The sequence below is a fragment of the Pseudomonas citrullilanati genome (assembly GCF_030580855.1).
GTDB lineage: Bacteria > Pseudomonadota > Gammaproteobacteria > Pseudomonadales > Pseudomonadaceae > Aquipseudomonas > Aquipseudomonas citrulli.
This window is the reverse complement of the sequence record NZ_JAUQOP010000003.1, coordinates 226,983-315,199: the sequence shown is the minus strand read 5'-3', so window position 1 is coordinate 315,199 and position 88,217 is coordinate 226,983. Positions and strand designations below refer to the sequence as shown.

At 63.7% G+C, this 88,217-nt stretch carries 84 protein-coding genes and 1 pseudogene (1 of these 85 only partly in view); 31 read left to right on the top strand and 54 right to left on the bottom strand.

Annotated features, from left to right (window positions below):
* Positions 1-348 precede the first annotated feature (348 nt).
* Both Q6A48_RS25960 and Q6A48_RS25955 read right to left on the bottom strand, forming a co-directional pair.
* Positions 349-1,116 (bottom strand): methyl-accepting chemotaxis protein, encoded by a 768-nt coding sequence (locus Q6A48_RS25960; protein WP_369811659.1) that lies wholly within the window; start codon positions 1,114-1,116, stop codon positions 349-351.
* A 93-nt stretch (positions 1,117-1,209) separates the two neighbouring features.
* Positions 1,210-2,292: pseudogene (locus Q6A48_RS25955) on the bottom strand (cache domain-containing protein); the annotation flags it as partial.
* A 276-nt stretch (positions 2,293-2,568) separates the two neighbouring features.
* On the opposite strand from Q6A48_RS25955, the gene Q6A48_RS04455 reads away from it, so the two are divergent.
* Positions 2,569-3,597, top strand: coding sequence for a GlxA family transcriptional regulator (locus tag Q6A48_RS04455; RefSeq protein WP_304552309.1), 1,029 nt, complete (start codon positions 2,569-2,571; stop codon positions 3,595-3,597).
* 74 nt (positions 3,598-3,671) lie between these two features.
* Here the strand turns inward: Q6A48_RS04455 and Q6A48_RS04450 are convergent, their stop codons facing one another.
* Together Q6A48_RS04450 and Q6A48_RS04445 are read right to left on the bottom strand one after the other, a co-directional pair.
* A complete protein-coding gene (locus Q6A48_RS04450) occupies positions 3,672-4,073 on the bottom strand; it encodes a hypothetical protein (RefSeq protein WP_304552308.1) in 402 nt (133 codons plus the stop codon).
* 328 nt (positions 4,074-4,401) lie between these two features.
* The gene (locus Q6A48_RS04445; protein ID WP_304552306.1) at positions 4,402-5,124 is read right to left on the bottom strand and encodes a pirin family protein; all 723 of its coding nucleotides are present in this window, start codon (positions 5,122-5,124) and stop codon (positions 4,402-4,404) included.
* Positions 5,125-5,367: 243 nt separating this feature from the next.
* Here Q6A48_RS04445 and Q6A48_RS04440 point away from each other — a divergent pair, with 243 nt between their 5' ends.
* Both Q6A48_RS04440 and Q6A48_RS04435 read left to right on the top strand, forming a co-directional pair.
* On the top strand, positions 5,368-6,318 hold the full coding sequence (locus tag Q6A48_RS04440) for a GlxA family transcriptional regulator (protein WP_304552304.1): 951 nt from the start codon (positions 5,368-5,370) through the stop codon (positions 6,316-6,318).
* Between the two features lie 183 nt (positions 6,319-6,501).
* Positions 6,502-7,968 (top strand): ATP-binding protein, encoded by a 1,467-nt coding sequence (locus Q6A48_RS04435; protein WP_304552301.1) that lies wholly within the window; start codon positions 6,502-6,504, stop codon positions 7,966-7,968.
* Here Q6A48_RS04435 and Q6A48_RS04430 read toward each other — a convergent pair.
* The gene (locus Q6A48_RS04430) at positions 7,915-10,716 is read right to left on the bottom strand and encodes an ATP-binding protein (protein ID WP_304552300.1); all 2,802 of its coding nucleotides are present in this window, start codon (positions 10,714-10,716) and stop codon (positions 7,915-7,917) included. The two genes, Q6A48_RS04435 and Q6A48_RS04430, sit on opposite strands and share 54 nt — an antisense overlap.
* A gap of 192 nt (positions 10,717-10,908) precedes the next feature.
* Here Q6A48_RS04430 and Q6A48_RS04425 point away from each other — a divergent pair, with 192 nt between their 5' ends.
* From Q6A48_RS04425 to Q6A48_RS04395, 7 genes are all read left to right on the top strand, one after another.
* Complete coding sequence (locus tag Q6A48_RS04425; protein WP_304552298.1) at positions 10,909-11,730, top strand: alpha/beta fold hydrolase; 822 nt, start codon at positions 10,909-10,911, stop codon at positions 11,728-11,730.
* Between the two features lie 124 nt (positions 11,731-11,854).
* The gene (locus tag Q6A48_RS04420) at positions 11,855-12,802 is read left to right on the top strand and encodes a LysR family transcriptional regulator (protein ID WP_304552297.1); all 948 of its coding nucleotides are present in this window, start codon (positions 11,855-11,857) and stop codon (positions 12,800-12,802) included.
* Positions 12,799-13,212, top strand: coding sequence for a DoxX family protein (locus Q6A48_RS04415; protein WP_304552296.1), 414 nt, complete (start codon positions 12,799-12,801; stop codon positions 13,210-13,212). The genes Q6A48_RS04420 and Q6A48_RS04415 overlap by 4 nt, the downstream gene beginning before the upstream one ends.
* Complete coding sequence (locus tag Q6A48_RS04410; protein WP_304552295.1) at positions 13,205-13,822, top strand: antibiotic biosynthesis monooxygenase; 618 nt, start codon at positions 13,205-13,207, stop codon at positions 13,820-13,822. The genes Q6A48_RS04415 and Q6A48_RS04410 overlap by 8 nt, the downstream gene beginning before the upstream one ends.
* Before the next feature lie 166 nt (positions 13,823-13,988).
* Positions 13,989-15,827, top strand: coding sequence for an amidohydrolase (locus Q6A48_RS04405; protein WP_304552294.1), 1,839 nt, complete (start codon positions 13,989-13,991; stop codon positions 15,825-15,827).
* Positions 15,828-15,973: 146 nt separating this feature from the next.
* The gene (gene ycaC, locus Q6A48_RS04400; protein WP_014337664.1) at positions 15,974-16,603 is read left to right on the top strand and encodes an isochorismate family cysteine hydrolase YcaC; all 630 of its coding nucleotides are present in this window, start codon (positions 15,974-15,976) and stop codon (positions 16,601-16,603) included.
* Positions 16,604-16,850: 247 nt separating this feature from the next.
* Positions 16,851-17,732, top strand: coding sequence for a LysR family transcriptional regulator (locus Q6A48_RS04395; RefSeq protein WP_304552292.1), 882 nt, complete (start codon positions 16,851-16,853; stop codon positions 17,730-17,732).
* Between the two features lie 47 nt (positions 17,733-17,779).
* Here the strand turns inward: Q6A48_RS04395 and Q6A48_RS04390 are convergent, their stop codons facing one another.
* The 23 genes from Q6A48_RS04390 to Q6A48_RS04280 all read right to left on the bottom strand — a co-directional run bounded on the left by Q6A48_RS04390 (position 17,780) and on the right by Q6A48_RS04280 (position 44,765).
* Positions 17,780-18,256 carry a PA2171 family ribosome-binding persister protein gene (locus tag Q6A48_RS04390; protein ID WP_304552291.1) on the bottom strand — a complete coding sequence of 159 codons (477 nt, stop codon included), beginning with the start codon at positions 18,254-18,256 and terminating at the stop codon, positions 17,780-17,782.
* Between the two features lie 272 nt (positions 18,257-18,528).
* Entirely contained in the window at positions 18,529-19,992 is a 1,464-nt protein-coding gene (gene nuoN / locus Q6A48_RS04385; protein WP_304552290.1) for an NADH-quinone oxidoreductase subunit NuoN, read from the bottom strand.
* Positions 19,993-19,999: 7 nt separating this feature from the next.
* Positions 20,000-21,532: an NADH-quinone oxidoreductase subunit M gene (gene nuoM / locus Q6A48_RS04380; RefSeq protein ID WP_304552289.1), complete on the bottom strand. Its 1,533-nt coding sequence runs from the start codon at positions 21,530-21,532 to the stop codon at positions 20,000-20,002.
* Between the two features lie 39 nt (positions 21,533-21,571).
* Positions 21,572-23,425, bottom strand: a complete 1,854-nt coding sequence (nuoL, locus tag Q6A48_RS04375) for an NADH-quinone oxidoreductase subunit L (protein ID WP_304552287.1) — start codon at positions 23,423-23,425, stop codon at positions 21,572-21,574.
* On the bottom strand, positions 23,422-23,730 hold the full coding sequence (nuoK, locus tag Q6A48_RS04370) for an NADH-quinone oxidoreductase subunit NuoK (protein WP_304552285.1): 309 nt from the start codon (positions 23,728-23,730) through the stop codon (positions 23,422-23,424). Before nuoK ends, nuoL begins: the two co-directional genes overlap by 4 nt.
* A 4-nt stretch (positions 23,731-23,734) precedes the next feature.
* A complete protein-coding gene (nuoJ, locus tag Q6A48_RS04365; RefSeq protein WP_304552284.1) occupies positions 23,735-24,235 on the bottom strand; it encodes an NADH-quinone oxidoreductase subunit J in 501 nt (166 codons plus the stop codon).
* A 9-nt stretch (positions 24,236-24,244) separates the two neighbouring features.
* On the bottom strand, positions 24,245-24,793 hold the full coding sequence (gene nuoI / locus Q6A48_RS04360; protein ID WP_003180051.1) for an NADH-quinone oxidoreductase subunit NuoI: 549 nt from the start codon (positions 24,791-24,793) through the stop codon (positions 24,245-24,247).
* An 11-nt stretch (positions 24,794-24,804) separates the two neighbouring features.
* Positions 24,805-25,812 (bottom strand): NADH-quinone oxidoreductase subunit NuoH, encoded by a 1,008-nt coding sequence (nuoH, locus tag Q6A48_RS04355; RefSeq protein ID WP_304552280.1) that lies wholly within the window; start codon positions 25,810-25,812, stop codon positions 24,805-24,807.
* Positions 25,809-28,523: an NADH-quinone oxidoreductase subunit NuoG gene (nuoG, locus tag Q6A48_RS04350; RefSeq protein ID WP_304552279.1), complete on the bottom strand. Its 2,715-nt coding sequence runs from the start codon at positions 28,521-28,523 to the stop codon at positions 25,809-25,811. The genes nuoH and nuoG overlap by 4 nt, the downstream gene beginning before the upstream one ends.
* 142 nt (positions 28,524-28,665) lie before the next feature.
* Positions 28,666-30,024 (bottom strand): NADH-quinone oxidoreductase subunit NuoF, encoded by a 1,359-nt coding sequence (gene nuoF, locus Q6A48_RS04345; RefSeq protein ID WP_304552277.1) that lies wholly within the window; start codon positions 30,022-30,024, stop codon positions 28,666-28,668.
* Complete coding sequence (gene nuoE / locus Q6A48_RS04340) at positions 30,021-30,518, bottom strand: NADH-quinone oxidoreductase subunit NuoE (protein WP_003180060.1); 498 nt, start codon at positions 30,516-30,518, stop codon at positions 30,021-30,023. The genes nuoF and nuoE overlap by 4 nt, the downstream gene beginning before the upstream one ends.
* Before the next feature lie 2 nt (positions 30,519-30,520).
* Positions 30,521-32,305, bottom strand: a complete 1,785-nt coding sequence (gene nuoC, locus Q6A48_RS04335; RefSeq protein ID WP_304552274.1) for an NADH-quinone oxidoreductase subunit C/D — start codon at positions 32,303-32,305, stop codon at positions 30,521-30,523.
* 74 nt (positions 32,306-32,379) lie between these two features.
* Positions 32,380-33,054, bottom strand: coding sequence for a NuoB/complex I 20 kDa subunit family protein (locus Q6A48_RS04330; RefSeq protein WP_030141322.1), 675 nt, complete (start codon positions 33,052-33,054; stop codon positions 32,380-32,382).
* A gap of 10 nt (positions 33,055-33,064) precedes the next feature.
* Positions 33,065-33,478: an NADH-quinone oxidoreductase subunit A gene (locus Q6A48_RS04325; protein WP_030141323.1), complete on the bottom strand. Its 414-nt coding sequence runs from the start codon at positions 33,476-33,478 to the stop codon at positions 33,065-33,067.
* A gap of 568 nt (positions 33,479-34,046) precedes the next feature.
* Positions 34,047-35,372 carry an isocitrate lyase gene (gene aceA, locus Q6A48_RS04320; RefSeq protein ID WP_041021072.1) on the bottom strand — a complete coding sequence of 442 codons (1,326 nt, stop codon included), beginning with the start codon at positions 35,370-35,372 and terminating at the stop codon, positions 34,047-34,049.
* Between the two features lie 506 nt (positions 35,373-35,878).
* Complete coding sequence (locus Q6A48_RS04315; RefSeq protein ID WP_304552266.1) at positions 35,879-36,640, bottom strand: secretin N-terminal domain-containing protein; 762 nt, start codon at positions 36,638-36,640, stop codon at positions 35,879-35,881.
* Between the two features lie 145 nt (positions 36,641-36,785).
* Entirely contained in the window at positions 36,786-37,211 is a 426-nt protein-coding gene (locus Q6A48_RS04310) for a GNAT family N-acetyltransferase (protein ID WP_304552264.1), read from the bottom strand.
* Entirely contained in the window at positions 37,204-38,370 is a 1,167-nt protein-coding gene (locus Q6A48_RS04305; protein ID WP_304552262.1) for a ribosomal protein uL16 3-hydroxylase, read from the bottom strand. The genes Q6A48_RS04310 and Q6A48_RS04305 overlap by 8 nt, the downstream gene beginning before the upstream one ends.
* An 83-nt stretch (positions 38,371-38,453) precedes the next feature.
* Positions 38,454-39,824 (bottom strand): adenylosuccinate lyase, encoded by a 1,371-nt coding sequence (purB, locus tag Q6A48_RS04300; RefSeq protein WP_304552260.1) that lies wholly within the window; start codon positions 39,822-39,824, stop codon positions 38,454-38,456.
* A gap of 268 nt (positions 39,825-40,092) precedes the next feature.
* Positions 40,093-40,716: a high frequency lysogenization protein HflD gene (gene hflD / locus Q6A48_RS04295; protein ID WP_304552259.1), complete on the bottom strand. Its 624-nt coding sequence runs from the start codon at positions 40,714-40,716 to the stop codon at positions 40,093-40,095.
* Complete coding sequence (gene mnmA, locus Q6A48_RS04290; protein ID WP_304552258.1) at positions 40,713-41,837, bottom strand: tRNA 2-thiouridine(34) synthase MnmA; 1,125 nt, start codon at positions 41,835-41,837, stop codon at positions 40,713-40,715. The genes hflD and mnmA overlap by 4 nt, the downstream gene beginning before the upstream one ends.
* Before the next feature lie 59 nt (positions 41,838-41,896).
* Positions 41,897-42,343, bottom strand: a complete 447-nt coding sequence (locus tag Q6A48_RS04285; protein ID WP_304552256.1) for an NUDIX hydrolase — start codon at positions 42,341-42,343, stop codon at positions 41,897-41,899.
* Between the two features lie 196 nt (positions 42,344-42,539).
* Positions 42,540-44,765: an NADP-dependent isocitrate dehydrogenase gene (locus Q6A48_RS04280; protein ID WP_304552255.1), complete on the bottom strand. Its 2,226-nt coding sequence runs from the start codon at positions 44,763-44,765 to the stop codon at positions 42,540-42,542.
* Between the two features lie 496 nt (positions 44,766-45,261).
* On the opposite strand from Q6A48_RS04280, the gene icd reads away from it, so the two are divergent.
* The gene (gene icd / locus Q6A48_RS04275) at positions 45,262-46,518 is read left to right on the top strand and encodes an NADP-dependent isocitrate dehydrogenase (protein ID WP_304552254.1); all 1,257 of its coding nucleotides are present in this window, start codon (positions 45,262-45,264) and stop codon (positions 46,516-46,518) included.
* Between the two features lie 77 nt (positions 46,519-46,595).
* Here the strand turns inward: icd and cspD are convergent, their stop codons facing one another.
* Positions 46,596-46,862, bottom strand: a complete 267-nt coding sequence (gene cspD / locus Q6A48_RS04270) for a cold shock domain-containing protein CspD (protein ID WP_369811654.1) — start codon at positions 46,860-46,862, stop codon at positions 46,596-46,598.
* A 226-nt stretch (positions 46,863-47,088) separates the two neighbouring features.
* Here cspD and clpS point away from each other — a divergent pair, with 226 nt between their 5' ends.
* Together clpS and clpA are read left to right on the top strand one after the other, a co-directional pair.
* Positions 47,089-47,451 carry an ATP-dependent Clp protease adapter ClpS gene (clpS, locus tag Q6A48_RS04265; protein WP_003180089.1) on the top strand — a complete coding sequence of 121 codons (363 nt, stop codon included), beginning with the start codon at positions 47,089-47,091 and terminating at the stop codon, positions 47,449-47,451.
* A 29-nt stretch (positions 47,452-47,480) separates the two neighbouring features.
* Entirely contained in the window at positions 47,481-49,751 is a 2,271-nt protein-coding gene (gene clpA / locus Q6A48_RS04260) for an ATP-dependent Clp protease ATP-binding subunit ClpA (RefSeq protein WP_304552253.1), read from the top strand.
* A 248-nt stretch (positions 49,752-49,999) separates the two neighbouring features.
* On the opposite strand, the gene infA is transcribed toward clpA, so the two are convergent.
* The 4 genes from infA to trxB form a co-directional block, all read right to left on the bottom strand.
* On the bottom strand, positions 50,000-50,218 hold the full coding sequence (gene infA, locus Q6A48_RS04255; protein ID WP_002553999.1) for a translation initiation factor IF-1: 219 nt from the start codon (positions 50,216-50,218) through the stop codon (positions 50,000-50,002).
* Positions 50,219-50,318: 100 nt separating this feature from the next.
* Positions 50,319-51,026, bottom strand: a complete 708-nt coding sequence (locus tag Q6A48_RS04250; protein WP_304552251.1) for an arginyltransferase — start codon at positions 51,024-51,026, stop codon at positions 50,319-50,321.
* A gap of 57 nt (positions 51,027-51,083) precedes the next feature.
* Positions 51,084-51,764: a leucyl/phenylalanyl-tRNA--protein transferase gene (gene aat, locus Q6A48_RS04245; RefSeq protein WP_304552249.1), complete on the bottom strand. Its 681-nt coding sequence runs from the start codon at positions 51,762-51,764 to the stop codon at positions 51,084-51,086.
* A gap of 92 nt (positions 51,765-51,856) precedes the next feature.
* The gene (trxB, locus tag Q6A48_RS04240) at positions 51,857-52,816 is read right to left on the bottom strand and encodes a thioredoxin-disulfide reductase (RefSeq protein WP_304552247.1); all 960 of its coding nucleotides are present in this window, start codon (positions 52,814-52,816) and stop codon (positions 51,857-51,859) included.
* Positions 52,817-53,135: 319 nt separating this feature from the next.
* Here trxB and ftsK point away from each other — a divergent pair, with 319 nt between their 5' ends.
* The 6 genes from ftsK to cysG all read left to right on the top strand — a co-directional run bounded on the left by ftsK (position 53,136) and on the right by cysG (position 60,824).
* The gene (gene ftsK, locus Q6A48_RS04235) at positions 53,136-55,541 is read left to right on the top strand and encodes a DNA translocase FtsK (protein ID WP_304552246.1); all 2,406 of its coding nucleotides are present in this window, start codon (positions 53,136-53,138) and stop codon (positions 55,539-55,541) included.
* A 57-nt stretch (positions 55,542-55,598) separates the two neighbouring features.
* Complete coding sequence (gene lolA / locus Q6A48_RS04230; protein WP_304552244.1) at positions 55,599-56,222, top strand: outer membrane lipoprotein periplasmic chaperone LolA; 624 nt, start codon at positions 55,599-55,601, stop codon at positions 56,220-56,222.
* Between the two features lie 214 nt (positions 56,223-56,436).
* Positions 56,437-57,762, top strand: a complete 1,326-nt coding sequence (locus Q6A48_RS04225) for a replication-associated recombination protein A (protein ID WP_304552242.1) — start codon at positions 56,437-56,439, stop codon at positions 57,760-57,762.
* Positions 57,759-58,133: a fluoride efflux transporter CrcB gene (gene crcB / locus Q6A48_RS04220; RefSeq protein ID WP_304552240.1), complete on the top strand. Its 375-nt coding sequence runs from the start codon at positions 57,759-57,761 to the stop codon at positions 58,131-58,133. The genes Q6A48_RS04225 and crcB overlap by 4 nt, the downstream gene beginning before the upstream one ends.
* A gap of 15 nt (positions 58,134-58,148) precedes the next feature.
* Positions 58,149-59,429, top strand: coding sequence for a serine--tRNA ligase (gene serS, locus Q6A48_RS04215; RefSeq protein WP_304552238.1), 1,281 nt, complete (start codon positions 58,149-58,151; stop codon positions 59,427-59,429).
* Positions 59,430-60,824 (top strand): siroheme synthase CysG, encoded by a 1,395-nt coding sequence (gene cysG / locus Q6A48_RS04210; RefSeq protein WP_304552237.1) that lies wholly within the window; start codon positions 59,430-59,432, stop codon positions 60,822-60,824.
* 234 nt (positions 60,825-61,058) lie between these two features.
* Here the strand turns inward: cysG and Q6A48_RS04205 are convergent, their stop codons facing one another.
* The 7 genes from Q6A48_RS04205 to Q6A48_RS04175 all read right to left on the bottom strand — a co-directional run bounded on the left by Q6A48_RS04205 (position 61,059) and on the right by Q6A48_RS04175 (position 64,988).
* Positions 61,059-62,063, bottom strand: coding sequence for a glutathione S-transferase family protein (locus Q6A48_RS04205; protein WP_304552236.1), 1,005 nt, complete (start codon positions 62,061-62,063; stop codon positions 61,059-61,061).
* Between the two features lie 88 nt (positions 62,064-62,151).
* Positions 62,152-63,153, bottom strand: a complete 1,002-nt coding sequence (locus Q6A48_RS04200) for a glycosyl transferase family protein (protein WP_304552234.1) — start codon at positions 63,151-63,153, stop codon at positions 62,152-62,154.
* On the bottom strand, positions 63,150-63,485 hold the full coding sequence (locus Q6A48_RS04195) for a TusE/DsrC/DsvC family sulfur relay protein (protein WP_304552233.1): 336 nt from the start codon (positions 63,483-63,485) through the stop codon (positions 63,150-63,152). Before Q6A48_RS04195 ends, Q6A48_RS04200 begins: the two co-directional genes overlap by 4 nt.
* Positions 63,482-63,775, bottom strand: coding sequence for a sulfurtransferase complex subunit TusB (tusB, locus tag Q6A48_RS04190; RefSeq protein ID WP_304552231.1), 294 nt, complete (start codon positions 63,773-63,775; stop codon positions 63,482-63,484). Before tusB ends, Q6A48_RS04195 begins: the two co-directional genes overlap by 4 nt.
* On the bottom strand, positions 63,775-64,137 hold the full coding sequence (tusC, locus tag Q6A48_RS04185) for a sulfurtransferase complex subunit TusC (protein ID WP_304552229.1): 363 nt from the start codon (positions 64,135-64,137) through the stop codon (positions 63,775-63,777). Before tusC ends, tusB begins: the two co-directional genes overlap by 1 nt.
* Positions 64,137-64,529 carry a sulfurtransferase complex subunit TusD gene (tusD, locus tag Q6A48_RS04180; RefSeq protein ID WP_304552228.1) on the bottom strand — a complete coding sequence of 131 codons (393 nt, stop codon included), beginning with the start codon at positions 64,527-64,529 and terminating at the stop codon, positions 64,137-64,139. The genes tusC and tusD overlap by 1 nt, the downstream gene beginning before the upstream one ends.
* 123 nt (positions 64,530-64,652) lie before the next feature.
* The gene (locus tag Q6A48_RS04175) at positions 64,653-64,988 is read right to left on the bottom strand and encodes a DUF6388 family protein (RefSeq protein ID WP_304552225.1); all 336 of its coding nucleotides are present in this window, start codon (positions 64,986-64,988) and stop codon (positions 64,653-64,655) included.
* Positions 64,989-65,119: 131 nt separating this feature from the next.
* On the opposite strand from Q6A48_RS04175, the gene Q6A48_RS04170 reads away from it, so the two are divergent.
* Positions 65,120-65,470 carry a hypothetical protein gene (locus tag Q6A48_RS04170; protein WP_304552223.1) on the top strand — a complete coding sequence of 117 codons (351 nt, stop codon included), beginning with the start codon at positions 65,120-65,122 and terminating at the stop codon, positions 65,468-65,470.
* Between the two features lie 17 nt (positions 65,471-65,487).
* Here Q6A48_RS04170 and Q6A48_RS04165 read toward each other — a convergent pair whose 3' ends face one another.
* Positions 65,488-65,922: a GNAT family N-acetyltransferase gene (locus Q6A48_RS04165; protein ID WP_304552222.1), complete on the bottom strand. Its 435-nt coding sequence runs from the start codon at positions 65,920-65,922 to the stop codon at positions 65,488-65,490.
* A 108-nt stretch (positions 65,923-66,030) separates the two neighbouring features.
* Between Q6A48_RS04165 and ggt the strand changes: the two genes are divergently transcribed.
* The gene (ggt, locus tag Q6A48_RS04160; protein ID WP_304552220.1) at positions 66,031-67,758 is read left to right on the top strand and encodes a gamma-glutamyltransferase; all 1,728 of its coding nucleotides are present in this window, start codon (positions 66,031-66,033) and stop codon (positions 67,756-67,758) included.
* A gap of 27 nt (positions 67,759-67,785) precedes the next feature.
* Positions 67,786-68,319 (top strand): cysteine hydrolase family protein, encoded by a 534-nt coding sequence (locus Q6A48_RS04155; RefSeq protein WP_304552218.1) that lies wholly within the window; start codon positions 67,786-67,788, stop codon positions 68,317-68,319.
* 113 nt (positions 68,320-68,432) lie between these two features.
* On the opposite strand, the gene Q6A48_RS04150 is transcribed toward Q6A48_RS04155, so the two are convergent.
* On the bottom strand, positions 68,433-69,407 hold the full coding sequence (locus tag Q6A48_RS04150; RefSeq protein WP_304552217.1) for an EamA family transporter: 975 nt from the start codon (positions 69,405-69,407) through the stop codon (positions 68,433-68,435).
* A 252-nt stretch (positions 69,408-69,659) separates the two neighbouring features.
* Here Q6A48_RS04150 and Q6A48_RS04145 point away from each other — a divergent pair, with 252 nt between their 5' ends.
* Positions 69,660-70,751 carry an SMP-30/gluconolactonase/LRE family protein gene (locus Q6A48_RS04145; protein WP_304552215.1) on the top strand — a complete coding sequence of 364 codons (1,092 nt, stop codon included), beginning with the start codon at positions 69,660-69,662 and terminating at the stop codon, positions 70,749-70,751.
* 36 nt (positions 70,752-70,787) lie between these two features.
* On the opposite strand, the gene Q6A48_RS04140 is transcribed toward Q6A48_RS04145, so the two are convergent.
* Complete coding sequence (locus Q6A48_RS04140; protein WP_304552214.1) at positions 70,788-71,444, bottom strand: polysaccharide lyase family 7 protein; 657 nt, start codon at positions 71,442-71,444, stop codon at positions 70,788-70,790.
* A gap of 244 nt (positions 71,445-71,688) precedes the next feature.
* Between Q6A48_RS04140 and Q6A48_RS04135 the strand changes: the two genes are divergently transcribed.
* Complete coding sequence (locus Q6A48_RS04135) at positions 71,689-72,024, top strand: hypothetical protein (RefSeq protein ID WP_304552212.1); 336 nt, start codon at positions 71,689-71,691, stop codon at positions 72,022-72,024.
* 66 nt (positions 72,025-72,090) lie between these two features.
* On the opposite strand, the gene Q6A48_RS04130 is transcribed toward Q6A48_RS04135, so the two are convergent.
* The 5 genes from Q6A48_RS04130 to Q6A48_RS04110 form a co-directional block, all read right to left on the bottom strand.
* Positions 72,091-73,851, bottom strand: coding sequence for an L-lactate permease (locus tag Q6A48_RS04130; RefSeq protein ID WP_304552211.1), 1,761 nt, complete (start codon positions 73,849-73,851; stop codon positions 72,091-72,093).
* 88 nt (positions 73,852-73,939) lie between these two features.
* Positions 73,940-74,479, bottom strand: coding sequence for a thioesterase family protein (locus Q6A48_RS04125; RefSeq protein WP_304552210.1), 540 nt, complete (start codon positions 74,477-74,479; stop codon positions 73,940-73,942).
* A 151-nt stretch (positions 74,480-74,630) separates the two neighbouring features.
* Complete coding sequence (locus Q6A48_RS04120; RefSeq protein WP_304552208.1) at positions 74,631-75,011, bottom strand: RidA family protein; 381 nt, start codon at positions 75,009-75,011, stop codon at positions 74,631-74,633.
* Between the two features lie 100 nt (positions 75,012-75,111).
* Positions 75,112-75,795 carry an SOS response-associated peptidase family protein gene (locus Q6A48_RS04115; RefSeq protein WP_304552206.1) on the bottom strand — a complete coding sequence of 228 codons (684 nt, stop codon included), beginning with the start codon at positions 75,793-75,795 and terminating at the stop codon, positions 75,112-75,114.
* A gap of 187 nt (positions 75,796-75,982) precedes the next feature.
* Complete coding sequence (locus Q6A48_RS04110) at positions 75,983-76,882, bottom strand: LysR family transcriptional regulator (RefSeq protein WP_304552204.1); 900 nt, start codon at positions 76,880-76,882, stop codon at positions 75,983-75,985.
* A gap of 101 nt (positions 76,883-76,983) precedes the next feature.
* On the opposite strand from Q6A48_RS04110, the gene Q6A48_RS04105 reads away from it, so the two are divergent.
* Positions 76,984-77,856 carry an aldo/keto reductase family oxidoreductase gene (locus tag Q6A48_RS04105; protein WP_304552202.1) on the top strand — a complete coding sequence of 291 codons (873 nt, stop codon included), beginning with the start codon at positions 76,984-76,986 and terminating at the stop codon, positions 77,854-77,856.
* Between the two features lie 12 nt (positions 77,857-77,868).
* On the opposite strand, the gene kefC is transcribed toward Q6A48_RS04105, so the two are convergent.
* The 4 genes from kefC to Q6A48_RS04085 all read right to left on the bottom strand — a co-directional run bounded on the left by kefC (position 77,869) and on the right by Q6A48_RS04085 (position 82,474).
* Entirely contained in the window at positions 77,869-79,683 is a 1,815-nt protein-coding gene (gene kefC / locus Q6A48_RS04100) for a glutathione-regulated potassium-efflux system protein KefC (protein ID WP_304552200.1), read from the bottom strand.
* 1 nt (position 79,684) lies between these two features.
* The gene (gene kefF / locus Q6A48_RS04095) at positions 79,685-80,206 is read right to left on the bottom strand and encodes a glutathione-regulated potassium-efflux system oxidoreductase KefF (protein ID WP_304552198.1); all 522 of its coding nucleotides are present in this window, start codon (positions 80,204-80,206) and stop codon (positions 79,685-79,687) included.
* A gap of 211 nt (positions 80,207-80,417) precedes the next feature.
* Positions 80,418-81,767, bottom strand: coding sequence for a sensor histidine kinase (locus Q6A48_RS04090; RefSeq protein WP_304552197.1), 1,350 nt, complete (start codon positions 81,765-81,767; stop codon positions 80,418-80,420).
* A complete protein-coding gene (locus Q6A48_RS04085; RefSeq protein WP_304552196.1) occupies positions 81,764-82,474 on the bottom strand; it encodes a response regulator in 711 nt (236 codons plus the stop codon). Before Q6A48_RS04085 ends, Q6A48_RS04090 begins: the two co-directional genes overlap by 4 nt.
* A gap of 244 nt (positions 82,475-82,718) precedes the next feature.
* Between Q6A48_RS04085 and Q6A48_RS04080 the strand changes: the two genes are divergently transcribed.
* The 4 genes from Q6A48_RS04080 (at position 82,719) to Q6A48_RS04065 (ending at position 85,724) form a co-directional block, all read left to right on the top strand.
* Positions 82,719-83,507, top strand: a complete 789-nt coding sequence (locus tag Q6A48_RS04080; protein ID WP_304552195.1) for an MlaA family lipoprotein — start codon at positions 82,719-82,721, stop codon at positions 83,505-83,507.
* Positions 83,500-83,727, top strand: coding sequence for a hypothetical protein (locus tag Q6A48_RS04075; RefSeq protein WP_304552194.1), 228 nt, complete (start codon positions 83,500-83,502; stop codon positions 83,725-83,727). The genes Q6A48_RS04080 and Q6A48_RS04075 overlap by 8 nt, the downstream gene beginning before the upstream one ends.
* Before the next feature lie 151 nt (positions 83,728-83,878).
* Positions 83,879-85,180, top strand: coding sequence for an Nramp family divalent metal transporter (locus Q6A48_RS04070; protein WP_304552193.1), 1,302 nt, complete (start codon positions 83,879-83,881; stop codon positions 85,178-85,180).
* Positions 85,181-85,235: 55 nt separating this feature from the next.
* On the top strand, positions 85,236-85,724 hold the full coding sequence (locus Q6A48_RS04065; RefSeq protein WP_304552192.1) for a VOC family protein: 489 nt from the start codon (positions 85,236-85,238) through the stop codon (positions 85,722-85,724).
* A 108-nt stretch (positions 85,725-85,832) separates the two neighbouring features.
* Here the strand turns inward: Q6A48_RS04065 and Q6A48_RS04060 are convergent, their stop codons facing one another.
* The gene (locus Q6A48_RS04060) at positions 85,833-86,237 is read right to left on the bottom strand and encodes a RidA family protein (protein WP_304552190.1); all 405 of its coding nucleotides are present in this window, start codon (positions 86,235-86,237) and stop codon (positions 85,833-85,835) included.
* A gap of 141 nt (positions 86,238-86,378) precedes the next feature.
* On the opposite strand from Q6A48_RS04060, the gene Q6A48_RS04055 reads away from it, so the two are divergent.
* Both Q6A48_RS04055 and Q6A48_RS04050 read left to right on the top strand, forming a co-directional pair.
* Positions 86,379-87,305, top strand: coding sequence for a LysR family transcriptional regulator (locus Q6A48_RS04055; protein ID WP_304552189.1), 927 nt, complete (start codon positions 86,379-86,381; stop codon positions 87,303-87,305).
* 115 nt (positions 87,306-87,420) lie between these two features.
* Positions 87,421-87,813, top strand: a complete 393-nt coding sequence (locus tag Q6A48_RS04050) for a GFA family protein (protein ID WP_304552187.1) — start codon at positions 87,421-87,423, stop codon at positions 87,811-87,813.
* An 82-nt stretch (positions 87,814-87,895) separates the two neighbouring features.
* On the opposite strand, the gene Q6A48_RS04045 is transcribed toward Q6A48_RS04050, so the two are convergent.
* A protein-coding gene (locus Q6A48_RS04045; protein ID WP_304552185.1) for an ATP-binding protein crosses the window boundary here: on the bottom strand, positions 87,896-88,217 show its 3' end. The gene runs 1,844 nt beyond the window's last position; 322 of the gene's 2,166 nt are visible here — the last part of the coding sequence; its start codon lies off the right edge, out of view; its stop codon occupies positions 87,896-87,898.

Here is an 88,217-nt window from a genome sequence, read left to right as displayed (position 1 = left end):
CGCGCCGGCGGGGAGGGTGTGTGGCCGCCGGCGCGCCCCCCGCGGCCCCCCCCCCCCCCCCCCCCCCCACGGGACTGTGCATATTGACCTGTCACGCCACCCCCCAACTCTGTGGCGAGGGGATTTATCCCCGTTGGGCTGCGCAGCAGCCCCATCCAAGCTGACCGAATTCCAACGGCCAAATCGCGTGCCTGGTTTCAGGGCCGCTGCGCGCCCCAGCGGGGATGAATCCCCTCGCCACAATGGGTGTAGCGATCCATAGGACTCACGCCGTGGCGAGGGAGCTTGCTCCCGCTGGGCTGCGCAGCAGCCCCCTCCCAGTCTGACCGCGTTCCAGCCGCCAGCCCATTAGAACTTGAAGCGCCCCACCAGTCCCTTGAGTTGCCCGGAGATGTCCGTCAGGCGGCCCGAGCCGGTTTGGGCGGAGTGGGCGAATTCCTCGACCAGTTGGGCATCGGCGTGGATCTGGGCGATGTGCCGGTTGATGTCTTCCGCCACCTGGTGCTGTTCCTCGGCGGCCGTGGCGATCTGGGTGTTCTGGTCGCGAATCGAGTCCACCGAGTTGCGGATCTTGTCGAAGCTGTCGCGGGCTTGCTGGATGCGCTCGACGCTGGTTTGCGACACCTGCAGGCTGCTCTGCATCTGCTGGGTCACTTCCTGGGTCCGGCGGGCGAGGTTGCCCAGCAGGCTGTCGATCTCGCCGGTGGAGTCGGCGGTGCGCCGTGCCAGCGCGCGCACCTCGTCGGCCACCACGGCGAACCCACGGCCCTGGTCGCCGGCGCGCGCGGCTTCGATGGCCGCGTTGAGGGCCAGCAGGTTGGTCTGTTCGGCAATCGAGCGGATGGTGTCGAGGATGGTGTTGATGTTCTTGCTGTCCTGCTCCAGGGCCTGCATGGTCTGGGTCGACTTTTGCAGGTCCTCGCTCAGTTTCATCACGCTGCCGGTGGCCTCGCCGATGTGATGCTGGCCGTCGTGTACGTCACGGTAGCCGGTGTCGGCGCTGGAGGCGGCTTCGCTGCACGAGCGGGCCACTTCGTTGGCGGTGGCAACCATTTCGTTGAAGGCGGTGCTCACCAGTTCCACGGCCTGGCGCTGGCGCCCGGCGGCTTCGTTCATGTTCTGGGCGACGTCGCTGGTGTCGGCGGCGGCGCTCTGCAGGTCGGACGAAGCGATGCCGATGCGTTGCACCAACTGGGCGATCATCCCCAGGAACTGGTTGAACCAGCTCGCCAGGGTGGCGGTTTCGTCCTTGCCCTGCACGCTGAGCTGGCGGGTCAGGTCGCCTTCACCTTCGGCGATTTCCTGCAGGCCGTTGGCGACGCCGCGGATCGGCCGCACGATCACGCTGGCAAAGCTCGCCCCGACGACCGCGAACACCCCAGCCAACACGGCGGCAATCACCGCGATCAACCAGGTCAGGCTCGACGCCTCGGCCATCACTTCGTCGCGCTTGATCAGGCCGATGAAGCGCCAGCCCAAGCCTTTGGAACTGACCACGTTGGCCATGTACGGCACACCGTCGATCTCGATCTGGGTCACGCCGTCGCCGCTCTTGGCCAGTTCGGCATAGTTGGGGCCCAGGTCGGCGAGGGGCTTGAAGTTGTGCTTGGCGTCGCTGGCGTCCACCAGCACGTTGCCGTTGCCTTCGATCAGCATCAGGTAGCCGCTGTCGCCCAGCTTGATGGCCTTGACCAGTTCGGTCAGTTGCTTGAGGGACACGTCCAGGCCGACGACGCCGACCAGTTTGCCGGCCGCGTCGGAAATGGTGTGGACGATACCGATCAGGGAGATGTCATCCGGCGCCCAGTAGTAGGCATCGGTGCGTACGGTGTTCCCGGGGGAGGCGATGGCCGCCTTGTACCATGGCCGCACGCGAGGGTCGTAGTTGGAGATCTTGGGGTCATCGGGCCAACTGGCATACCCGCCGTCGGCCAACCCCACGGAAAGGTAAGCGGTGGTCGGATGGGACTTGGCGAACCTGTCGAAAATCGCCAGCAGTTCCTTGTTGGTCTCGGGGAGCGGGGTCTGGGCTGCGTCGGCGGCCGCGTAGTTCTTCAGGTCCTTGGCGGCAATGATGCGCGGATCCTTGGCGAAGAACTCGACGTTCTGGCTGATGCCGTCGAAAAAGGTCTTCATCCCGTTGTCGATCTGGCGGATCTCACGACCACTGCTGTCCAGGAAATTGGTTTTCGCCGCCTCGCGCAGGTTCAATACGACGAGCACCGCCACCAGGATCACCGGGAGGCAGGCAATGGTCGCGAACGCCCATGTCAGCTTTTGCTTGATATTCATGACTTCTCCCGCGGAATATTTTTGATGTTGGAACGGCGGAAACACTGGCGGTTGGCGTTGCGAGTTCCTGGAAAGGGAAAAGCGCCCATGCCTACTCCCGGTGTATCGACCAAAGTCGTAGGCACTTGAGACGGTCCAGCGTTAATTTGAACCACCTGGTCCGGGTGATTGCAGCCGACGCGGCCAGGCTGGAAATTAGCGCGGATTGCCCTGCAGCCTTTGCGCGAACGCAAAATCGAAGCAAGTCCTGATCGTCTTCTGTATTCACGAGGCCCTATGCCAAGCGCATTCGAGAGCGTACTTAAAAACAAGAACATGGCTTACCGACCGCTCGGGTCGACACCGGCCAGCCAGGCGCCCATTCGTGTCGCGTTTGTATTGATGGACAATTTCTCGATGATGTCCTTCACCGGGGCGGTGGACGCGCTGGTGACCGCCAACCTGATGAGCGACATGCCCCTCTACGAGGTGCTGACGGTGGGCGTCTCGGGCGGGCAGGTGACGAGCGACCTGGGGATTGTCATCTCCACCGACATCGAGCTGGCGAAGATGCCGGAAAACCAGGACGTGATGATCGTCGCCGGTGGTTTTCGCGTGAAGTTGCAAGGTCACCCGTTGCTGCGCCGCAAGCTGCGCGCCAATGCCACGGCCGGGGCGATCATGGGTGGGTTGTGGAACGGCGTGTTCTTCGTCGCCGACGCCGGTCTGCTGGACGGTTTCGAGTGCGCCGTCCACCCGGAAAGCCGGGCGATGATGGCGGAGATGTTTCCCAGCGTGAAGGTGTCCAGCCGTGCCTATGTGCTGGACCGGGGACGCGTCAGTTGCGCCGGTGCCAACAGTTCGCTGCGCATGATGCTCCAGTTGATTCGCCAGACCGGCGGCGAGGCGTTGGTGGGGGCGATCGAGGAAATCCTGCGCTGTGATGAATCAGGCGATGCATCGGACCTGCCGCCCGTGTTCGTCGAGACCGATCCGACGCTGCCGGAAAGCCTCAAGCTGGCCTTGGAGCTGATGTGGCAGAACGTCGAGGAGCCGCTGACGATCGATGAGCTGGCGGCCTGCGTGAAGATTTCCAAGCGCCAGCTGGAGCGGCGCTTCTGTAGTTTCCTCGGGGCGACTCCGACGCGTTATTACCTGGAGTTGCGCCTGACCCGTGCGCGCCAGCTCATCCAGCAGACCAATCGTTCGGTAACGGAAATCGCCGTGGCGACGGGCTTCGTCAGTTCACCGCATTTCCAGCGGCGCTTCCGGGACTTCTTCGGCGTTCCGCCGGGCAGCTATCGCTCAACGTTCGCCCGCAAGTAAACGAGGCAAGGCCTCGTCCCCGGGGACGAGGCCTTGCCTCGCAGAATGCTGCTTTGAATCGACCGTGAAGACGATCAGATCTTATCGTCGTTCTTGGCTTCGGCAGGCTGTTCGGCGGTCTGCGAGGCGGTCATGGTCGTACCTTTGCAGAGTACTTTGCCGACCTCATCGGCTAGCGAACCGTCGATGATCCGGCCTTGCATCTGATCGAACTCGGCTTTTTCGAGCCCCTCGATACTGGCATACATCCCCATGTGGCGGACATTGTGGCCAGTGCAATCCAGTTCCAGCTTGGTAAAGCTGGTGAAGTAGGCGCCCGTCCTTTTCACGGTCGCCTGGACGGACGAACCGTGTTCGACGAACGAGACGATAGAATACTCTGCAGCGGAATCATCGTAGGTGTACTTGATGTTCTGAACGTCCGCTGACGCCTGGCAGGCACAGCAAAGGGCGAAGAGGGAGATCAGGGTTTTCATGCATTCTTCCATGAGATGAGCAGATGCCAGAGAAGTATTGGATAATGGCCAACTGAAATCATTTTGCTTAGCCGGTGATAGGCAGTCAATTCTATCGGATAAGTTTCACGACCGAACGTCGGATCGTGAAAAAAAACCGGAACTTTTCCAATGTTTTTTGTCATGGCAGGCCTACGCACGTACAAATGCGCGAGCGCATCGAGTGCGGGGAGCCCCTCAATCGATGCGCTGTGCCTCAATTAGCAAAGCTTGAATACGCCGCACTGCCTGGCTTTTTTTAGACGTATTTCACGCAAATCCCTCATCCCTTATATCCGGGCTTTGTAGCTCAAGGCATCTGTGGCAGTTCCCGCGGCTGCAGGTCGAATACCAGCACTTCCGCATCCACGCCGTTGCCCAGTGTCAGCGCTTGCTCCTCGCGGACCCGCACGCCATCGCCTTCCTGCAACGCCAGGCCATTGAGTTCGACCGAGCCCCGGGCGACATGCACGTAGGCGTAACGGTCCTTTGCCAGGGCCAGGGTCGCACTTTCGCTGCCGTCGAACAGCCCGGCGTAGACCCGCGCGTCCTGGCGAACTTCAAGGGAGCCGTCGGCGCCGTCCGGGGAAATGATCAATTGCAGGCGACCGCGTTTCTGTTCGGCGCTGAAATGCTCCTGTTGATAGCGGGGCTGGGCGCCGCTGACGTTGGGCACGATCCAGATTTGCAGGAAGTGCACCAACTCGTCCGCGCTGTGGTTGAACTCGCTGTGGGCCACACCGCTGCCGGCGCTCATCAACTGGACGTCGCCGGGGCGAATGACCGAGCCGGTGCCCAGGGTGTCCTTGTGCTCCAGCGCGCCTTCGAGCACATAGGAGAAAATCTCCATGTCCCGGTGGGGATGCTGGCCGAACCCCTTGGCGGCGGCGACGCGGTCGTCGTTGATGACCAGCAGGTCGGAGAAGCCTTGTTGGTTGAGGTCGCGGTAGTTGGCGAAGGAAAAGGTGTGGAACGAGGTCAGCCAGCCGTGGCGGGCGATGCCGCGATCCGAAGCTTTGCGAAGGGTCAGCATGATGGTTTCTCCTGATGTCTGTGGGCGGCGGCTGGGCCGTTCGCCGGGTTCGGAAGAAGATTAATGGTTATCGACCCATTCAATAAGCAGGTTGAAAACGAAAGACTGTCTCTTTTGAGTGGACAATGGTGAATGCCTATCTGCGCTCGCTTCGCTTCGACATAATGTCGCTCGAAACTGGTGGGATGAGGTTTGTCTCCCCACCGGGCTTTACCGATTCTGTTCCATCTTGGCGTATTCCCGATGAAAACCGTTGCAATGGTGCTGTTCCCGGATTTTTTGCTGCTCGACATGGCCGGGCCCCTCGAAGTGTTTTCCATCGCCAACCGCTACCTTGAACCGCAACATCATTATCAGTTACTGACCCTGGGTACCGAGCGCGGGGCGTTGCGCGCGTCCAACGGCGTCAAGGTCGAAGCCGATATCCATATCGACCAGGCCTGGGCCGCTTATGACGTGCTGCTGGTGCCGGGCGGGCCGGGCGCCTATAACGACCGGCACCCGGGGTTGCACATCTGGCTGAAGGCCGCCGCGCAACGGGCCACGCGCTACGGCTCCATCTGCACCGGTGCCTTTGTGCTGGGCGAGGCCGGGTTGCTCGACGGCTACCGCGTCACCACCCACTGGCATTACACCGAACGACTGATCAGGCGTTTTCCCAAGGCGTTGGTGGAGACCGACAAGATCTACCTGCAGGACCGCCGCCTGATGACCTCCGGCGGCGTCACCGCCGGGATCGACCTGGCCCTGCACATCGTCGCCCAGGACCACGGCCGCAAGGTTGCACTGGACGTGGCCAAGGTCTTGCTGGTGGTCATGAAGCGCCAGGGCGGGCAGGCACAGTTCAGCCCGCTGGTGGCGGCTGTGGCGGCGCAGGAATCGCCCATCACCCGGGTGCAGAACCATGTCATGGAGCACCTGGAGGAACCGTTCACCATCGAGCGCATGGCGGCGCTGGCGGCCATGAGCTCACGGCATTTCGCCCGGGTGTTCGCCCGCGAAGTGAAGATGACGCCGATGGAGTTCCTGCAAGGCGCGCGCATTGACCGGGCGCGCCAGTTGCTGGAAAGCACCGACCTGCCGCTCAAGACCGTGGCCTTTCGCAGCGGCTTCGGCAGTGTCCGGCACATGCGCTCGCTGTTCAGTGAAAAGCTCGGATTGACGCCGGTGCAGTATCGCCAGCAGTTCAGTTGAACCCCGATTGTCCGTCCAGGGCATCGTCATGTCCGTGTCGCGCCCCGTGCCAGCATTGTCCTGCAAACGATGGCTGCCAAGATAACGGCACACCCTCAGGAAAGGATGTGCAGGAGCCGGGGCAGACGCGTTCGTTGACTCGGGACGTGGTGCCCGTAGCGGTTATCCGGCGCGGGATCGCTCATGAACAGTTTCGTCAAACCCGATACCGAAGCCACGGTGGGCTTCGGTCCGTTTGTCTTTCACCGCCAGCAGCGCCTGGTCAGCCGCGATGGCGAACCGCTCACGCTGGGTGGGCGGGCCCTGGACATTCTCCAGGTGCTGGTGGAGCACGCCGGCACCTATGTCAGCAAGCAAGCGCTGTTGGCCAGCGTCTGGCCGGACAGCGTCGTCGAAGAGATCAACCTGCGGGTGCATATCGCGGCACTGCGCCGGGCCTTTGGCGATGGGAAGGACGGTAGCCAGTACATCCTCAACGACCCCCGGCAAGGCTATTGCCTGGCCGCAACCCTGGTCCCGGCAGCCAACCTGGAACGGCACAACCTGCCGGCCCGGCTGAGCCCGGTGATCGGTCGCGATAAAGTGCTGGGGCAATTGTTGGCCGAGGTACCGCGCCGGCGCCTGACCACCGTGACCGGTCCGGGCGGTGTCGGCAAGACCACCGTGGTGTTGCGGGTGGCGGAGCTGTTGCTGGAGCATTTTGCCGACGGCGCCTGGTTTGTCGACCTGGCCGCCATCACCGAGCCGCATCAGGTTCAGGCGCAGGTGGCGCACGCCCTGGGCGTTGCGGCCGACACCCTGGCCCGGCACCTGCAGCCGCGGCATCTCTTGCTGGTGCTCGATGGCTGCGAACATGTGCTGGAAGCCTGTCGGGAGTTGGCCTTGCAGGTAGGGGCCTCGGCACCCGGGGTGACATTGCTGTTGAGCAGCCGCGAGCCCTTGAACGTGGCCGACGAATGCGCGGTGCTACTGCCGGGCCTGGCGCTGGTATCGCCCCTGGAACTCGAGCCGCAACTGCGGGCGAGCCCGGCCACCCAGTTGCTGATCGAGCGGATCGGTGCCCGGCAGCAAGGCTTCACCGCCACGGACCGCGACCTGGTGGCGATCGCGCAGATCTGCCAGCGCCTGGACGGTTTGCCGCTGGCGCTGGAGCTCGCCGCGGCCCAGGTCGGGGTGTTGGGCCTGGCCGGCGTCCTGGAGCAACTGGAGCACGGGCTCTCGTGGCTGAGCCACGGGCGGCGTACCGCGGTGGCTCGTCATCAAAGCCTGGAGGCCATGCTGGATTGGAGTTTCGAGCGCCTGGGCGCAGCCGAGCAACGGGTGTTCCAACGGCTGGCGGTGTTCGACCGACCCTTTACCCTGAAGGCGGCGATGGCGGTCATCAGTTGCCCGGAGTTGGACGCGGATCAGTTGCCCTGGTTGTTGTCGCGGCTGGCCAGCCAATCCCTGGTGATGGTCGAGCAGGGCGCCCATGGGGTGCGGTTTTCCTGGCTCAACACCACCCGTGCCTATGCCCTGGAAAAACTCCGGCGCAGTGGCCAGTGGTCGCTGTATTACCGGCGCTACGTCCTGCAGGACGCGTGGCGGCCACTGCGTTCAAGGGCCGCACCGCCGAGACAAGGCCTGGAGCAACGCGCCGGCCTCCACTAGGTCGGGGGTGTCGAAGCCTTCGGTGAAGCGTCGATAGACCGGGCCGAGCAAACCTTGGGCGTCGACGTCCTGGCCCCGGCGCTGCCACAGCCGCGCCAGGGTCGTGGCGCTGCGCAGTTCCCAAGCCAGGGCGTTGTCACGCCGGGCCACCTCCAGCGACTTCAGCAATTGTTCCTCGGCACGTGCCTCGAGCGCGGGGTCATTGCGTGCCAGCAAGCTTTGCGCGTCGGCCCGAAGGATCTCCGCCGCACACCAACCCGCCGCCCCGCTGTGGGCCCGCGCCAGTTGTGCCGGGCTGACGGCATCGGCGCGCAGGGTGGCGACGATGTCCTGGACCAGCCGCGCGCCGGCGGCGTCGGTGACCAACGCTTCGTCAGCGAAGGCGCGGGCGTAATGACGGGCCCAGTCGTGGAAGAACATCACGAAGTGCTTTTTCGTCTGGTGCTGCAACAGGTCGAGCCTGTCCCGGGCAGTCTTGTGATCGCCGTTGTAGCGGGCGATCACGCAACTGGCCAGCGCCAGTGTGTAGCAGATCGAGGTACCGTGGTTGATCTGCAGGGCGATCTGCAACGCCAGGTCGGCGGTGCGCTGGGCTTTCTCGGCGAAGCCCTGGAGCCACAGGATGCGCGCCAGAATGGTCAGCGAAGCCACGCTCTGGTCATATTGCACGCCGAAACCGTGGGTGAAGCGACTCAGGTGCCCGCTCTGGGCCATGCGCTGGATCACCTGCTCGGCGTCGCGGCGCGCCACGGCCTGGTTCCCGGCGAAATGCAACGCCAGGACCCGCAGGCGCAAGGCACTGAGGGACAGGATCGGGTCGCCCTGCGGGCCCAGGCGGTCGAAGTCCTGGCTCTGCTCCAGCGCCTGCTGGTAGTTGCCGCAACTGAGGTTGACGGCCATGTGGCCCGAGACCGCCCGCAGTTCGCCCGGCAGATCCTGGCTTTGCCGCGCCAGCCGTCGGGCCGTGATGAAGGCGTTGAGGGTCGCCGGCGTGCCGCCCTCGGTGTGGTAGCGGTAGCTGCCCTGGGCCAGTTCCAGGGCAAGGGTCAGCTTCGGGCACGGCGTGGGATCGCTGCGCAGCAGCGCCAGGGCCTTGCTCACATACAAGCCATGTTCCTTGAGCAAGGACAGCTCCTGCCACAGCGGCAAGGCGCGGGTGGTCAGGCGGATGGCGACGGTGCGGGCGCCTTGCGCGGACAAGCCCCAGTCGAGTGCCGCGCGGATGTCGTCGCGATAAGTGGCGTAGCGGGCGATCCACAGCCGGGTAGGGGTGCTGTGCCAATCGTCCTCGGCCTGCTTCATCAGCGTCAGGCAGCGTTCGGCGTGGCGCTCCCGGCTCGTGGACAGCTCCTCGGCGTCGATGAGTTTTTCAAGGGCGTAGCTGCGCGTGGTGTCCAGCAGGCGATAGCGCACCTCTTCGTCGCCGATCTCGACATTGAGCAACGATTTGGCCACCAGTTGGCTGACCGACACCAGCACCTGGTCGGGCGCGACCTGCTGGCCGACGATCACGGCCGCCGCCGAGGCCAGGTTGAAACTGCCCACGAACACCGCCAGCCGCCGCAGGCAGGTCTGCTCGCAAGGGGTGAGCAAGGCGAAGCTCCAGTCCAGCGTGGCGCGCAGGGTCTGCTGGCGGGGGGCGGCGTCGCTGCTGTTGTGCAGCAAGGCCACGTTGTCCAGCAGTTGCCGGTGCAATTGCTGCACGCTGAAGCGGCTGATTTGCGCGGCGGCCAGTTCGATGGCCAGGGGAATGCCGTCCAGTCGCCGGCAGATGTCGACCACCAGCGGCACCTCGTCGTCGGTCAGCTCGAAGTCGTCGCGGCTGGCCATCGCGCGCTCGGCGAACAGTTGCAGGGCCGGGTACGCCAGGGCCGGAAAGCCTTGGATGGGCATTTCCCGTGGCGGGAACGCCAGGGCGTCCAGGCGCTGTACGTGTTCGCCCTCGGCACGCAGGGCCTCGCGGCTGGTGGCCAGGATGTGCAGGTGCGGGGCGCCGCGCAGCAGGGTTTCGCTGAGTTGGGCGACGGCGTCGATCAGGTGTTCGCAGTTGTCGATGACCAGCAGCAGGTGTCGCTCCTTGAGTTGCCGGGCGATGGCCTCCAGCGGGTCGCCGTCCTGCAACGGCAGCTCCAGCAGCGCCGCCAGGTTGGGTGCGATCATGGCCGGATCGTTCAGCGGGGCCAGGTCCAGCAGGTAACTGCCGTCGCGATAGCGGCTGATCAGCCGTTCGGCGACCCGCAGGGCGACGGTGGTCTTGCCGATGCCGCCGGTTCCGACCAGGGTGATGAAGCGTTTGCGCGGCAATTGCGCCACCAGGTTTTCCAGCAAGGCATGGCGTCCGATCATCCGGGTGTGGCGCAGCGGCAGGTTGTGCGCCAGGGCAGGGGTGGGGGCGGGCGGCTCGGGTGGGGCGAACGACACCGGGGCCACGAAGCTGTAGCCGCGCTGTGCCACGGTGATGATGTAGCGCTGGCCGGCCTGGCCGTCGCCCAGGGCCTTGCGCAACGCTGCGACGTGCACCCGCAGGTTGGTGTCTTCAACGATGCTCGTGGGCCAGACGCGGGCGATCAGTTGCTGCTTGCTCACCACCTGCCCGGCGTGTTCGAGCAACACCAGCAGAATCTCCACCGCCCGCCGCCCGAGTCGCAACGGCTGCCCCCCCTCTAGCACCAGACGCTGGCGGGGATGGACCCGGTAGGGGCCGAAATGCACCGTCTGGTCGACGGGCAGGCGGATGGATTGACTCATGGATAGCTGTTCCCGGTGCAGAGCGCATACCCGAGCATGTTCCTCAGGTTTGGCTGCAAGTGCAACGGCCCAGAGCCTTCCCCGCGTTCGCCACTCAAGCCGTCGCGCAAAAAATTAACAACGTTTAACTCACGCACACCTCGCCGTTGACCGGACCATGCAGCCCTCCACCTCTCTCAAGGAAGCCTGGCAATGAGCACCTTCATCACCCGCGACGGTACCGAGATCTACTACAAGGATTGGGGCAGTGGCCAACCGGTGGTCTTCAGTCATGGCTGGCCGTTGAACTCGGACAGTTGGGAAGCGCAGATGATGTTCCTGGCGTCCAACGGCTACCGGGTGATCGCTCACGACCGCCGTGGGCACGGCCGTTCCAGCCAACCCTGGGATGGAAACGACATGGACACCTACGCCGATGACCTGGCCGAGCTGATCGAGCGCCTGGACCTCAAGGACGCGGTGCTGCTGGGCTTCTCCACCGGCGGTGGCGAAGTGGCGCGCTATATCGGCCGCCACGGCGCCGCCCGTGTCGCCAAGCTCGGCCTGATCTCGGCGGTGACGCCGCTGATGGTCAAGACCGCCTCCAACCCCAATGGCCTGCCCATCGAAGTGTTCGACGGTTTCCGCCAGGCCTCCCTGGCCGACCGTTCTCAGCTATACAAGGATGTGGCCAGCGCGTTCTTCGGCGCCAACCGTCCGGGCGCCAAGGTCTCCCAGGGCATGATCGACTGGTTCTGGATGCAAGGCATGCTCGCCGGCCACAAGAACACCTACGACTGCATCAAGGCGTTCTCCGAGACCGATCTGTCGGAGGACCTGCGCAACATCGACGTGCCGACCCTGGTGGTGCATGGCGACGACGACCAGGTGGTGCCGATCGAGACCGCCGGCATCGCCGCCGCCAAGTTGCTCAAGCACTCGCAGCTGCTGGTCTACCCCGGCGCGCCCCACGGCCTGACCGACACCCACAAGGATCGTTTGAACGCGGACCTGCTGGGTTTCATCCGGGGCTGATAACCAACTGGCCGGGTGGGGCGGGTAGTTGGCGCGCGTTGGCGGCGGATAGGTCAACATCAAGGTAGCTGGCGCAGCGCTATCGCGAGCAAGCTCGCTCCCACAGGAACATAGGACGTACACCATGAACCGCAACGATTTACGCCGCCTCGACATGAACCTGCTGGTGATCTTCGAGGCGCTGATGTTCGAGAAGAACCTGACCCGCGTCGCCGAGAAGCTGTTCATGGGCCAACCGGCGGTGAGCGCGGCGCTGGGACGGCTGCGGGATCTGTTCGACGATCCGCTGCTGATCCGCCATGGGCGGGGCATGGAGCCGACGCCTCGGGCGCTGGCGATCCTGCGGGAATTGCAGCCGGCCATGGACACGATTTCCGGTGCTGTCAGCCGGGCCAAGGCGTTCGACCCGTCCACCAGCTGCGACGTGTTTCGCATCGGCCTCTCGGACGATGCCGAGTTCGGCCTGTTCCCGCCCTTGCTCAGCCAACTGCGTGAAGAGGCACCGGGCATCATCGTGGTGGTGCGCCGGGCCAACTATTTGCTGATGTCGTCGCTGCTGGGCAGTGGCGAAATCAGCGTGGGCGTCAGCTACACCACCGACCTGCCGGCCAATGCCAAGCGCAAGAAGCTGCGGGACATCCCGTGCAAGGTCTTGCGCGGCGACAAGCGCCCGGGTCCGCTGACCCTGGACGAATACTGTGCGCGGCCCCATGCCATGGTGTCGTTCTCGGGCGACCTGAGCGGCAACATCGACCTGGACCTGGCCCGCATCGGCCGCAGCCGCAAAGTGGTGCTCGGGGTGCCGCAGTTCAGTGGCTTGCGCGCCTTGCTGGCGGGTACCGAGCTGATCGCCACGGTGCCCGACTACGCCGCCTGTGCCCTGGTCGAAGGCTGCGCGCTGCGGGCCGAGGACCCGCCGTTCGAGATCAACGCGGCCGAACTGTCGATGGTCTGGAGCGGCGTGCATGACAACGACCCGGCCGAGCGCTGGTTGCGCTCGCGCATTGCCACCCACATGTCCCAACCGTTGCCGGCCGCGGCCTACGCGGGTTCGGACGGAGCCCACCGATGAACATGACCGATGAACGCCCCTTGCAGGACCTGGGCCTGCTGTTCCTGCGCCTCAGTGGCGCGCTGTTCCTGCTCTGGGTCCACGGGCTGCCGAAGCTGTTGCACTACAGCACCGAACTGACCCGCATCGAGGACCCGTTTCACCTGGGCGCGGCGCCGACGCTGATCCTGGCGATCTTCGCCGAGGTGCTGTGCCCGCTGCTGATCGTGGCCGGCGTGCTGGTACGCCTGGCGTGCTTGCCCATCCTGTTCCTGCTGGCCGTGGCGCTGCTGGTGGTGCACCCGCAGTGGAGCCTGGAAGAAGGGCAATTCGGCTGGTTGTTGCTGATCATCTTTACCAGCGTATTCATTGCCGGCCCTGGTCGCCTGGCGTTGAACACGCGCTTTGTTGGAGTACTTCGTCATGCCTGAATTGCAAAGCGTCGAGTCCCGGGCCAAGCCCGGCGTCGACGAAATCGTCACCCTGGTGGTCAAGCACCGGATCAAGGCCGGCCAGGACGCGGCCTACGAGGCCTGGTTGCGGCGCATCGTGCGCGTTGCCGGCGGTTGGCCCGGGCACTTGGGCGTGGACGTGGTGCGGGGCAAGCAGGACGGTTTGTCGCTGTTCACCTGCGTGTTGCGCTTCTGCTCCACCGAGGCCCTGCAACGCTGGCTCGACTCGCCCGAGCGCCGCGAGCTGGTGCAAGAGGCCGAGCCGCTGCTGGCCGATGGCGACCAGACCGAAGTCGCGTCCCACAAGGAGTTCTGGTTCACCCCGCTGGCGGACGCGGCCACACCGCCGCCGCGCTGGAAACAGGCCGTGGTGACGTTGCTGGTGATCCTGCCGCACACCTTGCTGGTGCCGTTGATCTGGGGGCCGGTGCTGCAACTCAACGCCTTTCTCTCCAACTACGTGGTGGCCACGTTCCTGATCACCCTGACCATCGTGCTCTCGGTCTGCTACGTGTGCATGCCCCTGGCGACCCGGTTGTTCGCCCCCTGGATGGAAGCCTCGAAGGCCCACGAACACCTGGAACCGTAAGCGGGTAAGTGATTTCGCCGAGCGCCGTTGTGGCGAGGGGATTTATCCCCGCTCGGTCGCGAAGCGGCCGCTCTCCGGGCCGCTTCGCAACTCAACGCAGCGGTGCGGCGTTTCGTTAGATCCCCCGCCACAGCACAGTATTGATTCTTGATAGAAGGAAAACCCTATGAACGCCGATCTGATTCTGTTCAATGGCCAGTTCCACACCGTCGACCGGGAAAACCCCCGGGCCAGTGCCGTGGCGATCAGCCAGGGCAAATTCGTTGCCGTGGGCACCGACGCCGAGGCCATGGCCCTGCGCGGCAGCGGCACCCAGGTCATCGACCTCAAGGGCCGCACCGTCATTCCCGGCCTCAACGACTCGCACCTGCACCTGATCCGAGGTGGCCTGAACTACAACCTGGAACTGCGCTGGGAAGGCGTGCCGTCCCTGGCCGATGCGTTGCGCATGCTCAAGGACCAGGCCGACCGCACGCCGACACCTCAATGGGTGCGGGTGGTGGGGGGCTGGAACGAGTTCCAGTTCGCTGAAAAGCGCATGCCGACCCTGGAAGAACTCAACCAGGCGGCCCCGGACACCCCAGTGTTCGTGCTGCACCTGTATGACCGTGCCTTGCTCAATCGCGCGGCCCTGCGTGTCGCTGGCTACACCCGCGACACGCCGAACCCGCCGGGCGGCGAGATCGTCCGTGACAGCAAGGGCGAGCCCACCGGCATGCTGGTGGCGCGGCCGAACGCAATGATCCTTTACTCGACCCTGGCCAAGGGACCGAAGTTGCCACTGGAATACCAGGTCAACTCCACCCGCCAGTTCATGCGCGAACTCAATCGCCTGGGGCTGACCAGCGCCATCGACGCCGGCGGTGGTTTCCAGAACTACCCCGACGACTACGCGGTGATCGAGCAGTTGGCCCGGGAACAGCAGTTGACGGTGCGCATCGCCTACAACCTGTTCACCCAGAAGCCCAAGGAAGAACTCAGCGACTTCAAGAACTGGACCGGCAGCGTCACGCTGCACCAGGGCGACGATTTCCTGCGGCACAACGGTGCCGGTGAAATGCTGGTGTTCTCGGCGGCGGATTTCGAGGACTTCCTCGAACCGCGCCCGGACCTGCCGGCGAGCATGGAGCAGGACCTGGAGCCGGTGGTCCGCCACTTGGTCGAGCAACGCTGGCCTTTCCGCCTGCACGCCACCTACAACGAATCCATCAGCCGCATGCTCGATGTCTTCGAGAAGGTCAACCGCGACATTCCCTTCAATGGCCTGCCGTGGTTCTTCGACCACGCCGAGACCATCACCCCGCAAAACATCGAGCGGGTGCGGGCACTGGGCGGCGGTATCGCGATCCAGGACCGGATGGCCTTCCAGGGCGAATACTTCGTCGATCGCTACGGCGCCAAGGCTGCCGAAGCCACGCCGCCGATCAAGCGCATGCTGGCCGAAGGCGTGCCGGTCGGGGCCGGCACCGACGCCACCCGGGTGTCGAGCTACAACCCCTGGACTTCGCTGTACTGGATGGTCAGCGGTCGCACCGTCGGTGGCCTGGCGTTGCACGAAGAGGGCCTGCCACGCCTGACCGCCTTGGAATTGTTCACCCACGGCAGCGCCTGGTTCTCGTCGGAGCAGGGCAAGAAGGGCCAGATCAAGGTCGGCCAACTGGCAGACCTGGCAGCCCTGAGCGCGGACTTCTTCAGCGTCGAGGAAGAGGCCATCAAGTGGATCGAGTCGGTGCTGACGGTGGTAGGCGGCAAGGTGGTCTACGCCGCCGGTGACTTCGAAAAACTCGGCCCTGCCAGCGTCCCGGTGCTGCCGGACTGGTCGCCGGTGGTCAAGGTCCCCGGCCACTGGCGCCCGAGCTCGCCGTTGCAGGCCCAAGTCCACCAGTGCAGCGGCCCGTGCACGGTGCATTCCCATAGCCATGAACGGGCGCGATTGTCGAACGTCCCTGTCAGCGACTTCCAGGGTTTCTGGGGCGCGTTTGGCTGTTCCTGCTTTGCGTTCTGACTAACGCACCGATTTTCTCCTGTGGGAGCGAGCTTGCTCGCGATGGCGGCGGAACATTCGACATCGCCTCCGCCTGACATTCCGCTATCGCGAGCAAGCTCGCTCCCACAGGGTTTTGTCACAAACCATCCCAAAGGAGTCATCCCATGAGCAACGTTCCCGCCTACAACCGCCTGAACAAAGACGACGCGGTCGTCCTGCTGGTCGATCACCAGACCGGCCTGATCTCCCTGGTCCAGGACTTTTCGCCCAACGAGTTCAAGAACAACGTGCTGGCCCTGGCTGACCTGGCGAAGTTCTTCGAACTGCCGACCATCCTGACCACCAGCTTCGAACAAGGCCCCAACGGCCCGATCGTGCCGGAGCTCAAGGAAATGTTCCCGGACGCGCCGTACATCCCGCGTCCAGGCCAGATCAATGCCTGGGACAACGAAGATTTCGTCAAGGCGATCAAGGCCACCGGCCGCAAGCAACTGATCATCGCAGGCGTGGTGACCGACGTTTGCGTGGCGTTCCCGACCCTGTCGGCACTGGCTGAGGGCTTCGACGTGTTCGTCGTCACCGACGCTTCCGGCACCTTCAACGAAACCGTGCAACAAGCCGCCTGGGTGCGCATGACCGCCGCTGGCGCGCAGATGATGAACTGGTTCTCGGTGGCCTGTGAGCTGCACCGCGACTGGCGCAACGACATCGAAGGCCTGGGCAACCTGTTGTCCCAGCGCATTCCGAACTACCGCAACCTGATGAACAGCTACTCGGCGCTGACGGCCAAGTAAGTTGTCTCCTGGCTGAACGGGTGCCCGCCAATGTGCGGGCATCTTTTTGTCTGGCCACTGACCCTTCGTGGCGAGGGGATTTATCCCCGCTGGGCTGCGTGGCAGCCCCAAAATAGGCTAACTGGGTGTGTCAGAATGTTCACCTGGCTAGTTATTGGTCTGCTACGCAGCCCGGCGGGGATAAATCCCCTCGCCACAGGTTTTGTATTCGGCCTGGATGTCTAAATAAGCCCACCCAGGAATGACAATGAACCCCTTCGAAGAAATGCGCATCTTTGCCCAGGTCATGGAGTCGGGCAGTTTCACCGCCGCGGCGGACAAGCTGGGGCTGTCCAAGCAGTTCGTCAGTCGCAAGCTCATGGCGCTGGAGCAGCGGCTGGGGGTGCGCCTGCTCAATCGTTCGACGCGGCGGTTGGATGTCACGCCGCTGGGCCAGCGCTACTACGAGGCGGCGCTGCGCTTGCTCAATGAAGTGGAGCAGGTGGAGCAGGGCATCAGCGGCCAGACCGACGCGCCCCGTGGCACCATTCGCCTCAGCGCGCCGCTGTCGTTCGCCGTGGCGCACCTGGGGAGCCTGTTGCCGTCGTTCCTGCAACGCTACCCCGACGTCAGCGTCGAGGTGGACCTGAGCGACCGCTCGGTGGATTTGTTGGGAGAGGGCTACGACCTGGCGCTGCGCATCGGCGTGCTGGAAGATTCCACCCTGATCGCCCGGCGCATCGCCACCATCGAACGGCTGTACTGCGCCAGCCCGGCGTACCTGGCAGAACGCGGCACGCCCGAACGCCCTGAAGACCTGCGTCATCACGATTGCCTGCCCTACGGTCACAGCCGGCAGGTCCAGTGGCGATTCGAAGGGCGTGGCAAGCCCCTGACCCTGGACGTGAGCGGACGCATGCGGGCCAATAACGGTGATCTGCTCAGGGACGCGGCCATCGCTGGCATGGGCATCACTTACCTGCCCACGTTCATCCTCGGCGAGGCCTTGAAGGAGGGTCGGTTGACCCGGGTGCTGGAGGGGTATGAAACCGAGCCGCTGACGTTGTCGGCGGTCTACCCGCAGCATCGGCAGGGCTCACGCCCGGTCCAGGCGCTGGTGGAATTCTTGCGGGAACGAATGCACCCGTAAAACGACGTTCAGCCGTCCGGGGACGGCTGAAGCATTCGAGGCGAGAATCAGGCGGCGAGGTTGGCGCTGCCCAGTTCCTTCTTGTACTGCGCTTTCATGGTTTCCATTTCCGCGCCCAGGGCATCCAGCTTGGCCTTGCCCAGCACTTTCCTGGCCTGCGGGAACATCTCCTTTTCTTCCTCTTCGATGTGGTGCTCCAGCAGTTCCTTGACCACTTTCACCCGGCCGGCGAATTCAGGCTGGGACGGATCGGTGGTTTTCAGGTCCGGCAGTACCAGCGAGTCGACGGTGCGGTGCTCTTCCTTGGCTTCGTAATACATTTCCGCTTCTTCCTTGCCACCCGCTTCCTTGAAAGCCGGATACAGGATCTCTTCTTCCAGGCGGGTGTGGATGGTCACTTCCATTTCCAGTTTCGCCAACAGATCGGTGCGTTTCTTGATGGCGCGGTCAGTGGATTCGCTCAATTGGGTCAGAATCGCTTTCACGCGTTCATGGTCGGCTTTCAACAGGTCGATGGCGTTCATAAATAGCTCCTGGCAATTCACGGTTGCGGGCAGGCTTCAAGCGCCGACGCCGCGTACAGGATGAATTGCATCAGCCGTGCCAGTCGGAGCTGATGAAAAAACTGTTATAGAACAAAGGCTTGGATGAGCGGTCATTTCCGGCTTCGTGCAAGCTGCAAGACCCTGGGGAAAACCTCGTTGCACTTTGCGGGCAAAGGGCGTCCTGGAGGCCAAGCATAAAAAAACCCGCATCGTGCGATACGGGTTTTTTCTCTGCGGTGTTGCCCGGCCGATCAGCCCACCAGGCCCGCTTGCTGGACCAGGGTCAGCAACGGTTGCGGGTACACGCCCAGGAAGAACGCCAGTACGGCGATGGCCAGCAGCATCACGCCGCCTGCCTTCTGTTCCCAGTGCAACTCGGCGTCGTGGCGACGCAGGTTCGGTTCCATCAGGTACAGGGTGACCATGACGCGCAGGTAGTAGAACACGCCGATGGCACTGCCCAGCACCAGGGAGCCGACCAGCCACCATTGGTGGGCCTCGACGCCGGTGGCGATGATGTAGAACTTGCCGATGAAGCCGGCGGTCAGCGGGATGCCGGCCAGGGACAGCATCATCACGGTCAGCACGGCGGTCAGGTACGGACGGCGCCAGAACAGGCCGCGGTATTCGTACAGGGCGTCGGCGTCGCGGCCGTTGTATGGCGAGGACATCAGGGTGATCACGCCGAACGCGCCGAGGCTGGTGATGACGTAGGTGACCAGGTACACGCCGATGGCTTCCACGGCCAGGCCCTTGCTGGCGATCAACGCGATCAGCAGGTAACCGAAGTGGGCGATGGACGAGTAACCCAGCAGGCGCTTGAGGTTGCTCTGGGTCAGCGCCAACAGGTTACCGAACAGGATCGACGCGATGGCAATGACCGTCAGCACGTTGTTCAACACACCGCTGCTGGCCACGGGCGAGATCTGGAACAGACGCACCATCACCGCGAACACGGCCACTTTCGACGCGGTGGCCAGGAACGCCGCCACTGGCGCCGGGGCGCCTTCGTAGACGTCCGGGGTCCAGAGGTGGAAGGGCACCAGCGACAGCTTGAACGCCAGGCCGATCAACATCATGCCCAGGCCCAGTTGCGCGATCGGGCTAGGCAGGCCGGTGGCCGCCAGGGCCTGGCCGATGCCGACGAAGCTCAAGGTGCCCGCCTGGGCGTAGAGCAGGGCCATGCCGAACAACAGGAACGCGGAACCGGCCGCCGACAGCACCATGTACTTGATGCCGGCTTCCAGGGAGCGCTTGTTGAAGAAGGCGTAGGCCACCAGGCCATAGACCGGCACCGACAGCAGTTCCAGGCCGATGAACAGGCTGGCCAGGTGCTGCGCGCTGACCAGGACCAGGCCACCGGCGGCGGCCATCAGGATCAACAGGTACAGTTCCTCGCGGTTGCCCGGGTAACCCGAACCGCCATCGCCGAGGTAGGCGTGGGCGAGGGTGACGCAGGCGAGGGTGGCGACCAGGATCAACGCCATGTACAGGCAGGCGAAGCTGTCGATCTGGATCAGTGGGGTGACCACCAGGGGCGCGACTTTCAGGGCCGGCAGGATCGACAGCAGGGCCAGGTTCAGCCCCGCCACCGACAGCAGGAAGGTCTGTGAGTGATTGCGCCGCCAGGCGATCGCCAGCATCACCACGATGATCGTGGCGCTGGTGATCAACAGCGGCGCAAGCGCGATAAAGTGTTGAATCGTGAATTCCATAGCGCTCTTACCGGGCCGAAGCGAGTTGAGAGAAGGCGGTGCCGAGCCACTGCTGCACGCCATGCATGGTGGCGGCAGAGGTGTCGAGGAACGGTTGCGGGGAAACGCCGAGGTAAACCAGCAGCACCGCAAGGCCAAGCACCATGATCAGTTCGCGAGCGTCCATGCCGCGCAGCACTTCATCCGACTTGGCCGGACCGAAGTAGGCGCGGTGGATCATGATCAGCGAGTAGACCGAACCGAACACCAGGCCGGACGTGGCGATGGCCGTGATCCAGGGCGCACTGACGAACGAACCGATCAGGATCAGGAACTCGCCGACGAAGTTGCCGGTGCCGGGCAGGCCCAGGGACGCGGCGGCGAAGAACAGGCTGATCGCCGGCAGGTAGGCGATGCGCGACCAGACGCCGCCCATCTCGCGCATGTCCCGGGTGTGCAGGCGCTCGTACAACTGGCCGCTGAGGATGAACAACGCCGCCGCCGACAGGCCGTGGGCGAGCATCTGGATCACCGCGCCCTGCAGGGCCAACTGGCTGCCGGAGTAGATGCCGATCAGCACGAAGCCCATGTGCGAGACGCTGGAGAAGGCGATCAGGCGCTTGATGTCGGTCTGGGCGAACGCCAGGAACGCACCGTAGAAAATCCCGATCAGGCCCAGGGTCATGGCGATGGGCGCGAACTCGGCCGAGGCGTTCGGGAACATCGGCAGGGCAAAGCGCAGCAGGCCGTAGGCCGCCGTCTTGAGCAGGATACCCGCCAGGTCCACGGAGCCGGCGGTCGGCGCCTGGGCGTGGGCGTCCGGCAGCCAGGAGTGGAACGGTACCACCGGCAGCTTCACCGCGAAGGCGATGAAGAAGCCCAGCATCAGCACGTACTCGGTGGTGCGCGACATCTGCACTTTCAACAGGTCGGCGTAGTTGAAGGTAATCACGCCGGTGTTGTTGAAGTTGACCAGTACCAGGCCCAGGATCGCCACCAACATGATCAGGCCGGAAGCCTGGGTGAAGATGAAGAACTTGGTCGCCGCGTAGATCCGGGTCTTCTTGCCGTCCGAGGAACTGTGACCCCAGAGCGCGATGAGGAAATACATCGGCACCAGCATCATTTCCCAGAAGAAGAAGAACATGAACAGGTCCAGCGCCAGGAACACGCCGACGACGCCGCCCAGGATCCACATCAGGTTCAGGTGGAAGAAGCCGACGTGACGCTGGATCTCTTTCCAGGAGCAGAGCACCGAGAGGATACCCAGCAGGCCGGTCAGCAGGATCATCAAAAGCGACAAGCCGTCGAGGGCCAGGTGCACGCTGATGCCGAAGCGCGCGATCCACAGGTGCTTGAATTCAAGCGCCCAGGTTGGCGCGGCGCCAGGCGCCGGGGCAAATGAATAGTCGCCGGTCGCCCACAGCCAGAGGCCGAGCGCGAGTTCCAGGGACATGGTCAGCAGCGCAATCCAGCGCGGGAGCGTGGAGCTGGAGCGCTCCGCGATCCAGCACAGCAGGCCGCCGATGAAGGGGATCAGGATTAGCCAGGGCAGAATCATGACGGGCTCGTTTCCTTTCGCAAGTTCGCAAGGTTCATATCAGACCGCTACCAGCACGATGGCGCCGATAACCAGCACGGCGCCAGCCGCCATGGAAGCCGCATACCAACGCAGTTGACCGGTCTCGGTACGGCTCAGGGCAGTGTGGCCGCCCTTGGCCATGCGCGGGATCAGGCCAATGGTCTGGTCGAGCGGGTCTTTGCGCAGAATGTGGCTGATCGCAAGGTATGGCTTGACGAACAGTTTGTCGTAGATCCAGTCGAAGCCCCAGGCGGCGAACCACCAGGCCGAAAGGACACGGCCGAGGCCGCTGTTGGCGATGGCCGTGACGAAACGACGCTTGCCCAGGAACAGCAGGGCGGCCAGCAGGATACCCGCCAGGGCGATGGCGCCCGAGGCGATTTCCAGGCTGTGCTTGGCTTCGCCGCCGGCATGGCCGACGCTTTGCGGCAGCACGCCGTGCAGTGGCGGGGCGATCATGGCGCCGACGAAGGTCGACAGCACGATCAGCACCGACAGCGGCAGCCAGTGGGCGATGCCGTGGCCGGCGTGGGCTTCGGTCTTGGCTTCACCGTGGAACGCGATGAAGATCAGGCGGAAGGTGTACAGCGAGGTCATGAAGGCACCGACCAGGCCGGCATAGAGCAAGCCTTGGTTACCGCTGGCGAACGCTTCCCAGAGGATCTCGTCCTTGGAGTAGAAACCGGCGGTGACCAGTGGCAGGGCCGCCAGGGCCGCGCCGCCGACGATGAAGCTGGCGTAGGCCAATGGCAGTTTCTTCCACAGGCCGCCCATCTTGAAGATGTTCTGCTCGTGGTGGCAGGCGACGATCACCGCACCGGAGGCAAGGAACAGCAGGGCCTTGAAGAAGGCGTGGGTCATCAAGTGGAAGATCGCGCCTTCCCAGGCACCGACGCCCAGGGCCAGGAACATGTAGCCGATCTGGCTCATGGTCGAGTAGGCGAGGATCCGCTTGATGTCGGTCTGCACCAGCGCGGCGAAGCCGGCCAGTACCAGGGTTACGCCACCGACGATGCCCACCAGGTGCAGGATGTCCGGCGCCAGGGCGAACAGGCCGTGGGTACGGGCGATCAGGTAGACGCCCGCGGTCACCATGGTGGCGGCGTGGATCAGGGCCGACACCGGGGTCGGGCCGGCCATCGCATCCGCCAGCCAGGTCTGCAGCGGCAGCTGGGCCGATTTACCGACGGCGCCGCCCAGCAGCAGCAGGGTCGCCAGGACGACCCAGAAGTCGCCGACCTTGAAGTGCTCGGGAGCCTTGACCAGCAGTTCCTGGATGTTCAGCGTACCCAGTTGCTGGAACAGGATGAACAGGCCGATGGCCATGAACACGTCGCCGATGCGGGTGACGATGAACGCCTTGAGCGCCGCGTTGCCGTTGTTGCGGTTGCTGTAGTAGAAACCGATCAACAGGTACGAGCACAGGCCCACGCCTTCCCAGCCGAAGTACAGGAACAACAGGTTATCGCCGAGCACCAGGAACAGCATGCTGGCGATGAACAGGTTGGTGTAGGCGAAGAAACGCGAATAACCGGCTTCACCGCGCATGTACCAGGAGGCGAACAAGTGGATCAGGAAACCTACGCCGACCACGACGCCGAGCATGGTGATCGACAGGCCGTCGATGTACAGGGCGAAGTTCGGCGTGAAGCCTTCCACCGCCATCCACTGCCACAGCACCAGGGTGTAGTGCCCACCCTCGGGCGGTGCGACGTTGAATTGCCAGATCACGTAGGCGGCGACAATCGCCGACAGGCCGATGGAGCCGACACCGATCAGTGCCGAGCTGTTTTCCGAGAGGCGTCCCCGGGAGAACGACAGCAGCAGGAAACCGATCAGGGGAAATACGAAAGTCAGAAAGATCATGTTCATCCGTGCATCTCACTGGCAGCGTCGATATCGAGCGTGTGGAAGCGGCGATACAGTTGCAGCAGGATCGCCAGGCCGATGCTGGCCTCGGCGGCTGCCAGGCTGATCACCAGGATGAACATGATCTGTCCATCCGGCTGGGCCCAGCGAGCGCCCGCCACGATGAAGGCCAGGGCGGAGGCATTCATCATCACCTCCAGGCTCATCAGCACGAACAGGATGTTGCGACGGACCATCAGGCCAACCAGGCCGAGACAGAACAGGATGCCGGCGACTGCCAGGCCATGCTCGAGAGGGATAGCAGGCATGTGATTACTCCTTCGCCTCGTTACGGCCCAAATGGAACGCCGTGACGGCTGCGGCAAGCAGCAGCATCGAGGCGAGTTCGACCACCAGCAGGTACGGGCCGAACAGGCTGATGCCCACGGCCTTGGGACCTACGGTGGCGTGGCCGATGGCCTGGCCGCTCTGGTGGGCGAACAGCACGTACAGCAGTTCGCCCAGCAGCAGGACGGCGAGAATCACCGGTCCCGCCCAGATGCCGGGCTTGAGCCAGGAACGCTCCTGCTGCACCGAGGCGGGGCCTAGGTTCAGCATCATCACCACGAACACGAACAGAACCATGATGGCGCCGGCGTAGGCGATCACTTCCAGCGCACCGGCGAACGGCGCGCCGAGGGCGAAGAAGGTCATGGCCACGGCGATCAGCGAAATGATCAGGTAGAGCAGGGCATGGATAGGGTTGGTGTTGGTGACCACGCGAAGCGTGGACACCACCGCGATACCCGATGCGAAATAGAAAGCGAATTCCATCTTTCTTCCTTAAGGCAGCAAGCTCTTCACGTTGATCGGTTCGGCTTCGTTCTGCGCGGCGCCTTTCGGCTTGCCGGCAATGGCCATACCTGCAACACGATAGAAGTTGTAATCAGGGTTTTTACCGGGACCGGAAATCAGCAGGTCTTCTTTCTCGTACACCAGGTCCTGACGCTTGAACTCGGCCATTTCGAAATCCGGCGTGAGCTGGATCGCGGTGGTCGGGCAGGCTTCCTCGCAGAGGCCGCAGAAAATGCAGCGCGAGAAGTTGATGCGGAAGAAGTCCGGGTACCAGCGACCGTCTTCGGTTTCAGCTTTCTGCAACGAGATGCAACCCACCGGGCAGGCCACGGCGCACAGGTTGCACGCCACGCAACGCTCTTCGCCGTCGGGATCGCGGGTCAGGACGATGCGGCCGCGATAACGCGGGGCCAGGTACACCGGTTCTTCCGGGTATTGCAGGGTGTCGCGCTTGCGAAAGCCATGGCCGAAGATCATGACCAGGCTTCGCAGTTGGGTACCGGTACCCTTAACGATGTCGCCAATATATTTGAACATGGGTCAAATCCTCACTGAACCGCGGCCGCAGGCGCGTTCGTCAAAACGATCGCAGCGGTCACCAGCATGTTGATCAGGGTCAGCGGCAAGCAGAATTTCCAGCTGAAATCCATTACCTGGTCGTAGCGTGGGCGCGGGATCGAGGCGCGCAGCAGGACGAACAGCATGATGAAGAACGCGGTCTTCAGGGCGAACCAGACGAAGGACAATTGCGGCAGGATGCCGAACGGACCGTGCCAGCCGCCGAAGAACAGCGTGACCAGCAGCGCCGAGATCAGGATGATGCCGATGTATTCGCCGACGAAGAACATGCCCCATTTCATGCCGGCATATTCAATGTGGTAGCCGTCGGCCAGTTCCTGTTCCGCTTCCGGCTGGTCGAAGGGGTGACGGTGAGTCACGGCCACGCCAGCGATGAAGAAGGTACAGAAGCCGAAGAACTGCGGGATGATGAACCACAGGTTCTGCGCCTGGTACTCGACGATGTCGCGCATGTTGAACGAGCCGGCCTGGATCACGATGCCCATGAGCGCCAGGCCCATGAACACTTCGTAGGACACGGTCTGGGCCGAGGCCCGCAGGCTGCCCAGCAGGGCGAACTTGTTGTTGCTCGACCAGCCGGCGAACAGCACCGCATACACCGACAGGCCGGCCATGGCGAAGAAGAACAGCAGGCCGATGTTCAGGTCCGCCACGCCCCAGGTCGGGGTGATCGGGATGATCGCGAAGGCGATCAGCAAGGCGCTCATGGCCACGACCGGCGCCAGGGTGAAGATCACCTTGTCGGCGAACGGTGGCGTCCAGTCTTCCTTGAAGAACATTTTGACCATGTCGGCGGCGATCTGGAACATGCCGAACGGGCCGACGCGGTTCGGACCGTAGCGGTCCTGCCACCAGCCCAGCAGGCGCCGTTCGATGAAGCTCAGCAGCGCCCCGCAGACCACCACGGCCAGCAGGATCACGATGGCCTTGAGGACCGTCAGGATCACATCGATCACGTCAGGGGTGAACCAGCTCATTGCGCTGCCTCCTGCAGACCGTCGACGGTTTTGCCGAAAATCGCCGGTGGGATGCCTGCCAGGCCGGCTGGCAACGCCACCAGGCCGGCGCCCAGTGCTTCATTGATGCGCAGCGGCAGACGGAGCGTCTGGCCGGCCACGTTCAGGCTGAGCAGGGCACCGTCGTTGACGCCCAGGCGATCGGCTTCGGACTTGGCCAGCGACACGTAGGCGGCCGGGATGCGTTCTTGCACCGGCGCGGCCTTGGAAGAGTTCTCCTCGCTGCCGAACAGGTGGTGGAACGGCACGACCTGCCAGGTGCCCGGCGCCGGGTTGAAGGCACGCGGTACGCTGGCGAACCAGCCGAGGCCATCGCCCTGGCTTTCGATCAGGCGCTTGCCCGGGTCACCGGCACGCAGGTGACCGCCGACTTCGTCCTGGAACTTGTTCCAGGCCTGCGGCGAGTTCCAGCCCGGCGACCAGGCGAACGGCACTTGCGAGCGCGGTTCGGCGGAGCCCGAGTAACCTTCCATGGAGAAGGCGAACGGGGTGTCCTTGTCTTGCGGGGTGCGCGGTTCATGCACGCTGATGTTGGCGCGCATGGCGGTACGGCCGGAGTAGCGCAGCGGTTCGCGGGCCAGCTTCATGCCCTTGATGCGGAACGCGGCGGAAGGCGCGGCGTCGACGATGCCGGCCAATTGCGGGTTGCTCGAGGCGCAGGCGGCCGTGACGTGGTCCAGTTGGGTCCAGTCGATCGGCTGGTTCAGCAGGGTGGCGCGCAGGGCATGCAGCCAGCGCCAGCCTTCGTGGACCAGGATGCTGGCGTCCAGGTATTGCGGGTCGAAGACCTGGAAGAAGCGCTGGGCGCGGCCTTCCTGGCTGACCAGGGTGCCGTCGCCTTCGGCGAAGCTCGCCGCCGGCAGCACCAGGTGGGCGCGGTCGGTGGTGGCGGTCTTCTGGTGGTCGGCGACGATCACGGTTTTCGCGGCGCTCAGGGCGGCGTCCACCCGGGCCTTGTCGGTACGGGTATAGAGGTCGTTCTCCAGCACCACGATGGCGTCGGCGTTGCCGTCGATCACCGCTTGCAGGGCTGCGTCCACCGATTCGCCACCGAGCATGGCCAGGCCAAGGCTGTTGGCCTCCGGCACGACCAGGCTGATGGACCCGTTCTTCTCGCGCAGCTTCAGGGCCTTGGCGATGTTGGCGGCGGCCTCGATCAGCGCCTTGGAACCCAGGGAGGTGCCGGCGATGATCAACGGGCGCTTGGCCGCCAGCAGGGCGTCGGCGATGCGCTGGACCAGGCCGGCCGCTTCGCTGTCCAGGCCGTCGACGGCCGGGGCGCTGGCGTCCAGGGCGTGGGCGACGGCGAAGCCGATGCGGGCCAGGTCGTCAGGCGCTGCGTGCACGCACTCCTCGGCGACGTCGTCGAGCTTGGTTTCGGCGAGGCTGGCGATGAACAGCGGGTTCAGCGCGTGCTGGCCGATGTTCTTCACGGCGGCGTCGAGCCAAGGCTGCACGCGCATGGCGTCGGCCATGTCCTCGGCCTTGCCCTTGACCGACTGGCGCAGGGCCAGGGCCATGCGCGCGGCGGTCTGGGTCAGGTCTTCGCCAAGGACGAACACGGCGTCGTGGTCTTCGATGTCGCGCATCGTCGGCACGGGCAGGGGGCTGTCCTTGAGCACTTGCAGCACCAGGCGGATGCGCTCCAGCTCGGCGGCTTCGATGCCGCTGTAGAAGTGCTCGGCACCGACCAGTTCACGCAACGCGTAGTTGCTTTCCAGGCTGGCCCGTGGCGAACCGATGCCGACGATGTTGCGCCCGCGCAGCAGCTCGGCGGCCTTGTCCAGCGCTTCGTCCAGGCTCAGCTTGGCGCCGTCTGCCAGCAGCGGCTGGCGCGGACGGTCGGTGCGGTTGACGTAGCCGTAGCCGAAGCGGCCACGGTCGCAAAGGAAATACTGGTTCACCGAACCGTTGTAGCGGTTTTCGATGCGACGCAGTTCGCCGTAGCGCTCGCCCGGGGAAATGTTGCAGCCGCTGGAGCAGCCGTGGCAGATGCTCGGCGAGAACTGCATGTCCCACTTGCGGTTGTAGCGCTCGGAGTGGGTCTTGTCGGTGAACACGCCGGTCGGGCAGACCTCGGTCAGGTTGCCGGAGAATTCGCTTTCCAGGGTGCCGTCTTCGACGCGACCGAAGTACACGTTGTCGTGGGCACCGAACACGCCCAGGTCGGTGCCGCCGGCGTAGTCCTTGTAGAAGCGCACGCAGCGGTAGCAGGCGATGCAGCGGTTCATCTCGTGGGAAATGAACGGGCCCAGTTGCTGGTTCTGGTGGGTGCGTTTCTTGAAGCGATAACGGCGCTCGTTGTGGCCGGTCATCACCGTCATGTCTTGCAGGTGGCAGTGACCGCCTTCCTCACAGACCGGGCAGTCGTGGGGGTGGTTGGTCATCAGCCATTCGACGACGCTGGCGCGAAACACTTTCGCTTCCTCGTCGTCGATGGAGATCCAGCTGCCGTCGGTGGCGGGGGTCATGCAGGACATGACGATCCGACCACGCTTGTCGTTTTCGTCGGTGTACTGCTTGACCGCGCACTGGCGACAGGCGCCAACGCTGCCAAGGGCGGGGTGCCAGCAGAAATAGGGAATGTCGAGGCCCAGCGACAGACATGCCTGCAACAGGTTGTCTGCGCCATCGACTTCGAGCTCTTTGCCGTCTACGTGGATAGTGGCCATGGTTCAAAGTTCTTCGTTGGCCCGGTGTCAGCGGGCGTGGCTAATGGAATCTTGTCGTTCGTCCGAATCCAAACAGCCCCGGTGAAGAGGCGTCATCGGACGAAAGGCGAAGGGCACGGACCCTTCGCCTCTTGAAGCGTCGTTACGCGCCGACCATGGTCGGCGTGACCACCTGGTTGAGGTCGCCCGCGCGGGTTGGCGCGATGCCGGCCTCGAATTCAGGGCGGAAGTATTTGATCGCGCTGCCCAATGGCTCCACGGCACCCGGTGCGTGGGCACAGAAGGTCTTGCCCGGGCCAAGGAAACCCACCAGGCCCAGCAGGGTCTCGATGTCGCCCGGCTGGCCTTCGCCGTTCTCGATGGCCATCAGGAGCTTGACGCTCCATGGCAGGCCATCGCGGCAAGGGGTGCAGAAACCGCAGGATTCACGGGCGAAGAACTGTTCCATGTTGCGCAGCAGCGACACCATGTTGACGCTGTTGTCGACGGCCATGGCCAGGCCGGTACCCATCCGGGTGCCCACCTTGGCGATGCCGCCGGCGTACATTTGCGCGTCCAGGTGTTCCGGCAGCAGGAAGCCGGTACCGGCGCCGCCGGGCTGCCAGCACTTGAGCGTGTAGCCGTCGCGCATGCCGCCGGCGTAGTCCTCGAACAGTTCGCGGGCGGTGACGCCGAAGGGCAGTTCCCACAGGCCCGGGTTCTTGACCTTGCCGGAGAAGCCCATGAGCTTGGTGCCCATGTCTTCGCTGCCGTCGCGGGCCAGGGATTTGTACCAGTCCACGCCGTCGGCGATGATCGCCGGCACGTTGCACAGCGTCTCGACGTTGTTCACGCAGGTCGGCTTGCCCCACACGCCCACGGCGGCGGGGAAGGGCGGCTTGGAGCGCGGGTTGGCGCGGCGGCCTTCCAGGGAGTTGATCAGCGCGGTTTCTTCACCGCAGATATAGCGCCCGGCGCCGGTGTGGACGAACAGCTCGAAGTCGAAGCCGCTGCCCAGGATGTTCTTGCCCAAAAGGCCCGCGGCCTTGGCTTCTTCCACGGCGCGGTTGAGGTGCCTGGCGGCGGTGGTGTATTCGCCGCGCAGGAAGATATAGCCACGGTAGGTCTTCAGCGCGCGGGCGCTGATCAGCATGCCTTCGATCAGCAGATGGGGCAGTTGCTCCATCAGCATGCGGTCCTTCCAGGTGTTGGGTTCCATTTCGTCCGCGTTGCACAGCAGGTAGCGGATGTCGATGGACTCGTCCTTGGGCATCAGGCCCCACTTCACGCCGGTGGGGAAGCCCGCACCGCCGCGGCCCTTGAGGCCGGAGTCCTTCACGGTCTGGACGATGTCGTCGGCGGCCATGTCGGCGAATGCCTTGCGCGCCGCCGCGTAGCCGTTCTTGGCCTGGTATTCGTCGAGCCACACGGCTTCGCCGTCGTCACGCAGGCGCCAGGTCAGGGGATGGGTTTCGGCCGAGCGCTGGATGCGGTTGGCGGGCCCGAAGGAAGTCAGGGTCATACGTAGCCCTCCAGCAATTTGGCAACGCCATCTGGCTTGACGTCACCGAAGGTGTCGTCGTCGATCATCAGCGCCGGTGCCTTGTCGCAGTTGCCCAGGCAGCACACCGGCAGCAGCGTGAAGCGGCCGTCGGCGGTGGTCTGGCCCAGCCCGATGCCCAGCTTGCCCTGGATTTCGCTGACCACGGACTCGTGGCCGCCGATGTAGCAGACCATGCTGTCGCAGACGCGGATGATGTGGCGGCCCACTGGCTGGCGGAAGATCTGGCTGTAGAAGGTGGCGACGCCCTCGACGTCGCTGGCCGGGATGCCGAGGATCTCGCCGATGGCGTAGAGCGCGCCGTCAGGCACCCAGCCACGTTCCTTCTGGACGATCTTCAAGGCTTCGATCGACGCCGCGCGCGGGTCTTCGTAGTGATGCAGCTCGTGCTCGATGGCCGAGCGCTCGGTTTCGCTCAAGGCGAAACGGTCTGTCTGGATAAGCGTGCTGTTCATGCTTAGCGGTCCACGTCGGCCATAACGAAGTCGATACTACCCAGGTACGCGATCAAGTCCGCGACCATGCTGCCCTTGATCACCGAAGGGATCTGCTGCAGGTGCGGGTAGCTTGGGGTGCGAATCCGGGTACGGTAGCTCATGGTGCCGCCGTCGCTCGTCAGGTAATAACTGTTGATGCCCTTGGTCGCTTCGATCATCTGGAAGGACTCGTTGGCCGGCATGACCGGGCCCCACGAAACCTGCAGGAAGTGCGTGATCAGGGTCTCGATGTGCTGCAGCGTGCGCTCCTTGGGCGGCGGCGTGGTCAGCGGGTGATCCGCCTTGTACGGGCCTTCCGGCATGTTGCGCAGGCACTGGTCGATGATCTTGACGCTCTGGCGCATTTCCTCGACCCGAACCATGCAGCGGTCGTAGGCGTCACCGTTGGCGGCCAGCGGTACTTCGAATTCGAAGTTCTCGTAGCCGGAGTAGGGACGCGCCTTGCGCAGATCGAAGTCGCAACCGGTGGAACGCAGGCCGGCACCGGTGACGCCCCATTCCAGGGCCTCTTTGGTGTTGTAGGCGGCGACCCCGATGGTACGACCCTTGAGGATGCTGTTCTGCAGGGCGGCCTTGGTGTATTCGTCCAGGCGCTTGGGCATCCACTCGACGAAGTCCTTGACCAGTTTCTCCCAGCCGCGCGGCAGGTCGTGGGCCACGCCACCGATGCGGTACCAGGCCGGGTGCAGGCGGAAACCGGTGATGGCTTCGATCACCGTGTACGCCTTCTGGCGGTCGGTGAAGGTGAAGAACACCGGGGTCATGGCGCCCACGTCCTGGATGTAGGTGCCCAGGAACAGCAGGTGGCTGGTGATGCGGAAGAACTCGGCCATCATGATGCGGATGACGTCGACCTTCTCCGGCACCTTGATCCCGGCCAGTTTCTCTACCGAGAGCACGTACGGCAGGTTGTTCATCACGCCGCCGAGGTAGTCGATGCGGTCGGTGTACGGGATGTAGCTGTGCCAGGACTGGCGCTCGGCCATTTTCTCGGCGCCACGGTGGTGGTAGCCGATGTCCGGGACGCAGTCGACGATTTCCTCGCCGTCCAGTTGCAGGATGATGCGGAACGCACCGTGGGCCGAAGGGTGGTTCGGGCCCAGGTTGAGGAACATGTAGTCCTCGTTGGCGCCGGAACGCTTCATGCCCCAGTCTTCAGGCTTGAAGCGCGCGGCTTCTTCCTCGAGTTGTTGCTTGGCCAGGGACAGGCTGAACGGGTCGAACTCGGTGGCGCGGGCCGGGAAGTCCTTGCGCAGCGGGTGACCTTCCCAGGTCGGCGGCATCATGATGCGCGACAGGTGCGGGTGGCCGGGGAAATCGATCCCGTACATGTCCCACACTTCACGCTCGTACCAGTTGGCGTTCGGCCAGATCCCGGTCACGGTCGGCATGCTGAGGTCGCTCTCGGACAAGGCGACCTTGATCATTACGTCACTATTACGCTCGATCGACAGCAGGTGGTAGAACACGGTGAAGTCGACGCCGTCGGGCAGGCCCTGGCGCTTGGTGCGCAGGCGCTCGTCCACGCCGTGCAGGTCATAGAGCATGACGTACGGCTTGGGCAGGTTGCGCAGGAAGGTCAGGACTTCGATGAGCCTGGCGCGGGCAACCCACAGCACCGGCATGCCGGTGCGGGTCGACTGGACGGTGAACGCCTCGGCGCCAAAACGGTTGTTCAGTTCGACGACCACATCCTGGTCGTCTGCCTTGTAAGGCGGGATGTACAGAGCACTGCCTGTAGTCATGGTTATTTATCGCTTTCGGTCAACGTAAAGAATGAAGCCAGGTTCTCGTTTCTTCTTTGAGGAACAGAGCTGGATCAGACTTCGTCGGGGCTGCGCAGGTTGGTGACTGCGATACGCTGTTCGCGGCGCTGTTCCTTTTGCGACGGCATCTCGGCGCGATACACGCCTTGATCGCCAACGACCCAGGACAGTGGGCGACGCTCCTGGCCAATCGACTCCTGCAACAGCATCAAGCCTTGCAGGAACGCTTCAGGGCGAGGCGGGCAGCCAGGCACGTAGACGTCCACGGGCAGGAACTTGTCCACCCCTTGAACGACGGAATAGATGTCGTACATGCCACCGGAGTTGGCGCACGAACCCATGGAGATCACCCACTTGGGTTCGAGCATCTGCTCGTAGAGACGCTGGATGATCGGCGCCATCTTGATGAAGCAGGTACCGGCGATAACCATGAAGTCCGCCTGGCGTGGCGAGGCCCGGATCACTTCGGCGCCGAAGCGCGCGATGTCATGGGGCGCCGTGAAGGCGGTGGTCATTTCCACGTAGCAGCACGAAAGGCCGAAGTTGTACGGCCACAGGGAGTTCTTGCGACCCCAGTTGACCGTGCTGTTCAGCACGTCTTCGAGCTTGCCCATGAAGATGTTCTTGTGGACTTGATCTTCTAACGGATCGGCGACGGTTTCCCGCTTGCCAATCGGATACTGCTCGTTAGGAGCATCGGGGTCGATCCTGGTGAGATTGTATTGCATTGCCAAAGCCTCATTGTTTCAGCTTCGCTTGCCGCTTGCGCCGAGCTTCCGGAGCCCAATCAAGTGCCCCCACCCGGTAAAGGTAGACAAGACCTGCCAACAGAATTGCTATGAAAACGAGTGCTTCGACGAATCCGGTCCAGCCGCTTTCGCGGACGGACACAGACCAGGCAAAGAGAAAGAGGGCTTCGATGTCGAAGATCACGAAGAGCATCGCGACCAGATAGAATTTGGCTGAGAGCCGCAAGCGGGCGCCACCGGTAGGTAGCATGCCGGACTCGAACGGTTCGTTTTTGCTGCGGCCCCAGGCTTTTGACCCGAGCAGGCTCGACACGCCGAGCATGAAGGCGCACAGGCCGACGACGCCCAGAAGGAAAATGGCAAAGCCCCAGTTGTGGGCCATGAGTCCTGTCGCTTCGGGCATGCTGGAAATCCTTAACAGAGGGCAAGGGCCTCTGAGCTTGAAAAGAAATAACGCAGTGACGATATGTCGCAGCAATCAATCGCGGTGATTTTATGGCTAAACACCGGGCAAGTAAAATTCCTATAGCGAAATTATTTATTGGAATAAGGACATAGCGCACCTCCAAACCCCCACGGCCCCGGCGGGGTGGGCATTGGCCGTTGATTCTTCAATAAAGTTTCGCGTGGGTTGCAACAAAGAAACGTTCACCTAAATGATAATTGTTATTGTTTGGGCGGGCGTTCCATCAATAAGCCCGCACGGTTGCCGAGAACTTTTCTTACAGGGTGGCGACTGCAATTGTCAGCGCCGGCCGTTTTACTCTTTTTCAGACGCTCCGATATTGCGTTCGATCAATTTATTTTCGGTTTGCCGATTACCCTTGTGGGAGCGAGCTTGCTCGCTCCCACAAGGGCATGTGTTGCTTGGGAAAGCATAGGCGAAAAAAAGCCCCGAACCAGTCGGGGCTTCAGATCGTCGGCTTCGCGGTTAGCTTTTATTCGGTCCGCAAAGGCCGTTCAGCGCTGGATCAGTGGAACTGCTCTTCTTCGGTCGAACCGGTCAGCGCGGTGACCGACGAGGTGCCGCCCTGGATCACGGTGGTCATGTCGTCGAAGTAGCCGGTGCCCACTTCCTGCTGGTGGGCCACGAAGGTGTAGCCCTTGGCGGCGTCAGCGAATTCCTGCTCTTGCAGCTTCACGTAGGCGGTCATGTCGTTGCGGGCGTAGTCGTGCGCCAGGTTGAACATGCTGTGCCACATGTTGTGGATGCCGGCCAGGGTGATGAACTGGTGCTTGTAGCCCATGGCGGACAGTTCGCGCTGGAACTTGGCGATGGTCGCGTCGTCCAGGTTTTTCTTCCAGTTGAAGGAAGGCGAGCAGTTGTACGACAGGATCTGGTCCGGGTATTCCTTCTTGATCGCTTCGGCGAAGCGACGGGCTTCGTCCAGGTCCGGCTTGGCGGTTTCGCACCAGATCAGGTCGGCGTAAGGCGCATAGGCCAGGCCACGGGCGATGGCCTGGTCGAGGCCGGCGCGTACCTTGTAGAAACCTTCCTGGGTGCGGGTGCCGGTCACGAACGGCTGGTCGTACGGGTCGCAGTCGGACGTCAGCAGGTCGGCGGCGTTGGCGTCGGTACGGGCCAGGATGATGGTCGGTACACCGGCAACGTCGGCGGCCAGGCGGGCAGCGGTCAGCTTCTGTACGGCTTCCTGGGTCGGCACCAGGACCTTGCCGCCCATGTGGCCGCACTTCTTCACCGAGGCCAGCTGGTCTTCGAAGTGAACGCCGGCGGCGCCTGCCTCGATCATGCTCTTCATCAGCTCGTAGGCGTTGAGGACGCCGCCGAAACCGGCTTCGGCGTCAGCCACGATCGGTGCGAAGTAGTCGATGTAGCCTTCGTCGCCCGGGTTCTTGCCGGCTTTCCACTGGATCTGGTCGGCACGACGGAACGAGTTGTTGATGCGCTTGACCACGGTCGGAACCGAATCCACCGGGTACAGCGACTGGTCAGGGTACATCGACTCGGCGGAGTTGTTGTCCGCGGCCACTTGCCAGCCCGACAGGTAGATCGCCTGGATGCCGGCCTTGACTTGCTGCACGGCCTGGCCGCCGGTCAGGGCGCCCATGCAGTTGACGAAGTCTTTCTCGGGACGGAAGGATGGCTTGGCGCCCTGGGTGACCAGGTTCCACAGCTTCTCGGCGCCCATCTTTGCAAAGGTGTGCTCAGGTTGAACCGAGCCACGCAGGCGGACGACGTCAGCAGCGGAATAATTGCGCTTCACGCCTTTCCAGCGCGGGTTTTCAGCCCAGTCTTTTTCAAGGGCTGCAATTTGCTGTTCGCGTGTCAGTGCCATGGAGATAAACCTCGTCGCGTCGTGTAGAAAAAATCGTTCTGGGGTGCAAATGTCCTGCGTGCCTTCGGCGCCAGTCATTGGCGGGGGAGGCTGCTCGCTGGCCAGGGGGCCGGGCGGACAAGTCGGTTCAGGCGGGGTGGCGACGGGGTGAACGATGGGCTCGAGGGGAAAGTGAGCAGGTAGGGGCGAACTGCGGGCGCATGCAGGCGTCGTGGGCCTTTATACGAACTCAGAGTGATGCCGGGTTACCTAGTTACGCTTCCGTCCCTCGGGACAACTTCGTTCCAGTCGCAACCTCGTCAAACACACCTTGTGGGCGGTACAGACACGAATCGGCTCGCAGGGTAGTTGCAAGCGTCGACCCGAAGGCCCTTGCCAGGGCCCCTGATTAGCGGGAGCGAGGCCATCATGCCTTCGGTTTTTTGGCTCGTCAAACGTTTTGTAGTGCTTTTTTTCGTGCACTACATCTTTGGTCTAATACGACTCATCAGTCAGTTTTTGGTGCTTCAGTTCAAGGTATCGACCTTGACCCGCAAAATCATGTCATCGCGGCCCTGGGTCGAGTAGCTGCGGGTCAGGCCCTGTTTGTCGGCCTGTGTCTGGCGATTCACGCCGGCCAGGGTGATCCATTCGCCCAGGCGTCCGCTGACGGTTGTGTCGGTGCTTTGCACGTTCACTACATCGGGACGTTCCTGGCTCATGCGGTCACGGTTGGTACTGATGCTCAGGTGAACGGTTTCGCCGGTGACGCTGGCGGTGACGTAGAAGCCCTGGGTGACGTTGCGGTATTCGGTCTGGCTCTGCAGGCGGCCGTAGTTGTCGGTCTGGCTGCTGGTGAACGGCACGCTCTGGCCCACCTGGATCAGGGCCGGCTGGCCTTCGCTGGCCTGCACCTGCTGCACGCCGCCGTCGCGGCTGGCGGTGCTGCGGTTGATGATGCGGGTCTGGCTGGGGGCGGCACCGTTGATCGAGTAGCCCTGGTCCCCCTGCAGGTTGTTCTCGTTGGTGTCGACCGTGATCAGCAGGCGCTTGGGGGCGGTGTCCAGTTGCGCCAGGAACTGGCGGAGTTCTTCGATCTTGCCGGGGGCGGCATTGACGATCAGTTGATTGCCGTAGGCGCTGACCTGGCCGTCCTTGCCGATGAAGTTCTGCGCCACCGGCAGCAGGTCGGCGCTGGTGCGGTAGTTCAACGGCACGATTTGCGTGTCGGCCATGACCGAGAGGCTGCAGCCCAGTAGCAGGGTGGTCAGGAGGGTGCGTAGGGACATTGCGTTTCTCCGCGGGACAAAGGCTGGATATTGCCAGTTTGTCGGCCCTGGGTGGGGCAAGTTGAATGATAGACAGCAAAACGCCCCGGCATCGGGAGATGGCGGGGCGTTTTGCTGCTGCTGATGCTTTTTGTGGCGAGGGGATTCAGGTGGATTGGCGAACCATGTCCACATGGGGGATCCCGGCCTCCAGGAACTCCTCGCTGACCACTGCGAAGCCCAGTCGCTCATAGAACGGCGTGGCGTGCACCTGGGCGCTGAGCATCTGTTGCTTGAGCCCGCGCTTCTCGGCTTCGGCGATCACCGCATGCATCAGGGCATCGCCGACCTTCAGGCCGCGCCAGTCCTTGAGAACCGAGACGCGGCCGATGTAGCCCTCGGTCAACAGGCGAGCGGTGCCAATGGGGAAGTCGCCTTCGAAGGCGAGGAAGTGCACGGCGCCCTGGTCATCGGCATCCCATTCCAGCTCGGGTGGGACGGATTGCTCGGCAATGAACACCGCTTCACGAATGCGCCGGATCTCGGCGTTATCCTTTTGCCAGTCTGCGACACGAACGTGAATTCTATTCATCGGCGAACCCCAGGCTGCCTTGCTTGACCAGCTCGCAGACCAGGCCGCGGCCATCTTCATCGGCCAGCCATGGGCCGAGGTTCTCGATGTGCAGGGCATCGGCGGCGCAGATCATCTTCAGCAGGTCGCGCAGCTTGCCCGGCAGGTAACGGCTCTGGCCGCTGGCGAACAGCAGCAGGTCGTCATCGACTTCCGACCAGGCCAGGCGGGCGCTCGGGTTGCGGATGATCACGGCGCCTTGTTCGAGGCTGGCCAACAGGTCGTCTTCTTCCAGTTCCGGGCCGACCACCAGTTCCGGGTAGCGCGGCTCGGTCATGAACTGGCCGAACCAGGTCAGCAGCAGGCGTTCGTCGCTCATGTGCTCGGCCAGCAGGCCCTTGAGGCGGTCGAGGGCATCGTGCTGGATCTGGTGCGGATCGCTCACCGGGCGCGCGTCGGCGTCGGTGTAGCGTTCTTCGTCCGGCAGGAACTGGCTGAGGAAGTCGGTGAAGTGGGTCAGCACTTCGGCGGCGCTCGGTGCGCGGAAGCCTACGGAGTAGGTCATGCAGCCATCCACCGCCACGCCGCAATGGGCCAGGCGCGGCGGGAGGTAGAGCATGTCGCCCGGTTCCAGGACCCATTCGTCGGTGGCCTCGAAGTCGGCGAGGATGCGCAGGTCGGCGTGGGGCAGCAGCGCGCTCTCGGAGTCGCACATCTGGCCGATCTTCCAGTTGCGCTTGCCGTGGCCTTGCAGCAGGAACACGTCGTAGTTGTCGAAGTGCGGGCCCACGCTGCCACCCGGTGCAGCGAAGCTGATCATCACGTCGTCGATGCGCCAGCTCGGCAGGAAGCGGAAGTGTTCCAGCAATTCGCCGACTTCCGGCACGAACTGATCCACCGCCTGCACCAGCAGGGTCCAGTCGCGCTCCGGCAGTTGGCTGAATTCGTCTTCGGCGAAGGGGCCGCGACGCAGCTCCCAAGGGCGCTCGCCATGTTCGAGCACCAGGCGCGATTCGACTTCTTCTTCCAGGGCCAGGCCGGCCAGTTCGTCGGCGTCGATCGGGCTCTCGAAGTCAGGGATGGCCTGGCGGATGAGCAGGGGTTTTTTCTGCCAGTAGTCGCGCAAGAACTCCCGTGCCGTGATGCCGCCCAGGAGTTGCAGAGGAATATCAGGATTCATGTGTAACCTATTGAAAAAATATACTTTTTATACGCGAATAAAAACGCCCGGCGCGGCCGGGCGTCTCAGGGTGCAGCAATGCGTCAGATGCGCTTGGCTTGCGCCGCCGCATTGCCGATGTAGCTGGCCGGGGTCAGCTTCTTCAGTTCGGTCTTGGCGTCTGCCGGCATGTCCAGGCCATCGATGAAAGTCTGCAACGCTTCAGGGCTGATGCCTTTGCCACGGGTCAGTTCTTTCAGCTTTTCGTAGGGGTTCTCGATGTTGTAGCGACGCATGACCGTCTGGATCGGCTCGGCCAGGACTTCCCAGCAGGCGTCCAGGTCGGCGGCGATCTTCTGCTCGTTCAGTTCCAGCTTGCCGATACCCTTGAGGCTGGCTTCGTAGGCGATGACGCTGTGGGCAAAGCCAACGCCCAGGTTGCGCAGCACGGTGGAGTCGGTCAGGTCACGCTGCCAGCGGGAGATTGGCAGTTTGCTCGCCAGGTGCTGGAACAGCGCGTTGGCGATGCCCAGGTTGCCTTCGGAGTTCTCGAAGTCGATCGGGTTGACCTTGTGCGGCATGGTCGAGGAACCGATTTCGCCGGCAATGGTGCGCTGCTTGAAGTAGCCCAGGGAGATGTAGCCCCAGATATCACGGTCGAAGTCGATCAGGATGGTGTTGAAGCGCGCGATCGCATCGAACAGTTCGGCGATGTAGTCGTGCGGCTCGATCTGGGTGGTGTACGGGTTGAAGCTCAGGCCCAGCTCATCTTCGATGAAGGCGCGGGCGTTGGCTTCCCAGTCGATGTCCGGGTAGGCCGACAGGTGGGCGTTGTAGTTGCCCACGGCGCCATTGATCTTGCCCAGCAGTGGCACGGCGGCGACCTGGGCGATCTGGCGCTCCAGGCGGTAGACCACGTTCGCCAGTTCCTTGCCCAGGGTGGTCGGCGACGCCGGTTGACCGTGGGTGCGCGACAGCATCGGGACGTCGGCGAAGCGGATCGCCAGCTCGCGGATTGCCTGGGCGACCTGGCGCATCAGGGGCAGCATCACCTCATCGCGGCCTTCGCGCAGCATCAGGGCGTGGGACAGGTTGTTGATGTCCTCGCTGGTGCAGGCGAAGTGGATGAACTCGCTGACGTTGGCCAGCTCCGGCAGCTTGGCCGCTTGCTCCTTGAGCAGGTATTCGATGGCCTTGACGTCGTGGTTGGTGGTGCGCTCGATCTCTTTGACGCGCTCGGCGTGCTCCAGCGCGAAATTGTCCGCCAGGGTGTCGAGCACTGCATTGGCTTCGGCGGAAAACGCCGGGACTTCGCCGATGGCGGGATGGGCGGCCAGGCGCTGGAGCCAGCGCACTTCAACCAGGACGCGGGCACGGATCAGACCGTACTCGCTGAAAATCGGGCGCAAGGCCTGGGTTTTGCCGGCGTAGCGGCCGTCTACAGGGGAAACCGCAGTGAGCGAAGAGAGCTGCATGGGGTGTTCTCGGACAGTCGGGCAACGAAATGGGGCGCGTATCATACATGAAAACAATCGCCGGTCCGTCGCCAACTGACCGGCGTATTACGCGTAGCGGATAAAACTGTTCCTTACCTGTGGCGAGGGGATTTACCCCGTTGGGCTGCGAAGCAGCCCTAAAAGCGGCGCACTCAATCTTCCGGGGCGCCGGGTTGCCTGGTTGGGGCCGCTTCGCAGCCCAGCGGGGATAAATCCCCTCGCCACAAAAAAAGCTGGTTGAGGCGACTTATTCGTTGCGCATCAACGGGTAAAGCTCCTTGAGCAACTTGCGCCGGCTGATCACCAGTTGCCAGCGATGGCCGCCCAGTTGCCGCCACAGCCGCGCCGAACGGATCCCGGCCAGCAGCAGGGCGCGGATCTTCGAGGCATTGCTCGGTTGCTGCAGGTTGCGCATGTCGCCGTGTACCTGGATGCGTTGGCGCAAGGTGCTCAAGGTGTCCTGGTACAGGGCGCCACAGGCGGCCACGACGTTCTCGTGGGACGGGCCGAAGTGCTCGACCTGGGATTGGATCTGCGGCAGGCGCTTGCCGATGGTCTCCAGCATGTCGTCGCGCTTGGCCAGCTGGCGCTCGAGCCCCAGCATCGACAGGGCATAGCGCAGCGGCTCGCGTTGCAGGGCGCTGGGGTCGCGCTCCAGGGCGCCGATCAGCGCGCGGTAGCCTTCGCGCAGGTTCAGGTCGTCGCCGCCGTAGACCTCCAGGGTGTCCTTGGGGTCGCGCACCAGCAGGCTGCCGAGCATGCAGCCCACGCCCGCTTCGGAGGCCTGGCCGGTCTTGGCGATCCGGTCCACCAGCACGGCGGCGAGGAACACGCCGCCCAGCGCCGTCAGTTGCTCCTGGATCGGGGTCATGCCTTGCTGCTCCAGGGCTCGGCCACTTCGATCACGCCGCCGCCCAGGCAGATTTCACCGTCATAGAACACCACGGACTGGCCGGGAGTGACCGCTCGCTGCGGATCGTCGAACGTGGCCCGGTAGCCGGTGGCGGTCTTTTCCAGGGTGCAAGGCTGGTCGCCCTGGCGGTAGCGGACCTTGGCCGTCAGGCGGCGCGGCTCGTCGAGGTCGATGGGGTTGACCCAATAGATCTCGGAGGCGAGCAGGGCGCGGGAAAACAGCCACGGGTGGTCGTTGCCCTGGCCGACGATCAGCTCGTTGTGCTCCAGGTCCTTGACCAGCACGTACCACGGCTCTTCGCCGGCGTCCTTCAGGCCGCCGATGCCCAGGCCCTGGCGCTGGCCGATGGTGTGGTACATCAGGCCGTGGTGGCGGCCGATGACTTCGCCTTCAGTCGTCTTGATCTCGCCCGGCTGGGCCGGCAGGTATTGCTTGAGGAAGTCACTGAAGCGGCGCTCGCCGATGAAGCAGATGCCGGTGGAATCCTTTTTCTTCGCGGTGGCCAGGCCATGTTTCTCGGCGATCGCCCGCACTTCGGGCTTTTCCAGTTCGCCCACCGGGAACAGGGTCTTGGCGATCTGCTCGCCGCCAACGGCATGCAGGAAGTAGCTCTGGTCCTTGTTCGGGTCCAGGCCCTTGAGCAGTTCGGTGCGCCCGTCGAGGTCGCGACGGCGCACGTAGTGACCGGTGGCGATCAGGTCGGCGCCCAGCATCATCGCGTAGTCGAGGAACGCCTTGAACTTGATCTCGCGGTTGCAGAGGATGTCCGGGTTCGGCGTGCGGCCGGCCTTGTATTCGGCCAGGAAGTGCTCGAACACGTTGTCCCAGTACTCGGCGGCGAAGTTGGCGGTGTGCAGCTTGATGCCGATCTTGTCGCACACGGCCTGGGCGTCCGCGAGGTCGTCCATGGCGGTGCAGTACTCGGTTCCGTCGTCTTCTTCCCAGTTCTTCATGAACAGGCCTTCCACCTCATAACCCTGCTCGATCAGCAGGAGGGCGGAAACGGAAGAGTCCACGCCGCCGGACATGCCGACGATGACGCGGGTCTTTTGTGTGTCAGAAGGGGCTGGATCACGCATGGCGGTTCAATGAGTGTCTTGAAAAAGGACGCGATTCTATCAGGCCCGGGCGCGCAAGGCTAAAGAGAAGGACGGATCAGCGTCAGACTGTGGCGATGACCGGCCAGATAATCGTCGATGCAACGGATGATCAGCTCGCTGCGCCAGTGGTCGCGCTGTTCGAGCAGTTCGTCGCGGGTCAGCCACCTGGCGCGAAGGATGCCGTCGTCCAAGGGGGCGTCGGGGTGGTGCTGGAGTGCCTTGGCGACGAAGCAGACCCGCTGGTAGGTCACGCCGTTGCTGGGGGCGGTGTACAGGTAGATGCCTACCACGCTGGTGGGTTCGACGTCCCAGCCGGTTTCTTCCAGGGTTTCGCGCACGGCGGCCTGGATCAGTGTTTCGTCGGGGTCCAGGTGCCCGGCGGGCTGGTTGAGCACCGCGCGCCCGCCCTTGGATTCCTCCACCATCAGGAAACGGCCGTTGTCCTCGACGATGGTGGCGACGGTGATGTGGGGTTGCCAGGTCATGGATTTCCTCGATGTCTCGGATTGGAATTCTAGCCCCTGTGGGAGCGAGCTTGCTCGCGATAGCGGTGTGTCAGTCAATCAATGTTGAAGGATAGATCGCTATCGCGAGCAAGCTCGCTCCCACAGAGGGGATGTGGTGTATCCGGAAACACAAACCCCGGCACAGGGCCGGGGTTCGTGGTGCTCGATTACAACCTTATACCAGCGCGGCGATCGCCGCGTTGAAGGTTGCGCTCGGGCGCATGGCCTTGCTGGTCAGTTCCGGGTTGGCGAAGTAGTAGCCGCCAATGTCCACCGGCTTGCCTTGTACGGCGTTGAGTTCGGCAACGATCTTCTCTTCGTTGTCGGTCAGCGTCTTGGCCAGGGTGGTGAACTGCGTCTTGAGGGCTGCATCGTCATTCTGCGCGGCCAGGGCCTGGGCCCAGAACAGGGTCAGGTAGAAGTGGCTGCCGCGGTTGTCGATGCCGCCAACCTTGCGCGAAGGCGACTTGTTGCGGTCCAGGAACTCGCCAGTGGCCTGGTCGAGGGTCTTGGCCAACACCAGCGCCTTGGGGTTGTCGTAGGTCACGCCCAGGTGTTCGAGGGAGGCGGCCAGGGCCAGGAACTCGCCCAGGGAATCCCAGCGCAGGAAGTTTTCTTCCAGCAATTGCTGGACGTGCTTGGGCGCGGAACCGCCGGCGCCGGTTTCGAACAGGCCACCGCCGTTCATCAGCGGCACGATCGACAGCATCTTGGCACTGGTGCCCAGTTCCATGATCGGGAACAGGTCGGTCAGGTAGTCGCGCAGCACGTTGCCGGTCACCGAGATGGTGTCCTTGCCTTCGCGGGTGCGGCCCAGGGTGAACTTCATCGCGTCGACCGGCGACATGATGCGCAGGTCCAGGCCAGTGGTGTCGTGGTCTTTCAGGTAGGCCTGGACTTTCTCGATGACCACGCCGTCATGGGCGCGCATCGGGTCCAGCCAGAAAATCGCCGGCGTGTTGCTGGCGCGGGCGCGGTTGACGGCCAGCTTGACCCAGTCCTGGATCGGCGCGTCCTTGGTCTGGCACATGCGGAAGATATCGCCTGCCTCGACGTTCTGCTCCAGCAGGGTGCGACCGTTGCTGTCGGAGACACGCACCACGCCGTCGGCCTTGATCTGGAAGGTCTTGTCGTGGGAGCCGTACTCCTCGGCTTTCTTGGCCATCAGGCCGACGTTCGGCACGCTGCCCATGGTGGTAGGATCGAAGGCACCGTTTTGCTTGCAGTCTTCGATCACCGCCTGGTAGATGGTCGCGTAGCAGCGATCCGGGATCACCGCCTTGGTGTCGTGCAACTGGCCGTCGGTGCCCCACATCTTGCCGGAGTCACGGATCATGGCCGGCATCGAGGCGTCGACGATGACGTCGCTCGGCACGTGCAGGTTGGTGATGCCTTTGTCGGAGTTGACCATCGCCAGGGCAGGGCGCACGGCATAGACCGCCTGGATGTCGGCTTCGATCTGCGCCTGCTGCTCGGCCGGCAGGGCCTTGATGCGGGCGTACAGGTCGCCGATGCCGTTGTTCAGGTTGAAGCCGATCTGCTCCAGCACTTCGGCGTGCTTGGCCAGGGCGTCTTTATAGAACTCGGCCACGATCTGGCCGAACATGATCGGGTCGGAGACCTTCATCATGGTGGCCTTGAGGTGAACCGACAGCAGGACGCCCTTTTGCTTGGCGTCTTCGATTTGCGCGGCGATGAATTCGCGCAGGGCTTTCTTGCTCATGACGGCGCAGTCGAGGATCTCACCGGCTTGCACGGTGGTTTTTTCCTTCAGGACAGTGGCCGTGCCGTCCTGGGCGATCAACTCGATCTTCACGCTGCCGGCGGCGTCGATCAGGGCGGCTTTTTCGCTGCCGTAGAAATCGCCGTTGCTCATGTGGGCCACGTGGGACTTGGAGTCCGCTGCCCAGGCGCCCATCTTGTGCGGGTGCTTGCGGGCGTAGTTCTTGACCGACAGCGGGGCGCGGCGGTCGGAGTTGCCTTCGCGCAGGACCGGGTTCACGGCGCTGCCCTTGACCTTGTCGTAGCGGGCGCGCGCGTCTTTCTCGGCGTCGTTGGTCACGGTTTCCGGGTAGTCCGGCAGGGCGTAGCCCTGGGCCTGCAATTCCTTGATCGCGGCCTGCAGCTGCGGTACCGAAGCGCTGATGTTCGGCAGCTTGATGATGTTGGCTTCAGGCGTAACGGCCAGGTCGCCCAGTTCGGCGAGGTGGTCGGCTACGGCTTTGTCACCCAGTTGCTCGGGGAAGCTGGCCAGGATGCGCCCTGCCAGGGAGATATCGCGGGTTTCCACGGCGATATCGGCCGAAGCGGTAAAGGCTTCGACGATGGGCAGCAGTGAATAGGTGGCGAGGGCGGGGGCTTCGTCGGTGAAGGTATAGATGATCTTCGAGCGGGTGGGCATATTCGGATTAACTCTCTTCTTTGCTAAAGCATGCGCAGAAACTCGAGGGGCGCCGGGTAAGCGCGTTCGTTCAAAGTCATCCGTGAGCCGAATGTCGAGGTTTCTTCGCGGTGATGTTGGGTGCATCAGTCGAGCGTCAAGCGGTGGAGCCGCGGTAACGGTCCGGCTTCGTAACTGGCGGAAAAACCTGGCTTTTTCTTCACGAGCGCAAGCCTCCAGCCGTCGTGACCCTGTGGTCAGCGGCGGCATTATACATAGGTAGCTGGCAATCTGCCGATGCTTCATAGACTTCCGTACACGTCCATTGGTCTAAACGTCGCAGGCGCGGCTGGCCGGGCTATGCTCAGGTTTGGCGCTTTTCCCTTGGTTTTCAGGCTTGTACGCGGCCAAGTGCAACGCTTTGTGCCGGATGAGTCGAACGTAGGGTTTGCGTGCCGATACAACTGGGTTACGCTCGAACGCAGCCAGATGTTCAATCCAAGCAATGGAGTTCAGCATGGGGTATCAAAAGATTCAGGTTCCAGCCGTCGGTGACAAAATTACCGTCAATGCAGACCATTCTCTTAATGTTCCGGACAACCCGATCATCCCCTTCATCGAAGGCGACGGCATTGGCGTCGATATCAGTCCGGTCATGATCAAGGTAGTGGACGCTGCGGTTGAAAAGGCCTACGGCGGCAAGCGCAAGATTTCCTGGATGGAAGTCTACGCCGGTGAGAAAGCCACCCAGGTCTACGACCAGGATACGTGGCTGCCCCAGGAAACCCTGGACGCGGTCAAGGACTACGTGGTGTCCATCAAGGGCCCGCTGACCACGCCGGTCGGTGGTGGCATCCGCTCGCTGAACGTCGCCCTGCGCCAGCAGCTGGACCTCTACGTCTGCCTGCGCCCGGTGCGCTGGTTCGAAGGCGTGCCAAGCCCGGTCAAGAAGCCTGGCGACGTGGACATGACGATCTTCCGCGAGAACTCCGAGGACATCTACGCCGGTATCGAGTGGAAGGCCGGTTCGGCCGAGGCCACCAAGGTCATCAAGTTCCTGAAGGAAGAAATGGGCGTGACCAAGATCCGTTTCGACGAGAACTGCGGCATCGGCGTCAAGCCGGTGTCCAAGCAGGGCACCCAGCGCCTGGCGCGCAAGGCCTTGCAATATGTCGTCGACAATGACCGCGATTCGCTGACCATCGTGCACAAAGGCAACATCATGAAGTTCACCGAAGGTGCCTTCAAGGAATGGGCCTACGAAGTGGCGGCCGAGGAATTCGGCGCCACGCTGCTCGACGGTGGCCCGTGGATGCAGTTCAAGAACCCGAAGACCGGCAAGAACGTGGTGGTCAAGGACGCCATCGCCGATGCGATGCTCCAGCAGATCCTGCTGCGCCCGGCTGAATATGACGTGATCGCGACGCTGAACCTCAACGGCGACTACCTCTCCGACGCCCTGGCGGCGGAAGTGGGCGGTATCGGCATCGCCCCGGGTGCCAACCTGTCCGACACCGTGGCGATGTTCGAAGCCACCCACGGTACCGCGCCCAAGTACGCGGGCAAGGACCAGGTCAACCCGGGTTCGCTGATCCTGTCGGCTGAGATGATGCTGCGTCACATGGGCTGGACCGAAGCGGCCGACCTGATCATCAAGGGCACCAACGGCGCGATCTCGGCCAAGACCGTGACCTATGACTTCGAACGCCTGATGGAGGGTGCCAAGCTGGTGTCGTCCTCGGGCTTCGGCGATGCCCTGATCTCGCACATGTAAGCGGATCGACGCTCAAACCGAATGCCCGGCTCGAGTCGATCGAGCCGGGCATTTTCGTCTGTCCGGGGTGTTACCCGTCAAAGCGTCTCGACGACCCTGGCCGGGGCAGGGGCGGCGATGTCCTCGACGCAGTCCACCTTGATATTGACCGCATGCAGGCCCTTGGGTCCCTGGATGACTTCGAACGTCACAGGCTGTCCAGCCTTCAGGGTCTTATAGCCTTCCATGTTGATTGCCGAGTAATGGGCGAAAAGGTCTTCATCCCGGCCGGCTGCGATAATGAACCCGTAGCCCTTGGCGTTGTTGAACCATTTCACCTTGCCACTCATCTTGACAGCCGACATAAACCATATCCCTCTGCAACGCACTCCATCACTGGAGTATCATCCAGTCCATCCGCAGGCTAATCTTGAAAACAGGATAGATTCCACGGACCTTTTTAACCCACGATGGGCTCTATTGGTTGTAACACCGTTTTGCCGATAGTCAAGGTGGCCGGGTGGTCGTGGTTGAAATCGCCCGAAAGCGCCCCCATCACTGTATTCGCCAACTAAACGAACCTTTCTTTCCATGCATGCAGTCAGCCAGATTCGACTAACATTCAATCAGGATCGCCCGGATCTACACGACGACGATTCCGCAGGCATCGCTGTTCAGGAGGCAAAGCCTGCATTACAGGCGCCACCGATGTACAAGGTGGTTTTGTTCAACGATGACTACACACCGATGGATTTCGTCGTCGAAGTGCTCGAGGTGTTTTTTAACCTGAATCGCGAGCTGGCGACCAAGGTCATGCTGGCCGTTCATACAGAGGGACGGGCAGTATGTGGAGTGTTTACCCGCGACATCGCCGAGACAAAGGCCATGCAGGTCAACCAATACGCCCGGGAAAGCCAGCATCCGCTACTCTGTGAAATCGAGAAGGACGGTTAACGCCGACCACTTGGGTATGAGGTGAAGCCATGTTAAACCGCGAGCTCGAAGTCACCCTCAATCTTGCCTTCAAGGAGGCTCGTTCGAAGCGTCATGAATTCATGACCGTCGAGCACCTGCTGCTGGCCCTACTGGATAACGAGGCTGCCGCCACCGTATTGCGTGCCTGCGGCGCGAACCTCGATAAACTCAAGCATGACCTGCAGGAGTTCATCGACTCCACCACGCCGCTGATCCCCGTCCATGACGAGGATCGGGAAACCCAGCCAACCCTGGGCTTCCAGCGTGTCCTGCAGCGTGCTGTCTTTCATGTACAGAGCTCGGGCAAGCGTGAAGTTACCGGCGCCAACGTGCTGGTCGCGATCTTCAGCGAGCAGGAAAGCCAGGCCGTGTTCCTGCTCAAGCAACAGAGCGTCGCGCGCATCGATGTCGTCAACTACATCGCCCATGGCATCTCCAAGGTGCCGGGGCATGGCGATCATTCCGAGGGTGAGCAGGATATGCAGGACGACGAGGGCGGTGAGTCTTCTTCTTCGGGCAATCCGCTGGATGCCTATGCCAGCAACCTCAACGAACTGGCGCGCCAGGGGCGTATCGATCCGCTCGTGGGCCGTGAGGTCGAGGTCGAGCGCGTCGCGCAGATCCTTGCCCGGCGGCGCAAGAACAACCCGCTGCTGGTGGGCGAGGCGGGCGTGGGCAAGACCGCGATCGCCGAAGGCCTGGCCAAGCGCATCGTCGACAACCAGGTGCCGGACCTGCTGGCCAACAGCGTGGTCTATTCCCTCGACCTGGGTGCCTTGCTGGCCGGCACCAAGTACCGCGGGGATTTCGAGAAGCGCTTCAAGGCGTTGCTCGGCGAGTTGAAGAAGCGTCCGCAGGCGATCCTGTTCATCGACGAGATCCACACCATCATCGGTGCCGGCGCTGCGTCGGGCGGGGTCATGGACGCGTCCAACCTGCTCAAGCCGCTGCTCTCGTCGGGCGATATCCGCTGCATCGGTTCGACCACGTTCCAGGAATTCCGCGGCATCTTCGAGAAAGACCGCGCCCTGGCGCGGCGTTTCCAGAAGGTCGATGTGTCGGAACCGTCGGTGGAAGACACCATCGGTATCCTGCGTGGCCTGAAGGGGCGTTTCGAGCTGCACCACAACATCGAATACAGCGATGAAGCCCTGCGTGCCGCGGCCGAACTGGCCTCGCGCTACATCAACGACCGGCACATGCCGGACAAGGCCATCGATGTCATCGACGAGGCAGGGGCCTACCAGCGCCTGCAGCCGGTGGACAAGCGCGTCAAGCGCATCGACGTGCCCCAGGTCGAGGACATCGTGGCGAAGATCGCGCGGATTCCGCCCAAGCATGTCACCAGTTCCGACAAGGAGCTGCTGCGTAACCTGGAGCGTGACCTGAAGCTGACGGTATTCGGCCAGGACGCGGCCATCGACTCGCTGTCGACCGCCATCAAGCTGTCCCGTGCCGGGCTCAAGTCGCCGGACAAGCCAGTGGGTTCGTTCCTGTTCGCCGGGCCTACCGGGGTAGGCAAGACCGAGGCTGCGCGGCAACTGGCCAAGGCGATGGGCATCGAGCTGGTTCGCTTCGACATGTCCGAGTACATGGAGCGCCACACCGTGTCGCGCCTGATCGGTGCGCCTCCAGGCTATGTCGGGTTCGACCAGGGCGGCCTGTTGACCGAGGCCATCACCAAGCAGCCGCACTGCGTGTTGCTGCTCGATGAGATCGAGAAGGCCCACCCGGAAGTCTTCAACCTGCTGCTGCAGGTCATGGACCACGGCACGCTGACCGACAACAACGGGCGCAAGGCGGACTTCCGCAACGTGATCATCATCATGACCACCAACGCCGGTGCCGAAACCGCGGCGCGTGCTTCGATCGGTTTCACCCATCAGGACCACTCGTCCGATGCGATGGAAGTGATCAAGAAGAGCTTCACGCCCGAGTTCCGCAACCGCCTGGATACCATCATCCAGTTTGGTCGCCTCAGCCATGAGGTCATCAAGAGCGTGGTGGACAAGTTCCTCACCGAACTCCAGGCGCAGCTCGAAGACAAGCGGGTATTGCTCGAAGTCACCGACGCGGCGCGCAGCTGGCTGGCCGAAGGTGGCTACGATGTGACGATGGGTGCGCGGCCGATGGCCCGCTTGATCCAGGACAAGATCAAGCGTCCGCTGGCCGAGGAGATCCTGTTTGGCGAACTGTCCGAGCATGGCGGTGTGGTTCACATCGACATCAAGGACGGCGAACTGACGTTCGACTTCGAGACCACGGCCGAAATGGCCTGATCGAGACGTGTGATAAGCAAAAAGGCGCCGGGAGGCGCCTTTTTGCTGTCTTCAGGATTATTCCAGGGTCTTTGTGTGGGAGCGAGCTTGCTCGCGATAGCGGTGGGTCAGCTTGCCTATGTGCTGGATGGGCGGCCGCCATCGCGAGCAAGCTCGCTCCCACAGGAATCTGTGCGTTTCTGAAGGGTGGGATAAATCCCACGCAAACAAAAACGCCCGGCATCAGCCGGGCGTCTTGTATTGACTTGTTAGCGAGCGCGGTAAGTGATGCGCCCTTTGCTCAAGTCATAGGGCGTCAGCTCGACGCGCACTTTGTCACCGGTAAGAATACGAATGTAGTTCTTGCGCATCTTGCCGGAGATATGCGCGGTTACGACGTGCCCATTTTCCAACTCCACGCGAAACATGGTGTTGGGCAGGGTGTCGACGACAGTGCCTTCCATTTCGAAGCTGTCTTCTTTCGACATGCAGTAAAGCCCTCGGTGTCCAGTGAATGGCCCGGTGCAACTGCGCCAGGCAAAAGCGGCGTGCATTGTGCCCGAAAAAAGGGGTTCAAGCCAAGGGGTTCTAGTTGAGGACGACCCAACGCTGGTTAATCAGCAATTCAATGGGGCGATATTGGGTCTTGTAGTTCATTTTCTTGCAGTTCTTGATCCAGTAGCCCAGGTACACCGCTTCAAGCCCCAGGCGCCGTGCCTCGCTGATTTGCCAGAGGATGGCGAAGCGCCCCAGGCTGCGCCGTTCTTCCCGCGGCTCATAGAAGGTGTACACCGCGGAAAGCCCGTTGGGCAGCAGGTCCGTGACGGCGATCGCCACCAACCGTCCGTCGAGACGGAACTCGTAGAAGCGCGAAAAGGGCAGGTCGCGTACCAGGAACGTCGAGAACTGATCGCGGCTGGGCGGGTACATGTCGCCATCGGCGTGGCGTTGCTCGATGTAGCGTTGGTACAGGTCGAAATATTCTTCGGTGAACTGCGGCTTGGCCGGCCGCACCTGGAGGTCGGCGTTGCGCTTGAAAATGCGTTTCTGCTGGCGATTGGGCGTAAACCGCGCCACGGGGATGCGTGCCGGGACGCAGGCGTTGCAGTGCTGGCAATGGGGCCGGTAAAGATGATCGCCGCTGCGCCGAAAACCCATTTCCGACAGGTCTGCGTAGACATGCACATCCATCGGCTGGCTGGGGTCGAGGAACAGCGTCGTGGCCTGCTCCTCCGGCAGGTAACTGCAAGAGTGGGGCTGAGTGGCATAGAACTTCAAACGCGCCAACTCGGTCATGATCAACCCTCGGGATAAGCTATGGGGTTAAGTGTAAGCCAGGAGCGCCGATGTCGCTCAGCAAACCCAGGTCGCGTGATTGGGTTGGTCCAGGTGCGCCTTGAGGTAGTCGGCGAAGGTCGTGCGCGGGATCGACCGGGCGCCCAGGCTGTGCAGGTGCTCGGTGGGCATCTGGCAGTCGATCAGCACGAAGCCGGCGGCCTTGAGGTGTTGGACCAGCGTGGCGAAGCCGAATTTCGACGCATTGTCGGCCCGGCTGAACATCGACTCGCCAAAAAACAGCTGCCCCATCGCCAGGCCGTACAGGCCGCCAACCAGCAGGCCCTGGTCCCAGACTTCCACGGAGTGGGCGAAGCCGCGCCGGTGCAGCTGCAGGTAGGCGGTCTGCATGGCTTCGGTGATCCAGGTGCCTTCGGCATAGTCCCGTGGGGCGGCGCAGGCCTGGATGACGGCGGCGAAGTCCTTGTCGAACGTCACCTGGTAGCGCCGCTTGCGCAGCAGCTTGCCGAGGCTGCGGGAGACGTGCAGTTCGTCGGGAAACAGCACCGTGCGAGGGTCGGGAGACCACCACAGGATCGGCTGGCCTTCGGAAAACCATGGAAAGCAGCCGTGGCGATAGGCCTGGACCAGGCGATCGGCGGACAGGTCGCCGCCGGCGGCCAATAACCCGTTGGGGTCGCGCATGGCTTTTTCCAGCGGTGGGAAATCCAGGGAGTTGCGTTGTAACCAGGTCAGCATTGTCATTCGCTTGCAGAAGGGGAGGGCGGACAAGCCCGGTGGCGAAGGGGTCATCCCTCGCCACCGATGGGTGTCGGCCCGAAGATTAACCGTCAAACGGCCGGAATGTCATCGAGATACTTCTCGGCGTCAAGCGCGGCCATGCAGCCGGCGCCGGCGGAGGTGATGGCTTGGCGGTAGACATGGTCGGCGACGTCGCCGGCGGCGAACACGCCTTCGATGTCGGTCGCCGTGGCATTGCCCTCGCTGCCGCCGCGCACGAGCAGATAGCCGTCGCGCATGTTCAACTGGCCCTGGAACAGCTCGGTGTTGGGCTTGTGGCCGATGGCAATGAACACCCCGGCCAGGGACAGGGTGCTGGTTTCGCCGCTCTCGCTATGGCGCAGGCGCGCACCGGTCACGCCGCTGGCGTCGCCCAATACCTCGTCCAGGTTCTGGTTCCAATGCAGCTTTATATTGCCGTTGACGGCCTTCTCGAAGAGCTTGTCCTGGAGGATTTTCTCCGCGCGCAGCTTGTCGCGGCGGTGGATCAGGTGGACCTCCCGGGCGATGTTCGACAGGTACAGGGCTTCCTCGACCGCCGTGTTGCCGCCGCCGATCACCGCCACCACCTGGTTGCGGTAGAAAAACCCGTCGCAGGTCGCGCAGGCGGAGACGCCTTTGCCGGCGAAGCTTTCTTCCGACGGCAACCCCAGGTACTGCGCCGACGCCCCCGTGGCGATGATCAATGCGTCACAGGTGTAGGTGCCGCTGTCGCCGATCAATTCGAACGGGCGCTGTTGCAACTTGGCGGTGTGGATATGGTCGTAGACGATCTGCGTGTCGAATCGCTCGGCGTGCCGCTGCATGCGCTCCATCAGCGCCGGCCCGGTCAGGCCTTCGACGTCGCCCGGCCAGTTGTCGACTTCCACCGTGGTGGTGAGCTGGCCACCGGCCTGCATGCCGGTGATGACAACGGGCTTGAGGTTGGCCCGGGCGGCATACACCGCTGCGCTGTAGCCGGCGGGCCCGGAACCGAGAATGATCAGGCGTGAATGCTTCGCTTCGTTCATAAAAACACCTCATAAGCCTTTGTCACAAAAGACAATGCATGGTCCAATTGACGCCTGTGCAGGCCGCTCCCCGGCCAGGTGGGCATCCAGGATGCGGACGATGCCTCGGGGCCGACAAACCCGTACAATGCTTGAGTTTTGAGCGCAGGATCGGCTAAAGATCAAAATTTTCGGCAACACCTGCGGTTTTCTGGATGCACCTCACAGTGGTAAAAGTAGTACCGGTTGTGCACATTCACTTTTTTACCTGCTCGTCACGAGCAGTTTTTTATCGTCATTCAACAGATGGACGCGCCCTTGGCGCAGGAAAAGAAGCGTTTTGAAGAAATCCACCGCAGCACCTAAAACAGTCGTTCCGCTCTGGCGCCAGCAATTGCACTACCGGCTCAAGGAAGGTGCGTTGATCGCTATCGGTGCCTTGTGCCTGTTCCTGATGATGGCCTTGCTGACCTACGGCAAGGACGATCCGGGCTGGAGCCACAACAGCAAGATCGAGGACGTGCAGAACTTCGGCGGGCCGGCCGGCTCCTACAGCGCCGATATCCTGTTCATGGTGCTGGGCTATTTCGCCTACATTTTCCCGCTGCTGCTGGCGATCAAGGCCTACCAGATCTTCCGCCAGCGCCACGAGCCCTGGGAATGGAGCGGCTGGCTGTTTTCCTGGCGCCTGATCGGCCTGGTGTTCCTGGTGCTGTCGGGCGCCGCGCTGGCCCACATCCATTTCCATGCGCCCACCGGGCTGCCGGCCGGGGCGGGCGGGGCGCTGGGGGAAAGCCTCGGCGACCTGGCCCGCAACGCCCTGAACATCCAGGGCAGCACGCTGCTGTTCATCGCCCTGTTCCTGTTCGGCCTGACGGTGTTCACTGACCTGTCGTGGTTCAAGGTCATGGACGTCACCGGCAAGATCACCCTCGACCTGGTCGAATTGATCCAGGGCGCCATGAACCGCTGGTGGGCGGCGCGCACCGAGCGCAAGCAACTGGTGGCGCAACTGCGCGAAGTCGACGACCGCGTCCATGACGTGGTGGCCCCGACCGTGCCGGACAAGCGCGAGCAAGCCAAGGTCAAGGAACGCCTGATCGAGCGCGAGCAGGCGTTGAGCAAGCACATGTCCGAGCGCGAGAAGCAGGTGCCGCCGGTCATCAGCATGGCGCCGCCCAAGGCGCCGGAGCCGAGCAAGCGCGTACAGAAGGAAAAGCAGGTGCCGCTGTTCGTCGACAGCGCCGTGGAAGGCACCTTGCCGCCGATCTCGATCCTCGACCCGGCCGAGAAGAAACAGCTCAACTACTCCCCCGAGTCCCTGGCGGCCGTCGGCCATCTGCTGGAGATCAAGCTCAAGGAGTTCGGGGTTGAGGTCTCGGTGGATTCGATTCACCCGGGCCCGGTCATTACCCGCTACGAGATCCAGCCGGCCGCCGGCGTGAAGGTCAGCCGCATCGCCAACCTGGCCAAGGACCTGGCGCGCTCCCTGGCCGTGACCAGCGTGCGGGTGGTGGAAGTGATTCCCGGCAAGACCACGGTGGGCATCGAGATTCCCAACGAAGACCGGCAGATCGTGCGCTTCTCCGAAGTGCTGTCGACCACCGAGTACGACAACCACAAGTCGCCGGTCACCCTGGCCCTGGGCCACGACATCGGCGGCAAGCCGGTGATCACCGACCTGGCGAAGATGCCTCACCTGCTGGTGGCCGGTACCACCGGTTCGGGTAAGTCGGTGGGGGTGAACGCGATGATCCTGTCGATCCTGTTCAAGTCGGGCCCCGAAGACGCCAAGCTGATCATGATCGACCCGAAGATGCTCGAATTGTCGATCTACGAAGGCATCCCGCACTTGCTGTGCCCGGTGGTCACCGACATGAAGGACGCCGCCAACGCCCTGCGCTGGAGCGTCGCCGAGATGGAGCGCCGCTACAAGCTGATGGCCAAGATGGGCGTGCGCAACCTGTCGGGCTTCAATGCCAAGGTCAAGGAGGCCGAGGAGGCCGGCACGCCATTGAGCGACCCGCTGTACCACCGCGAGAACATCCACGATGAGGCGCCGCTGTTGCACAAGCTGCCGACCATCGTGGTGGTGGTGGACGAATTCGCCGACATGATGATGATCGTCGGCAAGAAGGTCGAGGAACTCATCGCCCGGATCGCCCAGAAGGCCCGTGCCGCCGGTATCCACCTGATCCTGGCGACCCAGCGGCCGTCGGTGGACGTGATCACCGGCCTGATCAAGGCCAACATCCCGACCCGCATGGCGTTCCAGGTGTCGAGCAAGATCGACTCGCGGACCATCATCGACCAGGGCGGCGCCGAACAGTTGCTCGGCCACGGCGACATGCTCTACATGCCGCCAGGCACCAGTTTGCCGATCCGGGTCCACGGGGCGTTCGTCTCCGACGATGAAGTGCACCGTGTGGTGGAAGCCTGGAAACTGCGCGGGGCGCCGGAATACAACGACGACATCCTCAATGGCGTCGAGGAGGCTGGCAGCGGCTTCGAGGGCGGCAGTGGCGGCGGTGAAGAGGACGCTGAAACCGACGCGCTCTATGACGAAGCGGTGCAGTTCGTCCTGGAAAGCCGCCGGGCCTCGATTTCCGCGGTTCAGCGCAAGTTGAAGATCGGCTACAACCGCGCCGCCCGCATGATCGAGGCCATGGAGATGGCCGGGGTCGTGACGGCCATGAACACCAACGGCTCGCGCGAAGTACTGGCGCCGGGCCCGATGCGCGACTAACGACCTGAGCGGCGTGCGTCACGCCGCTCGCACCCCTACGCATTCATGAGGACTCCCATGCGCCTGATTCGCATGTTGCTGTTGCCCGTATTGGCCCTGACCACCTTGTCCGCCCACGCTGACGAAAAGGACGTGGCTCGCCTGACCCAGTTGTTGGAAACATCCAAGACCCTGACCGCGCGCTTCTCCCAGCTGACCCTGGACGGCAGCGGCACCCAGTTGCAGGAAACCGCCGGCGACATGGCGTTGCAGCGCCCGGGGCTGTTCTACTGGCACACCGATGCGCCGGCCGAGCAACTGATGGTGTCCGATGGCAAGAAGGTTTCCCTGTGGGACCCGGACCTGGAGCAGGTCACCATCAAGACCCTCGACCAGCGGCTGACCCAGACCCCGGCGTTGTTGCTGTCGGGTGATATCTCCAAGATCAGCCAGAGCTTCGACATCAGTGCCAAGGAGGCGGGTGGCGTGATCGACTTCACCCTCAAGCCTAAGACCAAGGACAGCCTGTTCGACAGCCTGCGCCTGTCGTTCCGCAATGGCCTGGTCAACGACATGCAACTGATCGACAGCGTCGGCCAGCGCACCAATATCCTGTTCACCAACGTCAAGGCCAACGAGTCGATCGCCGCGTCCAAGTTCAAGTTCGACATCCCCAAGGGTGCCGATGTAATCCAGGAATAGCCCGAGGGCTCCTGTGAGAAATGGCCTGTGGGGCACGGCCTGTGGGAGCAAGGCTTGCCCGCGATACAGACACCTCGGTGCATCGGTTGGACCGAGGCGATGCAATCGCGGGCAAGCCTTGCTCCCACAAGTTTGCTTCTGCAAATCTGTTTCCACAGATCTGCTCTGGCAGAGACGATCAGCAACAGGACCCTCGGAGGTTTTGTAGATAATCATGGACCTGTTTCGAAGCGCCCCGATCGCCCAGCCATTGGCCGCCCGCCTGCGGGCGACCAACCTGGATGAGTACGTCGGCCAGGAGCATGTGCTCGCCCGCGGCAAGCCGCTGCGCGAAGCCCTGGAGCAGGGCGCCTTGCATTCGATGATCTTCTGGGGCCCGCCGGGCGTGGGCAAGACCACCCTGGCACGGTTGCTGGCGGAAGTCTCCGATGCCCATTTCGAAACGGTGTCCGCGGTGCTGGCCGGGGTCAAGGAAATCCGCCAGGCGGTGGAGGTGGCCAAGCAACAGGCCGGCCAATACGGCAAGCGCACCATCCTGTTCGTCGACGAAGTGCATCGCTTCAACAAGTCCCAGCAGGATGCCTTCCTGCCGTATGTCGAGGACGGCACGCTGATCTTCATCGGCGCGACCACCGAAAACCCCTCGTTCGAGCTCAACAACGCCTTGCTGTCGCGGGCGCGGGTCTATGTGCTCAGGAGTCTCGACGAGGCGGCGATGCGCAAGCTGGTGCACCGGGCGCTCACCGAAGAGCGCGGCCTGGGCAAGCGCCACCTGAGCCTCAGCGACGAAGGCTTCCAGATCCTGTTTTCCGCCGCCGACGGCGATGGCCGGCGGTTGCTCAACCTGCTGGAAAACGCTTCCGACCTGGCCGAGGACAACAGCGAGATCGGCACCGAGCTGCTGCAAAGCCTGCTGGGTGATACCCGTCGTCGCTTCGACAAGGGCGGCGAGGCGTTCTACGACCAGATTTCAGCGCTGCACAAATCCATACGCGGTTCCAATCCCGACGCGGCCCTGTACTGGTTCGCCCGGATGATCGATGGCGGTTGCGACCCGTTGTACCTGGCCCGGCGCGTGGTGCGCATGGCCAGCGAGGACATCGGTAACGCCGACCCGCGGGCCTTGAGCCTGTGCCTGTCAGCCTGGGATGTGCAGGAGCGCCTCGGCAGCCCGGAGGGCGAGCTCGCCGTGGCGCAGGCCATCACCTACCTGGCCTGCGCGCCCAAGAGCAACGCGGTGTACATGGGCTTCAAGGCGGCGATGCGCAGCGCCACCGAGCACGGCTCCCTCGAAGTGCCGCTGCACCTGCGCAATGCGCCGACCAAGCTGATGAAACAGTTGGGCTATGGCGAGCAATACCGCTACGCCCATGACGAACCGGACGCCTATGCCGCCGGCGAGGACTATTTTCCTGAGGCACTCGAACCCCAGCGTTTCTATGCGCCGGTGCCCAGGGGCCTGGAGCTGAAGATCGGCGAGAAGCTCAACCACCTGGCGCAACTCGATCGCCTGAGCCCACGGCAGCGGAGAAAACCTTGATCCCCCTGATCCTCGCAGTGTCCGCCGGCGGCGTGGCCGGTACGTTGTTGCGTTTCGCCACCGGCCACTGGATCAACGCAAATTGGCCCCGGTACTTCTATACCGCGACACTCGCCGTTAATATCGTGGGCTGTCTGCTGATCGGCGTTCTATACGGTCTGTTTTTGATTCGTCCCGAAGTGCCCATTGAAGTGCGCGCGGGGCTCATCGTCGGCTTCCTTGGCGGCCTGACGACTTTTTCATCCTTTTCACTGGATACGGTGCGCCTGCTGGAAAGCGGGCAGGTGCCGCTGGCCCTGGGCTACGCGGCCATCAGCGTATTCGGCGGGCTGCTCGCCACCTGGGTCGGCCTGTCCCTGACCAAACTTTGATAACGAGAGACCGACATGCTCGATTCCAAACTGTTACGTAGCAACCTCCAGGACGTAGCGGACCGCCTGGCATCCCGTGGCTTTGCCCTGGATGTCGCGCGCATCGAAGCGCTGGAAGAACAGCGCAAGACCGTCCAGACCACCACCGAGAAGCTCCAGGCCGAGCGCAATGCCATTTCCAAGAGCATCGGCCAGGCCAAGCAGCGCGGTGAGGACATTGCTCCGTTGATGGCCAGCGTCGAGAACATGGGCAGCGAACTCAATAACGGCAAGCTCGCCCTGGACGCGATCCAGACCGAGCTGGACGCGATCCTGCTGGGTATCCCGAACCTGCCCCACGAATCGGTGCCGGTCGGCGAAGACGAAGATGGCAACGTCGAAGTGCGCCGCTGGGGCACGCCGAAGACCTTCGACTTCCCGGTGCAGGACCACGTCGCCCTGGGCGAGAAGTTCGGCTGGCTGGATTTCGAAACCGCCGCCAAGTTGTCCGGCGCTCGTTTCGCCTTGCTGCGGGGCCCGATTGCCCGCCTGCACCGCGCCCTGGCGCAGTTCATGATCAACCTGCACGTCACCGAGCACGGCTACGAGGAAGCCTACACCCCGTACCTGGTCCAGGCACCGGCCCTGCAGGGCACCGGCCAGTTGCCGAAGTTCGAGGAAGACCTGTTCAAGATCGGCCGTGAAGGCGAGGCCGACCTGTACCTGATCCCGACCGCCGAAGTGTCCCTGACCAACATCGTGGCCGGCGAGATCATCGACGCCAAGCAACTGCCGATCAAGTTCGTCGCCCACACGCCGTGCTTCCGCAGTGAAGCCGGGGCCTCGGGCCGTGACACCCGCGGGATGATCCGCCAGCACCAGTTCGACAAGGTCGAGATGGTGCAGATCGTCGAGCCTTCCAAGTCCATGGAGGCGCTGGAAAGCCTGACGGCCAACGCCGAGAAGGTCCTGCAACTGCTGGAACTGCCGTATCGCACCCTGGCGCTGTGCACCGGCGACATGGGCTTCAGCGCGGTCAAGACCTATGACCTGGAAGTGTGGATCCCGAGCCAGGACAAGTACCGAGAGATTTCGTCGTGCTCCAACTGCGGCGACTTCCAGGCCCGCCGCATGCAGGCGCGTTTCCGCAACCCGGAAACCGGCAAGCCGGAACTGGTGCACACCCTCAACGGCTCCGGCCTGGCGGTCGGGCGGACCCTGGTGGCCGTGCTGGAGAACTACCAGCAGGCTGACGGCTCGATCCGAGTGCCCGAGGTGTTGAAACCGTACATGGGCGGCATCGAGGTCATCGGCTAAATGGACTATTTGCCACTGTTCCACAACCTGCGCGGCAGTCGCGTGCTGGTGGTTGGCGGCGGGGAGATTGCCTTGCGCAAGTCCCGCCTGCTGGCCGATGCCGGTGCGCTGTTGCGGGTGGTCGCACCCGACATCGAACCGCAACTGCGCGAACTGGTCAGTGGCAGCGGTGGCGAATGCGTCCTGCGCGGTTACCTCGAGGCGGACCTGGACGGCTGTGGCCTGGTCATCGCCGCCACTGACGACGAGGCGCTCAACGCCCGGGTCTCGGCCGACGCCCATCGGCGTTGCGTGCCGGTCAACGTGGTGGACGCGCCGGCCCTGTGCAGTGTGATCTTCCCGGCGATCGTCGACCGTTCACCGCTAGTGATCGCCGTGTCCAGTGGGGGTGACGCACCGGTGCTGGCGCGGCTGATCCGGGCCAAGCTGGAAACCTGGATTCCTTCCACCTACGGCCAGCTCGCCGGCCTGGCGGCGCGGTTTCGCAGCCAGGTCAAGGGCCTGTTCCCGGATGTGCAGCAACGCCGGGCGTTCTGGGAAGACGTGTTCCAGGGGCCGATCGCCGACCGCCAGCTGGCCGGGCAGGGCGGCGAGGCCGAGCGTCTGCTGCGGGAGAAGATCGCTGGCCAGGCGCCAGACGCACCGGGCGAAGTCTATCTGGTGGGGGCTGGCCCCGGTGATCCCGACCTGCTGACCTTCCGCGCCTTGCGCCTGATGCAACAGGCGGACGTGGTGCTGTACGACCGCCTGGTGGCGCCCGCGATCCTCGACCTGTGCCGGCGTGACGCCGAACGGGTCTACGTGGGCAAGCGCCGTTCCGAACACGCCGTGCCCCAGGACCAGATCAACCAGCAACTGGTGGACCTGGCCCGACAGGGCAAGCGCGTGGTGCGGTTGAAGGGTGGTGATCCGTTCATCTTCGGTCGCGGCGGCGAGGAGATCGAGGAACTGGCGGCCCATGGTATTGCGTTCCAGGTCGTGCCAGGCATCACGGCGGCCAGTGGTTGCGCGGCGTACGCGGGGATCCCGCTGACGCACCGCGACTACGCCCAGTCGGTGCGCTTCATCACCGGCCACCTCAAGGATGGCAGCAGCGACTTGCCGTGGGCGGACCTGGTTTCCCCGGCCCAGACGCTGGTGTTCTACATGGGGTTGGTGGGCTTGCCGATGATCTGCGGCGAGCTGATCAAGCACGGTCGTGCCGCGGATACGCCGGCGGCCTTGATCCAGCAGGGCACCACGGCCAACCAGCGGGTGTTCACCGGCACCCTGGCAGACCTGCCACGGTTGGTGGCGGAACATGAGGTACATGCGCCGACCCTGGTGATCGTTGGGGAAGTGGTGCAACTGCGCGAGAAGCTGGCGTGGTTTGAAGGGGCCCAGGGGCAGGCCTGAAGACCGCGCCGCGCCCGATCGCGAGCAAGCTCGCTCCCACAGGTTTTGTGACCCCTGAAGATCCCAGTGTGGGAGCGAGCCTGCTCGCGAAAGCGGTGGATCAGTTGGCGATGATGTCGAATGTAACGCTCTCTTCGCGAGCAAGCTCGCTCCCACAGGTTGTGACCCCTGAAGATCCAATGTGGGAGCGAGCTTGCTCGCGATGAGGCCCTCACAGGCAGCGCAAGCCCAGGATCAATCCCGGCCGCGCAGCCAAATTCCTTTCCCCCGCAACCGCTCCCGATCATGAGGCCCGGTGAAATCCTGCCGGGGCCCCTTGGGCACGATTCCATTGGGATTGATGGTCTTGTGGCTGCCGTAGTAGTGGCCCTGGATGTGGGTGAAATCCACCGTCTCGGCGACGCCCGGCCACTGGTACAACTCCCGCAGCCAGTTCGACAGGTTCGGGTAATCGGCAATGCGTCGCAGGTTGCATTTGAAGTGGCCGAAATACACCGCGTCGAAGCGAATGATCGTGGTGAACAGGCGGATGTCCGCCTCGGTCAGGTATTCCCCGGCCAGGTAGCGCCGGGTGGCCAGCAAGGCTTCCAGGTGGTCTAGCTCGGCAAACAGGGCGTCGAAGGCTTCTTCGTACGCGGCCTGGGTAGTGGCGAATCCGGCACGGTAGACACCGTTGTTCACCGCCGGGTAGATCCGTTCGTTGAGCCCGTCGATCTCGCGGCGCAGGTGCTCCGGGTACAGGTCCAGGTGATTGCCGGTCAAGCCATCGAATGCGCCATTGAACATGCGGATGATCTCCGCCGATTCATTGTTGACGATGCGCCCCTGGTGCTTGTCCCACAGCACCGGCACGGTGACGCGGCCAGTGTAGTCGGCGGTGTCGGCGGTGTAGCGCTGGTGCAGGAAGCGCAGGTCGTCCAGCTTGTCGCCGGTGGAGCCGTGGGTCTTGTCAAAGGTCCAGCCATTTTCCAGCATCAGGTAGCTGACCACCGAGACGTCGATCAGCTGCTCGAGACCCTTGAGCTTGCGAAAGATCAGCGTGCGGTGGGCCCAGGGGCAGGCCAGGGACACGTACAAATGATAGCGGCCGGCCTCGGCGGCAAACCCGCCCTCGCCGGACGGGCCGGCGCTGCCATCGGCTGTCACCCAGTGGCGGCGCTGCGCCTGCTCGCGCTGGAAGGTGCCGTCCTTGCTTTCATACCACTGGTCCTGCCAGCGGCCTTCGACTAACAAACCCATCTCGATCTCCTCGACCCATAAACGTTGGAGAGGAGTCTATTCCGATAGGTTCGAACAAAAAGCGCAAAGGTTAGGGGTTAATCATCGGTTAAATCGAACGGTCCCGGCTGTCCCAGTCACGTCGGGCGCGCTCGAACGCCGCTTCGCGGGTCAGGCCCAGGCCGCGCAAGGCCAGGGCCATGGTGGCGATCAGGGCCAGTTGCGGGTAGCTGTCCTGCACGTCGCCGCGCCAGATGGCTTTCAGGTGTTCGGGGTCGAGGCTCTCCGGCTTGACGTGGCGCTGTTCGGCCAGGCGCGGCCATTCTTCGTCCCAGCTGACGCCCCCGGTGGTGCCGTACAGGTGGCTGTCGGCGTCCGGGTTGATCTCGATTTCGCCACCGTCACCCTTGATCACGATGGCGGTGTCGCCCAGCAAGCCGCTGGCCTCGCGGTGCACGGCCTGGTAGCCGGGATGGAAAATACTCTGCAGCCCGCAGCGCGCGCCCAGCGGGTTGAGGATCCGCGCCAGGGAATGGATGGGCGAGCGCAACCCCAGGGTGTTGCGCAGGTCGATCATCCGTTGCATCTGTGGGGCCCAGTCCACCAGCGGCATGAAGGCCAGGCCGCCGTTGTCCAGCGCGCTGCCGACCTGTTGCCAGTCCCGGCACAATGGGATTTGCAGGAAGCCAAGCAATTGTTCGGTGTACAGCCGACCCGCCGTGTGGGCGCCGCCGCCATGCATGAAGATCCGCACGCCGTTCTGCCCCAGGCACTTGGCCGCCAGCAGGTACCACGGCAAATGGCGTTTCTTGCCGGCGTAGGTCGGCCAATCGAGGTCCACCGTCAACCCCGGGACGACCAGGCGCTGCCGCAGGGCTTCGGTGAAGCCGGCCATTTCCTCGGCGCTTTCTTCCTTGTGCCGCAACAACATCAGGAACGCGCCGAGCTGGGTATCCTCGACCTTTTCATCCAGCACCAGGCCCATGGCCTCCCGCGCTTCTTCGCGGGTCAGGTTGCGGGCGCCGCGCTTGCCTTTGCCAAGGATGCGCACGAACGGGGCGAACGGATGTTCGGCCGGGGTCTCGAGGGTCAGCGAAGGAAAGTCGGTCATAGGCAATTCGTCGGTTTGGGCAGGCCCGCCAGCTTGGCGGCGAGTTTGGCGGGAGTGCCTTTGAACAATCGATTCAGGTGCAGGCTGTTGCCTTTGTCCGCACCCAGTTTCAGCGCCGTGTACTTGATCAGCGGCCGGGTCGCGGGGGACAACTGGAACTCGCGGTAGAAACCGCGCAGCAGTTCCAGGATCTCCCAGTGCTCCGGACCCAGCTCGATGCCCTCGGCGGCGGCCAGGGCCGTGGCGACGTCGGCCGACCAATCGTCGAGGTCGGCCAGGTAGCCGTCCTTGTCCAGCGCGATGCTACGCTCGTCCACATTCAACGTGTTCATAGCCAGGTGTTGACCTTGTCATGCCCGATCGACAGTTCGACGAAGGCCGGGTAGTCGATGGCCTTGGCCCAGCCGGGTGCTTGCAAGGCCCGGGCCTGGAGGTCCTCGGCGAGCACGAAGAGCTTCAGGCCGCGGCCTTGCAGTGTTTCAAACGGCGCGGTGCCAGGTTGCAGGGCATACGTGGCGTCGCCGCAGAGCAGCAGCGCATCGTGCTCGCCGAGGATCCGCAGGCAAGCGGTGAAGCGGGAGTCGCCGAAGGGCGAATGGGACAATACATGCAAGGTCGACATCAGAGGGTGATCACCTGGTCGTAGCGGTCAATGAGCGCGGCGATCTGCGTCGCGTCCAGTACGGTCATGGCGTCCAGCGCCAGCGCATCCGTGGCGACGCCGCGGTCCCGGGCGCTGTCGGCGCAGACGAACAAGTCCTCGACGCCGAACAGCGGCAGGGCCTGCAGGTTCGCGCTCAGGTCCTTTTGCTGGACGGCCCTGGCCTCTTGCCCCACGAGCAACTGGAATACCCCGTCATCGAGAAACAGCAGGCCGATGGGCAGGTCGAACGCGCCGCCGGCCAGTACGATGTCCAGCGCCTCCCGGGCACCCGGGCCGGACCACGGCGCTTGGCGGCTGATCAGCAGCAATGACTTGGCCATCAGGCGCCTCCAAAACAGATCAAGCGGTCCGCGTCCTGGATCGCATCGTGCAACTGGCCCAGGCCGGACAGGGCCCAGGGCGTCTCGACGCTGACCGCCGAACGCTGGTAGCGCCGGGCCTCTTCGTCGTTCAACACGCCACGGCGCAACGCCGCCGCGATGCAGACCACGCCGTCGAGCCGATGCTCGCTGACGAACGTGCGCCATTGTTGCGGCAGGTCCTGTTCGTCCTGGGGCGTGACCACGCTGGCGCAGGCGTTATGGACGCCGTCCTGGTAGAAAAACAACCGCACGATTTCATGCCCGCCGGCCAGCGCGGCCTGGGCAAACAGCAAGGCACGGCGCGAGGAGGGGGCATGGGCGGCGGAAAACAGCGCGATGGCGAACTTCATGACGGATCCGGTCAGTGAAACTGCGGCCATGATAAAGCTTTATGGGCGGTGGGGCGATTGGCAAGGGTGTTCGAGGGGTATGGCCTGGACTCCTGTGGCACAGGAGGTCAGCGACACGAGGGGTCAGTGCTCGTTTTCGAGGCCGTGCAACAGGCAATACTCCGCCCAGTCCATCCCGGCCATTTCCGCCACTTCCTTGTGCACCTCCAGGCGCTGGGCCTGGTAGTCCTCGGGTGAGGCGGCGGTCAGTTGCAGGGTCAGTTCCCAGGCGAACAGGTCCTGGCGCTCGGCCTCGGCTTCGAAGGCTTCATGCAGCCGCTCGGCGCGATATTGCGCGGCGGTCTCGCCCTTGGCCTGGGCCAGCAAGGGGTTGAGGTTGTCCAGTTCGTCGCGCAATTGCGGGCGTTCGTCGAGAAACCTCGCCAGGGCCCGCTCGTGTTGTTGTTCGGTTGCCGCCATGGTGACTCCTTGGTTGATGGCCCACAGGGTGCGCGAATCGATGCCTGCTGTCGCGGGTAAATTTCAGTAAAGCAGCACGAGGACGCGGGCCGCAGTGCTACAGTCCGTTTTTTTCTCGATGAGTGAACGCAATGCGAATGTTGACGGTGGCCCTGGCCGCGACCTTGCTGGCCGGCTGCGCGGGTTCGACGATGAACCAGGCCCGGACCCAGGCGCCCTACAAGACCCTGGCCTCGGACAAGCCGGCGCAGGTGGTGGCCCAGTGCGTGCAGTTTTCCTGGCAGGACGAAGCGGTGTTCGGTGTCGATGCGGCGGCGTACCAGCAACCCGGCGAGCAAGGTGGCCTGACGGTGTACACCCGCTCCGCCGAATCGTTTGTCGATGTCCAGGCCGGTGCCAGCGGCACCACCTTGAATTACTACGCCCAGCACGACGACTTCATCGCCAAGCGCCGGCTGGCGGCACTGGCGACCTGCCTGTAGGCCGCTGCACGGGTGCATCAACCCGTCACATCCAGGCGCTTCTGGAAGAAAAAGTGCTGGTGGCCCGGCGGGTAATCGTCGATGTGACCGGCTTCGGTGAAACCGTGTTTGCGATAGAACGCCGGTGCCTGGAAATCGAAGGTGTCCAGCCAGATGCCCAGGCAGTTTTTCTCCCGCGCCAGGTCTTCGGCCATCTGCATCAGGGTCGAGCCCGTGCCTTGGCCCCGGGCCTGTTCCGGCACCACCAGCAACTCGATGTAGAGCCAGCGGAAAAACAGCCGTCCGTAGAGCCCACCGACGATTTCGTCGCTGTGCTCGTCCCGCACCAGCAAGGCGACGAGTTCGGGCACCGTGGCGCCGGTCCGGGCGCTGTTATAGGCGCGCAGCGGGGCGAGGATGGCCTGGCGCTCCTCGTCGGTGGGTGCGTCGGTGCGTTCGATTCGCAGCGTCATCGGTGATGTCCTTATGCGCAAGTGATCTGCGCGAGCCTATCGCAGCGGGCGCATTCCGCAAACCGGGCCATACTGGCTAGGTCCCTAAAACAAGAAGAGACCTGACCCATGAAGTTCGAATACCTTGCCCGGACCCTCCTGGCCACGTCACTGGCCTTCGGCGGCCTGGCCGCTCACGCGGCCTCCCAGGCGCCGGTCGCCGCCGAAAACGGCATGGTGGTCACTGCCCAGCACCTGGCCACCCACGTGGGCGTCGATGTACTCAAGAACGGCGGCAATGCCGTGGATGCGGCAGTGGCGGTGGGGTACGCCCTGGCAGTGGTCTACCCGGCGGCGGGCAATCTCGGGGGCGGGGGCTTCATGACCCTGCAACTGGCCGACGGCCGCAAGACCTTCCTGGATTTCCGCGAAAAAGCCCCCTTGGCGGCCACGGCCAATATGTACCTGGACAAGGATGGCAACGTCGTGCCCGAGCTCAGCACTCGCGGGCACCTGGCAGTGGGTGTGCCGGGCACCGTGTCCGGCATGGAGCTGGCGTTGCAGAAGTACGGCAGCAAGCCCCGGGCCGAACTGATCGCCCCGGCCATTCGCCTCGCCGAAGAAGGGTTCACGCTCGAACAGGGCGATGTCGACCTGCTGGAAACCGCGACCGACGTGTTCAAGAAGGACATTCGCGATTCCGGGGCGATTTTCCTGAACAATGGCGAGCCCATGCAGGTGGGCCAGACCCTGGTGCAAAAAGACCTCGCCAAGACCTTGAAGGAAATTTCCGACAAGGGCGCCGATGGCTTCTACAAGGGCTGGGTCGCCGATGCGCTTGTCACCTCCAGCCAGGCCAACAAGGGCATCATCACCCAGGCCGACCTGGACAAATACAAGACCCGCGAGCTGGCCCCGGTGGAATGTGACTACCGCGGCTACCACATCGTCTCGGCGCCGCCGCCCAGCTCCGGCGGCGTGGTGCTGTGCCAGATCATGAACATCCTCGACGGTTATCCGATGAAGGAACTGGGCTTCCATTCGGCCCAGGGCATGCACTACCAGATCGAAGCCATGCGCCATGCCTACGTGGATCGCAACAGCTACCTGGGTGATCCGGACTTCGTGAAGAACCCTATCGACCATCTGCTGGACAAGCGCTACGCCGCCAAGCTGCGCGCCGCCATCGAGCCACAGAAGGCCGGCGATTCGCAGAAGATCAAGCCGGGCGTGGCGCCCCACGAAGGCAGCAACACCACCCATTACTCCATCGTCGACCAGTGGGGCAACGCTGTTTCCGTCACCTACACCCTCAACGACTGGTTCGGCGCCGGCGTGATGGCGAGCAAGACCGGGGTCATCCTCAACGATGAGATGGACGATTTCACCGCCAAGGTCGGCGTGCCCAACATGTATGGCCTGGTGCAGGGCGAAGCCAATGCCATCGCCCCGGGCAAGGCGCCGTTGTCGTCCATGAGCCCGACCATCGTCACCAAGGACGGCAAGACGGTGATGGTGGTCGGCACGCCGGGCGGCAGCCGCATCATCACGGCGACCTTGCTGACCATCCTCAACGTGATCGACTACGGCATGAACCTGCAGGAAGCCGTCGATGCGCCGCGTTTCCACCAGCAATGGATGCCCGAAGAGACCAACCTGGAAACCTTCGCCGTCAGCCCGGATACCCAAAAGCTATTGGAAAGCTGGGGCCACAAGTTCGCCGGCCCGCAGGACCCCAACCACATTGCCGCGATCCTGGTCGGCGCGCCATCGCTGGGTGGCAAGCCGGTGGGCAAGAACCGCTTCTATGGCGCCAACGACCCACGCCGCAATACCGGGCTGTCGTTGGGTTATTGATCCCATCAACGTTCGCAGAGGAAAGTCATGAGCACCGCATTGCTGATCATCGATGTCCAGAACGGACTGTGCAGTGGCGAAGAAACGTGTTTCGACATCCCGCGCGTCATCCGGACCATCAACGACCTCAGTGCCACGGCCAGGGCGGCCGGCTTGCCGGTGATCCTGATCCAGCATGAGGAAGCGCAAGGTTCGCTGATCCATGGATCCGCTGCCTGGCAACTGGCCGACGGCCTGCTGACCGCCGCGGATGACCTGCGGGTGCGCAAGACCACGCCGGACGCCTTCTACCAGACCGACCTGCTGTCGCTGCTGCAAGCTCGAAGCATCGATCGGCTGGTGGTCTGCGGGCTGCAGACCGATTACTGCGTCAACGCCACGGTGCGCCAGGCCCATGCCCTCGGCTATGACCTGGTACTGGCGGCCGACGCCCACTCCACGGTGGACAACGGCAGCATGGCGGCGGAGCAGATCATCGCCGACCACAACGAGCGACTGGGGCGCTTGAGCAGTTCGGTGTCGCGGATCGATGTGGTCCCGGCGGCGGGGATACGCTGGTAGGCGATGTTCATTGGGGGAAGGGCGCTTGCTCCCGCCCGGCTGCGCAGCGGTCGGTTCAATGGGTGGGCCCGCTTCGCAGGCCAGCGGGAGCAAGCTTCCTCGCCACAACAGACTCATTGGCCACGGCAATCGCGCCCCATCGCCCCAACCACCGGCGCCTTGACCCGTTCAACCTTGCGGTACGTCAGCAACACGATGCCGGTGACCACGATCGCGCCGCCCAGCACCTGGCCCGGGTTGAGCATCTGGTCCAGCACCAGCCAGCCGATCAGCAGCGTGGCCAGCGGTTCGATGTTCATCACCGGGGCGTTGCGTGGCATGTCCAGGCGCGGCACGCAGATGAACAGCACAATGAACCCGGTGCCATAGAGCACCACCAGCGTGGCCAGGGCCAGCCAGCCGGTGCTGCTGGCCGGCAGGTCGAAGCCGCCGGGCAGGGCGCCGGTCAGGCCGGCCAGGTTGACGCTGCTGAAGACGATGAAAATCGTCAGCAGGCTGCGCACCGAGCCGCGCACCTGGGACAACTTGTGGTCGGTAATCCACAACGCGCAGGCGAACACGCAGGCGGCGCAAAAGGCCAGGCCTACCCCGACCAGCCATTGCGGGCCGACGCGCTGTTCAGAGGCCAGTCGTGCCGGCACCTCCAGCACGAACACCAGGCCCACCAGGATCATCCCCATCAGCGCGGCGGTGCGCGCGGTCGGTCGCGGGCCGCCCAATGCCCAGGTGAGCAGTGCCAGCAGGATCGGAAAGACGTTGCCGACCAGCAGCGCCAACGCCACCGGCACCCGCGCCACGGCGGAATACAGGCACAGGCTCTGGGCGCCGATCAACAACCCCAGCGTCAGTTGCCAGCGCCAGGCCCCGGGCGGCAGGCGCAGGCTCTGGCGTTGCCACAGGACCATGGCGGCCAGCACCAGCAACGTGCCGCCGGAGCGCAGCAGGATCGCCAGCAAGACCCCGGCGCCGTCATCGAACGCTGCCCGGGCGGCGACATGGTTGCCGGCGAAGGCGCAGCCCATGCACAACAGGACGAGCACCGCGAGGTGGCGGGGGAAGGGGGTGGGAGCGGCAGTGGCGAGGGTCATGGCAGTCTCGAAGGGCGGCCATCCGGGCAAGCGTTTCGGATCAGCCGTTATTGTTATTGGTTATCGTACAACATGTGTTTTTACCCTATGGCAGATATTGAGGCAAGCTTGGGGTTCGTACACATAAATGAACGCCAAGCCAGAGGATGCATGAGTTGTTCAACGACATCCTGGCATAGATATTCTTGTACGATGTCTTATCACAGAGTAAAACTGTCCTCCCATCCAATAACAATAACGGAGAGACGCACGATGGAAGTTTCGCAATCTTCAACCGCCGCCGATCAGGGGCGTCGGGTCTTCCTGAAGAAATCCCTGGTGGTTTCGGCGGCAGCCGCCACCCTGGGCAACCTGCCGGGCCTCGTCCAGGCCGAACCGCTGAGCCAGCGTTACCCGGACCCACTGATCAATATCCTCGACCCCAGCTTCATGGATTTGCGCATCTTCAATGCCAGCGTGGAAAAGCTCGCCACAGGTCTGCGCTGGGCGGAAGGGCCGGTGTGGATCGGCGACGGCCGTTACCTGCTGGTCAGTGACATCCCCAACAACCGCATCGTGCGCTGGGATGAAATCACCGGCGACCTCTCGGTGTATCGCGAGCAGTCCAACTTTTCCAACGGCATGTGCCGGGATCGCCAGGGACGGTTGCTGGTGTGCGAAGGCTCTACTACATCGAGCGAAGGCCGGCGTGTGACCCGGACCGAACACAACGGCACGATCACCGTGCTGGCGGACAGTTTCGAAGGCAAGCCGCTCAATTCGCCCAACGACATTGTCTGCAAGAAGGACGGCTCGATCTGGTTCACCGACCCGCCGTTCCAGACCGGCAACAACTATGAAGGGCACAAGGTCACCCCGGCCCAGCCTCACGCGGTGTACCGCATCGACGGCGAGACCGGCGCCCTCAGCCGGGTAATCGACGACCTGGCCGGGCCGAACGGGCTGTGTTTCTCCCCGGACGAGAAAACCCTCTACGTGGTCGAAGGCCGGGCCAAGCCCAACCGTCTGATCTGGGCGATCACCGTCAAGGACGACGGCACCCTGGGCGAGCGGCGCAAGCACATCGAAGGCCTGGACTACGCCGCCATCGACGGCATCAAGTGCGACGAGAGCGGCAACCTCTGGTGCGGCTGGGGCGGCAACGGCGACCCCAAGGCCGACCTGGAAAAACTCGACGGCGTGCGGGTGTTCAACCCCCAGGGCAAGGCCATCGGGCACATCTCCCTGCCGGAGCGCTGCCCCAACGTCTGCTTTGGCGGGCGGGAAGGCAACCGGTTGTTCATGGCCGGCAGCCATTCGCTGTATTCGCTGTTCGTCAACACGCGGGGGGCGACGTTTGCCTGATTGACCGGCTTGCCGTCGGACCGGTCTGGACGCCGGTCACTTGTGGCTGACGTCCAGCTTGGTGTAGGTCACCTTGCCGCCTTCGCTGGCGTACCCGACGTTGTCCAGGGTGTAGACGCCGGCCTTGAAATAGAAGTCGTAGCCGTACCAGGACGGGTCCAGCTTGACCTGCTTGCCGACGCTGTTGATCAGCACCGTGAGCTTGCCTTGCTTGTCCATTTGCAGGGCATAGGTGAAGGCCTTGTTCAGCGCCATGTTCGGCACGCTGAAGAGCACCGGGCTCTTCACGTCCTTGGGCTTGACCCGATATTCCACATCGAGGTTTCCGCTGCCCTTGGCGTAGCGGTACACCAGCTTCAACAGCGGGGCAGGGGCGTCCTTGGCGTGGATCTGCGCCACCACGACACGTCCTTCCGACGGCACCTGGTTCACCGATAACGTGCCGTTCAGGGTGTTGATGCCGCTGTTGTAGCGCCAGTTGCGCAGCTTGCCGTCCTTGGCGGTTTCCCGCAGTTCCGAGCGCGGGAAGTCGCTCTTGCCGGTGTGGGAGCCGGTGACCGGTGCCCAGAAAACAATGCGCTCGCCATTGCGGTTGAAATACGGGCTTTGCAGGGTCGGCATGGCCTTGGTGGCCACGGTCAACGCCGGCGTTTGCACAGGCAGGGTGATGTTCCAGACAGTCAGGTCAATCATGGTCACGCGCTCCAACGGGGCTGGCCGTCGTTCATCGATGCTCGGCCGGCTTGGCGACAATGGCCTTGCCTGGCAGGTTGCTTGATGTATCGACGGCGAGCTGTTTCGCTGCAGCGACAACTGACGAGTGGCTCTGCGCGGCGCCTTGCGGTCGGACACGCGAATGATGTCAATCTGATGTTGATCGGTTAGAGTACGCGCCGCCCGAGAGATGGATCCCGGGCGTTTATCCATGGAGTATTCAATGAACCACCTCAGCAAGATCGCTGCCTGCGCACTGCTCGGCCTGGCCCTGGCGGGCTGCACCGGCACCCCGATGAAGACCCAGCAATACGACAGCAGCCAGTACACCGTGGTCGGCCACAGTGAAGCCAAGGCCACAGGCCTGCTGCTGTTCGGCTTTATCCCGATCCAGCAGAACACCCGTTTCGTGCGCGCCCAGAACGCGGCGATCAAGGCCAAGGGCGGCGACGCCATGATCAACACCCAAGTCCAGGAAAACTGGTTCTGGGCCTGGGTCCTGACCGGCTACACCACCTCGGTGTCCGGTGACGTGGTCAAGCTGAAGAACGCTCAGTAAGACGCCAGCAGGTGGCAAGGGAGCGCGCTCGCTTGCCACCCGGAACCCTCGCTTCACCCCGGTCCGTCAGTGACCCACCACCATCCGGCTGAACGGCGCCACATACGCCTGCAACGTCACCAGCCCGCCCACCAGGATCGCCAGCACGACCGAGTGGAAGAACACATAGCGCAGGATTTCCCCTTCATGGCCGTACCAGCGGGTCGCGGTGGAGGCGACCACGATCGATTGCGCATCGACCATCTTGCCCATCACCCCGCCGGAACTGTTCGCCGCCGCCATCAGCACCGGGCTGATTCCCAACTGTTCCGCGGTGACGCGTTGCAAGCCACCGAACAGCACGTTGGATGCCGTGTCCGAACCGGTCAGCGCCACGCCGAGCCAGCCCAGCAGGGTGCCGAACATCGGATAGAAAATGCCCGTCGCGGCGAAGGCCAGGCCCATGGTGGCGTCCAGGCCCGAATAGCGCGTGAGGAACCCCAGGGCCAGCATCGCCACGATGGTGATCAGCGAGTAACGCACCACCCACAGCGTTCGCAGGTACTGGCGCGCCAGTTGCGGGATCGAGTAGCCCATCTGCAGGCCGCCGAGTATGGCCGCCAGGAAGATGCCGCTGCCGGTGGCGGTGAACCAGTTGAACTTGTAGATCGCTTCCTCGGTTTTCGGTTGTGGCACCACCGGCGGGACTTTCTCGATCTGCTGGTGCAGGGTGCTGAACGTCACCAGTGGCGAGAACAGCGGATTGGCCTCGCGCATCGGCTTGCCTTGGGGGTCCAGCTTCACCGATTGGGTTTGTGGGTCGAGCGCCGGCCGGGTGTCGAACAGGTTCTTGAAGCCCTGGGTGCCCCAGGCGAAGACGAACACGGTGAGGATGATCCACGGCATCCAGGCCCGCAGCACGGCCGGGCGCGCATCGCTGGCGAACGCACCGCCGACGACCGGCCTGGCTTCCTCGCCGGCCTCGATCTTCGAATCATCGACCCGTCCCGACAGCGCGGCGGACGTGTGCACAGTGGCCGGTTTCCAGACCTTGAGGAAGGCGGTGAGGCAGGCCATGGAAATCAGCGCGGCGATCACGTCCACCAGCATCGGCCCATGGTAGTTGGAAACCAGGAACTGCGGGATGGCGAAGCTGACGCCGGCCACCAGGATCGCCGGCCAGATTTCCAGCATCTTGCGCCACCCGGCGAATGCCCAGATCAGCCAGAACGGGACGATCACCGAGAAGAACGGCAACTGCCGGCCGACCATCATCGACAGCTCCATTTCATCCAGGCCGGTGACCTTGGCCAGGGTGATGATGGGCGTGCCCAGGGCGCCGAACGCCACCGGCGCGGTGTTGGCGATCAACGCCAGGCCCGAGGCGGCCAGGGGGGAAAAGCCCAGCCCGATCAGGATCGCCCCGGTCACCGCCACCGGCGTGCCGAAGCCGGCCGCGCCCTCGAAGAACGCGCCGAAGCAGAAGGCGATCAGCAGCAATTGCAGGCGTCGATCGTCGGTGATGCGGGCGAGGGAATCCTGCAGGACCTTGAACGAACCGTTCTCGGTGGTCAGGCGATGCAGGAAAATGATGTTGAGCACAATCCAGCCGATGGGCAGCAGGCCGTTGGCCGCGCCGTACAACGCCGCCGACCCGGCCATCCCGGCGGGCATGCCGAAGGCGAAGATCGCGATCAGCAAGGCCGACGCCAGGGCCAGCAGCGCCGCCAGGTGCGCCTTGATATGAAAGAACGCCAGGGACGCCAGCATCACCACCACCGGGACCGCCGCCAGGAGCGTCGACAGCACGGCATTACCGAAGGGATCGTAGACTTGTTGCCAGACCATGTTCCACCTCTGCTTTTTATTATTGGAAGTGCAGGCCCCGTGGGGGTTGGCAGAACAGTATAGAAGGGGATTGGGCGGCGGGACGCCCTCAGCCTTGCTCCTCGCGAAGTGCAAGGCTCAAGCCATCGCAGCTTTGCGACCAGGCACTCAACCAGGGTGCCAGCGCCGGCGATTGCTCGGCCAGCCCCAGCTCGCGGATGAATTCCCCGGGGGCGACCGTGCCCCGGGCCGAGCGGAACAGGCCTCGCATGATCACCACGCCGACCACGCGTCCCTGGCTGATGAAACGGTGTTCCATGAAGGTCCACTTTTCATCCCAGCCGAGCATCCGCGAGTGCACCTCGAACGCTTCGAACAACTTGAGTTCGCGGCGGAACTTGCCCCACACATCGCCCACGATCGGCACCGCGCGGTGGCGCAGGGCGACTTTATAGGCGCCGCTGCGCAGCACGTAATCCATGCGGCCGACGTCCGCCAGGGTGAAGTAGCGCCCGTTGGTGACGTGGCGATTGAGATCCAGGTCCAACGGCCACACGCGCATCCGCACCACGGTGGTACCCAGGGCGGGCGTGGGCTTGCGCCAGGGACGACGCAACAGCATCAACAACAGTCGGAACCAGAGATTCATCAGCACGCCACCCGCTTGGAAATCGACGCACTCTAGCTTCACCCCCAGGGTCCGGCTAGGTGCGCAAATGACTGTTTTTCGGGAAAGCGTACATTTGAGCCATGTTGCTCCCGGACGTCGGGGGACCGTCACGGGAGCGGGCGTTGGTGGCTCAGGCCTTGGCCGCCAGCGCCGTCACTTCCACGCGCATGCCTTCCACCGCCAGCGCCGCCACGCCGACGGCCGCGCGAACCGGCCAGGGCTTGGCGAAGAAGCGTTTGTAGACCTCGTTGAAGGCGCCGCGGTCGGCCATGTCAGTGAGGTAGATGGTCAGGTGCAGGACTCGGTCCATGGAACTGCCGGCCCGTTCCAGGGCGCTCTTGAGTGCTTGCAAGGTGCACTCGCTTTGCAGGGTGATGTCGCCCAGCTCCAGGCTGCCATCGGCGCGGGTCGGGATCTGGGTGGAGACCAGCAGGCCGCCGAAGCCGGCCACGTCGGAGGAGATGGAATCGGCGTCGGGATCGGGGGTGAAGGTGATGTCTGGGTTCGCCATGGAAATCTCGTGCTCGAAAAGGAAAAGGGCGTGGCCAGTCTACCGTCCCTCGTCGAGCCTTTCCTGATTTCCTTGGCCTGATTTCCTTGGCCGGGCGCTGTCAGTTGTGGCCCTGCGCCCGTCGTGGGATGGCCGGGACAGGGTCGAGTGGCGGGTTGACCAGCGCCGCGCTCGCCGCGACCTGCTGTGCCTGTTCCCAATCCAGGTCGGCGCGCAGCCACTGCAGGGCTTCCTCGCCCGTGAAGGCCAGCAGGCGCTGTTGCTGGCTGGCGATGTCGCCGTAGGTCACCAGGGTCAGGCCGTCGCAGCCGTTGGGTGTTTCGCTCGCCTGGGCCAGGGCCGCGAGGAAGATCGGCGAGGCCTGGTTGGACGCGGTGTAGTTCAGGCGCTGGGCGGCGGGCGCCAGGGCGGTGTCGGCGGATTCGTACCAGCCGTTCACCGCCACCAGCGCACGGCCCTCGCGCTTGATTCGATCGAAGACCTTGGAGCGCATCACCAGGTGCAGGGGCAGGTGGGTCAGCGGCGGCATGGTGCCGACCGACCAGATGGGCGACCAGCCCCAGCGCACCTTGATGCACTCCAATCGGCCGCCCCGGCAGCGAATGGCGCTGAGCTGCATGTTCGGCTTGATCAGGTTCTGCTGGTCGTGCGGCCTGGGCTGGGCCGTCACCGACAATCCCACCGGGGTCGCGGCGGCAGTCAAGCCTGCGCCGTGGGTGTCGCGCTGGGCGAAAAACGCCAGGGATTGCTTCGAGGAAACCTCTTGGACAAGGCATTCGTACATGGTGTCGCTCCGGCAGTGAACCCCAGGGAAACTCAATGGGCCCGCCGTTCAAGCCGTGATGCCTGGTCGCTCGCAGCGGTGTCATGTAGCTACGAGCCGCAGCGAGGCGCTTGGTTCGAAAATCCTCGACGCGGGGAGACGAACGGAGGGCGGCGGTGCCATCGTCTTCGCGAGCGGGCTCGCAGGTTCATTGCCGGGCCTGGATGAAATCCACGAAGGCCCGCAGCGGCGAGGGCAGGTAGCGGCGACCGGGGTAGTAGAGGAAGGGGCCGGTGAAGCGCTGCCACCAGGGCTCGAGCACCGGTTCGAGGGCGCCGCTGTCGAGGTAGGGGCGCAACCAGTCTTCGAACAGGTAGACCATGCCCAGCCCATCCAGCGCGGCCTGGACCGCCAGGTCCACCGCGCCGCCGATCCGCACCACCAATGGCCCCGTTGGGTCGACGCTCACGGTTTCGCCATCGCGCTCGTATTCCCACGGCGGCATGGCGCCGCTGGCGAACTTGCCGCGCAGGCAAGCGTGCTGGAGCAGATCCCGCGGGTGGTCGGGGCGGCCCCTGGCGTCGAGGTACGCCGGCGATGCCGCCGTGGCGAAACGTTGGAAGCACGGGCCGATGGGAATCGCGATCATGTCCTGCTCCAGGCGCTCGTCGTAGCGAATGCCGGCGTCGCAGCCAGCGGCGAGCACGTCCACGAAGCTCTCTTCGGCAATCACCTCCAGGCGGATGTCGGGGTAGCTTTTCAGGAACGGTGTGACGATCGACGGCAACACCAGCCGCGCGGCGCTGACCGGTACGTTCAGGCGCAGCGTGCCCGAAGGGCGGTCGCGAAATTCGTTGACCACGTCCATCGCCGACTCGACCTCGCCCAGGGCCGGCACGATACGCTCCATCAGCCGCGCGCCGGCCTCGGTCGGCACCACGCTGCGGGTGGTGCGATTGAGCAGGCGCACGCCCATGCGGCTCTCCATCCGGCGTACCGCATCGCTGAGACTGGAGGCGGACTTGCCGCTCAACCTGGCGCCTTCCCGAAAGCCCCCCGCATCGACCACTGCCACAAAGGCCAACAGGTCCTGGATATTCGCCGCCATTGTTCTCTCCGTCGTACAACCTGTGCCGATTGCACCGGATTATCAGCGCAATGGTCAATGCCTATAGTGACCTCACTTCCATTGAACCCTAGGGGCACGCGATGAACATTGCAGGCAAGGCAGGCACTTTTCCACTGGGCGAACGCACGGTCAACCGCATGGGCTACGGCGCGATGCAACTGGCGGGGCCCCAGGTATTCGGGCCGCCCAAGGACCCGGCGGCGGCCGTTGCGGTACTGCGTGAAGCGGTGGCGTGCGGGGTCAACCATATCGACACCGCCGACTTCTACGGCCCGCACGTCACCAACCGGTTGATCCGCGAGGCGCTGCACCCCTACGCCGATGACTTGACCCTCGTGACCAAGGTCGGCGCGGTGCGCGGTGCCGACGGTTCCTGGAACCCGGCCCAAAGCCCTGCCGACCTGGTCCGGGCAGTGCACGACAACCTGCGCAACCTGGGGCTGGACGTGCTGGATGTGGTCAACCTGCGGGTGTGGGGCAATATGCATTCGCCGTCGGAAGGTTCCATCAAGGAGGCGTTCACTGCGCTGGCCGAATTGCAGCACCAGGGCCTCATCCGGCACCTGGGGGTGAGCAACGTCACCGCCTCCCAGGTCAAGCAGGCACAAGGCATCGCCAGGATCGTCTGCGTGCAGAACCACTTCAACCTGACCCATCGTGTCGACGCGTCACTCATCGCCGACCTCGGCCGGGAAGGCATCGCCTACGTGCCGTTCTTCCCGTTGGGCGGCTTCACGCCCTTGCAATCGAAGACCCTGGCCGACGTCGCGGCACGTCTTGGGGCGTCGCCACTGTGCGTGGCACTGGCGTGGCTGCTGCAACGGGCGCCGAATATCCTGCTGATCCCGGGTACCTCATCCCTGGCCCACCTGCGGGAAAACCTCAGCGCCGGCGAGCGGGTGATCGCACCGTCGATGCTCGCCGAGCTGGACGCACTGGCCGGGGAGGGCTGAGGGGGAACCGGCTCAGTCCGCCTCCGACCGATGCTGTTCGGTCCAGCCGGGGGTTGGCCGGGCGCGGTCTTCGTTGAACATTTCTTCGAGCAGCGCGTTGGCCCGCCGGTAGGCGTTGTGGCGGAAATCGAGGTCGTCCTCCGGATGGGCGACGATTTCGTCGAGCATCTGCAGGTTCAGGCGGCGGAACTGATCCGCGCGTTCCCGCGCTTCGTAGCTGCCCACGCCCATCTGCACCAGGGCGCTCCGGCCCAGGGACAGCGCACTTTCGAAGGTCTCCCGCTCGGCGGCTTCCACGCCGAGTTTGCGCAGGGCAATGATGTGCCCCATGTCCCGGGCACGGGCGAGCAGTTTCAGGCCGGGAAAATGTTCCCGCGCCAGGCGGGCCAGTTTCAGGTTGTCTTCCTGGTCGTCGATCGCGTTGATCATCACCACCGCCTGGCCTGCGCCGGCGGCTTCCAGCAGGTCGAGACGGGTCGCATCGCCGTAGAACACTTTCACGCCGAATTTGCGCAGGGTCTCGATGTTGTCCGGGTCGTGATCCAGGACCACCACCTCGACGCCGCAGGACATCAGCAGGCGGCCGGCGATCTGCCCGAACCGGCCGAACCCGGCGATGATCACCCGGGGTGTCTGCGGGGTGACGAGGTCGGATTCCCGGCGGTTCTGCTGGCTGGCCGACTCCACGCGGGCCAGCAACAGGATGAGCAGCGGCGTCAGGCACATGGACAGGGCCACGGCCAGCGTCAGGCTTTTGCCCCATTGCTCGGTCAGGATCCCGGCGGTCGCCGCGGCGCCGAACACCACGAAGGCGAACTCGCTGCCCTGGCCCAGCAGCACCGCCTGCCAGGAACGCTGGCCGGCGGGTACGTTGAGCAAGCGGCCGATGCAGCGGATCACCAGCAGCTTGATCAGGATAAAGCCCAGGGTCAGGGTCAGCACCTTCAGCGGCGCATCGATCAGGGTACCGAAATCGATCGACATGCCCACGCCGATAAAGAACAGACCCAGCAGCAAGCCCTTGAACGGTTCGATGTCGCTTTCCAGGGCGTGCCGGTATTCCGAACTGGCCAGCAGCACCCCGGCGAGGAACGCGCCCATGGCCATCGACAGGCCGGCTTCCTCCAACAGGAAGCCGAAGCCGAACACCAGGAAGAGGGCCACGGCACTGAAAATCTCCCGCAGGCCGGATTTCGCCACGAAGCGCAGCAGCGGGCGCGAGACGTAGCGGCCGAGCACCACGACGATGCCGACCGCCGCGACGATCTTGCCGATCGACACGGCCAGGTCGGCGCCCGAAGGGGTGCCGCCGTGGGCTGCCAGCAACGGGATCATGGCCACCAGGGGGATGGCGGCGATGTCCTGGAACAGCAACACGGCAAAACTGCTGCGCCCGACGGCGGTCGCGGTCAGGTTGCGCTCACTCATGGCCTGCATGGCAATGGCCGTGGAGGACAGGCTCAAGGTCAGGCCCACCAGCAGCGCCGCCGTCCAGTTCAGGCCAAGCACCGCGCAGAACGAGGCAATGGCCGCGCCACAGGCGAACATCTGCAGCGCGCCGCCGCCAAACACCATCTTGCGCAGCGCCCACAGGCGCTTGGGGTCGAGTTCCAGGCCGATGATGAACAGCATCAGCACCACGCCGATTTCGGCGAACTCCAGGATCGCCTCGACGTCGGTGACGAGCTTCAATCCCCATGGGCCGATGGCGCAGCCGGCGAGCAGGTAGCCCAGTACCGGGCCCAGTCCCAAGCGGACGGCGATCGGTACGATCAACGCCGCCGAGCCCAGGTAGATGAGCAGTTCAATCAGGCTGTGAGTGGGCATTTCAGTCTTCCTTCCAGGCGGCCAGGCGGGCGCAATAATGCTCGATCTGGGCGTGCTGGGCCTCGCAGGCACCGGCGTACGCCCCATGCACCACGACCGGTTCGAGCCACTGCATGTCGCAGTACAGGGCTGTGGCGTGGAGGGGCTGGGCCAGCGCCGAGAACCCCGGGTAGTCGCCCATCTGGAAATGATCGTGGGCGCCCCCGGTGGTAACGGCCCATAGCAACGGCTTGCCCTTGAGGGCCACGGCGCCCTTGCCGTAGGCCCAGCCCTGGGTGAACACTTTGTCGATCCACAGCTTCAGCAGCGGCGGGGCGCTGTACCAGTACATGGGGTGTTGCAGCACCACCAGTTGCGCTTGCTCGACCGCTCGCTGTTCTGCCTCGACGTCGATGTCGAAGGTCGGGTACAGCTCGTACAGGGAACGGATGACCACGTCGGGATGACGGGCGGCCCGCTTGAGCATTTCCTGGTTGACCCGTGATTTATCGGGGTAGGGATGGGCATAAATGATAAGAATCATCGGGTGAACTCCATGACGTTCAATTGGCTCCGTCGATCCTTGGTGATGCGCGTGAGCGAGGGGGAAACGACTGCGCCCGGACATTGCCTCGGGCAAGAAAATGCGCCTTCCCGGACAGGGCCGGGCGTGCGGGCCGGACATCCTAACGAGGAAGGCGCCGATTGTTTAGCGCATTGTTCGCTACAGGCGAATTTCGGTCGTTGTCGGGCCATCAGTGCAAGGGCAGCACGACCTTGGCTTCGAGCCCGCCGCCGCGACGATTGCGCAGGCTCAGCGTGCCGCCGTGTTCCAGCACCGTGGCCCGTGCCGCCGAGAGGCCCAGCCCGACACCGCCGGTGTTCTTGTTGCGCGAGCCTTCGAGACGGAAGAACGGCGCGAAGACCCGCTCATGGTAGCGGGGCGCGATGCCCGGGCCTCGGTCGAGGATGCGAATCTCGACGTGGTCGGTCCACGCCTTCAGTTGCACCGCCGATTCGCCGCCATACTTGATCGCGTTGTCGATCAGGTTGACCAGGGCGCGCTTGATCCCGATGGGCCGGCCGACGTAGACCAGGCGCTGGGCGCCCTCGAAGGCCACTTCGCTGCCGGCGTCCTTGAAATCATCGACGACAGTGTGCAGCAGCTCGGCCAGGTCGAAGGCGGTGGGGTGTTCCAGGCGGGCGTCGTCGCGGAAGAATTCCAGGGCCGAGTTGACCATCGCCTGCATCTCGTCCACGTCCCTGAACAGCCGGGATTGCTGCTCGGCGTCGTCGATGAATTCCCCGCGCAGGCGCATGCGGGTCAACGGTGCCCGCAGGTCGTGGGAGATGGCGGCGAGCATCTGGGTGCGGTCCTCGATGAAATGCCGGAGCTGGGCCTGCATCCCATTGAAGGCGAGGATCGCCTGGCGGATCTCGTAGGGGCCGATGACGGGAAGGGGCGGGGCCTGGTGGTCCACGCCGAAGCGCCTGGCCCCTTCGGCGAAGCGCTCCAGCGGGGCGGCCAGGTGCCGGGTGGCGACCAACGCGACGATGAACGTCGACAGCAGCATGAGGGCGAGGGTGATCAGGTTGCGCGCCCATTCCTCCAGGCCCCAGTTACGCGCCGGCATGGAAAACATCACCCAGGAATGATCGCTCAGCTCGATCAGCGCGGCGTAGCGTCTGCCGGGCTCCTCGGCGGGCCAGTCGCTCGGCTCGTAGCCTTCTATCCGGGCATCCGGCCTGCCCAGTTGCTGGCGCAGCCGCGCCGCGCCGTCGCTGTATTCCGGGTCGTCGTCGACCACCGGCACCCGCGCTTCGTCATGGTGCCGCAACCATTGGGTACTGAATCCTTCGTCGCTGGCGGCCCGGGCAAGGGTGGGCCGCTGTTCGGGCGGTGCCGAGTCGATGATGCGGGTGATGGCGGAGATCTTTTCAAACAGGCCGGTCTCCATCAGGGGCGGGCGGGCCCAGGCGCCGGCCAACTGGCCGAATAGCGCGTTCAGGGCCAGCAACGTCAGCATCGCACCCAGGGTCGTCAGGGCGATCCAGCGCGCCAATGTATCCCGTGGACGCTTGGCGCCCGGGCGTAGCGGTTTCATCGTTTCATCACCTGGGGGGTGAACAGGTAGCCGCCGTTGCGTACGGTACGGATCATCGCCGCGCCAGTGTCGTCGGTTTCCAGCTTGCGGCGCAGGCGGCTGACTTGCACGTCGATGCTGCGGTCGAACGCGTCGTAGGTTTCGCCCCGGGCCATGTCCAGCAACTGCTGGCGGCTGAGTACCCGGCGGGGATGCTCGACGAAGACCAGCAACAGTTCGAACTCGCCGGTGGACAGCGGGACCATGACGTTGTCCGGTGAGCGCAACTCGCGGCGGGTGACGTCCAGTTGCCAGCCGTCGAAGGCCAGCACCCATCGGGACGTGTCGCTCGCCGGGTTCCTGGCTTCGCCAGTGCGCCTGAGGACGGCGCGTACCCGGGCCAGGAGTTCGCGCGCGTCGAACGGCTTGGTCAGGTAGTCATCCGCCCCCAGCTCCAGGCCGACGACACGGTCGCTCAACTCGCCCATGGCGGTGAGCATGATGATGCCCACGGTGTGCTCGGCCCGCAGCCGCTGGCACAGCACCAGGCCGCTGTCGCCGGGGAGCATGACGTCGAGGATGATGAGGTCGGGCAACCGGCGTTCCACCGCTTGCCAGAGGGCGCTGCCGTCGGCGGCCACGTCGACGCTGTAGCCATGTTGTTCGAGGAATTTGCGCAAGAGGGCGAGGACTTCGAGGTCGTCGTCCACCAGTAGTAAATGGCTCACGGCGGGCACGCTGGGCAAGGAATACAGGCGCCGATACTAGGGGCATTCCGGGGCCCGCGTCATATATTTCAATCCGGAAATAAAGTTGCCGGTGCGCAATGTTGCGGAAATCTTCGGGCAAGAAAACGGCGGCAGGATTGCGCCGCTGTCAGTCAGTCTGCCTGCGACCCTCGCCACGGTTTGTCATCGGTCCGGACAGGCATCCAGACGGCACCTCTCAATTCCTTGCCCGAGATAACCCCGTATGCCGCTCACCGATCCCGCTTCGCCACGTGTTCGAATCTCCCTGGTCCTGGCGCTCGCCGCGCTGGCCAGCGGCTGCGCCCAGTCGCCGGCGGCCACGCCAGGCCGTTGCGAGCATGCCGGCTACACGGTCCATGACCCCGCCGAGCCTATCAACCGCGGCATCTTCGCCTTCAACCGGACGCTGGACGACTACGCGCTGGCGCCCGTGGCCCGTGGTTATCGCAAGCTCCCGGGGTTCTTCCAGACGGGCGTCCACAACTTCGTGGCGAACTTCGGCGAGCCCAAGGTGTTCATCAACGACCTGCTGCAAGGCAACGCCCAGCGCTCGGTCAACACCCTCGGCCGTTTCGTGATCAACACCACCGCGGGCATCGTCGGCTTGGTCGATGTCTCCGGCAAGCTTGGCATCGAACGCCACGAGGCCGATTTCGGCCAGACGTTCGGCGTCTGGAACCTCGCGGCGGGGCCGACGGTGGAATTGCCGCTGCTGGGAACGGCCAACCTGAGGGATGCGACGGGCAAGGCGATCAGTTTCGTGGTCGACCCGTTCGGCGACAACAGCAGCACCGTCGACACCCTGGGCACTCTCAATACCGCCGGCGGCATCGTCGATGGCCGCGCCCAGGCGTTGCCACTGACGGATGAATTGCGAACCCGGCCGGACTACTACGTGGCCCTGCGCGAGGCGGTGGCCCAGCGTCGCGCCGATTTTGTCGCCGAGGGCAAGCGAGGGGCGGTGGTCGCCGACCAGCCGGCCTGCCAGGACGAGGAGAGCGCCGATGAGTAGCGGGGCGCTGGTCTTGCACCGACGGATGCGCACGCTCGGCCAGGGAGCGTTGCACTGCCGCGAAGTGGAACTGTGCCTGGCCGAGGATGGCCGTCATGTGGTGCTCAGTCGCTACGTCGAGCGGTTCAGCCAGGAAGGTGCCGATTGGTGCAGCGTCCACCACCATCGGGTGGCGCTGGTGGACATGGTGCGCTGGATGGTCGAGAACGGCGAATCCTGAAGTTGCTGGCTGCCAAATTGCCAGCTTTTCAGGCCGTCAAACAATGAAACATTTCTACATACTTGAGGATCAAGAATGGTTGTACGACGTCGTATCTAATGTGTTCGACTGTGCCCCGTTTCTCACAAAAAAAATAACGGAGATTCCATCCATGTCGAGCATTCCTTCCGTCGAAGGCCAGGCTGCAGCCCCCGCGCAAGGCCGCTTTGTACGAATACTCAAGCTTCTTGGCCCGGGCATCATCGCGGTGCTTTCCTGGCTCGGCGCCGGTGACCTGATCACCTCCTCGGTGGCCGGCGCGAACTACGGCTACGCGATGATGTGGGTGCTGGCGGTGTCGCTGCTGCTGCGCTACCTGATCGTCAACATCATCGCGCGCTTCCAGCTCTGCAATAACCAGGGCATGACCATCCTGCAGGGGTATGCCCAGCTCAATCCGTTCTTCGCCTGGTTCCTGCTGGTCTACGCGCTGCTCATGGGGCACTTGATGAACGCCTACATGATCAAGGGCGCGGGCGAATCCCTGGCGATGCTGTTGCGGGTGGACTACCCGTTATTGTGTTCGGTGGCGGTGGTGCTGGCGGTGTGGCTGCTGGTGGGGCGCAACATCTATTCGATGATCGAAGGCGTAATGAAGGCGCTGCTGGCGATCATGACCCTGGCGTTCATCGCCCTGGCGGTGATGTCCGGGCCCGACGTGGTGGGCATCGTCAAAGGCACCATCGGCTTCAGCATCCCGCCGGATGAAGGCGTGCACGGCGCGCTGCTGGTGGCGGTCTCGGTGATCGGCGCGGTGGCTGGCTCGATTGCCAACTTCGTTCACCCGTATGTCATGCGCCAGAAGGGCTGGACCGGGCCCGAGCACAAGCGCATCCAGCGCAACGACCTGCTGTTCGCGGTGTTCGTCGGGATCGTCATCAACCTGGCGATCTGGATCGTTGGCGCGGAAATCCTGCGGCCCAACGGCATTGAAGTGAAGACCCTCGGCGACCTGGGCAAGGCCCTGGAAATGTTCTTCGGCCCCATCGGCTGGTACGTGTTCTTCGTCGGCGTGTTCGCCACGCTGTTCGCCAGCATCTCCGGCAAGACCACGGCATTCCCGATGCTCATCACCGATGCCTTCCAGCACGTCCGGCCCAAGCGCCGGGAGCGTTACGGCAAGGAGTTCCACCGCGACCCGATGCACAAGTGGTTCATGCTGTTCATCCTCGTGACACCGTTGATCTGGTCGATGCCCGGCATGCCGGACTTCGTCACCCTGACCATCGGCGTCAGCGCCCTGAACATCGTTGGCCTGCCGGTCATTTCCCTGGGCCTGCTGATCATGTCCAACCAGAAATCGTTGCTCGGCAAGGAGTACCGCAACAATCTGTTCGAGAACATCGCGCTGCTCTTCGCGACGGGCCTGGCGTTGTGGGTGGCGTTCCAGTTGGGGGTCGATCTGTTCACGTGACGTTCGATGGGGACTGCTAGACTTCACCGTCCAGTCCCTCTCTCGGAGCACGCGGATGAACAACAAGAACACGATCTGTCTCTGGTACGACGGCGCTGCACTGGAAGCGGCGCGGTTCTATGCGGCGACCTTCCCGGACAGCCAGGTGCTGGCCGTGCATCATGCGCCGGGCGATTTTCCCTCGGGCAAGCAGGGCGATGAGTTGACGGTGCAGTTCACGGTGATGGGCATCCCTTGCCTGGGCTTGAACGGAGGCCCTTCGGTCAAGCACAACATTGCCTTTTCCTTCCAGGTGGCCACCGATGACCAAGCCGAAACCGACCGTCTATGGAACGCGATTGTCGGTAACGGCGGGCAGGAGAATGCCTGCGGCTGGTGCACGGACAAATGGGGCATTTCCTGGCAGATCACCCCCCGGGTCCTGAGCGGCGCCGTCACTCATCCGGACCAGGCGATCGCCAAGCGCGCCTTCGACGCGATGATGACGATGACCAAGATCGATGTGGCGGCGATCGAGGCGGCTGTCAGGGGTGATCAAGGCTGAACCTCCGTTTTCGCGAGCAGGCCCCCCACTGTTGGCGTCGCCCAGATCTCCTGTGGGAGCGAGCCTGCTCGCGAAGACGTCCGTCCATCCAACGATCCCGTCAGCTCCTTACCCCTCGCCAGCCTCCGGCAACCTGGCGATCACCTTGATTTCAAACTCGAAGCCATACAGCCAGGTCACGCCGACCGCCGTCAGGGTCGGGTGCGGCGCATTACCCCAGAATTCGGGCACCACCTTCCAGATGGTCTCGAATTTGGATTCGGGGTCGACGATGAAGACGGTGACGTCCACCACGTCATCAAAGGTGCAATCGGCCGCCGCGAGGATCGCCTTCAGGTTGTTGAACGCCAGCCGCACCTGGGCTTCCAGCTCGGGCTCCGGCGAGCCGTCGGTGGTGCTGCCGACCTGTCCGGACACGAACAGAAATCCATTGGAGCGAATGGCCGGGGAGTAGCGGTTGCGCTCATAAAGCGCCTGGCGTCCGGCGGGGAAAACAACGTCACGCTGTGTCATAGGTACCTCCCTCATCGGGTCACGATCGACCCGTAATCAACGATGAGGGCACTCTAGGGGCTTGTATCCGGGCGATAAACGCGCAATGTTGGCGATCACTGTTTGTAATACCCAAACAATCCGAGGAATCCCGGGGCCGATATGGATCGTTTCGACGCGATGCAGGCGTTCGCGCGGGTGGTGGAGGCGGGCAGCTTCACCAAGGCCGCCGAGACCCTGCACATGAGCAAGACCACCGTCACGCAATTGGTCCAGCAGCTTGAGGCGCGCTTGCGGGTCAAGCTGCTCAACCGCACCACGCGCAAGGTCAACGTCACCGCTGACGGCGCGGCCTATTACGAACGGGTGATCCGGCTATTGGCCGACATGGACGACGCCGAGACCAGCCTCGCCGGTGCGCAAACCCTGCCCCGCGGGCGGCTGCGGGTGGACGTGCCGAGCCCGCTCGCCGCCATGCTCCTGGTGCCGGCCTTGCCGGCGTTCCACGAGCGCTACCCGGATATCCAGATCGACCTGGGGGTCAGCGACCGCATCGTCGACATGATCGATGAAAACGTCGATTGCGTGGTGCGCGGCGGCGAGTTGGTGGATCAGTCGCTGATCGCCCGGCGCATCGGCGACCTCGCCCTGGGCATTTTCGCCGCGCCGGGCTACCTGGCACGCCACGGCACGCCGGATCATCCCCAGGCGCTGGAGGATTCCCATCACCGGGTCGTCGGCTTCCTCTGGGCCCGCACGCGCAGGCCCATGCCGTACGCGATGTATCGCCAGGGCGAACGGGTCCAGGTCAAGGGCCGCTACGCGCTGGCGGTCGACGATGGCAACGCCTACCTGGCGGCCGGCGTGGCTGGGCTGGGCGTGCTGTGGTTGCCCAGGTACATGTCCGCGCCATACGAAGCCCAAGGTCACCTGGTGCGCCTTTTCGCAGACTGGCGCATCGAGCCCATGCCGCTCTACCTGGCCTATCCGCCGAACCGGCACCTCAGCGCCAAGTTGCGGGTGTTCATCGAGTGGGTCACGGAACTGATGGCGCAGCATGCTCCGGTTATCGGTCGCCAGGCCTCATGAATACTGCACGCATTCGGATGATGCGGTTCGCTGCCCAAGGCCCCGACGGGAATAAAACCAAGCCGGGGCGCACGGGTCGAAGGTGTATCGACCACCTTGGCCAGGAGCAGACACCATGGATCGATTCACTGGCGGATGCCTGTGCGGCAACGTGCGTATCGAAGCCTCGGGGCGCCCTTATCGGGTGGGGCTCTGCCACTGCCTCGACTGCCGCAAGCACCATGGGGCGCTGTTCTTCGCGGCGGCCATGTTTCCCGCGCAGGCGGTGAAGATCGAGGGCGAGACACGGGATTACGCCGGGCGCTTTTTCTGCCCCCGCTGCGGCTCGTCGCTGTTCGCCCGCAGCGGCGACGAGATCGAAGTGAACCTGGGAAGCCTGGATGCCCCCGACCAATTGATCCCGACCTACGAGTGCTGGACCCGGCGACGCGAGGCCTGGTTGCCGCCGTTCACGCAGCTGAAGCAGTACCGGGGCGATCGTGAGGGAACCGGGCGGTCCGAGCCCTAGTGGCCTGTGTGGCTAATTCGGGTACTCAAATCAGCCACGCAGGCCTCTCGGCAACCGCTGCGCGAGCCACTATGGCATCGGGTCAGCGCTTCGGCGACTGGATCAGCGAGCGTACCCGTCGCCCCAGGTCGGTCAGGCTGAAGGGCTTGGTCATGATCCAGGTCGTCGGGTCGGCGCTGACCAGGCTTTCCCCCTCGGCGAAGCCGGTGATGAACATCACCTTCAGCCCCGGATGGCGCTGGCGCAGCGCGTCGGCGAGGCCGATGCCGTTCATGGCGCCGGGCAGGCCGATGTCGGTCAGCAACAGGTCGAAGGTCCCGATCTTCTCGGCTTGCTGCAAGGCCGAGACGCTGTCCAGGGCCTCGACGACGCGATAACCGGTTTCCCCCAGGTATTCCGAGACC

Coding starts and splice junctions, on each gene's coding strand:
- Q6A48_RS25960 (WP_369811659.1), bottom strand. CDS start 1,116: ATGAACGAAGCCGCCGGGCGCCAGCGCCAGGCCGTGGAACTGGTGAGC.
- Q6A48_RS04455 (WP_304552309.1), top strand. CDS start 2,569: ATGCCAAGCGCATTCGAGAGCGTACTTAAAAACAAGAACATGGCTTAC.
- Q6A48_RS04450 (WP_304552308.1), bottom strand. CDS start 4,073: ATGAAAACCCTGATCTCCCTCTTCGCCCTTTGCTGTGCCTGCCAGGCG.
- Q6A48_RS04445 (WP_304552306.1), bottom strand. CDS start 5,124: ATGCTGACCCTTCGCAAAGCTTCGGATCGCGGCATCGCCCGCCACGGC.
- Q6A48_RS04440 (WP_304552304.1), top strand. CDS start 5,368: ATGAAAACCGTTGCAATGGTGCTGTTCCCGGATTTTTTGCTGCTCGAC.
- Q6A48_RS04435 (WP_304552301.1), top strand. CDS start 6,502: ATGAACAGTTTCGTCAAACCCGATACCGAAGCCACGGTGGGCTTCGGT.
- Q6A48_RS04430 (WP_304552300.1), bottom strand. CDS start 10,716: ATGAGTCAATCCATCCGCCTGCCCGTCGACCAGACGGTGCATTTCGGC.
- Q6A48_RS04425 (WP_304552298.1), top strand. CDS start 10,909: ATGAGCACCTTCATCACCCGCGACGGTACCGAGATCTACTACAAGGAT.
- Q6A48_RS04420 (WP_304552297.1), top strand. CDS start 11,855: ATGAACCGCAACGATTTACGCCGCCTCGACATGAACCTGCTGGTGATC.
- Q6A48_RS04415 (WP_304552296.1), top strand. CDS start 12,799: ATGAACATGACCGATGAACGCCCCTTGCAGGACCTGGGCCTGCTGTTC.
- Q6A48_RS04410 (WP_304552295.1), top strand. CDS start 13,205: ATGCCTGAATTGCAAAGCGTCGAGTCCCGGGCCAAGCCCGGCGTCGAC.
- Q6A48_RS04405 (WP_304552294.1), top strand. CDS start 13,989: ATGAACGCCGATCTGATTCTGTTCAATGGCCAGTTCCACACCGTCGAC.
- ycaC (WP_014337664.1), top strand. CDS start 15,974: ATGAGCAACGTTCCCGCCTACAACCGCCTGAACAAAGACGACGCGGTC.
- Q6A48_RS04395 (WP_304552292.1), top strand. CDS start 16,851: ATGAACCCCTTCGAAGAAATGCGCATCTTTGCCCAGGTCATGGAGTCG.
- Q6A48_RS04390 (WP_304552291.1), bottom strand. CDS start 18,256: ATGAACGCCATCGACCTGTTGAAAGCCGACCATGAACGCGTGAAAGCG.
- nuoN (WP_304552290.1), bottom strand. CDS start 19,992: ATGGAATTCACGATTCAACACTTTATCGCGCTTGCGCCGCTGTTGATC.
- nuoM (WP_304552289.1), bottom strand. CDS start 21,532: ATGATTCTGCCCTGGCTAATCCTGATCCCCTTCATCGGCGGCCTGCTG.
- nuoL (WP_304552287.1), bottom strand. CDS start 23,425: ATGAACATGATCTTTCTGACTTTCGTATTTCCCCTGATCGGTTTCCTG.
- nuoK (WP_304552285.1), bottom strand. CDS start 23,730: ATGCCTGCTATCCCTCTCGAGCATGGCCTGGCAGTCGCCGGCATCCTG.
- nuoJ (WP_304552284.1), bottom strand. CDS start 24,235: ATGGAATTCGCTTTCTATTTCGCATCGGGTATCGCGGTGGTGTCCACG.
- nuoI (WP_003180051.1), bottom strand. CDS start 24,793: ATGTTCAAATATATTGGCGACATCGTTAAGGGTACCGGTACCCAACTG.
- nuoH (WP_304552280.1), bottom strand. CDS start 25,812: ATGAGCTGGTTCACCCCTGACGTGATCGATGTGATCCTGACGGTCCTC.
- nuoG (WP_304552279.1), bottom strand. CDS start 28,523: ATGGCCACTATCCACGTAGACGGCAAAGAGCTCGAAGTCGATGGCGCA.
- nuoF (WP_304552277.1), bottom strand. CDS start 30,024: ATGACCCTGACTTCCTTCGGGCCCGCCAACCGCATCCAGCGCTCGGCC.
- nuoE (WP_003180060.1), bottom strand. CDS start 30,518: ATGAACAGCACGCTTATCCAGACAGACCGTTTCGCCTTGAGCGAAACC.
- nuoC (WP_304552274.1), bottom strand. CDS start 32,305: ATGACTACAGGCAGTGCTCTGTACATCCCGCCTTACAAGGCAGACGAC.
- Q6A48_RS04330 (WP_030141322.1), bottom strand. CDS start 33,054: ATGCAATACAATCTCACCAGGATCGACCCCGATGCTCCTAACGAGCAG.
- Q6A48_RS04325 (WP_030141323.1), bottom strand. CDS start 33,478: ATGCCCGAAGCGACAGGACTCATGGCCCACAACTGGGGCTTTGCCATT.
- aceA (WP_041021072.1), bottom strand. CDS start 35,372: ATGGCACTGACACGCGAACAGCAAATTGCAGCCCTTGAAAAAGACTGG.
- Q6A48_RS04315 (WP_304552266.1), bottom strand. CDS start 36,640: ATGTCCCTACGCACCCTCCTGACCACCCTGCTACTGGGCTGCAGCCTC.
- Q6A48_RS04310 (WP_304552264.1), bottom strand. CDS start 37,211: ATGAATAGAATTCACGTTCGTGTCGCAGACTGGCAAAAGGATAACGCC.
- Q6A48_RS04305 (WP_304552262.1), bottom strand. CDS start 38,370: ATGAATCCTGATATTCCTCTGCAACTCCTGGGCGGCATCACGGCACGG.
- purB (WP_304552260.1), bottom strand. CDS start 39,824: ATGCAGCTCTCTTCGCTCACTGCGGTTTCCCCTGTAGACGGCCGCTAC.
- hflD (WP_304552259.1), bottom strand. CDS start 40,716: ATGACCCCGATCCAGGAGCAACTGACGGCGCTGGGCGGCGTGTTCCTC.
- mnmA (WP_304552258.1), bottom strand. CDS start 41,837: ATGCGTGATCCAGCCCCTTCTGACACACAAAAGACCCGCGTCATCGTC.
- Q6A48_RS04285 (WP_304552256.1), bottom strand. CDS start 42,343: ATGACCTGGCAACCCCACATCACCGTCGCCACCATCGTCGAGGACAAC.
- Q6A48_RS04280 (WP_304552255.1), bottom strand. CDS start 44,765: ATGCCCACCCGCTCGAAGATCATCTATACCTTCACCGACGAAGCCCCC.
- icd (WP_304552254.1), top strand. CDS start 45,262: ATGGGGTATCAAAAGATTCAGGTTCCAGCCGTCGGTGACAAAATTACC.
- cspD (WP_369811654.1), bottom strand. CDS start 46,862: ATGTCGGCTGTCAAGATGAGTGGCAAGGTGAAATGGTTCAACAACGCC.
- clpS (WP_003180089.1), top strand. CDS start 47,089: ATGCATGCAGTCAGCCAGATTCGACTAACATTCAATCAGGATCGCCCG.
- clpA (WP_304552253.1), top strand. CDS start 47,481: ATGTTAAACCGCGAGCTCGAAGTCACCCTCAATCTTGCCTTCAAGGAG.
- infA (WP_002553999.1), bottom strand. CDS start 50,218: ATGTCGAAAGAAGACAGCTTCGAAATGGAAGGCACTGTCGTCGACACC.
- Q6A48_RS04250 (WP_304552251.1), bottom strand. CDS start 51,026: ATGACCGAGTTGGCGCGTTTGAAGTTCTATGCCACTCAGCCCCACTCT.
- aat (WP_304552249.1), bottom strand. CDS start 51,764: ATGCTGACCTGGTTACAACGCAACTCCCTGGATTTCCCACCGCTGGAA.
- trxB (WP_304552247.1), bottom strand. CDS start 52,816: ATGAACGAAGCGAAGCATTCACGCCTGATCATTCTCGGTTCCGGGCCC.
- lolA (WP_304552244.1), top strand. CDS start 55,599: ATGCGCCTGATTCGCATGTTGCTGTTGCCCGTATTGGCCCTGACCACC.
- Q6A48_RS04225 (WP_304552242.1), top strand. CDS start 56,437: ATGGACCTGTTTCGAAGCGCCCCGATCGCCCAGCCATTGGCCGCCCGC.
- serS (WP_304552238.1), top strand. CDS start 58,149: ATGCTCGATTCCAAACTGTTACGTAGCAACCTCCAGGACGTAGCGGAC.
- cysG (WP_304552237.1), top strand. CDS start 59,430: ATGGACTATTTGCCACTGTTCCACAACCTGCGCGGCAGTCGCGTGCTG.
- Q6A48_RS04205 (WP_304552236.1), bottom strand. CDS start 62,063: ATGGGTTTGTTAGTCGAAGGCCGCTGGCAGGACCAGTGGTATGAAAGC.
- Q6A48_RS04200 (WP_304552234.1), bottom strand. CDS start 63,153: ATGACCGACTTTCCTTCGCTGACCCTCGAGACCCCGGCCGAACATCCG.
- Q6A48_RS04195 (WP_304552233.1), bottom strand. CDS start 63,485: ATGAACACGTTGAATGTGGACGAGCGTAGCATCGCGCTGGACAAGGAC.
- tusB (WP_304552231.1), bottom strand. CDS start 63,775: ATGTCGACCTTGCATGTATTGTCCCATTCGCCCTTCGGCGACTCCCGC.
- tusC (WP_304552229.1), bottom strand. CDS start 64,137: ATGGCCAAGTCATTGCTGCTGATCAGCCGCCAAGCGCCGTGGTCCGGC.
- tusD (WP_304552228.1), bottom strand. CDS start 64,529: ATGAAGTTCGCCATCGCGCTGTTTTCCGCCGCCCATGCCCCCTCCTCG.
- Q6A48_RS04175 (WP_304552225.1), bottom strand. CDS start 64,988: ATGGCGGCAACCGAACAACAACACGAGCGGGCCCTGGCGAGGTTTCTC.
- Q6A48_RS04170 (WP_304552223.1), top strand. CDS start 65,120: ATGCGAATGTTGACGGTGGCCCTGGCCGCGACCTTGCTGGCCGGCTGC.
- Q6A48_RS04165 (WP_304552222.1), bottom strand. CDS start 65,922: ATGACGCTGCGAATCGAACGCACCGACGCACCCACCGACGAGGAGCGC.
- ggt (WP_304552220.1), top strand. CDS start 66,031: ATGAAGTTCGAATACCTTGCCCGGACCCTCCTGGCCACGTCACTGGCC.
- Q6A48_RS04155 (WP_304552218.1), top strand. CDS start 67,786: ATGAGCACCGCATTGCTGATCATCGATGTCCAGAACGGACTGTGCAGT.
- Q6A48_RS04150 (WP_304552217.1), bottom strand. CDS start 69,407: ATGACCCTCGCCACTGCCGCTCCCACCCCCTTCCCCCGCCACCTCGCG.
- Q6A48_RS04145 (WP_304552215.1), top strand. CDS start 69,660: ATGGAAGTTTCGCAATCTTCAACCGCCGCCGATCAGGGGCGTCGGGTC.
- Q6A48_RS04140 (WP_304552214.1), bottom strand. CDS start 71,444: ATGATTGACCTGACTGTCTGGAACATCACCCTGCCTGTGCAAACGCCG.
- Q6A48_RS04135 (WP_304552212.1), top strand. CDS start 71,689: ATGAACCACCTCAGCAAGATCGCTGCCTGCGCACTGCTCGGCCTGGCC.
- Q6A48_RS04130 (WP_304552211.1), bottom strand. CDS start 73,851: ATGGTCTGGCAACAAGTCTACGATCCCTTCGGTAATGCCGTGCTGTCG.
- Q6A48_RS04125 (WP_304552210.1), bottom strand. CDS start 74,479: ATGAATCTCTGGTTCCGACTGTTGTTGATGCTGTTGCGTCGTCCCTGG.
- Q6A48_RS04120 (WP_304552208.1), bottom strand. CDS start 75,011: ATGGCGAACCCAGACATCACCTTCACCCCCGATCCCGACGCCGATTCC.
- Q6A48_RS04115 (WP_304552206.1), bottom strand. CDS start 75,795: ATGTACGAATGCCTTGTCCAAGAGGTTTCCTCGAAGCAATCCCTGGCG.
- Q6A48_RS04110 (WP_304552204.1), bottom strand. CDS start 76,882: ATGGCGGCGAATATCCAGGACCTGTTGGCCTTTGTGGCAGTGGTCGAT.
- Q6A48_RS04105 (WP_304552202.1), top strand. CDS start 76,984: ATGAACATTGCAGGCAAGGCAGGCACTTTTCCACTGGGCGAACGCACG.
- kefC (WP_304552200.1), bottom strand. CDS start 79,683: ATGCCCACTCACAGCCTGATTGAACTGCTCATCTACCTGGGCTCGGCG.
- kefF (WP_304552198.1), bottom strand. CDS start 80,206: ATGATTCTTATCATTTATGCCCATCCCTACCCCGATAAATCACGGGTC.
- Q6A48_RS04090 (WP_304552197.1), bottom strand. CDS start 81,767: ATGAAACCGCTACGCCCGGGCGCCAAGCGTCCACGGGATACATTGGCG.
- Q6A48_RS04080 (WP_304552195.1), top strand. CDS start 82,719: ATGCCGCTCACCGATCCCGCTTCGCCACGTGTTCGAATCTCCCTGGTC.
- Q6A48_RS04075 (WP_304552194.1), top strand. CDS start 83,500: ATGAGTAGCGGGGCGCTGGTCTTGCACCGACGGATGCGCACGCTCGGC.
- Q6A48_RS04070 (WP_304552193.1), top strand. CDS start 83,879: ATGTCGAGCATTCCTTCCGTCGAAGGCCAGGCTGCAGCCCCCGCGCAA.
- Q6A48_RS04065 (WP_304552192.1), top strand. CDS start 85,236: ATGAACAACAAGAACACGATCTGTCTCTGGTACGACGGCGCTGCACTG.
- Q6A48_RS04060 (WP_304552190.1), bottom strand. CDS start 86,237: ATGACACAGCGTGACGTTGTTTTCCCCGCCGGACGCCAGGCGCTTTAT.
- Q6A48_RS04055 (WP_304552189.1), top strand. CDS start 86,379: ATGGATCGTTTCGACGCGATGCAGGCGTTCGCGCGGGTGGTGGAGGCG.
- Q6A48_RS04050 (WP_304552187.1), top strand. CDS start 87,421: ATGGATCGATTCACTGGCGGATGCCTGTGCGGCAACGTGCGTATCGAA.